The 81,282-nt window shown below is 65.1% G+C and carries 82 protein-coding genes and 2 pseudogenes; 48 read left to right on the top strand and 36 right to left on the bottom strand.

Annotated features, from left to right (window positions below; translation table 11 throughout):
* Positions 1-143: 143 nt before the first annotated feature.
* Genes ACW2Q0_RS25875 through ACW2Q0_RS25855 form a run of 5 tightly spaced genes read right to left on the bottom strand, consistent with a single transcriptional unit; the run spans position 144 to position 5,013 of the window.
* Positions 144-1,022, bottom strand: a complete 879-nt coding sequence (locus ACW2Q0_RS25875; RefSeq protein ID WP_457193510.1) for a phosphoribulokinase — start codon at positions 1,020-1,022, stop codon at positions 144-146.
* A gap of 18 nt (positions 1,023-1,040) precedes the next feature.
* Positions 1,041-2,105 (bottom strand): class 1 fructose-bisphosphatase, encoded by a 1,065-nt coding sequence (locus ACW2Q0_RS25870; protein ID WP_457193509.1) that lies wholly within the window; start codon positions 2,103-2,105, stop codon positions 1,041-1,043.
* Entirely contained in the window at positions 2,090-3,142 is a 1,053-nt protein-coding gene (locus ACW2Q0_RS25865; RefSeq protein WP_457193508.1) for an AAA family ATPase, read from the bottom strand. The genes ACW2Q0_RS25870 and ACW2Q0_RS25865 overlap by 16 nt, the downstream gene beginning before the upstream one ends.
* The gene (locus tag ACW2Q0_RS25860) at positions 3,132-3,554 is read right to left on the bottom strand and encodes a ribulose bisphosphate carboxylase small subunit (protein ID WP_457193507.1); all 423 of its coding nucleotides are present in this window, start codon (positions 3,552-3,554) and stop codon (positions 3,132-3,134) included. The genes ACW2Q0_RS25865 and ACW2Q0_RS25860 overlap by 11 nt, the downstream gene beginning before the upstream one ends.
* Positions 3,555-3,570: 16 nt before the next feature.
* On the bottom strand, positions 3,571-5,013 hold the full coding sequence (locus tag ACW2Q0_RS25855; protein ID WP_457193506.1) for a form I ribulose bisphosphate carboxylase large subunit: 1,443 nt from the start codon (positions 5,011-5,013) through the stop codon (positions 3,571-3,573).
* Between the two features lie 234 nt (positions 5,014-5,247).
* On the opposite strand from ACW2Q0_RS25855, the gene ACW2Q0_RS25850 reads away from it, so the two are divergent.
* Complete coding sequence (locus ACW2Q0_RS25850) at positions 5,248-6,114, top strand: LysR family transcriptional regulator (protein WP_457193505.1); 867 nt, start codon at positions 5,248-5,250, stop codon at positions 6,112-6,114.
* A gap of 267 nt (positions 6,115-6,381) precedes the next feature.
* Complete coding sequence (locus ACW2Q0_RS25845; RefSeq protein WP_457193504.1) at positions 6,382-7,239, top strand: class I SAM-dependent methyltransferase; 858 nt, start codon at positions 6,382-6,384, stop codon at positions 7,237-7,239.
* 3 nt (positions 7,240-7,242) lie between these two features.
* On the opposite strand, the gene ACW2Q0_RS25840 is transcribed toward ACW2Q0_RS25845, so the two are convergent.
* The 3 genes from ACW2Q0_RS25840 to ACW2Q0_RS25830 are packed head-to-tail and all read right to left on the bottom strand — an operon-like array spanning position 7,243 to position 10,661.
* Complete coding sequence (locus ACW2Q0_RS25840) at positions 7,243-8,676, bottom strand: FHA domain-containing protein (RefSeq protein ID WP_457193503.1); 1,434 nt, start codon at positions 8,674-8,676, stop codon at positions 7,243-7,245.
* Positions 8,673-9,116, bottom strand: coding sequence for a hypothetical protein (locus ACW2Q0_RS25835; RefSeq protein ID WP_457193502.1), 444 nt, complete (start codon positions 9,114-9,116; stop codon positions 8,673-8,675). The genes ACW2Q0_RS25840 and ACW2Q0_RS25835 overlap by 4 nt, the downstream gene beginning before the upstream one ends.
* A gap of 3 nt (positions 9,117-9,119) precedes the next feature.
* Entirely contained in the window at positions 9,120-10,661 is a 1,542-nt protein-coding gene (locus ACW2Q0_RS25830; protein WP_457193501.1) for a hypothetical protein, read from the bottom strand.
* 155 nt (positions 10,662-10,816) lie between these two features.
* On the opposite strand from ACW2Q0_RS25830, the gene ACW2Q0_RS25825 reads away from it, so the two are divergent.
* The 14 genes from ACW2Q0_RS25825 (at position 10,817) to nuoN (ending at position 27,531) form a co-directional block, all read left to right on the top strand.
* The gene (locus ACW2Q0_RS25825) at positions 10,817-11,227 is read left to right on the top strand and encodes an Rv3143 family two-component system response regulator (RefSeq protein WP_457193500.1); all 411 of its coding nucleotides are present in this window, start codon (positions 10,817-10,819) and stop codon (positions 11,225-11,227) included.
* Between the two features lie 446 nt (positions 11,228-11,673).
* Positions 11,674-12,042 (top strand): NADH-quinone oxidoreductase subunit A, encoded by a 369-nt coding sequence (locus ACW2Q0_RS25820; protein ID WP_457193499.1) that lies wholly within the window; start codon positions 11,674-11,676, stop codon positions 12,040-12,042.
* Between the two features lie 77 nt (positions 12,043-12,119).
* Positions 12,120-12,674 carry a NuoB/complex I 20 kDa subunit family protein gene (locus ACW2Q0_RS25815; protein ID WP_364386207.1) on the top strand — a complete coding sequence of 185 codons (555 nt, stop codon included), beginning with the start codon at positions 12,120-12,122 and terminating at the stop codon, positions 12,672-12,674.
* On the top strand, positions 12,671-13,444 hold the full coding sequence (locus ACW2Q0_RS25810; protein WP_457193498.1) for an NADH-quinone oxidoreductase subunit C: 774 nt from the start codon (positions 12,671-12,673) through the stop codon (positions 13,442-13,444). The genes ACW2Q0_RS25815 and ACW2Q0_RS25810 overlap by 4 nt, the downstream gene beginning before the upstream one ends.
* Positions 13,444-14,778 (top strand): NADH-quinone oxidoreductase subunit D, encoded by a 1,335-nt coding sequence (locus ACW2Q0_RS25805; protein WP_457193497.1) that lies wholly within the window; start codon positions 13,444-13,446, stop codon positions 14,776-14,778. The genes ACW2Q0_RS25810 and ACW2Q0_RS25805 overlap by 1 nt, the downstream gene beginning before the upstream one ends.
* Positions 14,775-15,485: an NADH-quinone oxidoreductase subunit NuoE gene (gene nuoE, locus ACW2Q0_RS25800; RefSeq protein WP_457193496.1), complete on the top strand. Its 711-nt coding sequence runs from the start codon at positions 14,775-14,777 to the stop codon at positions 15,483-15,485. Before ACW2Q0_RS25805 ends, nuoE begins: the two co-directional genes overlap by 4 nt.
* Positions 15,482-16,795: an NADH-quinone oxidoreductase subunit NuoF gene (nuoF, locus tag ACW2Q0_RS25795; RefSeq protein ID WP_457193495.1), complete on the top strand. Its 1,314-nt coding sequence runs from the start codon at positions 15,482-15,484 to the stop codon at positions 16,793-16,795. The genes nuoE and nuoF overlap by 4 nt, the downstream gene beginning before the upstream one ends.
* Positions 16,792-19,320: an NADH-quinone oxidoreductase subunit G gene (locus ACW2Q0_RS25790; RefSeq protein ID WP_457193494.1), complete on the top strand. Its 2,529-nt coding sequence runs from the start codon at positions 16,792-16,794 to the stop codon at positions 19,318-19,320. Before nuoF ends, ACW2Q0_RS25790 begins: the two co-directional genes overlap by 4 nt.
* Entirely contained in the window at positions 19,313-21,124 is a 1,812-nt protein-coding gene (gene nuoH / locus ACW2Q0_RS25785) for an NADH-quinone oxidoreductase subunit NuoH (protein ID WP_457193493.1), read from the top strand. Before ACW2Q0_RS25790 ends, nuoH begins: the two co-directional genes overlap by 8 nt.
* A gap of 8 nt (positions 21,125-21,132) precedes the next feature.
* Complete coding sequence (locus ACW2Q0_RS25780; RefSeq protein ID WP_457193513.1) at positions 21,133-22,020, top strand: NADH-quinone oxidoreductase subunit J; 888 nt, start codon at positions 21,133-21,135, stop codon at positions 22,018-22,020.
* On the top strand, positions 22,017-22,316 hold the full coding sequence (gene nuoK / locus ACW2Q0_RS25775; RefSeq protein ID WP_457193492.1) for an NADH-quinone oxidoreductase subunit NuoK: 300 nt from the start codon (positions 22,017-22,019) through the stop codon (positions 22,314-22,316). Before ACW2Q0_RS25780 ends, nuoK begins: the two co-directional genes overlap by 4 nt.
* 1 nt (position 22,317) lies before the next feature.
* The gene (nuoL, locus tag ACW2Q0_RS25770; RefSeq protein ID WP_457193491.1) at positions 22,318-24,231 is read left to right on the top strand and encodes an NADH-quinone oxidoreductase subunit L; all 1,914 of its coding nucleotides are present in this window, start codon (positions 22,318-22,320) and stop codon (positions 24,229-24,231) included.
* 73 nt (positions 24,232-24,304) lie between these two features.
* The gene (locus tag ACW2Q0_RS25765) at positions 24,305-25,924 is read left to right on the top strand and encodes an NADH-quinone oxidoreductase subunit M (RefSeq protein WP_457193490.1); all 1,620 of its coding nucleotides are present in this window, start codon (positions 24,305-24,307) and stop codon (positions 25,922-25,924) included.
* Complete coding sequence (gene nuoN, locus ACW2Q0_RS25760; RefSeq protein WP_457193489.1) at positions 25,921-27,531, top strand: NADH-quinone oxidoreductase subunit NuoN; 1,611 nt, start codon at positions 25,921-25,923, stop codon at positions 27,529-27,531. Before ACW2Q0_RS25765 ends, nuoN begins: the two co-directional genes overlap by 4 nt.
* Positions 27,532-27,671: 140 nt before the next feature.
* Here nuoN and ACW2Q0_RS25755 read toward each other — a convergent pair whose 3' ends face one another.
* From ACW2Q0_RS25755 to ACW2Q0_RS25710, 10 genes are all read right to left on the bottom strand, one after another.
* On the bottom strand, positions 27,672-27,866 hold the full coding sequence (locus ACW2Q0_RS25755) for a hypothetical protein (RefSeq protein ID WP_457193488.1): 195 nt from the start codon (positions 27,864-27,866) through the stop codon (positions 27,672-27,674).
* Between the two features lie 152 nt (positions 27,867-28,018).
* Positions 28,019-29,404: a three-helix bundle dimerization domain-containing protein gene (locus ACW2Q0_RS25750; RefSeq protein ID WP_457193487.1), complete on the bottom strand. Its 1,386-nt coding sequence runs from the start codon at positions 29,402-29,404 to the stop codon at positions 28,019-28,021.
* 181 nt (positions 29,405-29,585) lie between these two features.
* On the bottom strand, positions 29,586-29,768 hold the full coding sequence (locus ACW2Q0_RS25745; RefSeq protein WP_457193486.1) for a hypothetical protein: 183 nt from the start codon (positions 29,766-29,768) through the stop codon (positions 29,586-29,588).
* A 259-nt stretch (positions 29,769-30,027) separates the two neighbouring features.
* Entirely contained in the window at positions 30,028-30,420 is a 393-nt protein-coding gene (locus tag ACW2Q0_RS25740) for a hypothetical protein (RefSeq protein ID WP_457193485.1), read from the bottom strand.
* 179 nt (positions 30,421-30,599) lie between these two features.
* Positions 30,600-31,169, bottom strand: coding sequence for a S8 family serine peptidase (locus tag ACW2Q0_RS25735; protein WP_457193484.1), 570 nt, complete (start codon positions 31,167-31,169; stop codon positions 30,600-30,602).
* The gene (locus tag ACW2Q0_RS25730; protein ID WP_457193483.1) at positions 31,159-31,446 is read right to left on the bottom strand and encodes a hypothetical protein; all 288 of its coding nucleotides are present in this window, start codon (positions 31,444-31,446) and stop codon (positions 31,159-31,161) included. The genes ACW2Q0_RS25735 and ACW2Q0_RS25730 overlap by 11 nt, the downstream gene beginning before the upstream one ends.
* A gap of 59 nt (positions 31,447-31,505) precedes the next feature.
* Complete coding sequence (locus ACW2Q0_RS25725; protein ID WP_457193482.1) at positions 31,506-32,093, bottom strand: HdeD family acid-resistance protein; 588 nt, start codon at positions 32,091-32,093, stop codon at positions 31,506-31,508.
* A 64-nt stretch (positions 32,094-32,157) separates the two neighbouring features.
* Entirely contained in the window at positions 32,158-32,856 is a 699-nt protein-coding gene (locus ACW2Q0_RS25720; protein ID WP_457193481.1) for a hypothetical protein, read from the bottom strand.
* The gene (locus ACW2Q0_RS25715; RefSeq protein ID WP_457193480.1) at positions 32,853-33,755 is read right to left on the bottom strand and encodes a maltokinase N-terminal cap-like domain-containing protein; all 903 of its coding nucleotides are present in this window, start codon (positions 33,753-33,755) and stop codon (positions 32,853-32,855) included. Before ACW2Q0_RS25715 ends, ACW2Q0_RS25720 begins: the two co-directional genes overlap by 4 nt.
* Positions 33,756-33,789: 34 nt before the next feature.
* Positions 33,790-34,176 carry a hypothetical protein gene (locus ACW2Q0_RS25710; RefSeq protein ID WP_457193479.1) on the bottom strand — a complete coding sequence of 129 codons (387 nt, stop codon included), beginning with the start codon at positions 34,174-34,176 and terminating at the stop codon, positions 33,790-33,792.
* 280 nt (positions 34,177-34,456) lie between these two features.
* Here ACW2Q0_RS25710 and ACW2Q0_RS25705 point away from each other — a divergent pair, with 280 nt between their 5' ends.
* Positions 34,457-34,633: a hypothetical protein gene (locus ACW2Q0_RS25705; RefSeq protein WP_457193478.1), complete on the top strand. Its 177-nt coding sequence runs from the start codon at positions 34,457-34,459 to the stop codon at positions 34,631-34,633.
* A 162-nt stretch (positions 34,634-34,795) separates the two neighbouring features.
* On the opposite strand, the gene ACW2Q0_RS25700 is transcribed toward ACW2Q0_RS25705, so the two are convergent.
* Positions 34,796-35,746: a hypothetical protein gene (locus ACW2Q0_RS25700; protein ID WP_457193477.1), complete on the bottom strand. Its 951-nt coding sequence runs from the start codon at positions 35,744-35,746 to the stop codon at positions 34,796-34,798.
* Between the two features lie 476 nt (positions 35,747-36,222).
* Between ACW2Q0_RS25700 and ACW2Q0_RS25695 the strand changes: the two genes are divergently transcribed.
* Together ACW2Q0_RS25695 and ACW2Q0_RS25690 are read left to right on the top strand one after the other, a co-directional pair.
* Positions 36,223-36,414, top strand: a complete 192-nt coding sequence (locus tag ACW2Q0_RS25695) for a tyrosine-type recombinase/integrase (RefSeq protein ID WP_457193476.1) — start codon at positions 36,223-36,225, stop codon at positions 36,412-36,414.
* Between the two features lie 445 nt (positions 36,415-36,859).
* The gene (locus tag ACW2Q0_RS25690) at positions 36,860-37,636 is read left to right on the top strand and encodes an alpha/beta fold hydrolase (RefSeq protein WP_457193475.1); all 777 of its coding nucleotides are present in this window, start codon (positions 36,860-36,862) and stop codon (positions 37,634-37,636) included.
* 295 nt (positions 37,637-37,931) lie between these two features.
* Here the strand turns inward: ACW2Q0_RS25690 and ACW2Q0_RS25685 are convergent, their stop codons facing one another.
* Positions 37,932-38,426, bottom strand: a complete 495-nt coding sequence (locus ACW2Q0_RS25685; protein ID WP_457193474.1) for a DUF3626 domain-containing protein — start codon at positions 38,424-38,426, stop codon at positions 37,932-37,934.
* 260 nt (positions 38,427-38,686) lie between these two features.
* Here ACW2Q0_RS25685 and ACW2Q0_RS25680 point away from each other — a divergent pair, with 260 nt between their 5' ends.
* The 3 genes and pseudogenes from ACW2Q0_RS25680 (at position 38,687) to rox (ending at position 42,286) form a co-directional block, all read left to right on the top strand.
* Positions 38,687-39,391, top strand: a complete 705-nt coding sequence (locus ACW2Q0_RS25680; RefSeq protein WP_457193473.1) for a hypothetical protein — start codon at positions 38,687-38,689, stop codon at positions 39,389-39,391.
* Positions 39,354-40,495, top strand: a pseudogene (locus tag ACW2Q0_RS25675) (transposase). The gene ACW2Q0_RS25680 and the pseudogene ACW2Q0_RS25675 overlap by 38 nt, the downstream one beginning before the upstream one ends.
* 363 nt (positions 40,496-40,858) lie before the next feature.
* The gene (rox, locus tag ACW2Q0_RS25670) at positions 40,859-42,286 is read left to right on the top strand and encodes a rifampin monooxygenase (RefSeq protein ID WP_457193472.1); all 1,428 of its coding nucleotides are present in this window, start codon (positions 40,859-40,861) and stop codon (positions 42,284-42,286) included.
* A gap of 141 nt (positions 42,287-42,427) precedes the next feature.
* Here rox and sigJ read toward each other — a convergent pair.
* Positions 42,428-43,306, bottom strand: a pseudogene (gene sigJ, locus ACW2Q0_RS25665) (RNA polymerase sigma factor SigJ); the annotation flags it as partial.
* A 112-nt stretch (positions 43,307-43,418) separates the two neighbouring features.
* On the opposite strand from sigJ, the gene ACW2Q0_RS25660 reads away from it, so the two are divergent.
* The 3 genes from ACW2Q0_RS25660 to ACW2Q0_RS25650 all read left to right on the top strand — a co-directional run bounded on the left by ACW2Q0_RS25660 (position 43,419) and on the right by ACW2Q0_RS25650 (position 46,169).
* Complete coding sequence (locus ACW2Q0_RS25660) at positions 43,419-44,066, top strand: ABC transporter ATP-binding protein (RefSeq protein ID WP_457193471.1); 648 nt, start codon at positions 43,419-43,421, stop codon at positions 44,064-44,066.
* Positions 44,063-44,839, top strand: coding sequence for an ABC transporter permease (locus ACW2Q0_RS25655; protein WP_457193470.1), 777 nt, complete (start codon positions 44,063-44,065; stop codon positions 44,837-44,839). Before ACW2Q0_RS25660 ends, ACW2Q0_RS25655 begins: the two co-directional genes overlap by 4 nt.
* A 121-nt stretch (positions 44,840-44,960) precedes the next feature.
* Complete coding sequence (locus tag ACW2Q0_RS25650; RefSeq protein ID WP_457193469.1) at positions 44,961-46,169, top strand: site-specific integrase; 1,209 nt, start codon at positions 44,961-44,963, stop codon at positions 46,167-46,169.
* Positions 46,170-46,522: 353 nt separating this feature from the next.
* Here the strand turns inward: ACW2Q0_RS25650 and ACW2Q0_RS25645 are convergent, their stop codons facing one another.
* On the bottom strand, positions 46,523-46,999 hold the full coding sequence (locus ACW2Q0_RS25645; RefSeq protein ID WP_457193468.1) for a nitroreductase family deazaflavin-dependent oxidoreductase: 477 nt from the start codon (positions 46,997-46,999) through the stop codon (positions 46,523-46,525).
* 322 nt (positions 47,000-47,321) lie between these two features.
* Here ACW2Q0_RS25645 and ACW2Q0_RS25640 point away from each other — a divergent pair, with 322 nt between their 5' ends.
* The 6 genes from ACW2Q0_RS25640 to ACW2Q0_RS25615 all read left to right on the top strand — a co-directional run bounded on the left by ACW2Q0_RS25640 (position 47,322) and on the right by ACW2Q0_RS25615 (position 52,381).
* Positions 47,322-47,459, top strand: a complete 138-nt coding sequence (locus ACW2Q0_RS25640) for a hypothetical protein (protein ID WP_457193467.1) — start codon at positions 47,322-47,324, stop codon at positions 47,457-47,459.
* 214 nt (positions 47,460-47,673) lie between these two features.
* Positions 47,674-48,183, top strand: a complete 510-nt coding sequence (locus ACW2Q0_RS25635) for a DUF3626 domain-containing protein (protein WP_457193466.1) — start codon at positions 47,674-47,676, stop codon at positions 48,181-48,183.
* Positions 48,176-48,418 carry a hypothetical protein gene (locus ACW2Q0_RS25630; protein ID WP_457193512.1) on the top strand — a complete coding sequence of 81 codons (243 nt, stop codon included), beginning with the start codon at positions 48,176-48,178 and terminating at the stop codon, positions 48,416-48,418. The genes ACW2Q0_RS25635 and ACW2Q0_RS25630 overlap by 8 nt, the downstream gene beginning before the upstream one ends.
* Before the next feature lie 442 nt (positions 48,419-48,860).
* Positions 48,861-49,958 carry a DUF6301 family protein gene (locus ACW2Q0_RS25625; protein WP_457193465.1) on the top strand — a complete coding sequence of 366 codons (1,098 nt, stop codon included), beginning with the start codon at positions 48,861-48,863 and terminating at the stop codon, positions 49,956-49,958.
* Between the two features lie 457 nt (positions 49,959-50,415).
* Positions 50,416-51,246, top strand: a complete 831-nt coding sequence (locus ACW2Q0_RS25620) for a class I SAM-dependent methyltransferase (RefSeq protein WP_457193464.1) — start codon at positions 50,416-50,418, stop codon at positions 51,244-51,246.
* A gap of 595 nt (positions 51,247-51,841) precedes the next feature.
* Entirely contained in the window at positions 51,842-52,381 is a 540-nt protein-coding gene (locus ACW2Q0_RS25615) for a hypothetical protein (RefSeq protein ID WP_457193463.1), read from the top strand.
* 49 nt (positions 52,382-52,430) lie between these two features.
* On the opposite strand, the gene ACW2Q0_RS25610 is transcribed toward ACW2Q0_RS25615, so the two are convergent.
* From ACW2Q0_RS25610 to ACW2Q0_RS25585, 6 genes are all read right to left on the bottom strand, one after another.
* On the bottom strand, positions 52,431-53,363 hold the full coding sequence (locus tag ACW2Q0_RS25610; protein WP_457193462.1) for a TauD/TfdA dioxygenase family protein: 933 nt from the start codon (positions 53,361-53,363) through the stop codon (positions 52,431-52,433).
* Positions 53,364-53,472: 109 nt separating this feature from the next.
* Positions 53,473-54,819, bottom strand: coding sequence for an LLM class flavin-dependent oxidoreductase (locus tag ACW2Q0_RS25605; protein WP_457193461.1), 1,347 nt, complete (start codon positions 54,817-54,819; stop codon positions 53,473-53,475).
* Positions 54,820-54,827: 8 nt separating this feature from the next.
* A complete protein-coding gene (locus tag ACW2Q0_RS25600) occupies positions 54,828-55,697 on the bottom strand; it encodes an ABC transporter permease (RefSeq protein WP_457193460.1) in 870 nt (289 codons plus the stop codon).
* Complete coding sequence (locus ACW2Q0_RS25595; RefSeq protein ID WP_457193459.1) at positions 55,690-56,529, bottom strand: ABC transporter ATP-binding protein; 840 nt, start codon at positions 56,527-56,529, stop codon at positions 55,690-55,692. Before ACW2Q0_RS25595 ends, ACW2Q0_RS25600 begins: the two co-directional genes overlap by 8 nt.
* Positions 56,526-57,611: an ABC transporter substrate-binding protein gene (locus tag ACW2Q0_RS25590; protein WP_457193458.1), complete on the bottom strand. Its 1,086-nt coding sequence runs from the start codon at positions 57,609-57,611 to the stop codon at positions 56,526-56,528. The genes ACW2Q0_RS25595 and ACW2Q0_RS25590 overlap by 4 nt, the downstream gene beginning before the upstream one ends.
* Before the next feature lie 302 nt (positions 57,612-57,913).
* On the bottom strand, positions 57,914-58,684 hold the full coding sequence (locus tag ACW2Q0_RS25585; RefSeq protein ID WP_457193457.1) for an IclR family transcriptional regulator: 771 nt from the start codon (positions 58,682-58,684) through the stop codon (positions 57,914-57,916).
* A gap of 256 nt (positions 58,685-58,940) precedes the next feature.
* On the opposite strand from ACW2Q0_RS25585, the gene ACW2Q0_RS25580 reads away from it, so the two are divergent.
* Positions 58,941-60,515 (top strand): FAD-dependent oxidoreductase, encoded by a 1,575-nt coding sequence (locus ACW2Q0_RS25580; protein ID WP_457193456.1) that lies wholly within the window; start codon positions 58,941-58,943, stop codon positions 60,513-60,515.
* Positions 60,512-60,850, top strand: a complete 339-nt coding sequence (locus tag ACW2Q0_RS25575) for a 4Fe-4S dicluster domain-containing protein (protein WP_457193455.1) — start codon at positions 60,512-60,514, stop codon at positions 60,848-60,850. Before ACW2Q0_RS25580 ends, ACW2Q0_RS25575 begins: the two co-directional genes overlap by 4 nt.
* Positions 60,851-60,908: 58 nt before the next feature.
* On the opposite strand, the gene ACW2Q0_RS25570 is transcribed toward ACW2Q0_RS25575, so the two are convergent.
* Positions 60,909-61,607, bottom strand: a complete 699-nt coding sequence (locus tag ACW2Q0_RS25570; RefSeq protein WP_457193454.1) for a TetR/AcrR family transcriptional regulator — start codon at positions 61,605-61,607, stop codon at positions 60,909-60,911.
* A 29-nt stretch (positions 61,608-61,636) separates the two neighbouring features.
* Here ACW2Q0_RS25570 and ACW2Q0_RS25565 point away from each other — a divergent pair, with 29 nt between their 5' ends.
* Together ACW2Q0_RS25565 and ACW2Q0_RS25560 are read left to right on the top strand one after the other, a co-directional pair.
* Positions 61,637-61,909: a hypothetical protein gene (locus ACW2Q0_RS25565; protein ID WP_457193453.1), complete on the top strand. Its 273-nt coding sequence runs from the start codon at positions 61,637-61,639 to the stop codon at positions 61,907-61,909.
* Between the two features lie 44 nt (positions 61,910-61,953).
* Entirely contained in the window at positions 61,954-63,678 is a 1,725-nt protein-coding gene (locus ACW2Q0_RS25560; RefSeq protein ID WP_457193452.1) for a GMC oxidoreductase, read from the top strand.
* A gap of 263 nt (positions 63,679-63,941) precedes the next feature.
* Here the strand turns inward: ACW2Q0_RS25560 and ACW2Q0_RS25555 are convergent, their stop codons facing one another.
* A complete protein-coding gene (locus ACW2Q0_RS25555; RefSeq protein WP_457193451.1) occupies positions 63,942-64,478 on the bottom strand; it encodes a DoxX family protein in 537 nt (178 codons plus the stop codon).
* A 25-nt stretch (positions 64,479-64,503) separates the two neighbouring features.
* Complete coding sequence (locus ACW2Q0_RS25550) at positions 64,504-65,268, bottom strand: dioxygenase family protein (RefSeq protein WP_457193450.1); 765 nt, start codon at positions 65,266-65,268, stop codon at positions 64,504-64,506.
* A gap of 90 nt (positions 65,269-65,358) precedes the next feature.
* On the opposite strand from ACW2Q0_RS25550, the gene ACW2Q0_RS25545 reads away from it, so the two are divergent.
* Positions 65,359-65,808, top strand: coding sequence for a MarR family winged helix-turn-helix transcriptional regulator (locus ACW2Q0_RS25545; protein WP_457193449.1), 450 nt, complete (start codon positions 65,359-65,361; stop codon positions 65,806-65,808).
* Between the two features lie 416 nt (positions 65,809-66,224).
* Positions 66,225-66,704, top strand: coding sequence for a hypothetical protein (locus ACW2Q0_RS25540; protein ID WP_457193448.1), 480 nt, complete (start codon positions 66,225-66,227; stop codon positions 66,702-66,704).
* A 139-nt stretch (positions 66,705-66,843) separates the two neighbouring features.
* Here the strand turns inward: ACW2Q0_RS25540 and ACW2Q0_RS25535 are convergent, their stop codons facing one another.
* Entirely contained in the window at positions 66,844-67,209 is a 366-nt protein-coding gene (locus ACW2Q0_RS25535; RefSeq protein WP_457193447.1) for a hypothetical protein, read from the bottom strand.
* Positions 67,210-67,625: 416 nt separating this feature from the next.
* Here ACW2Q0_RS25535 and ACW2Q0_RS25530 point away from each other — a divergent pair, with 416 nt between their 5' ends.
* Entirely contained in the window at positions 67,626-68,744 is a 1,119-nt protein-coding gene (locus tag ACW2Q0_RS25530; RefSeq protein ID WP_457193446.1) for a TetR/AcrR family transcriptional regulator, read from the top strand.
* On the opposite strand, the gene ACW2Q0_RS25525 is transcribed toward ACW2Q0_RS25530, so the two are convergent.
* Positions 68,721-69,848, bottom strand: coding sequence for a TetR/AcrR family transcriptional regulator (locus ACW2Q0_RS25525; protein ID WP_457193445.1), 1,128 nt, complete (start codon positions 69,846-69,848; stop codon positions 68,721-68,723). The two genes, ACW2Q0_RS25530 and ACW2Q0_RS25525, sit on opposite strands and share 24 nt — an antisense overlap.
* 85 nt (positions 69,849-69,933) lie before the next feature.
* Between ACW2Q0_RS25525 and ACW2Q0_RS25520 the strand changes: the two genes are divergently transcribed.
* From ACW2Q0_RS25520 to ACW2Q0_RS25510, 3 genes are read left to right on the top strand one after another with little or no spacing between them, the layout of a single operon-like run.
* Positions 69,934-70,977: a polyprenyl synthetase family protein gene (locus tag ACW2Q0_RS25520; protein ID WP_457193444.1), complete on the top strand. Its 1,044-nt coding sequence runs from the start codon at positions 69,934-69,936 to the stop codon at positions 70,975-70,977.
* On the top strand, positions 70,974-72,350 hold the full coding sequence (locus tag ACW2Q0_RS25515) for a cytochrome P450 (RefSeq protein WP_457193443.1): 1,377 nt from the start codon (positions 70,974-70,976) through the stop codon (positions 72,348-72,350). The genes ACW2Q0_RS25520 and ACW2Q0_RS25515 overlap by 4 nt, the downstream gene beginning before the upstream one ends.
* Positions 72,351-72,355: 5 nt before the next feature.
* Positions 72,356-73,264 carry a UbiA family prenyltransferase gene (locus ACW2Q0_RS25510; protein ID WP_457193442.1) on the top strand — a complete coding sequence of 303 codons (909 nt, stop codon included), beginning with the start codon at positions 72,356-72,358 and terminating at the stop codon, positions 73,262-73,264.
* Between the two features lie 197 nt (positions 73,265-73,461).
* Here ACW2Q0_RS25510 and ACW2Q0_RS25505 read toward each other — a convergent pair whose 3' ends face one another.
* Entirely contained in the window at positions 73,462-73,821 is a 360-nt protein-coding gene (locus tag ACW2Q0_RS25505) for an Rv2640c family ArsR-like transcriptional regulator (RefSeq protein WP_457193441.1), read from the bottom strand.
* Positions 73,822-73,930: 109 nt separating this feature from the next.
* Between ACW2Q0_RS25505 and ACW2Q0_RS25500 the strand changes: the two genes are divergently transcribed.
* The 4 genes from ACW2Q0_RS25500 (at position 73,931) to ACW2Q0_RS25485 (ending at position 76,133) form a co-directional block, all read left to right on the top strand.
* Positions 73,931-74,440, top strand: a complete 510-nt coding sequence (locus ACW2Q0_RS25500; protein ID WP_457193440.1) for an ArsI/CadI family heavy metal resistance metalloenzyme — start codon at positions 73,931-73,933, stop codon at positions 74,438-74,440.
* A gap of 75 nt (positions 74,441-74,515) precedes the next feature.
* Complete coding sequence (locus tag ACW2Q0_RS25495; RefSeq protein ID WP_457193511.1) at positions 74,516-74,890, top strand: ArsR/SmtB family transcription factor; 375 nt, start codon at positions 74,516-74,518, stop codon at positions 74,888-74,890.
* Positions 74,887-75,651 carry an aquaporin gene (locus ACW2Q0_RS25490; RefSeq protein ID WP_457193439.1) on the top strand — a complete coding sequence of 255 codons (765 nt, stop codon included), beginning with the start codon at positions 74,887-74,889 and terminating at the stop codon, positions 75,649-75,651. Before ACW2Q0_RS25495 ends, ACW2Q0_RS25490 begins: the two co-directional genes overlap by 4 nt.
* A 68-nt stretch (positions 75,652-75,719) precedes the next feature.
* Positions 75,720-76,133, top strand: a complete 414-nt coding sequence (locus ACW2Q0_RS25485) for an arsenate reductase ArsC (protein ID WP_457193438.1) — start codon at positions 75,720-75,722, stop codon at positions 76,131-76,133.
* 32 nt (positions 76,134-76,165) lie between these two features.
* Here the strand turns inward: ACW2Q0_RS25485 and ACW2Q0_RS25480 are convergent, their stop codons facing one another.
* Both ACW2Q0_RS25480 and ACW2Q0_RS25475 read right to left on the bottom strand, forming a co-directional pair.
* On the bottom strand, positions 76,166-76,855 hold the full coding sequence (locus ACW2Q0_RS25480; protein WP_457193437.1) for a hypothetical protein: 690 nt from the start codon (positions 76,853-76,855) through the stop codon (positions 76,166-76,168).
* A gap of 304 nt (positions 76,856-77,159) precedes the next feature.
* The gene (locus ACW2Q0_RS25475) at positions 77,160-78,299 is read right to left on the bottom strand and encodes an esterase/lipase family protein (protein ID WP_457193436.1); all 1,140 of its coding nucleotides are present in this window, start codon (positions 78,297-78,299) and stop codon (positions 77,160-77,162) included.
* A gap of 44 nt (positions 78,300-78,343) precedes the next feature.
* Between ACW2Q0_RS25475 and ACW2Q0_RS25470 the strand changes: the two genes are divergently transcribed.
* The 3 genes from ACW2Q0_RS25470 (at position 78,344) to ACW2Q0_RS25460 (ending at position 80,525) form a co-directional block, all read left to right on the top strand.
* Complete coding sequence (locus ACW2Q0_RS25470; protein ID WP_457193435.1) at positions 78,344-78,772, top strand: PucR family transcriptional regulator; 429 nt, start codon at positions 78,344-78,346, stop codon at positions 78,770-78,772.
* Positions 78,773-78,801: 29 nt separating this feature from the next.
* On the top strand, positions 78,802-78,999 hold the full coding sequence (locus ACW2Q0_RS25465) for a hypothetical protein (RefSeq protein ID WP_457193434.1): 198 nt from the start codon (positions 78,802-78,804) through the stop codon (positions 78,997-78,999).
* Positions 79,000-79,610: 611 nt separating this feature from the next.
* Positions 79,611-80,525 (top strand): undecaprenyl-diphosphate phosphatase, encoded by a 915-nt coding sequence (locus tag ACW2Q0_RS25460; RefSeq protein WP_457193433.1) that lies wholly within the window; start codon positions 79,611-79,613, stop codon positions 80,523-80,525.
* Positions 80,526-81,282: the final 757 nt, after the last annotated feature.

Below are 81,282 nucleotides of genomic sequence, written 5' to 3'. Positions count from 1 at the left end.
GCCGCGGCGAAGGCCTGTCGGTCCCGCTGCTGCCGGACTGATGCGCGCGAACGTGGCGTGTATCCCTCCGTGCAGGCCGGTTCGGCGGGGGCCGGGCGCCGAGCGGGCCCCGGGTGGCGCGAACCCCAGCACTGCTCCGCCGATCAGCGAGAACGTTTGGGGCGCTTGTCCATCAGTCGCAGGATCAGGGGGGTGAAGATGAGTTGCATGGCCAGATCCATCTTGCCGCCGGGGACCACGATGCAATTGGGGCGAGACATGAAGGAGTCGTGCAGCATCGATAGCAAATAGGGGAAGTCGATGACCTTGGGGTCCGCGAAGCGAATAACGACGAAACTCTCATCGGCGGTGGGGATGGCGCGGGCGATGAAGGGGTTGGAAGTATCCACGGTGGGGACGCGCTGGAAGTTGACATAGGTGTGGGAGAACTGGGGGCAGATGTATTTCACGTAGTCGGGCATGCGTCGCAGGATCGTATCGATCACGGCCTCACTGGAATAGCCGCGTTCGGTTTTGTCTCGGATCACCTTCTGGATCCATTCGAGGTTGACGATCGGCACCACACCGACCAGCAGATCCGCGTATCGCGCGACATTCACCGAATCGGTCACGGCGGCACCGTGCAGTCCCTCGTAGAACAGCAGATCGCTGCCCGGCGTCAGATCCTCCCACGGCGTGAAGGTGCCGGCGGGTTGTCCATAGGGTTTGGCTTCCGACTCGTCGTGCAGGTATTTGCGTACCGCGCCGACGCCGGTCTCCCCGTAGTCGCGGAACAGCGTCTCGAGCTCTTTCAGCAGATTCGCCTCCTCACCGAAATGCGAGAAGGTGCGATTGTTGTTCTGCTCCGCCTCGGCCATGGCGAGTTTCATCTCGTTGCGGTCGTAGCGGTGAAACGAATCCCCCTCCACGATCGCCGCACTGATCCCTTCGCGGCGGAATATCTCCTGAAAGGTGCGCGTGACGCTGGTCGTGCCCGCCCCGGACGAGCCGGTGATGGCGACGACAGGGTGTTTGACCGACATGAGATCTCCTCAGGGATTTCAGCGCCCAGCCGGACGGAACAGCGACCGCGACCCGAAAAGTGAACTGTCGAAACTGGGCCCTTCCTCGGGCTCGCTGTGATAGCGCTCGATTCGCGCGACCTCATTGCGCGAACCGAAGATCAGCGGCACCTGCTGATGCACCTGCTTCGGCGCCACCTCCAGCACCCGATCACCACCGGTGGTCGCCCAGCCTCCGGCCTGTTCGACGATGTAGGCGATCGGATTCGCGCCGTACAGCAGCGACACCCGCCCCGGCCGCCGAGTGTCGTACGGATAGAGATAGACCCCGCCGCGCGTCAGGATGTGGAAGGTATCCGCGACCAAGGACGCGACCCAGCGCATATTGAAATCCCGCCCGCGCGGACCGTCCACACCGTCGAGACATTCGTGAACATACCGTCGCACCGGCCGTTCCCAGAACCGCTCATTGGCGGCATTGATCGCGAATCCCGAAGTGTCCTCCGGGATTCGCATCCGCGGATGGGTCAATACGAAGGCCCCGATCTCCCGATCCAGGGTGAATCCGTCGACACCGCTACCGGTAGTCAGCACCAGCATGGTCGCCGGTCCGTACAGCGTGAATCCCGCGCAGACCTGCCGCACCCCCGGCTGCAGGAAGTCCGCGGTGGTCGACGGACCACTCTCTGGTGCCCGCAGGATACTGAAAATCGTTCCGACAGGAAGGTTCACATCAATATTCGAGGATCCGTCCAACGGATCGAAGGCCAGCAGATATTTGCCGCGCCGGTGCACATCCGGCACCGGATGGATATCGGCCATCTGCTCGGATAACAGCGCCGACAGATGCCCCGTCCATTGGGTCTCGGCCACCATGATGTCATTGGCGATGGCATCGAGTTTGCGGTGCACCGTCGGCGCCAGATTACCGGGTTCGGAGGCACCGAGGGAACCCACAATGGCGCCCCTGGTCACCTGATTGGCGATGATTTTCGTCGCGGTGGCAACGACGTTCACCAGAGCGGAGAATTCACCGGATGATCCGGGATGCCGGTGCTCCTCCTCGATCGTGTACCGGGTGAGGGTCTTCAGTCCTTCTGGCATGAGTTCTCGATCTCGTCACCCGGGGCCCTTGCGGTCGGCCCATCCGGCTGCTGTCCTGTCCCGAACACACTGCTGCCGTAAATATCTCGGTCGGTCAGCGTGATCAGGTCGGTCTTGGTGAGCGGTCGCCGTAGCTCGACCAGCCGTTTGGCCTGCCGTAACCGGCAGCGATCCAAGGCATTGCGCACACTGCGCGCGTTCGAGAATCGGGGCCGGGTCATCCGCAGCGTGAGATATTCGCCGAAGGCAGCGTATCCGATCTCGTCGAAGCGGAAATTGTCCCGTACCACCATGAGTTCGGCGATGCACACCAACTCGTCATGGGTGTAGTCGCTGAATTCCAGATGATGGGCCACCCGCGAGGACAATCCCGGATTCGCGGAGAAGAATTTCTCCATCCGATCCGGATAGCCCGCGAAGATCACCACCAGGCTGGTGCGCTCGCTTTCCATCTCTTGCAGCAGGATTTCGATGACTTCCTGTCCGTAATCGCGTTCGTTCTCCGGCCGGAACAGGTAGTAGGCCTCGTCGATGAACAGCACTCCCCCGGCCGCCTTGGCCAGGGCCTCCTTGGTTTTGGGTGCGGTGTGTCCGATGAACTGGCCGACCAGATCATCCCGAGTTACCGTGTGTACCTTCGGTGTACGGAGATAGCCGAGCGCATGCAATATCTCGGCCATTCGCAGGGCGACGGTGGTTTTACCGGTGCCTGGGCCGCCGGTGAAACTCATATGCATGGTCGGCCGCCAGGCCCGCAAACCGAAGCGCTGCCTGGCCCGATCGATCAGCAGCAGCGCCGCTATCTCACGCACCCGCCGCTTCACATTCGCCAGACCGACGAGTTCGGCGTCGAGCCTGGTCAATACGTCCGCGACATCATTGCCCGCGATATCGGTGGACAGATCCAGCACCGCATCCTCGGCCAGCGGTTGCTCCGGCGCCGCCTCCGCGGGCACCGCTCGCACCGGCCTGCCGTCCTCGACACCGGGCCGGTGCAATCGGAAACCGCTCGCCGCACTCGACCTTTCAGCCGCCATACCGGGTCCCCGGTCGTTCGTCGGTGGCATACGAGTGCAGCCCGTAGGTCTGGCGCCGGTCCGGTCCTTCGGTGCGGGCCAGTACGAATCCGGGCTCGTCGACGGGACGCTGCACCAGGAAGCTCAATGCGGTGGTCTGCCTGCCGTAGCGGGCGTCGTAGGCCAGGACCCGGATGTAGTGTCGCGGAAAGGTATTGCGGCACGCGTCGATTTCGGCGAGCACACCGTCGGGCTCGGCGAGATCGAACAGCGGCAGCCCCCACATTTCCCAGTAGGTGTTTCGGGGGTGCGGATCATCGGTGTATTCGATGGACACCGGCCAGTTGTTGAGCAGGGCATAGCGCACCTGGGCGGCGATTTCAGCGTCGGTGAGTTCGGGTAGATACGAAAAGGTTCCGTGGCGCAGATACATGTGCGGGTCCTGTCGTTCAGCGGCTGGCCGTCGGTACGGCATCCGGCGCGTCGGTGGAGGTGTAGTCGAAGGTGACATCGCCCCAGGTCGAAAGCGCGACATCGAGCGGGCGGCAGATCTCGGCGGCCTTGCGCAGCACATCCGGCCCCTCTTCGAGCAGATCGCGGCCCTCGTTGCGGGCCTTGACAACCGCCTCGAGCGCCACCCGATTCGCCTCCGCCCCCGCGGCGATGCCGAGCGGATGTCCGATGGTGCCGCCGCCGAATTGCAAGACCACGTCATCGCCGAAAAGGTCCAGCAGCTGATGCATCTGGCCGGCATGGATACCGCCGGAGGCCACCGGCATCACACCGCCGAGGCTGGCCCAATACTGGTCGAAGAAGATGCCGTTGCCCGGATTGGTGGGAATGTGGTTCTCCCGCAATGTGTCGTAGAAGCCCCTGGTGGTCGCCGGATCGCCCTCGAGTTTGCCGACCACGGTGCCCGCGTGCAGGTGGTCGACGCCGATCAAGCGGCACCATTTGGCCAGCACCCGGAAGCTCACGCCGTGGGTCTTCTGCCGCGTGTAGGTGGAGTGTCCGGCCCGATGCAGGTGCAGCAGGACGCCGTTGCGCCGCGCCCAGTGCGACATCGACTGCATGGCGGTGAATCCCACCGTGAGGTCCATCATGATCACGACGCTGCCCAGTTCCTTCGCGAACTCGGCGCGCTCGTACATCTCCTCCATGGTCGCCGCGGTGACATTGAGGTAGTGGCCTTTGATCTCACCGGTTTCGGCCATGGCACGGTTGACCCCCTCCATGGCGAACAGGTACCGGTCGCGCCAGCGCATGAACGGCTGGGAGTTGATGTTCTCGTCGTCCTTGGTGAAATCCAGGCCGCCCTTGCACGCCTCGTAGATCACCCGGCCGTAATTCCGCGCGGACAGGCCGAGTTTCGGCTTCACCGTCGCACCGAGCAGCGGTCTGCCGTATTTGTTCAAGTACTCGCGTTCCATGACGGTGCCGTGCGGCGGCCCCTGGAAGGTTTTGACATAGGCCACCGGTATCCGCATATCCTCGAGCCGCAGCGCCAGCAACGGTTTGAAGCCGAAGACATTGCCGATGATCGAGGAGGTCAGGTTGGTGATCGACCCCTCTTCGAAGAGGTCGAGATCGTAGGCGATATAGGCGAAGTACTCGCCGGGGCGGCCCGGAACCCCATCGATGCGGTAGCATTTGGCCTGATAGCGGTCGTGGGCGGTCAGGCGGTCGGTCCATACGACAGTCCATGTGGCAGTGGATGATTCGCCCGCGACGGCGGCCGCGGCCTCGATCGGATCGACACCCTTCTGCGGGGTCACCCGGAAGACCGCGAGGACATCGGTATCTTGGGGGACATAATCCGGGGCGTAGTAGCCCATCGAAGCATAGGAATGGACACCCGGATCCCAGCGGTTGGGTTCGGTTTCGTCGGTCATCGTTGCTCCGCTCGGTTTTGCGGGTGATCCGCTCGGGATATGTTGCGCGAGATACCCGCGCCCGGATATCGAGCCGGACAGTCGGCTCGGGGTTGTGGCGGGGATGCTGCGCTCGAGGCGTGGGGTGAACGCCTACTGAGTTCAAGGATGACGGCGCTGTCGAGGACAGACAATTTGATTGTTCCTCGGAATACTCAACGGATTCATCGCGTTTGATACCGTCGAATTGTGGGCATGGTGAGTGCGGCGAGGATGGAAACATTCCTGGCCGTGGCCCGGCAGGGCGGCATCCGCCGCGCCGCCACCCAGCTGCACATCACCGAGGCCGCGGTCTCCGCGGCCGTCGCGCACATCGAAAAGCAGCTCGGGGCGAAGCTCATCGCGAAGGCTGGACGTGGTATCGCGCTCACCGAGGCGGGACGCGTCTACGCCGAATACTGCCGCACCATTCTCGGGCTGATGCAGGAAGCCAACGCCGCGGTGCGCCGGGCCGAGACCGGCAAGCTGCGGATCGGTGTGGTCGCTACAGCGGGCGAGTATGTGCTGCTCGGACCGCTGGCGTCATTCCGGAATCGCTATCCGGATATCGAATTGAGCCTGTCGGTGCACGCACGCGACGTGCTGTTCCTCGAATTGCACCACCACGAAACGGATCTCGTCATCGCCGGCCGCCCACCGCGCGACACCGGGCTGGTCATCCGCGCCCGACGGCCCAGTCAGCTCGTGGTCGTCGGCGCGCCCGGCTGTCCCGATCCGCTGTGCAGCACCTGGCTGCTGCGCGGTCGCGGTTCCGGTACCCGCGACGCCACCCTCAGCCTCATCGACAGTCTCGAAATCTCCCCGCCCACCCTCACCCTCGGCAGCCACGGCGCCGTCCTGGCCGCCGCACGTGAAGGCTTGGGCGTGACCCTCATCCACACCGACGCCTTGGCCCAAGACCTGGAAACGGGTCTGCTGCGCGTTCTTCCGGTCGACGGCACCCCCATGGACCGCCCGTGGCACGCCGTCACCACGCGCACCCCCACCCCGACTACCCGCCTGTTTCTCGCCCACATCCTCGACCCGGCCGAAGTGGGCGCTCACGCGTTCCACCCCGGCTAGATGGTTGGGCGGTGGAGTCCGGGGGCACGACACCCGGACTCCACCTGACTGGCGATCGTGATGATCGCGCAGGTTGTCGGCGGTGGATTCGCCATTGCGATGATTCTGGACCGAGTACCAGCTCAGCAGCACGTTTCGCTGTTACGAGCAGGTGAAATATCGCGTTGTGCGCGGCTCGGTTCCCGACGTGAATCCAATCGGATCGCTTCGGCGCGCCATCGGGAACCTGGCCCGGTATCGATGCGACGCTGTGCCAGACTGGCGCGCATGGCTGGTGGGGAAGCGTTGATTTCGAATGTGTCCGATACCGCGCGTTGGGTGGCCACCTACCGCGCGATGGAGACCGCGCGCGCGGATGCGCTGTTCCGGGATCCGCTCGCCGAGCGTCTGGCCGGCGAGCGCGGCTACGCCATAGTGGCAGCCGCGTCGCCAATGATGCGTAACGGTTGGCCGGTGGTCACCCGGACCAAAATCATCGATGATCTGATCGCGACGGCGATCGCCGAGGGTTGTGACCGGGTGCTCAATCTCGCCGCCGGACTCGACACCCGCCCCTACCGCCTGGACCTGCCCGCCGATTTCGTCTGGGTGGAGGCCGATCTGCCCGCGCTCACCGCGGAGAAGGAGGCCGCTCTCGCGGACGAGAAACCGCGCTGTGCGCTGATCCGTCGTGGTGTCGACCTGGCCGATCCGGCCGCGCCGGCACAGTTCCTGGACTGGGCACTCGGCGCGCTCGAACCCGAAAATTCCCCCGCCGCAAAGGCTTTGGTGCTAACCGAGGGGCTGCTGATGTATCTTGAGGAAGCGACGGTCCGTACCATCGCCGCCGCCCTGTCCCGGCCCGAGATCCGCTGGTGGGTCATGGACGTCACCATGGAAATGCCCCGCATTCGCCGGAATTCGATGTTCGAGAACGCACCCCTGAAGTTCGAACCCCACAACGGTGTCGCCTACTTCGAGGAACTCGGCTGGCACCCCCGCGAAATCGAGCACCTCCTCCTGCACGCCCGCAAACTCCATCGGGCACCGTGGTACCTGCGCCCCTTCACCTATTTCCGCCAGCCCGACCCACGCAAACCCGGCCGCAGCCCCTGGTCCGGAATCGTCCGCTTCGAACGCGATTAGCGTTCAGAACTGGCTGTGTTGCGAGTCGAAGGTGAGGATCCGGCCGCCGAGCAGGATCTGGGCACCTGCGGCCAGGGTGGTGGACTGGTTCGGCATGACTCGTATCCACTCCGGCTGGCCGGGCATCCGGATATAGGTGCCATTGGCCGAACCCTGATCGACCACGACGACATCCCATTCGACGAGTCGAACCTCCACATGCGCCCGCGACATCGCGCCTGAACTGTCCGGCAACCGGATCGGCCGGGCACCACGCCGCACCGCATCGGCATGTTCGGGTTCGCGCCCGAGGACGATGTCGTTGTCGAGTACGAACGATGTCCCGTCATCGAGCATCAGCAACCCCAGCGGGGGCCGTACCCCCTCGGTCAACACACAGGTCAACTGATCCATCCGGATCCCGCACACCGCACAGAACGACACCCGAGGATCGTTCAAATGCTGCCGCGAACACATAAACCCCCGAACGACCGCCCGACCACTTCCGACCACCGTGTTTTCCAGCTGTTTCGGTGGCACTCCCGGCACGCCGGGCTCGGATCGTTGCGCACCCTTCCGCAGCCCGATCCGCCGCCGCTGTCCGATGTCTGACACCGCATTCCTCGGCGGAAGATTTCCCATCCCCATCGCGGACACGCGTTCCCACGGTGCCGCCGTCCCCGCCGATCCGCCCCCGATCGGCGGCCGCACGGCACCGCCTTCCGGCTGCGACTCGACCTCCGAGCTGATCGCCACCGGTTCGACGAGCTCGACCGGCTCGCTCTCGAGCTCGCGCCGTTCAACATCCGCCACCTGGTCCTGCGGCACCGCTACCACACCTTTCGCCGCTGCCGCGACCGCGATTGCACCATCATCCGCTCCCACCGGCCGGGCCGCAGGAGAGCTCCGCGCTGCCGGTGCACGAACCGGCGCAGGCACACCGAACCACAACACCGCTCCGGCGCCGGGCACTGTTCCCTCGCCGAGTCCGGCGATACCGCGCCCCGGTAGCGTCGACTCGGTCATCCCGTCCTCGTCGACGAACAGCCCGATTCCGATACCGGGTACCGCGATCACCACGCGGTCGACCGTGAATCCGGCATCCCGACCGCGCAGTACTTCGGTGCGATCGACGCTCTCCAGAACCGCGGTCACGCGGCCGTGCAGGAATAACGCCACGCCCGTCGCACTCGGGGTGATCACTGCGAATTCCACCTGGTCCTCATCATCCAGGCTCATCAGCCACGTGGTGGCACGTCGTGCAAACAAGCGGCCGGTGCGCGGTACCTCCGAAACCCCCGCGTCCCGCACCAGCGCGAGCAGCGCCGTCAGTGTCCGCGCCGCAGGCGACTCGGCATCGGCCGCAATATCCGAACGGTGCGCGACGACGAGCACCACGCCGCCAGTGTTGGCGATCAGATGCGTGCCACCGGGCAGCACCTCGAGCTGCGGACTCACCGGAATCGCCCACCCTGGAACCGCCACCGATGAAACACCACACGCATCGGCCCGTTCACGATGAGCCAGAACACGATCCACGTGACAATGAACTGGATCAGGAATGCGGTCAGCGACGGATGCAGCGCGCGCGGCAGCACGATGGTCGTGTGGTGCACAAGGACCCACATCAGCGCCGCCTCGTTGAGCACCGTCCAGAAGCCGAACAGCGTCGGCCAGTCCTTCTCCCACCGGAATTGCTGCAGAAAATGGTAGAGCAACTCCCACAGCACGCCGACGAGCACCGTCGCCACCAGCACCGACAACGTCACCCGATAGGCATTGCCGAGTGATAGCGATCCGGTCGGCAGAACCGGCGTGATGATCACCGCGACCAGCAATCCGATAACGCCGAGCGCGAGTAGGCGGGTCTGAATCCGCCCGTTCAAGGTAAGCAGCATCGATCAAATCTTCTTGTTCATCGCCCACAACCACCATTGCCGAGTCGACCGCAGCGGCCCCATCCGCTCGCAGAAACCCAAAGCCGCAAGGTCATCGGCGATCTCCTGGGCCGCGATCTGCAACCCGAGGAAGGTATCCACGCCCGGAAACGGTCCCCCCAGCGTCGCACTACCCGATGCATAGATGCGTCCGCTGCCACTTCGGGTACCGATCAACTCGAAGGTGGTCGCCACATCCATCCGCTCGATCGGATTACGCCCGGCTCCGGCATGATCCAGCAGATCCGCCAGCAACCGATGTTCGCGCACATCGGCCTCCAATCCGGTGCAGTCGATGATGTAATCGGCCGAAATGTCGAACGGCTGGGTCGGCGGCGGAAACGGCAGCGCCGCGGCGGGATCCGGCACGATCGTGGTGATCACCCCGCCCGGCCCGCGCGCGGGCCGCAGATCACGCGCACTGCCCGCCATCACCTGATACCACCCCTCCTTACGTCCGCGCCGCAACTGCTCCTGCCAATGGGAGCGCACCGGGGTGTTGGTCCCGCCCATTTCCTGGTAGGCGCGTGCGCGCTGCTGTCCTTGCAGTGTGCGCATTTTCGCTTTGAGCTGCCCGCCCCATACCGACTTCGGATAGTTGAATCCCTGATACGACCACCCGTCGCCACCCTTGCGCCGACTGAAAATATTCGGTCCGTGCGCAGCGGCCACATAATGCCGAAACAGATGCAGGATCTGGGTATTCAACCGCAGTTTGTCGCGATCATCGATGATTCGCTGCAACACCCGACTGGCCACGATCCCGCTACCGCGGATCATCACCGTCCCCGGCCTACGCTGCAATGCCTGATACACGTGCTCATGCGGTTCGTACGCATTCACCACGCGCGTCGGATCCCGGTACGTCTCCCGATACTCCTGCAGATCCGGCAGCAACTTCAGCCCCGGATAACCCACGCCCACATGGACATACGTACTGCGGAACGCGATCCGCTTGGTCGGTGCCGCTCCGGCAGGCGGGGTGAGAACGCTGAAATATCCGTCGCCGTAACGTTTGCGCACCATGCGCACATGCCCCTTGTACAACGAACCCGCATAGCCGATCCGGTGGAACTCCCGCTCCATCGCGACGAACGCCTGCCCCGCCCGCGGCGTGTAGTAATTGCTGAAGATCGGCTCGGTGAACACATTCCACAGCGGCCGCATCGTTTTCTCCGCCAATGCCTCGCGCACCGCATAGGACGGAAAGCCCCAGATATTGTCCGGCGTCGAGGACGAGTCGCTGCGCAATCGCTCCGCGCGCGGAATCTGCGATACCCGCGTCAGATACTCATAGGACGACCACGGCACCTCCTGCGGCCCGAGCACCGCCATCGATGCCGCCGCAACGCCGTAGATCCGCAGAGTGTCATAGGTGACGAAGGAGCCGATCCCACTGCCGATGGTCACGAACGGAACGTCCACCACCGGAATGCCCGTCCGGCCCACCATCTCGTCGGTCCACACGTCGGTGTCGACGAGCTCGCGTGTGATATCTCCCCGCATTTTCGGGATGCTACCGGCCCACACTTAGCAATTGCTTTCGATTACCTTGTCCGCGCATACATTCCACACCACCGACCGACGACACCGCGACGCGCGCCGAGCCAATCTGCGCCAACCTGTTACGCCGTACCCCCGCCCCGAAGTACCATGCCTGCGTGGCCGACGCGATTCGTACCACCCCACTGCGGGTCCTGGTCTACAGCAACGACGCCGATACCCGGCGCCAAGTAGTGCTGGCACTGGGCAGACACCCGCACCCCGAACTGCCCGCCTTCGAATACCTCGAGGTGGCGACCGCACCGGTAGTCATCGAGCAGATGGACGCGGGCGGTATCGACCTGGCCATCCTGGACGGGGAATCCGCCCCGGCGGGCGGGCTCGGCATCGCCAAACAGCTCAAGGACGAGATCGCCCCGTGTCCACCGATTCTGGTACTCACCGGCCGCCCCGACGACGCCTGGCTCGCGAACTGGTCGCGCGCCGAGGCTGCCGTGGCCCATCCGATCGATCCGATCCGGCTCACCGAGGCCGTCGTCGCGGTGTTGCACAACCGCACCGCCGCCTGACCGAATCGGCCCCGATCACCACATCGTGCCCGCAAGTGACGACGCCCATCTCGGTGCCGTCGAGGCGTACCTAGGACGCGGGCACTCCGATGTCACGTGACGGTGCAATCACTTAGCGATCCAAGGGTCGGATTACCCCCGATTCAGTCATAAATAGCAGTCCCGTTTTCGATCAAAGAGCCCAATCGAATAAACGGTCGACCCGTCGTGACGGTTGTAGGCTGTGCCGTAGCTCACATGAGTGCGTTCCTGGACATGACAGACCCGCGCGGTGTGAGCAGGCCATGAGGCGAGTCTGACCGAGGCGGACAACGACGTCGGCCCGCCTCGGAAGCTGCCGTCATGATTGCGACGCCGACCAGCACACCCCGGCGTCGTCGGGGGACATGACGCCCAACCGCCAGCTACAGCTCGCAAGGAGGGGAACTGCAGTCGTGAATATCGAGATGCCCACTCTGGTCCTCGGCGCGGTCGCTACCGCGTTCGCGGTGTTCTCCGTCATCCTCTCGGCCCTCGTCGGCCCCAAGCGCTACAACCGGGCCAAACAGGAAGCCTACGAGTGCGGCATCGAACCGACACCGCATGCCGTCGCGGGTGGGCCGGGAAATGTTACCGGACAACGCTTTCCGGTGAAGTACTACCTCACCGCCATGCTGTTCATCATTTTCGATATCGAGATCGTGTTCCTCTACCCGTGGGCTGTCCACTTCGATGCGCTCGGTCTCTTCGGTCTCGCCGCGATGGCGCTATTCATCTTCAACGTCTCGGTGGCCTACGCCTATGAATGGCGCCGTGGCGGCCTCAGCTGGGACTGATCGCCCATACGCACTGGCCCGCAAGGTATTTCGCCGCGTCGGGCCGCACGCACAGGGGAAGTGAGAGTTAGTCGAACATGGGTCTCGAGGAAAAACTGCCCAGCGGTTTTCTGCTGAGCACGGTCGAAGATTTCGCCGGATATCTGCGCAAGGGCTCACTGTGGCCGGCCACCTTCGGGCTGGCCTGCTGCGCCATCGAGATGATGGCCACCGGCGCAGGACGTTTCGATATCGCCCGCTTCGGCATGGAGGCGTTCCGCGCCTCACCGCGGCAGGCCGATCTGATGATCGTCGCGGGCCGGGTCAGCCAGAAGATGGCACCGGTGCTACGTCAGGTCTACGACCAGATGACCGAACCGAAATGGGTGCTGGCCATGGGCGTTTGCGCGTCCTCCGGTGGCATGTTCAACAACTACGCCATCGTGCAGGGCGTGGACCATGTGGTGCCGGTCGACATCTACCTGCCCGGCTGCCCGCCGCGCCCGGAGATGCTGCTGAACGCGATCCTGACACTGCACGCGAAGATTCAGCAGATGCCACTCGGCGTCAACCGGGAGGAGGCCATCCGCGCCGCCGAAGAGGCGGCGTTGGCGTCCACGCCGACCATCCGAATGGAGGGTCTGCTGCGATGACCTTCGACTCCCCCGACAATGCCGAAACCAGGACACGGCAGGAGTTCGTCGACGCCGCGGCCACCGCGGGCCCGGAAGGCACACCGCCGGAGCCGGATTCGGCATCGGCGGCCGAGGTGATCGGCGTGCGCCGCGGCATGTTCGGTGTCACCGGTACCGGCGACACCTCCGGTTATGGCCGCCTGGCCCGACCCGTGACACTGCCCGGCAGCAGCCCGGCACCCTACGGCAGCTACTTCGACGAGATCGTCACCGCATTGCACGGCGCGCTCGGTGCGGTCGGCACCAACTGGGACAGCGCCATCGAGAAGGTGATCGTCTTCCGGGGCGAGCTCACCCTGCATGTGCGGCGCGAACATCTGGTGACGGTCGCCGCGGCGTTACGTGACTGCGCCGCACTGCGTTTCGAGCTCTGCCTCGGCGTCAGCGGCGTGCACTACCCCGATGACGCGGGCCGCGAATTGCACGCGGTTTATCACCTCATGTCCATCTCCCACAATCGGCGCCTGCGCGTCGAGGTCGCCGCACCGGATGCCGACCCGCATATCCCGTCGCTGTTCGGCGTATATCCGACCACCGACTGGCATGAGCGGGAAACCTACGACTTCTTCGGCATCCTCTTCGACGGCCACCCCTCGCTGACGCGCATCACCATGCCCGATGACTGGCGTGGCCACCCCCAGCGCAAGGACTACCCGCTCGGCGGGATCCCGGTCGAGTACAAGGGCGCGCGCATTCCGCCGCCCGACGAGCGGAGGGCGTACAAGTAATGAACGACATCGACACCCGGCCCGGCGTCCACAACGACACCGGGCCCGAACCCGCTGTGGTCACGGTCGCGGGCCAGGACTGGGACACTGTCACCGAAACCCTCGATGGCGCGAGCGAGGAACGCATCGTCGTCAATATGGGTCCGCAGCATCCGTCCACCCACGGCGTGCTGCGGCTCATCCTGGAAATCGAGGGCGAGACGGTCACCGAGGCCCGCTGTGGCATCGGCTACCTGCACACCGGTATCGAGAAGAATCTCGAATTCCGCAACTGGGCCCAAGGCACCACCTTCGTGACCCGGATGGACTATCTGTCCCCGTTCTTCAACGAAACGGCGTACTGCCTCGGCGTCGAGCGGCTGCTCGATATCGAGGACCGAATTCCCGAGCGCGCCACCATCGTTCGCGTCATGCTCATGGAGCTCAACCGGATCTCCTCGCATCTGGTCGCGCTGGCGACCGGCGCGATGGAGCTCGGCGCGCTCACCCCGATGCTGTTCGGTTTCCGGGAACGCGAACTGATCCTCGATGTCTTCGAAACGATTACCGGCCTGCGCATGAATCACGCGTACATCCGGCCCGGCGGCCTTGCCCAGGATCTGCCCGACGACGGCGTCACCAAGGTCCGTGAGCTGCTGCGGCTGCTGCCCAAGCGGCTGCGCGATATGGATCATCTACTCACCCAGAATCCGATCTGGAAGGCACGCACCAAAAACATCGGCTACCTGGATCTCACCGGCTGCATGGCCCTGGGCATCACCGGTCCGGTACTGCGCTCGACCGGTCTGCCGCACGATCTGCGCAAGGCCGCGCCGTACTGCGGTTACGAGAACTACGAATTCGACGTGCCGACCACCACCGGCTGCGATTGCTACGGCCGCTACTGGATCCGGGTCGCTGAGATGAAGGAGTCGCTCAAGATCGTGGAGCAGTGCCTGGACACGTTGCGGCCGGGCCCGGTGATGGTGGATGACAAGAAGATCGCCTGGCCAGCGGATCTGCAGCTGGGTCCGGACGGACTCGGCAACTCCCCCGAACACATCGGCCGCATCATGGGCACATCCATGGAGGGGCTTATCCACCACTTCAAACTCGTCACCGAGGGCATCCGGGTACCGGCGGGGCAGGTGTACGTGGCGGTGGAGTCGCCGCGCGGCGAACTCGGTGTGCATATGGTCAGCGACGGCGGCACCCGCCCGTATCGGGTGCACTATCGCGACCCCTCGTTCACGAATCTGCAAGCGGTGGCGGCGATGTGCGAGGGCGGCATGGTCGCCGATGTCATCGCATCTGTCGCCAGCATCGACCCGGTGATGGGCGGAGTTGACCGATGACCGAGATCCTGTTGAAGCTGTCCCCCCGGCCGCAGCCGTTCGCTCCGTTTGTGCGCGAGCGATTGGAGGTCGATGCCGAAGAGATCATCGCTCGCTATCCGCAGCCGCGCTCGGCGCTGCTGCCGCTGCTGCATCTGGTGCAGGCCGAAGAGGGCTGCGTCACCGGCACCGGCATCGAATTCTGCGCCGACCAGCTGGGCTTGACCGGCGCGGAGGTCACCGCGGTGGCGACGTTCTACTCGATGTACCGGCGCACTCCCACCGGCGACTATCACGTTGGTGTCTGTACCAATACGCTCTGCGCGGTCATGGGTGGCGACGCCATCCTCGAGACTCTGCAGCGCCGACTCGGCATCGGGCACGGCGAGACCACGCCAGACGGGTCGATCACCCTCGAGCACATCGAATGCAACGCCGCCTGCGATTTCGCGCCGGTCGTGATGGTCAATTGGGAGTTCTTCGATAACCAGACCCCGGAATCGGCTGCCGCACTGGTGGATTCACTGCGTCGGGGCGAACAGGTGACACCAACTCGCGGCGCGCCGCTGTGCACGTTCAAGCAGACCGCGCGCATTCTCGCCGGATTCCCGGACGAACGGCCCGGGGTGCTCGACGGTGCGGCGGGCGAGGCGACACTGGCCGGTCTGCGGGTCGCGCAGGAACAAAATATGCAAGCGCCGGAACCGATGCCGGGCGAGGCATCATGACACTGACTCCCGTACTCACCCGGTATTGGGGCGACCCGCAGTCGTGGACCATCGAGCACTACCGCGGCCACGGCGGCTATCAGGCGCTGGGCAAGGCCTTGGGTATGGAGCCCGATCAGGTCATCCAAACGATCAAGGACGCGGGTCTGCGCGGCCGCGGCGGCGCGGGCTTCCCGACCGGGATGAAATGGAGCTTCATCCCCCAGGGGACGGGACCGGACGGCGTCACCAAGCCGCACTATCTGGTGGTCAATGCCGACGAGTCGGAACCCGGCACCTGCAAGGACATTCCGCTCATGCTGGCCACCCCGCACACCCTCATCGAGGGCGTCATCATCGCGGCGTACGCGATTCGGGCGGCGCACGCGTTCATCTATGTGCGCGGTGAGGTCGTACCGGTGCTGCGGCGGCTGCAAGCCGCGGTCGCGCACGCGTATGCAGCCGGATTCCTCGGGAACAACATCCTCGGCTCCGGCTATGACCTGGAACTCATCGTGCACGCCGGTGCAGGTGCCTACATCTGCGGTGAGGAAACCGCGCTGCTGGATTCGCTGGAGGGTCGCCGTGGCCAGCCTCGGCTACGTCCGCCGTTTCCGGCCGTCGCGGGTCTGTATGCCTGTCCGACGGTCGTCAACAATGTGGAATCCATTGCGAGCGTGCCGCCGATCATCCTGAACGGCACGGCCTGGTTCCGGTCCATGGGCAGTGAGAAGTCCCCGGGTTTCACGCTGTACTCGCTGTCGGGCCACGTCGCCCGGCCGGGACAATACGAAGCGCCGCTGGGCATTACGCTGCGGGAACTGCTCGGCTATGCCGGCGGTGTACGCGCCGGACATCAGGTGAAGTTCTGGACGCCCGGCGGTTCCTCGACACCGCTGTTCACCGACCAACACCTCGATGTGCCACTGGACTACGAGGGCGTCGCCGGAGCCGGATCCATGTTGGGCACCAAGGCATTACAGATCTTCGACGACACCACTTGCGTGGTGCGCGCGGTGCTGCGCTGGACCGAGTTCTACGCTCACGAATCCTGCGGTAAGTGCACGCCCTGCCGCGAGGGCACCTACTGGCTCGTCCAGTTGCTGAAGCGGATCGAGGCGGGCCGTGGCACCGAATCGGATCTGGACAAGCTCCTCGATATCAGCGACACCATCAACGGCAAATCGTTCTGCGCACTCGGCGACGGTGCGGCCAGCCCGATCATTTCCTCGCTGAAGTACTTCCGCCAGGAATACCTCGACCATCTGCGGCTCGACCGCTGCCCGTTCGATCCCGCGCGATCCACCGCCTGGGCCGAAGGAGTGAAATGAGTACAGCTTCGCGCAGCGATTCGAGGGCCGGTGGTGGCCGGGTGACCGGTGGGCCCGCCACCGTGAATACCGATACCAGCGGACTCGTCGCCGCTGACCTGGTCACCGTCACCATCGATGACACCCCGGTGCGCGTGCCCGCGGGCACGCTGCTGATCCGAGCCGCTGAACTCATCGGCATCCAGATCCCGCGCTTCTGCGACCACCCGCTGCTCGACCCGGTCGGCGCCTGCCGTCAGTGTCTGGTCGAGGTGCACGGGCAGCGCAAGCCGGTGGCGTCCTGCACCATGGCCGTCGCCGACGGCATGATCGTGCGCACCCAGCTGACCTCCCCTCCCACCGCCAAGGCCCAGGAGGGGGTGATGGAGCTGCTGCTCATCAACCACCCGCTCGACTGTCCGGTCTGCGATAAGGGCGGTGAATGCCCACTGCAGAACCAGGCGATGTCGAGCGGTCGACCCGAAACCCGGTTCGACGGCGTGAAACGCACCTACCCCAAGCCGATCCCGCTGTCCACGGCCGTACTGCTCGACCGCGAACGCTGCGTGCTGTGCGCGCGCTGCACTCGCTTCTCCCAGCAGGTCGCCGGGGACCCGTTCATCGAACTCATGGATCGCGGTGCCCTCGAACAGGTCGGCACCGCACAGGCCGAACCATTCGACTCCTACTTCTCCGGCAATGCCGTACAGATCTGCCCGGTCGGCGCGCTGACCGGCACCAGCTACCGCTTCCGGGCACGACCGTTCGATCTGGTCTCCAGCCCGAGCGTCTGCGAGCACTGCGCATCGGGCTGCGCACAGCGCACCGACCATCGGCGCGGAAAAGTGTTGCGCCGCTTGGCGGGTGACGATCCGCAGGTCAATGAGGAGTGGAACTGCGATAAGGGCCGTTGGGCGTTCACCTACGCAACCGAACGCGACCGGCTCACCACACCGCTGGTGCGGGGGTGGGACGGCAACCTCGCACCAGCGTCCTGGTCCGAAGCCTTGGCCGCCGCCGCCGAAGGGCTGGCATCGGCCCTGGGCAACGCGGGCGTGCTCGTGGGCGGTCGTGTCACCGAGGAAGACGCCTACGCCTATGCCAAATTCGCCCGAGTTGCCTTGGGCACCAACGACATCGACTTCCGCGCCCGGGTGCATTCGGCCGAAGAGGCGGACTTCCTCGCCGCGCGTATCGCCGGACAGGGTGTCACCGTCGACTACGACGCCCTGGAGCACGCGCCGGTCGTGCTGCTCGCCGGATTGGAACCGGAAGAGGAGTCGCCGATCATCTACCTGCGGCTGCGCAAGGCGGCACGTCAGCGCGGTATGCCGATCTTCTCACTCGCCGCCTACTCTTCGCGCGGGCTGGACCGGATGTCGGGCACACTGCTGCAGGTCGTGCCCGGGGCCGAGCCGCATCTGCTCGACGCGCTGCGTGCCGGTGAGATAGCCACGGACGCTGCCGCATTGGCGACAGCCGCACAGTTGTTGCGGCAGCCGGGTGCGGTAGTGCTCGTCGGTGAGCGGATGGCCGGAATTCCGGGCGCACTGTCCGCGGCGGTCCGGCTCGCCGACGAAACCGGCGCCGCCCTGGCCTGGGTGCCGCGGCGGGCCGGGGAACGTGGCGCGGTCGAGGCAGGTGCGTTGCCCGGACTGCTCCCCGGTGGTCGTCCGGTCGTGGATCCTCGCGCCCGCCAACAGGTTCGCATGATCTGGAATGTCGACGAACTGCCGGTCACCGCGGGTCGCGATACCGCAGCGATTCTGACGGCCGCGCCGACCGTTGGCGCACTGGTTATCGGCGGTGTCGAGATCGCCGACTTCCCGGACCCCGAGGCCGCGCTGGAGGCCATCGATGCCGCCCGCTTCGTGGTCAGCCTGGAGCTGCGGCACAGTGCGGTCACCGACCGCGCCGATGTCGTCTTCCCGGTGGCCTCGGCAATGCAGAAATCCGGGACCTTCCGCACCTGGGAGGGCCGACCGCGGCGATTCGATGCCGCACTCGGTGATTCGATGGTGCGCCGCGAACCCGCACCGCTGTCGGATCAGCGAGTGCTGCAGGCCATCGCGACCGAGATGAAGGTGGCACTCGGCCTCCCCGATACCGAATCCGCGCGGGCCGAACTCGACGAACTCGGCGCCTGGGACGGTCCGCCGGTACCCGCGCCCGCGCACCGGCCGCATCCGGTGCCCCAGACCAATCCCGGTACGGCCGTCCTGTCCGGCTGGCGGATGCTGCTGGATCAGGGACGCATGCAGGACGGCGAGCCGAATCTGGCGGGTGTCGCGCGGCCGCCGGTAGTGCGGCTCTCGCCCACGACCGCCGCCGAAATCGGTGCCGCCGATGACGATCCGATCGTCGTCGCCACCGATCGCGGCACCGTCACGCTGCCGCTGCTGATCACCGATCTGCCCGACCGGGTGGTGTGGCTGCCACTGAACTCGCCGGGCTGCTCGGTCAACGAACAGCTCGCCACCCAGCCCGGCGGTGTGGTGCAACTGTATCGCGCCGACGAGAGGATGAAGGAACACCGCCATGAGTGATCTCTCTCTTTTCGGCCACGACCCGCTGTGGCTCGTCATCGGAAAATCCCTGGCGATCTTCGCCTTCCTGCTGCTCACGCCGATGATGGCGGTGTATCTGGAACGAAAGATCGTGGCCTGGATGCAGATGCGCGTCGGCCCGAACCGGGTCGGCCCCAAGGGTACCCTCCAAGCCGTCGCCGATGGCGTGAAGATGGCGCTGAAGGAAGATATCGTCCCGGCCATCGTCGACAAGCCGATTTTCATTCTGGCGCCGGTCATTTCGGTGGTGCCCGCATTCATGGCCTTCGCGGTCATCCCGATCGGGCCGGAGGTATCGATCCTGGGCCACCGGACCGCGCTGCAGCTCACCGACCTGCCGGTGGCGGTGCTCTACATCCTGGCCATCACCTCGATCGGCGTGTACGGCATCGTGCTCGCGGGCTGGTCGTCCGGTTCGACCTATCCGCTGTTGGGCGGATTGCGCTCGACCGCGCAGGTGATCTCCTATGAGATCGCGATGGCACTGTGCTTCGCGACGGTGTTCCTGCTCGGTGGCACCATGGCCACCTCTGGCATCGTCGCGGCGCAGGAGGGCACCTGGTACGTCTTCCTGCTGCTGCCCTCATTCCTGATCTACTGCGTGTCGATGGTCGGTGAGACCAACCGGGCACCGTTCGACCTGCCCGAGGCCGAAGGCGAACTGGTCGGTGGTTTCCACACCGAATACTCCTCGCTCAAATTCGCCATGTTCATGATGGCCGAATACATCAATATGGCAACGGTTTCCGCGCTCGCCACCACACTGTTCCTCGGCGGCTGGCACGCACCGTTCCCGATCAACCTGTGGCACGGCGCGAATTCCAACTGGTGGCCCGCACTGTGGTTCATCGCCAAGATGTGGACATTCCTGTTCGTCTTCATCTGGTTGCGTGGCACGCTGCCCCGCCTGCGCTACGACCAGTTCATGAATCTCGGCTGGAAGCTGCTGATTCCGACCTCACTGCTGTGGGTCATGCTGGTCGCCACGGCCCGGGTGCTGCAGAGCGAGGGCTACCACGTTCAGACGCCCCTGCTGGTGATCAGCGGAATCATCATTTCCGGTCTGATGGTGCTGATGTTCCTGCGGGCCGGGCGCAAACCGGATGCGCCGCCGACGGTCGCCGAACCCGCCCAGGCGGCATCGGGTGGCGCCGCGGTCTTCCTCGGATTCCCCACGCCCCCGCTGCCGGATCCATCGACGCGGCGTCGGGAACCCGAGCCTGGACTGCTGGAACCGTTGACGGGCTTCGCGGTCACCTTCATGACCATGTTCAAAAAGCCGAATACCGAGTCCTATCCCGAACAGAAGGTACCGACCGCGCCCCGCTATCACGGCCGCCACCAGCTCAATCGGTATCCGGATGGACTGGAGAAGTGCATCGGCTGCGAGCTGTGTGCGTGGGCCTGCCCCGCAGACGCGATCTATGTCGAGGGCGCGGATAACACCGAGACCGAACGCTTTTCGCCCGGCGAACGCTACGGACAGGTCTATCAGATCAACTATCTGCGCTGCATCGGCTGCGGTTTGTGCATCGAGGCCTGCCCGACCAGGGCGCTCACCATGACCAACGAGTACGAGATGGCCGATGACAACCGCGCCGATCTGATCTACGAGAAGGACCGGCTGCTTGCTCCGCTACAGCCCGGTATGACGGCTCCACCGCATGCGATGTATCCCGGTGCGACAGAAGGCGATTACTACCGCGGCAATGTCCCGGGCGGTGACAGCGGCTCGGACACCAGGCAGCCCGCCGCCGCGGGTCCGAAAGGAGGCACCCGGTGAACGAATTGATCCTGACCGCCCAGACATCGGCCGCCCAGATATCGGCTGCGGAGCCATTGACCCACACCTCCACCGGCGAGAGCATCCAATTCTGGATCCTCGGCCCCCTCGCCGTCATCGGCGCGCTCGGCATGGTCTTCGCGAGCAAGGCCGTACATTCGGCGATCTGCCTGGCCGCCACCATGATCGTGCTCGCCACCTTCTACATGGCTCAGGACGCGCTGTTCCTCGGCGTTGTGCAGATCGTCGTCTATACCGGCGCGGTCATGATGCTGTTCCTGTTCGTGCTCATGCTGGTCGGCGTCGACTCCCCCGAATCGCTCGGGGAAACACTGCGCGGGCAGCGGCTCGCCGCGGCCGCGGTTGGACTCGGCTTCGGACTGCTGCTGATCAGCGGCATCGCCAACGGCATCCGCAACTCCGGAATCACCTATCCGGCAAAGGGATTCGCATATCAAGACGTTATCGGCCAACTCGCCGAACTGATCTTCGTCCGATATGTGTGGGCCTTCGAACTCACCGGTGCACTGCTCATCACCGCCACCATCGGCGCGATGATCCTGGCACACCGGGAGAATTTCGGGCGGCGTCTGGACCAGCGGGAGCTCTCGCGCCGCCGGTTCCGCGGGGCCTACGATCCGGGTCGGCCCGCCGATCGCGCCACCCCGCTGCCGACACCCGGTGTGTATGCCCGACACAACGCGGTCGATATTCCGGCGCGGCTGCCGGACGGATCCTTCGAGGAACTGTCGGTCAGCACCATCCTGCGGCACCGCCGCACCAGGGCGCTCACCGAGGCAGCGGTCATCTCGGTCGACACGACCCCGACCTTCGCCTCGGACGTCGACGAGCCCGAAACCCCCGCCCGCGAGGCAGACGAGGAAGGCAAGCGGTGAATCCTGAGAACTACCTGTTCCTGTCCGCCCTGCTGTTCACTATCGGCGCGGCCGGTGTACTGCTGCGGCGCAACGCCATCGTGGTGTTCATGTGCATCGAGTTGATGCTCAATGCGGTGAATCTCGCTTTCGTCACCTTCGCCCGGCTGCATTCGAATCTGGACGGTCAGGTTTTCGCGTTCTTCACCATGGTGGTGGCCGCGGCCGAAGTGGTCGTCGGACTCGCCATCATCATGACCATCTTCCGCACCCGCCGTTCGACCTCGGTCGACGACGCCAGCCTGCTGAAGTTCTGACGTGGATACCGCAACGCTCTGGGTGCTGCCCGCACTGCCGCTGGCCGGTGCCGTCGTACTGCTGCTGGTCGGGCGTTACAGCGATAGGTGGGGGCACCTGCTCGCGTGTGCCACCGCGCTGGCCTCGTTCGGCTTCGCCGTCGTCGCATTCTTCGACATGCTCGGCCGGGCCGATGCCGACCGCGCACTCCACAACGATCTGTTCAGTTGGGTGCCGGCCGGTGGGTTGCAGGTGGACTTCAGCCTCCAATTGGACCAGCTGTCGGTGTGTTTCGCGCTGCTGATCACCGGGGTCGGATCGCTGATCCACATCTACTCCGTCGGCTATATGAACCACGATCCGGGACGGCGGCGGTTCTTCGCCTACCTGAATCTGTTCCTGGCGGCCATGCTGTTGCTGGTGCTGGCGGACAACTACCTGGTGCTGTATCTGGGCTGGGAAGGCGTCGGTCTGGCCTCGTACCTGCTGATCGGCTTCTGGTACCACAAGCCGACCGCGGCGACCGCGGCCAAGAAGGCCTTCGTAGTCAACCGGGTCGGCGATATGGGGCTGGCGATCGCCATGTTCACCATGTTCGCGACGTTCGGCTCGCTCGACTTCGGCTCGGTGTTCGCTACCGCGCCGCAGGCGAGTGAAGGCACCCTCACCGCGATCGGTCTATTGCTGCTGCTGGCCGCGTGCGGTAAGTCTGCGCAGGTGCCGCTGCAGTCCTGGCTCGGTGACGCGATGGAGGGTCCGACACCGGTTTCCGCGCTGATCCACGCGGCCACCATGGTGACCGCGGGCGTATATCTGATCGCGCGCTCCGGGCCGATCTTCGATCTCGCGCCCGATGCGCGGCTGGGTGTGGTGCTGGTGGGTGCGGTGACACTGCTGTTCGGTGCGATCGTCGGTTGCGCGAAGGACGACATCAAGAAGGCATTGGCGGCGTCCACCATGAGCCAGATCGGTTATATGGTGCTGGCCGCCGGCCTCGGCCCGGCTGGATATGCGATCGCTATCATGCATCTGCTCACCCACGGCTTCTTCAAGGCCGGGCTGTTCCTCGGTGCCGGATCGGTCATGCACGCGATGGACGACGAAACCGATATGCGCCGCTACGGCGGACTGCGCACACTGCTGCCGGTCACCTACATCACCTTTGGGCTCGGCTATCTGGCCATCATCGGGGTGCCGCCGTTCGCCGGATTCTTCTCCAAGGATCGGATCATCGAGGCGGCGTTCAACCACGGTGGCGCAAGCGGTTTGGTCTTGGGCGCGGTGACGCTACTGGGTGCCGGGCTGACCGCGTTCTATATGACACGCGTCATGATCATGACGTTTTTCGGCGAGCGTCGCTGGCCCGAACATCTACGCGGCGCTCACGGGGGCGCGGATACCCATCCGCATGAGGCACCCGCGGTGATGACCGTGCCGATGATTCTGCTCGCGATAGGTTCGGTGACTGCGGGTGGGCTGTTCGTACTCGGCTCGTCACTGCAGAACTGGCTCGAACCCGTTGTCGGAGCGCATCACGGCGAAGAGGTCGTCCCCGCGGGTGTGGTGACCGCTTTGGCGCTGCTCGTGGTCGCCGTCGGCATCGGCATCGCCTACTACCAGTTCGCGCAGCGTGAGGTTCCCGAGACCGCACCGGAGTCGGTGTCGGCGTTGACCACCGCGGCCCGCGAGGATCTCTACGGCGACGCGTTCAACGAGGGCGTATTCATGCGTCCCGGTGCTTATCTGACCCGGTCGCTGGTCTTCCTCGACAATCGCGGCATCGACGGCATCGTCAACGGGACCGCCGCACTGATCGGCGGACTGTCCGGGCGGATCCGCAAGGTGCAGTCCGGTTTCGTGCGGTCGTATGCCCTGTCCATGTTCACCGGCGCGGCCCTGGTGGCCGCAGCCCTGCTGGCAGTGAGGCTCATGTGAGGGAGCGAAGCGAGCGAACCAACAACACAGCAGTGACACGCACTGCGGAACCGAGCGCCAGCGAGGTGCAGCCGTGAGTGACTTTCCCTGGTTGACCACGCTGTGGTTGGTGCCGGTCGTCGGCGCGGTGGCGGTGCTGGGGTTGCCCGCGTCGCGGCGCACGCTGGCGCGCGGCCTGGCATTAGCGGTCGCGGTGGCGGTGCTGGCGATCGGCGTCGTAGTGGCCGTGCGCTTCGAACCCGGTGGGGCGCAGTATCAGTTCGTCGAATCGCACGAGTGGATTCCGGCCTTCGGCGCGGGTTACACGCTGGGCGTGGACGGGATCGCGCTGGTGCTGGTCCTGCTCACCGCGGCGCTGGTACCGCTGCTGATCCTGGCCGGCTGGAACGATGACCGCGAGGCCGGCAATGGGCGTCGGGTGTCACACACCTATGTCGCGTTGACGCTGCTCGTCGAGGCGATGGTGCTGATTTCCTTTGTCTCGTTGGACATTCTGCTGTTCTACGTGTTCTTCGAGGCAATGCTCGTCCCGATGTACTTCCTCATCGGCGGATTCGGGCCGCGTAGTGCTGATGTCGCACATCGCCAGCAGCGCTCGCGGGCGGCAGTGAAATTCCTGCTGTACAACCTGTTCGGCGGTCTGATCATGTTGGCCGCGGTGATCGGTTTGTATGTGCTCACCGTACGGCAGGGGCTCGGATCCGGGTCGTCGGGCACCTTCGATTTCCGCACCGTGGTGGCCGCTGCCAATGCCGGACAGCTCGGTGCCGGTCCGGCCGTGCTGAATGCGCTGTTCCTCGGGTTCATGTTCGCGTTCGCGGTGAAGGCGCCGCTGTGGCCGCTGCATACCTGGCTGCCGGATGCGGCGGTGGCGGCGACACCGTCGAGTGCGGTGTTGATGATGGCGGTGGTCGACAAGGTCGGCACCTTCGGTATGTTGCGGTACTGTCTGCTGCTGTTCCCGGATGCCTCGGGAACCTATGCGCCCCTGGTGATTACGCTCGCGGTGATCGGCATCATCTACGGTGCGCTGCTGGCCATCGGACAAACCGATGTGATGCGGCTGATCGCCTACACCTCGATCTCGCATTTCGGATTCATCGTCCTCGGCATCTTCGCGATGACCAGTCAGGGGCAGACCGGGGCCACGTTGTACATGGTCAATCACGGGATCTCGACCGCGGCGCTGTTCTTGATCGCGGGATTCCTGGTGTCGCGCAGCGGAACTCGGGCTATCGCCGCCTATGGCGGGGTACAGAAGGTGGCGCCGATACTGGCGGGCACCTTCTTCATCGCCGGTCTCGCCACGTTGTCCCTGCCCGGACTGGCGCCGTTCATCAGCGAATTCCTGGTGCTCCTGGGCACCTTCACCCGCTACGGATTCGCGGCGGTGATCGCGACCGCAGCGCTGGTGTTGGCCGCACTGTATGTGCTGTGGATGTACCAGCGGATGATGACCGGGCCGGTCAAGGAGGGCAACGAGCGGCTCTATGATCTGGTGCCGCGCGAGCTGGTAGTGGTGGTGCCGTTGATCGCCGCGCTGCTGTTCCTCGGTATCTATCCGAAACCGGTGCTGGACTTCATCAATCCCGCGGTGGGGCAGACGCTCAGCACCATCGGCGTCCATGATCCCGCGCCGAAGACGCCCGCGATCCCCGCAGCGGGGGCCGATCACGGAGGTGCCCACAAATGAGCAGTCTGCTCGCGGCAAGTATGCCCGCACCGAGCATCGAATACGCCAAGTTGTCGCCGATGCTGATCGTCTTCGGCGTGGCGGTGCTCGGGGTGCTCGTCGAAGCATTCGCGCCGCGCCGTCACCGGTACGCCATCCAGGTTCTGCTCGGGCTGGCCGGATTGGTCGCGGCGCTGGTCGCGGTGGTGCTGTTGTCCGGGACCGAGGCGACCACGATGGTCGGTGCGGTGGCGATCGACGGTGTGACGCTGTTCCTGCAGGGCACGATTCTGGTGGTGGCGATGCTGGCGCTGCTGTTGATGGCCGAGCGTGGCGCAGAGCAGCGACCGCAGGTGCGCTCCGGTCCGGGGACCTGGAGTGTGGCCGCTGCCGCCGTCGGCGGCGGCGTGGACGCGTTCACCCCACAAGCCTCCGCGGTACCCGGTAGTGCGGGTGAAATGGCCGCTGTCCGTGCGGGTGTCGCGACTACCGAGGTGTTCCCGCTGGCCATGCTCGCGATCGGCGGGCTGCTGCTGTTTCCGGCATCGAATGATCTGCTGACGATGTTCGTGGCTTTGGAGGTGCTGTCGCTGCCGCTGTATCTGCTGTGCGGGCTGGCGCGGCGCAAGCGGCTGCTCTCGCAGGAATCGGCGTTGAAATACTTTCTGCTCGGTGCGTTTTCGTCCGCGTTCTTCCTTTACGGTGTCGCGCTGCTGTACGGGCAGGCGGGGACGGTCAAGCTCGGTGGGATCGCCGATGTGATAACCCAGCATCCGCAGAACACCACCCTGGCGCTGTTGGGCGTGGCGATGCTGGCGGTGGGACTGCTGTTCAAGGTCGGCGCGGTACCGTTCCAGTCCTGGGTGCCGGATGTGTATCAGGGCGCGCCGACCGCGGTTACCGGATTCATGGCCGCGGCGACGAAGATCGCCGCAGTCGGTGCGCTATTGCGGGTGCTGCAGATCGCGGTGCCCGGTCTGCGCGAGGACTGGCGTCCGGTGCTGGCCGCGGTTGCCATCGCGACCATGGTGATCGGCGCGGTCATGGCGATTACCCAGACCGACGTCAAACGCATGCTCGCCTACTCCTCGGTCGCGCACGCCGGATTCATCCTGACCGGTCTCGTTGCGGCGAACGAGGCTGGTACCTCGGCGATCCTGTTCTATCTGTTGGCGTACGGCCTCGGCACGCTCGGCGCGTTCGCGGTCGTCAGCTTGGTCCGCGATGCCGGCGGTGACGAGGCCACCGCGATGTCCCAGTGGGCCGGTCTCGGGCGCCGCTCCCCCTGGCTGGCAACGGTTTTCGCCCTGTTCCTGCTCTCGTTCGCTGGCCTGCCGCTCACCGGTGGCTTCGTCGCCAAGTTCGCGGTCTTCCAAGCCGCCGCTTCCGGCGGCGCCAGCTACCTCGTGATCGTCGGTGTCATCTCCAGCGCCATCGCCGCCTTTTTCTACATCCGCGTCATCGTCCTGATGTTCTTCACCGACCCACCCTCGGATGCTCCGACGGTCGCCGCACCGTTCCTCACCACCACGGTCGTCGCATTCACCACGGGTGCCACGGTGCTGCTCGGCATCATCCCGCAATCGGTGCTCGACCTGTCCGACCGCGCATCGACATTCGTGCGCTGAGCCTCGACGACACCGCCGTATCCGACTCGGATTCGGCGGTGTCGTGTTCATGGCGCGTCTCGGGCCAAGGTGACAGCTGGTGGGTCACATATCGCCCTAGCGGCGAGCAGTTCAATGCAGGTATGTGGCCCCGTCGATGTTCAGGACCGCGCAGCTCCATACCTGCCGACGGAGCGGAAGAACTCGCGGATGTCGGTGACGAGTTCGGTGGGTGCCTGGAGGGAGGCGAAGTGGCCGCCTACCGGGTACTCGTTGCAGCGCACGACTGTGTTGGCCATCTCCGCGAGGCCGCGGACGGCGCGGTCGCCCTGGAAGTTCGCGACGGCGGTCGGCACGCCCGAGGGCGTGGGCTTGCTGCCCCATGAGGCCCCGGATAGGCGACGAAACCCGGCGCAGCGTAGAGCCCCATCGCATAGCGCACTGGAGCCGCGCAGGTCGATGCGCTGGCGAAAGGGCAGTACCGGTCTGCGGAGTGCCGGGTGCGGGGTCAGTTGTAGGACTTGGTGACGCTGTCGATGAGGTGTTCGAGGGTGTCGATGGTGGGGGTGTCGATCACGTCGATCACCTCACCGGCCACCGGGACGTGGTTGTCGGCGGTGACCTTGGCGAACTGACCGGGGTCGCTGGTGCGGAAGCCGTGTTCGGCAGCGAGGCGCTGCAGGTCCGGGTCGGTGGCCAGCAAGCGGCCGATGCGGTCGCCGGGCGCGGTCAGGGGTACCAGCGTGTGCTGGCTGACGACGGTCGGGGACGGGTATGTCAGCACCATGCCGGGTTTGATCTGCCCGCGCACGCTCGCCTCGACGAACTGTGCCTCGTAGATCCAGACCATCGGCGTCGGGCCCATCCCCGCGGCGAGGTACGCGCGGAAGGGGCCGTCGGTGGAGTTCTCGGTGTAGCCCTGGCGCACGAACAGCCGCGATACCGTGGGCAGCACGCCCTGCTCGGCGGCCGGGCCCTGCACAATGGTGTTGTCATTGGCGACGTGGCTCGCGATGGCCAGGTACATGGCGGCGGAGTTGGAGGTCCGCGGGTCCGTCGTGGAGACCAGGATGTTCTTGTGCACGGGGTAGGCGGTGTTGTCGCGGAGTTTGTCCCATTCGACATCGGTGCGCACAAGTTCGAGGTAGCGGGCCATATCGAAGGTGGGGACCGGACCCGGACGCATTACCCCCGCTGCGGTCAGCAGGTCGGCGATGGGCTGGAAGGTCGCGATCGCCATGGGTGAGGAGAACGGCGTGTACTTCGTGCTGATATTGCGCGCCCGCTGAATCCGTTCCGCTGCGGGCGCACTCGATGGAAACGCGAAGTCGTACTTCCCGAGATCGATGGAGGTCGCGATCTGCCGCGATCCGGCCGGATCGACCTGCGCCTTGACACCCTTGCGGGCCAAGGCTTCCACGACGCGCGGATCTTCGAAGAAGGCCAGCTTCTCCGAGCCGACCACGCCGTGCACAGTGGTCAGTGCTGTTGTCGCGCCGGCCGGAGCGGACTGCTCGGGCTGTCGCACCGCGACCGCGATCACCAGCGCGACGACGACCAGGGCCGCCGCCGCTCCTGCGAGGAGCCGCTTGTCGGCCACGAACTTCGCGCCGACCGCGGCGATGCGGCCCGCCCCCAGCGCCGGATCTGACTGCTTATGCGAATCCGGTTGCACGGCAGCATCTTCCGACTGTATCGCCGTGGTCGCCGCTTCCAGTTCTCTGCGTACGATCCGCTCGATCAGAATCGGGACGAATTCCCGCACCGGATGGCCGTCGAATCGCTGCCGCGCCGTGCCCACCGCGCTCTCGACCTGATCGGCCGGATAGTCGTCGACCAGGCTGTCGGTCAACCGCTGAATTGCCTGCTCTTCGCGGACAGTAACGACACCCACCACAGTCTCCTCGACGTCACATCGATCTCCGGTCGCGACGGCATCAACACCCCTACCCGCGCCGCCGGAACCCTACCGAAATTTTCGACCACCACTACACCGGCAAAACTCGCCATCGCTGGTGGGCGTACCCCATTTCGACTGTGCCGGTAGCCAATTGCCGCCGACCGCCACATATGGACTATGCCCAGGTCAGCCCGGTGCGCGGCAGTCCGACCGCCAACTGGTCGATGGTCCACCCTGCCCCCGGAGCGGCCGCCGATCCCGCACCGAATCGCGCCGAAAGTTCAACGCGCCATTCACCTTTCGCCACCTGACGTTGTCTGCGAGTTTCCACCACCGCCAGCGCGCGGGCCCGGCGCACACCTGTCCCATCCCGTCCGACGCACCTACGCGCGCAAGACCTGGCGCACACCTTCGGAAATGGAGCACGGAGTGTCCGGTGGCGCGTCTGTCTCCGCGAGACCCGAAAGGTGCGGCAGCTCGGTCTCGCGAGACGGGATCGGCCGACAGCTCGGACGCACCGGACAGCGTGCGCGCTTCGAACCGGACAACCCGAGGCAGCCGCCGAGCAGCCATAACATGCTGCACCACAACCCTTTTCGCACACAAAGACGCCCAGTTCAGGGTGCGATCATGGCCTGGATATCGGGCAGGTTGCCGATCCGCTGGGTCGCGGGCCGGCCCGGCGCATCGACTTGGGGTGAACCGGTTGCGCGCAGTCGCGCCCGAATCTCGGATGGTGTCTTACGCCCCCCGGCCGCGGCGGCCAAGCCCTGGTAGCTGGCGACGGAACCGACGACGATCGGGGATGCGCTGGAGGTTCCGCTGAAAGTGTCTGTGTACCAGTAGTCTTCGTCGGCGCCGCCCTGTAAGTCGCCGTATCCGGTGGTGGTGACTTCCAGGCCCCAGCCCTGTGCGTCGATCCGGGATCCGTAGTTGGAGAAGGCGAGCCGGGAGCGTGCGGGTCCGTGGTCGCGACCGTGGAATCCGGGCGGCGGGGTGCCCGCGCCCACCAGGATGGCACCGGAGTCGACGGACCCGCCGCGAAACGGGTTGCGCCATGTGGTCGGGAAGTCGGTGGGCGGGTGTCGTACAGGGCGCTGTCGAGGTCCTCCGAACCGTTGCCTGCCGCACCGACGACGATGACGCCGCGGCCGATTGCGTAGCGGATGGCCGCCCAGTCGTCGGGCCATCATTCGATCGCGATGTATCCGGCCTGGTCGTCGCGGTTCTGGAAGTTGTAGCGCGGGCCGGGCCGGTGCAGTTCGAGCAGGATGACGTCGCCCGCGTCGAGTGCGTCGGCCGCGGTGCGGATGGCGGACGCGGAGCCCGCGTCGAATACCGAGACCGCGCGGATTGCGGCATCGGCGGCAATGCCGGTGATGCCGAAGGCGTTCACATCACCACTGATCTCCCCTGCCACCGCGGTGCCATGGTTGCGCCAGCCCACATCCGTCGACGCTGCGCCGCCGATCACACCACCCTGGTTCGCCAGTAGATCCTCATGGGTGAATCGCCACGCCCCCTCGACATCCACGATGCGCACACCCGCGCCGCGACCGCCCGGTCGAGTCCAAGCCCACCGTGCGTTCACACCGTGCGGCGCGGCATCCAGATAACCCTGTCGGGCTTCGTAATTCGGTGTCACAGGCGGCGCGTCGGCTGACTGCCGGGCCGCGATCTCGGCCAGCACAACCGGTGGCGCGAGCGGCGGTTCCGCGGGAGGATTGACATAGGCTGCCTCGACCGCGTCATCGGGCACGCAGTCGGTCCGCGACCGCCTCGAGCTCATCACGTACACCGCGCACGGCGAAGTAGTTCAGATATTCCGCGCCCACGTCCTCATGGGCGGTACCCGCGATACGCTGCGGCAGTCGGTTGGGCGGACCGAAGATGCGCACCGGCGCACCGCCTTCCGGCAGCAGTTCGACCAGCCGCGATTGCGCCGCGAGACTTTCGCGCACCGCTTTCGGATCGATACCCGCCCGGGCACCGTGGGTGACGACGATCAGTTCCGAACCACTGTCGGTGCGTGCCATGACTGACAGTAACCCGCCCCGTGATCATCACGCCAGCGCCAACTCCGATGTGCGCCAGTTCAGTTCGGCGTCGCCGGAATGTGCGCGACATCCGTGACCTCGCCGCAGCCGCGTGCGACGGTGAGAATTTCGAGCACGCCGATCACGATCGCGCAGCCACCGGCTGCCCTGCCGAGCGCGTCCAGCGAGTCGAACGGCAGGGCGATCATGGTGAATCCCACCAGCATGGTCAGCAGCCCGAATATTTCATGCCAGCCACCTTCAGGCAATTCATCGGCCCAGACCGCAACGGTCGCCTGCGCGATCCCGCGCACGGCCCAGCCCAGGCCGATCCACACCGCGAGCAGCAGGATCGAATTCGCGCTGTGGAACACCATCACGGCCGATGCCACCGAGACAACGCCGCTGAAAAATACGAATATCCGCAATGCCGCCCCGATTCGGGCGACTATCGCGATGATCAGCTGCATCGCGCCGCTCGATAGCAGGTAGAGGCCGAACAACAATTCCGCCACCGGCTCGGTCTTGTCCGGCCACACGGTTATCAGCACGCCGAGAACCACGGAGCCGATACCTGCGACCAGTACCGCCAGCCGCGCGCCGCCGGCCAGCGATCCCCCACGACCCGCACTCTCGTTTTCGGGCATAGCTCCATACTATGGCCGGAGTATGCGGATAACCGGACGTTTGCTTCGGGAGGTCTCGATATTTTTATGCCGACTGAGCGTGTCGCGGTGAGCGGCGCCGGTGCGCCAACGCCCCGACGCCGCAGGCGAGCATTGTCCCGGCGATAAGGGTCAGCGGCACGTGTCGGGCAAGCAGGTTCTCGCGCAACGGGTCTCGCATCAGCAGCCAACCCTCCGCGATAACCACGAATCCCTCGCAGAGCACACCGACCAACGCAGCCTCGACCACCGGCCACCGCGCCTGGCGGTTCCGTTCCACCAGCCAACCGCCGATGCCGAGCAGTGCACAGCCGAACCCGACAAGCACTGCGCCGATCGCGGTACCGAAGGCCACTATCGGAGCATCGACGGTTTCCGCGCGGATATCGTTCCAACGCACCGCGACAACTGCATCGCGCCAAATCTCCAGTTCGACAGCTGATCCGGGCATCGCTGCGGCGAGGATCGTATTGCCGGAGGGGAAGTCGAGGTCCCGCTCGACGCCGGTGTTGACGTCGAGTCGGTAGGTCGCCGACCGCGTCAGTCCCCCGCGGACGACGCTATCGGTGACACGAGCGGGGATCAGCACGTGGTCTTCGCGCTGGTAGGCCGCCCGATCGCCCGCCGTCCGCGTTGCGTCGACGACTCCGATGGCGGTGGCTATGAAAGCGATGAGCCCGAATCCGAGGAGTAGTCGAGGACGTAGAGTCGTCCAGGACCACCGCCTCCGCTCGGGTGCGCTCATGCGCCGAGCGCCAGGACTACGCCACGGACGGCGGAACCTTCGCCGGTCTGCCATGGCGCGGTTACTTGGGCGACATGGGTAGCATCGGAAGTCGGTGTGCAGCGCCGACTGTCGGCAGGCGTGAAGTTCGCCGATGTCGTATCGGCACTCGACACTTCAGCCGGTGCGGTAGGGGTCTGGCCATCTGCTGTGGATTCCCCGGACCTCATGCCGAAGTCCGGTGCGTCAGCGGACGCGTCCGAGTGCTGGCTGTCTGCCCTCGAGGCGACCGGTGTCGGATTGGAACTCGCTACGTTAGGGCGGTGGCTGCTTGCTGCCGATTCAATGGGTGTCGCTATCGAGTTCGGTGTAGTTGTCGGCTCGGGACGCAGGACCCGTTCTACCCGTACGATTGGACCATTGCCGACGACGATATCGGTGCGGGCCGGTGTATCGAGCGCCGAGCGGAATTCCGTTGCAGCGGAGGGGGCCTCGCCGACGGTAACGATGACCGCGGGATCCGGAGTGTCGCTCGCCCTCTGCGCTTGTGGCTGCGCCTGCCCGGCCAGCAGCGCGATGACCTGAGCGACCGCCACCGGATCCCGGGTCGCGTCGTAGATCCAACGTCGTCCGAGTACACCGTGTATCGAGGTGCCGAGAAGAGCGTCCTCGGCACCGTCGAGTGGTACGCCGCGGTAGGTGAGCGGCAGGTGGTAGGTGATCGGTTCGGGTCCGGCGCTGTCGTTCACCAGCACGAATTCGATGCCGACCGCACCCGCCGGATCGTCGAGCCGGAAGCCACCGGCCATGCTCAGCTCCGGTGCACGGCCGCTGTCTCGATACCACGGCCGGGTCGGCAACCAGGCGGTAAGCAGTTCGAGCTTGCTGGGCGACATGGTCGTGCGATGAATAACAGCCATGGGGCACCCTATCTTTCGACCGACGGCGGAGGTTTCACGCGGCCTGGAATTCGGGGGTACGCGCCGCTGCCCGCCAGAGCTCGACCGCGATCCACACCGCGCCGACGGTCACCAGTACGCCCCAGCCGATGCGCTGGGCATGCGACAGCCAGAAGTGCGGCAGGTACGGCACCATCGCGGCCGCCAATGGAACTCCGCTCCAACACTGCAGCCTCCCCGATCGCCAGATGGCAACGGCGGCAAGGATCGCGGCGACGGCAATGAAGACGAGGCCGATAGCGAAGACAGTGGCCGCGATCGGGCCCATCCGAAAGTCCGTGCCGATTTGGGTCAGGGAGGCGTCGCTATCGGCAACAGCTCGCGCGCCGATAGCCCTGAGCCCGTACGCCTCCGCGCCGTAGTAGGAGATCGACAGTGCCAAGCCGATGTAACCGAGGGTGGCGGCGATGCTGGCGAGCTGCTCGGTTCTGCTGTCCGCCAGGTGATTTCGCAGAGCCTCCCAGCCCAGCGGATGAAGATCAGGCCGACGATGGCGCTGACATGGCCCACCGCCCAGCCGGTCGAAGCCCAGGCCGCGGCGGCATTGAGGGTGTCCTCGGCGGCACGGGCGGCGACGGTTTCGTAGACGAGGAAGAGGATTCCAGCCAGGGCGAGGCTCAAAGCGCCGATACGTGTGCGTAATTCGTGCACGAGAACTCCTGTTGACCCGAACTTCAAACGAGGTCGCCAACCACAAATTCGCCGCCACCGATATGAACAACCACACCGGACAGCTGACCGTCACCGAAGGCACCGACTCGATCCTGCGACTCGCGACGCTCGACACCGACGGCCCGACCGGGACCTTCATCGACCGTCTCGGACCTGTCGCCTGGTGAACACCGCACAGCCGAGCAACAAAAGCGAAGCTCGAAACCCGGTCCGCCCACATCGAATCGGACCGGGCCCCGGCTGCACGTGCAACGTGCACCCATCCGTTATCCAGGCACACCCGTCCACGGAGTGCCTGGTCCTGACAACGGTGCCCCGCTGACTCCGCACTAGCCGGGAGCTCCGTCGAGTACCGATCCGGCTCGGCTCTGGCGGGATTCGGCGACCAGATGGTCGAGCTGGCGTTCGGCGCGTTCGGCGCGGGCCAAGGTTTGGGCGCGGGCTTCGTCGAGTGTGGCCAGGCGGCCGGCGGCTTCGCGCCGTGCCTGCTCGAGTGTGGCTACCGATTCCGCGCGCACGGTCGCAATCTCCGTGCTCGCGGCGCGGCGCACGTCGACGAGTTCGGTGCGCGTGCGATCCAGTTCCTCACGCAACCGTTTCAATTCCTCGCGCGCCTCCGCGACGGCCTGATTGCGTTCGGCGACGGCCTGTTCGGCGCGTTCGATGGCGCGTTCGACATCGGCGGCGCGCTGTACCGCCAGATCTCGTTCGGCGTCGGCCGCGGTGATGTGCTGGGTGGACTCACGCCGGATCTGTTCGATTTCCGTCGCCGCCTTCCGGCGTGCCAATTCCACATCCTCAGTGGCTTGCTGCCGCGCGCGTTCCACATCATCGGCGGCTTCGCGGCGAATGGTGCGGATCTCGGCATCGGCCTCGCTACGCGCTGCGAAGACATCATCGGCGGCCTGCTTGGTCACTCGCTCGACCTCACGCAGCGCATCCAACCGCGCCGCATCCGCCTCGGTGACCAATGATTCCGCATGTTCGGCCGCGCTGGCCGCATCGTCAGCAGCAGACTCCGCGGCCGCCCGCGCCTCCTGCGCCTCGCGTCGCGCCTGGTCCGCGGCCACGGTCGCGACCTCCGCCTCCGCGATGCGTCGTGCCGCATCCGCTTGCACGGCCTGCACCTGTGCCTCGGCAATCGCAGGATCGGCCAGCGTGGACAGTTCGGCCACCGCGGCATTGAGCGTGTTCCCCAATTGATCTGCCAGTCCACGGAATTGCGTGAGCAACTCATCCGCACGCAACCGCGCCGCCGTCACCGGCCCCTGTTGCGTCACAGTGACAGCAGCCGCCGGCGCCTGCGACTCCTGTTGCTGCCGTTGCCGTTCCCGCCAAGCGCGCCATCGAGTGTGCTCCGGATGGTCACAGTATTCCGAGGGCCGCCCCGGCCCGCCCCCACGCGTAATCGGTCGAGCACATCCAGGGTAGTTGCAAACGTTGGACACCACAGAATCGTAGCGTTGGTTTCGTCAAATCAAACGTATTTACACGAAACGAAACCCGTGTCGCCCCAATGTCTTCAACGAATGAACAGCAGGGTTCTAACCTCCGATAAGTGAACATTATCGGAGGTTAGAATTCCGTGGGTCCACGCAATCCGTCTGCGAGAGTTTCGTTTTCGTTTGGTTTGTTCATACGAAACGTATCTCCAACGGAATAGGCGAAAAACTGGGTACCCCTACCCAGTTCGCCTGATCGCAAGACAAACCCGGTATGGCCGTGGCGATATCGCCCCGTCGACCCTGCGGGGCGGTTGTCGTATCGGCGCGCACTGGAATTGTTCGAGCACCACACCGCGGACTTCGCGCGCGGGCCCTTCACGCCGCATCAGCTCCGCCATAGCCGGTTGACGCACGCGGCGGAGGACGGGGCGTCCACGCCGATGTTGATGCGCATGAGCGGGCACACTTCGGTGAGGTCGTTGGGAAAGTACGTGCGCCCGTAGGCGGAAGCCCTGATCCGCTGGCGGGCCCAGACCGACCCCGCCGCCCGATGGTAATAGGACGCGCTACCAGCGGCGCCCTCGATCAGTACACGGGCCGCTCGGTCACCTGCAGATCCTCACCAGACACGCGAGCCAAGCCGCCTACACCATCTGCCATCGCAGCCCGAGCCGATGCCACCGGCCTCGCGCCCGACTGCCCATTTTCATTGCCGAACAAAGAGATCGCCGAAGATCCCGAGTTGGATCGACGATCCACAGAGGATCCAGTTGACGACTACAAGGCGTAGTAGATATCGCAAGAGTCCCTTTGTAGCATCGTTCGGAGTCGGTGCGTGGTGATGTACCGAGACTTGTTTCGTGCAGGGAAGACCGGAAGGGGCGGAAGACGAGCATGAACAACACGGCGGCTTCCTTGACAACACCAACAGCGTTCAGCAGGAGCGGCTTGGGTGAGCCGCTGTTGCTGGTCCACGGGTTCACACTGACATGGCATTGCTGGGGTGGTGTGCTCGACGAACTGTCGGGAGAATTCGACATTCTTGCGCCGACCCTGCCATTCCACTGGGGAGGCCCCGTCAGCGATCGGCCGCTGACCGTTACAGCAGGGGCCGATCATCTCGAAGCGATGATGAACGAGACTGGATGGGAGACAGCACATATCGCCGGTCATTCCCTAGGAGGTTGGCTGGCGCTCGAGCTCGCCAAACGTGGCCGGGCGCGCAGCGTGACCGCTATATCCTCGGCAGGGTTGTGGCAACGCGGCAGCCGCCACGCCGAGCGACTACGGCGAAAGTTCCAACTCATCACATACCTCGCACCATTGTCGCGAAGTTTCGCGAATCCGACCCTGGCTGCCATTGGCAAAGCCACCACCATGCGCGCACTCTGCCACCGCCCCGGGCGCGTCGCACCCGACCTGGCCGCGATCGCTCTGCAATCGGCCGGATACTGCACAGCCCGCGACATCAACGCAATCTGGCCCACCAACACGGCACTGGAGATTATCGACCGGATCACCGTGCCAACCACGATCGTCTTCAGCGCGCGCGACCGCGTGATTCCACCGTCTCGCTTCGGCGCGCAGCTGGTCACGCTCACACCGAACCGACGGCTGTGCACGCTGCCTGATGTGGGGCACCTGCCAATGCTCGAGGCCCCCGCCCGGGTCGCATCCGAAATCCGGCGCACGGCAAGGGAACCAGTTGGTGACGCCATCAACTGAGCCCACGTCGCCGAAGCGGTCGGCATGGACCCCGAGCCCGAGATGCTCGTTGAGGCTGCCCGATGCGCCGAAGCTGCGGGAGTGACCGATGTGGTTTGGAAACAAGGCGGTTCGACTGATCTTCCCAGGATGATCGAACAGTCTATGAATTCGACGGACCCTGGACGGTTCGAGCTGACTGGCCAGCTCTGATCAGATACGAAAGTTCTGCGACAGCCCCGGATCGACCACCGAACCCGCAGGCCACCATTCGCAAAACTCCTCTCGAAACCCACCCCTTGTGCGAGACACTTGGTCAATATTCGCTCCAGAGTCTGGGCTCCGGAGGTCTCGGTGACGGTGAGGCGCGGGGACCGAATCGTGCCAGGTAGTGCCAGACCTTTTTGACGTCTTGCGGATCGTGGCGGCCAGTCCGGGCAGCGTCACCGATGATTCTGGGGTCGAGCCAGCCGTCGACGGCGATCTCGACTCCTAGATCGACATACTGTTGCCCGCGGAAGTCCGGATACCGGTGCAGCCGATCGACGCTGAGTCGGAAGCCGGGGTGCCACTCGATGGGGCACGGGAGGTGTTGGGCGGCGTCCTGTATCGCCGTGTGGCGAAAGTTCGGGTCCAGAACCAGTGCCGCGACGTCGCGGTAAAGCCTGACCGGTCCGTGGATTTGCGCCTCGATGTGCCCGTACAGTGCGTCGAGGTCATCGGCCTGCGCCAACTCGACGGTGCATCGCATTAACGCCCGGGCCGAGATTCGGGTGACCAACCAACTGATCAAGGAGTTCAAGCGGGACACCGGCAAGGAGAACCTGCTGTTCAAAGTCGCCGAGGCGACCGTGGACGCCGGTGACAAGCTGGTGCGCGACACGGTGTTCCCGGTCGCGCCGCAGCAGGTGCTGCGGGACTTGGTGGCCGAGTTCAAGACCTCGGGGCCGACCTATCAGCGGACGGTGAAGGCGACGCTGAAAGGCTCGTACACCAACCACTATCGGGCCGGGCTGATCAAACTGCTGAGCGTGTTGGAGTTCCGTTCCAACAACACCTGCCCACCGGCCGGTGCTCGACGCCTTGGCGCTGATCGGCCGCCACGCCTCGGGCGCCCTGCGCTACTACCCGATCGAGGAGACGATCCCGGAGCATCGCGGTGTGAGCCCGAACTGGCGGGAGCTGGTGTATCAAACCGACAAGCACCACCAGACCCGCGTGGTGCGGATGGTGTACGAGGTCTGCACATTCCAGGCGCTGCGGGATCAGTTGAGGTGCAAGGAAATCTGGGTGGTCGGGGCAGACAAGTGGCGCAATCCGGCAGAGGATCTGCCTGCCGACTTCGAAGAAGGCCGTGTCGAGCACTACGAGGCTCTGCGTAAACCGTTGGACGGGTCGGAGTTCATCGCGGCGATGCAGGCCGAGATGCGCGCCGAACTCGACGTCCTGCACACCGCGTTGCCCAAGTGCGACTGGCTGGAGATCAAAGACCGCAAGTCCGGCGCGATCAAGCTGACGCCGGTGCCCAAGCAGCCCGAGCCGACGAACCTGCGGAAAATGAAGCGGGCGATCCGCACCAGGTGGGGGCAGATGCCGTTGATCGACATCGTAAGGAGACGGTACTGCGGACCGGGTGCCTGCGCTCGGTCACCTCGGTCGCGGACCGGGGCGTCATGCCCGAAGACGTTCTTGCCGAGCGCCTCCTACTTGGGCCTATGCCTACGGCACGAACACTGGCATCCGGTCGGTCGCCGGCGGCGACCACGGCCACAGTGAGGAGGACATCCGTTACGTGCGCCGCCGCTATCTGACGCCGGAGGCGGCGCACCAGATCGCGATCGAGATCGCCAACGCGACGTTCCAGGTCCGCCGCGCGAGCGTGTGGGGCGAGGGCTCCACCGCCGTGGCCAGCGACTCGACGCATTTCCGGTCGTGGGACTAGAACATCTTCACCGAGTGGCACTCCCGCTACGGCGGTCGCGGCGTGCTGATCTACTGGAGCGTGGAAAAGGGTTCGGTGGTGATCCACTCGCAGCGAATCAACTGCTCCGCCAGCGAGGTTCACGCGATGGTCGAGGGCGCGGTCCGCCACGGCACCGAGCTGAAGGTCGAATCCAATTATGTGGACAGTCACGGCCAGTCCGAGATCGGGTTCGGAATCACGAAACTGCTGGGCTTCGACCTGCTTCCCAGGATCAAGCGGATCAACAAGTGCAAGCTGTACCGGCCAGCGCCCGGCGAGTCCGGGCTGTGGCCTGGTCTCGGACCGGCGATGACACGCCCGATCCGGTGGGAGTTGATCGCCGAGCAGTACGACCAGATGGTGAAGTACGCGACCGCGATCCGCACCGGCACCGCCTCGACCGAGGCGATCCTGCGGCGGTTCATGAAGGCCAACGCCGCCCACCCGACCTATCAGGCGATGATCGAGCTGGGCCGGGCGCAGAAGACGATCTTTTATGCCGCTACCTGCGTAGCCGAGAGCTTCAGCGGGAGATCGAGGAAGGGCTCAACGTCATCGAGTCGTGGAACCGCGCCAACAGCGTCATCTACTACGGCAAGACCGGCGAACTGTCATCCAACCGTGTCGACGAGCAGGAACTGAGCATGCAGTGCCTGCGAATCGTCCAGGCGTCGTTAGTCTACGTCAACACCCTGATGATCCAAGACCTCATCGACGACCCCGACACCGGCGACATCCTCGTCACCACCGCCCACAAACGCGGGGTGACCCCACTGTTCTGGGAACACGTCCTGCCCTACGGCGAGGTCGAACTCAACATGACCAGCCGGCTCACCCTCGGCGGAACGACTTCCGGAACGAATGCCGTTCCGGTTCGCCCGGGTCGCCAACCGCCGACGGCGACTTGGGCCGCGTGAGACACCGGTGGCGGTGGGTGCCAGCACCACAACTCCGTCGGCTCGCAGCGTGCCGTCCGCGTCCCGACGGTCACGAACTGTGATTGATACACCCGTCCGCTGCCATCCTGACCAGGATCTGCTGATCGCCGACTATTCGATCGGTCGATGACAAAAGCAGAGGCAAGGAGATCGCTCACTCCTTGCCACACTCAACATATATCGCAGACGGGGGCTTGCGGCAAGACCCAGGGTGTGCGGCAAAATCTTCGAGCCGACGCTACTGCCTGGGGAAATGGGTAATCGCCGCGGCGTCGTATGGGCTCGCCGAACCGCCGATGGACCGGCTGGCCGAAATGCAATCTTGTCGAGTGAGGGGTTTTCGTGATTGATGTGATCGTGGCCGGCGCCGGACCGACCGGGGTGATGCTGGCCAGCGAATTGCGGCTGCGTGGTGTGGACGCGCTGGTGCTGGAGAAGGCGGCGGAGCCGACCAAGATTGTCCGCGCACTCGGCCTGCACGTGCGCAGCATCGAGGTGATGGACCAGCGCGGTCTGCTGGAACGCTTCCTCGCGGTCGGCACGCGGCACGAAGTCGGTGGTTTCTTCGCCGGTATCGACAAGCCGTGGCCGGACCGGATGGACACCGCACACGGGTACGTCCTGGGCATTCCGCAAACCGTCACCGAGCACCTGCTGACCGAGCACGCCACCGAACTCGGCGTCGAGATCCGCCGCGAATGTGAAGTGGTCGGGCTGAGCCAGGACGAGGACGGGGTCAGCGTCGAGGTAGCCGACGGTACGCGCTTGCGCTCGCGTTACCTCGTCGGCTGCGACGGCGGTCGCAGCACGGTACGCAAACTGCTCGGCGTCGGTTTTCCAGGCGAACCCAGCTCGGTCGACACACTGCTGGGCGAGGTGGAGCTGACCGCGTCGGCGCAGGAGCTGGCCGCCGTGATGACCGAAGTCCGCAAGACCCAGCATCGGTTCGGCGCTATGCCGCTCGGGGACGGTGTATTCCGCGTTGTCGCGCCTGCCGACGGGGTGGCCGAGGACCGTACGGTCGCGCCGACGCTGAACGAGCTCAAACAGCAGCTGCGGGCGACCGCGGGCACCGACTTCGGCGTGCACTCACCGCGCTGGCTCTCGCGCTTCGGTGATGCGACCCGGCAGGCCGAGCGCTACCGGATCGGCCGCGTGCTGCTGGCCGGGGACGCGGCGCACATCCACCCGCCGATCGGCGGACAGGGCCTCAATCTCGGCATTCAGGACGCGTTCAATCTCGGCTGGAAGTTGGCTGCCGCCGTCGACGGCTGGGCGCCGGTGGGGCTGCTGGACAGCTATGAGACCGAACGGCACCCGGTAGGCGCCGACGTGCTGAACAACACCCGCGCGCAGATGGAGCTGATCTCCCTTGACCCCGGCCCCCAGGCAGTGCGCCGACTCATGGCCGAACTGATGGACTTCGAGAACGTGACCCGCTACCTGATCGAGAAGATCACCGCGATCGGCGTTCACTACGACTTCGGTGATGGGCATGAACTGCTCGGCCGACGGTTGCGGGATGTGACACTGAAGCGGGGACGCCTCTATGAGCTGATGCGCGGCGGCCGCGGACTGCTGCTCGACCAGACCGGCCTGCTTTCGGTGCAGGGCTGGGTGGATCGGGTCGACCACGTCGTTGATGTCAGCGAGGAACTGGAAGCGCCCGCGGTGCTGCTGCGACCGGACGGGCACGTGGCCTGGGTCGGTGACGATCAGCAGGATCTGCTCGGCCACCTGCCCAAGTGGTTCGGCGCTCCCGTCAGCTGAGTGAACAATTGTGGCTCCGAAGTCTCTATTGCCCTCGGGCCGAGCCGGCTCGGATGCTGCAGGATCAGCACAGGTACCCCGTCTGTGACTGGCTCGGGCTCCGTATTCGGAACTCCCCCATCGGCGGGTGGCGCGTTCGAGCTTCTCGGGGTTGACCTGAGCGTGGATGGCAGAGATACCGTCGGTGGTCACCTCGAGGCACACGACGCCGACCACCCGGTCACCGGCCACCATCACCAGCGCGGGCCCCCCGTTAGCGACCGCGGCGAATATGGCGGGGCTGCCGCCCAACATGTTGCGCTTGGCATCGGTCGGCTTGATGGCGAGTCGCACGAACCGTACAACGCGCAGCGCACCGCTGATCGGCCGGCCGAGGGTCCGGAGGAAGACACCGCCGTCGCCGATGCTGATCACGTCATCGGTCAACAGGCTGATCAGCGTCTCGGTCCGGCCGCTGACCGCCGCGGCGAGAAACTCCTCGACGATCTTGCGGGCGGCGGCCACGTCGACTTCCACCCGAGTCCGGTCGGTGGCAACATGCTGTTTGGCGCGCCGATAGATCTGCTGGCAGTTCGACTCGGTGATATCGAGCATTTCGGCAATCTCGTTGTGCGCGTACCCGAATGCGGCACGCAGCACATAGACCACGCGTTCCTTGGCCGAAAGCCGCTCCATCAGGGTGAGCATCGCGATCGACACCGATTCCCGCTGCTCGACGGTATCGGCCGGGCCGAGCATCCGGTCCCCCGCGAATACGGGTTCGGGCAACCACTGACCCACGTATGTCTCCCGCCGGGCCCGCGCCGAGGCGAGGTGGTTGAGGCACAGATTCGTGAGCACCTTGGTCAACCACGCCTCGGGCGTCTCGATATAGTCCCGGTCGGCGGCCTGCCAGCGCACAAACACATCCTGCACTGCGTCCTCGGCATCGGCGGCCGACCCCAGCAAGCGGTAGGCGATTGCCTCCAACCGGCCCCTGGTGCTTTCGAACAGATCAGCCTCGGGCGTTCTGAGCGACATCGCCCCATGGTCGGCCATATGCGTCGGCCACGTCCACTCGCCCGGTTCGACACCCACCCGCGGTTACCAGGCCCACCGGGCAACACTTCCACGGATAGGGAATGGTGGGACCGTGCCGAATATCAGCCTGGATCGGGTCAGCGTGAGCCACGGCGCCACGCCGATACTCTCCGATATCTCCGTGACGTTTCCGGGAGGGCAGTGCAGTGCGGTGGTCGGGCCGAGTGGCACCGGCAAGACCACGCTGTTGCGGCTGCTCAACCGGCTCGACGAACCGAATAGCGGCACTATCCTGCTCGACGATGTCCCGATAACCCGGTTCCCCGCACCGGACCTGCGCCGCCACATCGGACTCGTCCCACAGCGACCGACATTGCTCACCGATACCGTCAGCGAAGAAATCCGCGTCGGCCGTGCCGATCTCACCTCCGATCGCATCGATACGCTCCTCGCGCGAGTCGGCTTACCGGACTTCCGTGATCGGCGCTGCCTCGAACTGTCCGGCGGTCAAGGACAGCGGGTGTGTCTGGCCCGCGCGCTCGCCGTCGAACCCGAGGTGCTGTTGCTCGACGAACCGACCTCCGCACTCGATGCGGAATCCGCCGCTGCGGTGGCAACTCTCATTCGCGATCACACCGCGACCGGTGGCGGTGTCGTCCTGGTCAGCCACGATACCGCCTTCGTGACCGAAGTGGCCGACGCTACCTGGACCCTGCAACACGGACACCTTTCGCCCAGCGATGAACGGAAACCCCAGTGACAGAACAGCTTTCCGTTCCTGGCTGGCCGGGTGTGGCGACCTCGCTGGTGCTCGTCGCGCTCGCCGCCGCCATCGCCTACCGTCAGCGACTGCATCTGACCCGCGAGCTGCTCGTCGCCGCCACTCGCGCGGCCGCCCAACTCGTCACGGTCGGCGCTGTTCTGCTCATCCTGTTCCGGCACACCGGATTACCGGGCGCACTCGCCTGGGTTGTCCTGATGGTGCTGGTCGCCGGGCAGGTGGCAGGCCGACGCGGACAGGGTGTGCCGCGGGCGCGGCGAGCCGCGATCATCGGGGTCGGCACCGGATCGGGAATCACGCTCGGCGCGCTCATTCTGCTCCATGTGATCTCCACACAGGCACGTGTGGTCGTCCCGGTCGGCGGCATGATCGTCTCCGCCGCCATGCAGGCCACCGGTATCGCGCTGCGCCGACTGCGCGAGGACACCCGCATCGCTCGTCCAGCCATCGAAGCCCGACTGTGCTTGGGCCTTTCGGCGCGCGAGGCCTTTCTGCCGCACCGTAGGTCCGCGCTGCGCACCGCGCTGATTCCGACGATCGACGCGACGAAGGTCGTCGGGCTGATCAGCCTGCCCGGCGCCATGACCGGCCTCATCCTCGCCGGTGTCGATCCCCTCACCGCTATTCGATACCAGATCGTGGTCATGTACATGTTGCTCGCGGCCACCGCCCTCGCCGCGCTCACCGCGGCACGTGTCGCCGAGGCCTATCTGTTCGATGATGCCCAGCGCCTGGTACCACTTTCCGACTGACCGTATCGCGACCACCCGGAGTCGCCGAGCCGTCGCGGCCGCTCGGAAATACCCGCCGAGCGCATAGTCTTGGTCGTCGACGGTCAGGACCGGTCCGGGCTGAGTGGATGGGAGCGAGCGGGTGGGCGATGCGGTGATCGCGGTGCCGGAGTCGGTGCGCACGGAGTTGCGCCGTGGCGTGCGCAGTGTGCTCGTCGATACCGTAGCGCTGCGGTTGGTGCGGGAGCGGTTCGATGATGAGCAGGCCGGGGCATTGCGGCGGTATCTGGAGGCGTCGCAGTCGGCGAACACATTGCGGGCGTACCGAACCGATTGGATCGCCTGGGCCGGATGGTGCGCGGCGGAGGGGCGACAAGCGCTGCCGGCGGATCCCCTCGATGTCGCGGTGTATCTGGCGGCCGCAGCGGATGCGTTGCGCCACAGTGACGATGGTGCGCAGCGGTGGGCGTTCAGCGCGGCCACACTCGAGCGCAAGTCGGCCGCCATCGCGGCGGTACACGCCGCCAACGGACTACCGTCACCCACACGTACGGATGTCGTTCGCCTGACCTTGCGCGGTATCCGCCGGACCCGGCGCACACAGCCGAAACGCAAACGCCCCGTGCTGTTGCACACCCTCGAACAACTGCTCGCGGGACTGCCGGAGCCGGATTGGCCGACCGAGCCCGCGCGCCGCCGCGACGCGCTGGCATTGCTCGTCGGATTCGCCGGGGCATTGCGCCGCAGCGAACTTGCCGGTTTGCGGATCGCCGATGTGCGCGTCGATCTCGACCACGGCACCGGTGAACCGCTACTGCTCGTTCAACTTCCGACCACCAAAACCGACCCCACTGGTATCGCGGAGCACCGCGTCGCACTCCCGCGCGGCCAGCGCCCACACACCTGCCCGGTCTGCGCCTTCGCCGATTGGATCCAACTCCTCGAAGCGCATCGCGTGCACGGCGATGTGCGTGACTGGCTGGCCGAAGCACCGTCGCCGTCGCCGGACATCCACCGCTGCCACGGCTACCAGGGCACTACACTCGCCGAAAACGACACCCTCCCACTGTTTCCCACCATTACCCGCCACGGGGGCATCGGCGCCGACGCCATGTCCGGCCGCGCGATCGCCGAACTGGTCAAACGCTATGCCGCGCGCGCCGGACTCGATCCGGACCTCTTCTCCGGACACTCACTGCGCGCCGGATTCGCCACCCAGGCCGCGCTCGGCGGGGCCAGCGACCGCGAGATCATGCGACAGGGCCGCTGGTCCAACCCGCGCACCGTGCACAACTACATTCGCACCGCAAACCCGTTGGAGGACAACGCCGTCACCAAACTCGGCCTTTAGAACGTGTGCACCGAATCCACACGCTGATCGGTGTGGATGCGCAGATAGCGCGGATCGTGTGGGCGCTGCCGAACATGTCGAATATCAGCGAGGTTCGGTTGTGACCGCCGCGATCGCACTGTCGACCGTCACCCATGGGGCCCGATCGTGTCCGCCACCGGCGAATCCGACGCCTCCGACTGCGCCGAGCCGATCACCGACAAGACTTCCGGCCCGGGTCATCGTGCCCGCGCCGGGCGATCCGCCGGTGCTCACGTCGGCCCACCGCCGCCCCCGAAGCAGAGTTCGCCCGCCACCGCATCGACCGCGCCGGTCCCGCGTCCGGACGCCGATCATTCCCGCCGCATAGTGATTCAGCCGCGGCGCAACTCGAAAATGCGAAATACCCGCCCGCCGGACAGTTCGCATTCCATTTCGTAGCCGGGCCAGAACTCGACCGCCAGATCCCAGGCGCGTTTGTGATCCATACCGGTCACCTCGGTGACAGTCACGTCGAACTGCTCACCCTTCAAACGAACGATCGCTGTGCTGGCTGCCCGCAGATTCGCCGACCACACCGGATGCTCGAGGCTGCCCCAGTTGGAGCCGATGACCAGGAAGTCGTCACCGCGCGGCACATACAGCAGGGATGTCGTGCGCGGGATCCCGGTTCTGCGGCCCGCGACGGTGATCTCGATCGAGGGCAATCCCGCCAGATCGAGCACGCCGTGACGACCACGGCTGACCCACCGGACGAACCGTTCCAGCCGAAGCACCAGCGGCGCCGTGCGCATGACCCAGCGTTTCCCCGCGATCCAGCGAGCTAGCGCAGGCAGCGGATTCGACACCATAATTCGAAATCCTGACAGAAATCCCATACCGAACCGCATCCGGGATCCCGCGTTGAGAACAGCCTCACCTGTGCCATTACGACACCCACTCGACTGTGTCCGGTGACTGAAAAACAGCCCCATCCGGTAGCCCGCCCGCATACCGCTCGACCTCGACCAGCGCCAATTGTCCCGAGCAGCCCTGGCTCGCAGCCGCACACGGGTCAGCAGGCTCGCCACCGAGATGGCGGCCCGGGTCTGGTCGAACGCGAATCCAACCCGGAGGACAGCAGATCCGGATTCGTCGCCATTACCGATACCCGGTCGCGCGCGTCTGCACGCCATGCCTGGCTATCTGGCACGTATCGAGCGACACTTCGCCGACAAGCTCGAGCCCGACGAATTGCACGCGCTCGCCGCAACCCTCGGCAAGATCCTCGGCCCGACAGATCTCACGATCACACCCCGGCGCAGTTCATAACCCACACGCCTGCACCGACTGCCAGTGGGGCCTGGGTTTGAAATTCCCCCGAGCTGGTGCATCCGGTAGGACATCAGTATGGATGCCGTCTCAGAGTGCGCGGAGCGATTTGTCCTCCAGCGCACGCCGGACAGCCAGTAATCCTGCTGCATCGGCTTTGGCGTATGTCACCTCCGTGGTGGCCGCGGGCGCGCCGGCCGATCGAACTCTGCGGGTGAGGGTGCATTTCCATCCCGACGCCCTGGTTGGGGACGTGACCGTGCTCGCCGCTCTCGCTCGGGACGGGCTGTATCGGTCGCAGTTCGAAACCGGGATAGGTAATGGCGGGCTGTCGGCGCATCCGGGCGGTGCGCGCTGGCTGTGGGAGAGCCGCATGTTCGGCGGCTGCTACGACCAGGCGTCGGCCTCGGAGCGGCCGAAATACGGCTCACTCAACCACCGCGCCGACTGCTATGGCGGATCACCCCGCTTCGGCCCGTGCTATCTGCGACTGGCCGAGCACACACTGGATCGCACCACCTTCTGCTTCCCCGACAGCGTGTTCGAACCGGACTCCTTCGGCACCGCGATGCGGATGGACCTGATCAGCGCGGTCGAGCAGACCACCATGGCCGACCCGCTCGACCACTACATCGAAGCTCACCTGCACGGCCCGCTGTCCCTGGGCCGACGACGTCGAGGAACTCGCTCTCGACCCCAGCTACCGCGACACCGCTATCCATGACGTCGCTGCGAGCCTGCCCTGTCCGATCGGCTGGCACGACGGCTACACCCTCGGCATCGAGCAGATCCGCGCACGCCCCGACTACCGCGGTGCCACGATCGTCGAGTTGGCCGAAGCCATCACCGAGACCGAGACGCTCACCCCACACATCCTCGGCCGGGCACGCGCGTGGGCCGACCCGCACGAGCTGAAGAAGGTCTGGCACTACCTCGCCCGGTTCGGTAAACGGCTGTGAGCACTCCCGCAGGAGGTGATACCCCGACTCCTCGGGTTCGTTGCCGAACACGACGCAACCCGGTGATGAGAAGCAAGTTCGACCGGGCGACAAAGATAGAAGGCGCGGAGCGCACGGCACGGTGTCTCGCGAACGATCGTTTCCGATCCACGATACCGCGCGCCATGCCGCAGAAGCGGACGTCGCCACGATGCCACGTTGCCACGTTGCCACTCGTCAATCGTCATGTAATCGGCACGTCAGTGCGTCCGGCCGCCGCTCGGACGGTCCGAGCCGCCTGCAAGCGGCAAGACCGGATGTTCTGCGCTGCAAAGGGTTCCGGCCACGGGTTGCTCCGCGCCCGGCAGTTGGTCAGTGCGGTCAGCGGTGGGGATGCGTGCGCACTCGGCGTTGTGATCTTTCCGGCCTCCGGTATGTCAGTGGCCGTTGCTAAGTTCGCCGCGTGAGTGAACACCAGCAAGAAGTGGTCGAGATCGATGCGGCCACAGCACGATTCCTGCGCCTCAATCGTGGACCGGACAAATATTCCGAGCGGATCCTCAATCTGGTTGAGGGGTGCCAGCTGCTCGATGCGATCCCGCTGCTCGTGGGAGCGGATTTCGGGTCGTGGTCTCGCGTGGATGTCGACCGGATTCTCGAGCGGATGGGTTGGCCGGTCGAGGAGGACCGGTACGGGGTCAAGGCCGTCATCGAGACGGATTCGCAGTGGTCGTATGTGAGCGCGGCGGTGACGCCTGACCATATGGATCCCGAGCGGTGGGGGTTCGGTGAATTCTATGAGTTGTCGATGACACAGTATGTCACTCCAGCACAGTTGGATCGGGCGTACGCGTCGGCGCTGGAAGCGTGCGTGCGGCTGCTCGGCGCGCCACCACTGATCGGTGGACCTGACGCCTTCGCGATGTGGTGTGGACCGGATATCACCATCAGGTTGACGCGTTCGATCCGATACTCCAACCTCCACCTTGGCATCGAACCCACTCAGCCGTCGGCCGGCCGCGAGCACTGGGAATGGAAGTGGAATGAGGAATGGCAGAGTCGGGACAGCTGGCAAGTGCGTCCCGACCGCACCCGCAATGGCGGGATGCCGGAGTGGGGTCATCCTGAGCCGCCCGCGACGACATGGGATGGCCTCGACGGCAGGCTCCGCGAACTGTTCAGCTCACTGGGCGCGGATATGCCCACGCTGCGGGAGTACGTCACCAATATCGTGTGGACGATCGACAGCCGCAGTTCGAAAGGCTTTGTGCAAGGCGTCTTCTCCACGGATGCAGGCACGTGCTACATCGAGATGTGGGACAACGGCGAAGAGCTTTTCAGCCAGACCTATCCGCTGACGATCGAGGGCAGCGAAGACGCAGCGACCGCAACCCTGGCCCGCCTGCGTGAAATCGCCACAACCCCAGAGGAATTGCGACTGAGCCAGGCCTGGACAGATGAGGGCTACACAGATGAGGGCTACACAGATGAGGGCCGACAGCGGCCATCGTCCCGAGTCCTGTGGAAAATCCGCTTCGGGCTGAGCCCCGATAACTCCTGACCGTGTTCAGCGCTGCGCCGAGGGTGTTCTGTCGCCCGGATGCGGAGCACCGATGCGAACGTGCCACCGCCACCGGCGGCGCGGTGGTGCCCCTGTCCGGGACGAACCCCAGCCACGGCAGACTGCACAGAAACACCGCCAGGCCCAAGCGCACACTCGCCCCGCCACCTTGCCGGATGAGAAGCGTTTTCGGGAGAAAATCGGACTCGGCGAACCTATTCTGGACAACAAACGCCTGGGCGCCGACGATACGCGCGACCCGATCGAAACCACACCGATCACCCTGCCGCTCCCCACCGTTACCGCTGGACGGTCGGACGGTTCGTAGCCGCCCCGACGAAAGGGGACGTCGCGCGCCGCCTCGGGAGGTACGCTCACCGCCGGAAAGCCAGCGGACCCGATCGCCGAGCCGGCGACCTGGTCAACCACCGGCCAACTGGACCGAAGGATGACCGCGATGTGCAGTTACCGTCTCGATTCCGAATATGCCGATCCGACACCGTTGAAGGTGCGGATCGACACCCACGACCGCTATTCGGAGCGGCCCGATGACCCTACCGCGGATGTGCTGACTGCGCTGAACCTAACCGGAGCCGAACATCTAGCCGATATCGGCTGCGGTGACGCCCGCTTCCTCGCCCACCTGGCCGACAGCGGTCACCAGGGTCCGCTAGTCGGTATCGATACCTCCCCGGCGATGGTCGCCGCCGCGAATGCCGTGTTCGGGGTACGCGGCGTTTTCGGCAGTGCGGAACGGATCCCGTTCGACGACAACAGCTTCGATGCGCTCACTGCCCGGCATATGCTGTACCATCTCGCGAATCCGGTCGCCGCGCTCCGGGAATTCCGGCGCACGACCAAACCCGGCGGAACGGTGGCCGTGGTCGTCAACCATCCTGGAACCTATCCGCACACGACCGAACTCGTGGCCGCGCATGCCGCGACCTACGGCCTCGGCGCGGCCGATGCGGTCACCATGACCGTCGACTCCGACACCTTGCCGGAGCTGATGTCCGAGGTTTTCGGAGAAGTGCGGATCAAGCGAACCGATAATGCGCTCGTCTTCGAAACCCCGGATCCGCTGGTCCGCTTTGCCGAGGCGCTGTTCACGTTCTACGGCGTCACCCCGAATCATCCACGGCGACAGGCGATTCTGAACGATCTGCGTGAGGACGTCGAAGATTGGTTCACCCATCATCCGGGGTGGACATGGCGCGATCCCAAGGGATACATCGTCGCCACGGCCGTGGTCGATCACCAGGGCAGCGCGCTGTCGGCGTCGACGTAGGTTCCGGGTTCACCAGGACATCCAGTCCGCCGTCGGCCTCGATGGTCTGTACCGCTGCGGCCACGGACCCATCATCCGTGATTTCGAGTCCAACCGCCCGCGCACCCAAGCGACCGTTCGGTAACCCGGGTCCCGAAGTAGATGGTGCGCCCGGGCCCGAAGCCGAGGCCCTTGTTCGGTCCGGTGATCGATATGGCCGCCAAGCCACCAAAGCTAGGTTTTAGAGCACGCTCGAAGTCAAGGTCTACCTTCTCCGCGTTGCCCTCCTGTGCTGAGTGTGGTTGTTGCGAGGTGCGTTTGGTTGGTTGCTGATTTGTGGTGTCTTTGGATTGTGAGATTACATATATAAATGCGCATATCTACCTACCTAAATGTATTTTGGGTCGTACCCAGTCTTCTTCGCCATGCCCAAACCGCCGCGCACATCGCGATGAACCACACAATTCCCCTGCGCCCCTATGCATTTCCCCACTCCTGACCCTGGCGCCAGGCCGCCCCACTCCCCCAGCCATTTCACCGGGTCAGGATTCCTCACGGCCCGGATGAGCCCCGGTCCCGAGACTTCCGCACGGCTGCTTTCGGGGAGGCACACGAGATGGACGGTCGCGCGGATACCTTGGTCAAGTGGACGGATCCGGTGTCGCCGTTGAGATATTGCCCGGATTGGCGGAATGCCTTCCGACTGCTGGCGTGGTGGCGTCGCGGTCGGCGCACAACATCTATAACCGCGTCCTACCGCCCAACCCACGGCCCCGGCCCCAACCCCTGCTCCTTCGTCGACCTGCCGCCAGCTGCGCCGACGCGGCTACTGTCCCCCGCTGGGCGATGTGCGGGCAACGAGATTCGAGGGTTGCGGCCCGGAACTCGGCGATTCGATATCTCGGATGATCGCCGAGGCCAGCCGGGCCTGGCGGATGGCGAGTTCGTCCGAGATAACCGGTCGTTGGCCAGCCACCAGCTGATGGTCTGTAGGAACATGCCGCCCAGAATGGTCGCCACCAGGTCGACGGCGGCGGGCAAGTGGGCGGCCGACATCGTGGTGACCGAGTCCTGGATTCGGGCGGCGAACCGGGGGCTTCCCTCCGAAACCGGCCACGCCGGAGGGAAGCGGATCCTCACCATCGGTAGTGAATAGGGCCGGCGGAAATCGGGGTCGGCACCGATGGTGCCGACCCCGATCCATCTCAGGATCCGGTGAACTGTTCGCCGGAGATCGACCGTGACTGCTCGCCATCCACGCCCACCGGAATATCGCCCTCGAGTGTCGTGCGGTACAGCACGCGGGTGACGTCGAGGTGGTTGAGGTCGCCTGGGGCCAGATGGGCAGTAGCGCGGTTGTCCCAGAATGCCAGGCTGCCCTTCTCCCAACGGAATCGGACGGTGTAGGCCGGATTAGCGAGTTCGTCGAACAACAGCTGGAGTACGCCATCGCTCTGGGCCGGGCTCAGACCGACGATGTGGGTGGTGAAGCCGGGGTTGACGAAGAGCACCTTCTCACCGGTCACCGGATGCACACGCACGACCGGATGTTCGGTCACGAGCGGGGCGTTGGCGACCTTCTTGGCGTAATCGCTCTCTTCGTTCCATGCCGGACGGCTGCCGCCGAACCGGTGCACGGCGCGAAGGCCTTCGACGAACGTGCGCAGCGACTCGGGCAGGTTCGCGTAGGCCGCGGCGAGATTCGTCCAACTGGTGTCCCCGCCGCGTTCCGGCGCGATCTCGGCCCGCAGCACTGAGGCGGCGGGCGGGTTGATCAGTGCGGAGACATCGGTGTGCCAGTGGTTGGTGTAGGTGAATTTCTTGACACCGAAGCGCTTTTCGTAGAGCCGGCTGTCGACAGCCAGGATTTCCGGAAATTCGGTCGGCGCGTCGTCGTCGTAGGGATGCGAGGGCGTGACGGCACCGAATCGCCGGGAGAAGGCGATGTGTTCGGCGTGGCCGATGTGCTGGTCGCGGAAGAACAACACCTTGTATTCGTAGAGAGCCCCGGTGATATCGGCGACCTCCCGATCGGTGAGTTCGGCCCGCAGGTCGACGCCTGCGATCTCGGCGCCGATATGTCCGGCGACGGGCGTGATCCGGAGGGTGGTGGTGAGGTTTTCGCTAACGGCGGTCATGGTCGCACTTTCTTCGGCAATGGATGGGTTTGAGCGGCGGGACCTCGGCGACAACCGCTGCTGCCCATGCGCATGAAGTCGACGGCTCGCCGCCTGGTCAGGTGGGGACTCATGCGCCGAGTTCGGTTCGTACCTGGGCGAATTGGCTTTCGACCGGCGCCAATCCGTAGTGACCACGTAGCGTTGTCGCGGTGTAGTCGGTGCGGAACAGGCCGCGCTCCTGCAGAATCGGGACCACCCGGTCCACGAAGTCCTCGAGACCACCCGGCAGGTACGGCGGCATGATATTGAAGCCGTCGGCGGCGCCGTTTTCGAACCAGGACTGCAGTTCGTCGGCGATATCGGTGGGTGTGCCCGCGAAGGTCCGGTGTCCGCGCCCGCCGCCCAGTTTGCCGATGAGTTGGCGCACCGTGAGGTTCTCACGCTCGGCCAGCTCTTTGACGAGAGTGAATCTGCTTTTCCCGCCCTCGATTTCGCTCTCGGCGGGCAGCGGCGGTAGTGGTGCGTCGAGTGCGTATTCGGTGAGATCGACACCGAGCAGCGTGGACAGTTGCCGCAGGGCGTAATCCGGCGAGATGAGATCGGTGAATTCCTGCTCGAGCGCCAGCGCTTGTGCGCGGGTATCGGCGATGAACGGCACCAGGCCCGGCAGCACCTTCAGGTCACCAGCCGAACGACCGTACTTCGGCAGGCGCGCCTTCAGATCCCGATAGAACGCCTGCCCCTCGGCGAGCGAGCGCTGTGCGGTGAACACTGCCTCGGCGTAACGCGCGGCGAAATCCTTACCGCTATCCGACGACCCCGCCTGCACCAGCAGCGGCCGCCCCTGGGGGCTGCGCGGGGAATTCAGTGGACCGCGCACGCGGAAACGATCACTGGCGTAGTCGATGGTGTGCACCTTGTCCGGATCGGCGAAGATGCCCGCATCGGCGTCGAGCACAATCGCCGACGATTCCCAGCTGTCCCACAGCCGCACAGTGACATCGACGAATTCCTGTGCCCGCTCGTAGCGCCTGGCGTGTTCGGGTATGGCGTCGAAGCCGAAGTTGAAGGCCTCGTCCTCGTTACCCGAGGTGACGATATTCCAGCCCGCCCGACCGCTGCTGATGTGATCGAGTGAGGCGAATTTGCGTGCCAGGTTGAACGGTTCGTTGTAGGTGGTCGACGCCGTCGCGATCAGCCCGACCCGTTCGGTTGCCGCGGCGATCGCGGCAAGCAATGTGACCGGTTCGAATACGGCCAGGGTATTTCGCTTGATCCGGGGACCCACCGCCAATCCGTCGGCGAAGAAGACCGAATCGAGTTTGCCGCGTTCGGCGATCCGGGCGAGCTCCTGGAAGTGCCGTACATCCAGCACTCGCCGCTCCTCGGTGCGCGGATGCCGCCACGCCGCCTCATGATGGCCGACGCCCATGAGGAAGGCATTGAGATGGAATTGCTTCGGAGGTAAAGACATCGGAGTCCTTAATGGGAGGTGCGCCACCGGGAGAGGCGGCGTTCGAGGGCCACGAGCAGGCCGTTGAAACTCAGCCCGAGCAGTGAGATGGCGAGAATGCCCGCATACATATTCGGGATCTGGAAGTTCTGCTGGGCCGCGGTGATCAGATAGCCGAGCCCCGCACGGGCACCGACCATTTCCGCGGCGATGAGTACCAGGATCGAGGAGGCGGCGGCCATTCGCACACCAGTGAAGATCGACGGCACGGCGGCGGGCAGGACCACCTTCTGGAACAGCCGAATCGGCGCGAAGCCCAACGAGACAGCGGATTTGATCAATAGCGGGTCCACGGTGCGCACACCGGTGATCGTGTTCAACAGGATCGGGAAGAAACTCGCGTACACGACGAGCGCGATCTTGGATGTCTCCCCGATACCGAGAATCAGGATGAACACCGGCAACAGCGCCAAGGCCGCGGTATTGCGGAACAATTCGAGGATCGGATTCAGGAACTCCGCCACCGGTCGGTACCACGCGATGGCGACACCAACCGGAATGGCCACCGCGAGCGCGAGTGAGAATCCCGTCGCCGAACGGGTAAGACTGGTCGAAACGTGCTCCCACATCTCGCCGCTGCGCACCAGATCGACAAAGGCCCGCGCGACGGTCGAAAACGGCGGCAGGAATACCTCGTCCACCAAACCGAGTCGCGGCGCCGCCTCCCACACCGCGACCAGCAGACCGATAGCGAAGGTGGGCTTGAAGATTCGCCATGTCAGCGCTCCGACCGCCCGCAACACCCGCGATACGTCTACTTTCCGCGCCGGCTCCGACTCGGCTTGGCCGCGGATGATGACCGGCCGTGACTTCTCGACGACTTGCACCGCACTAGACATGAACCGGCTTCCTCTCGATGCTCGTGGCCGACAGCGACTCACGCTCGAGTCCCTGCGCCCGGGTGACTTCGCTCTGCAATTGCGACCAGATCTGGTGCCGGGCCTCTCGGAAGGGTTCGCTGGAACGCACGTCCGCACCGGAACGACGGTCGATATCGATATCGACCATCGCCTTGATCCGCCCGGGACGGGAGGTCAGCACGGCGACCCGCTGGCCGAGGTAGACGGCCTCGTCGATGCCGTGGGTGATGAACAGAATAGTTTTGCCGGTCGCCCGCCAAATCCGTAATAGTTCGTCTTGCAATGACTCCCGGGTCTGGGCGTCGAGCGCGGCGAAGGGTTCGTCCATCAGCAGCACTTCCGGATCGAAGGCGAGGCTGCGCGCGATGGCGACACGTTGCTTCATACCGCCGGACAGCTCGTGCGGATAGCGGTCGCCGAATCCGGTCAGCCCCACCAATTCCAGGTACTCGTCGGCGATCGTCCGACGCTCCCGGCGCCGGACACCTTTGGCCTCCAAACCGAATTCGATATTGGCGCGTGCGGTCCGCCACGGCAGCAGTGCGTACTGCTGGAAAACGATGCCGCGATCGAGTCCGGGTCCGCTGATCGGCTTGCCGTCCAACAGGATTCGCCCGGCACTCGGCCTGCTCAGCCCACCGAGCAGATCCAGCAGCGTCGATTTCCCGGAACCACTCGGGCCGACGAGCACCAGGAACTCACCATCGCGCAGTTCCAACGAAATATCCTCGATCGCGGTGAACTCCTCGTTCGAACCACGGACCGGGAACTTTTTGCGCACTCCGGTGAGTGCCAGTTTCACCTGACTCATTTCGCCGCGACCGCCTCTCCAGTCGGTCCGGTGGTCGGACCGTAGGTCCCATTGGCGTACGGGTTGTCCTTGTTGGTGTACAGATCCTTCGCCGCCAGCTTTCCGGCGGGCAGGTCACCGTTGCGGACCAGCCAATCGATCCAGATCTGCAATTCCTTCTCCGCGATCACGGCGCCGGGGACCGGAAGGCCCGGACTCCGCCAGAATTTCAACAGATCGGTATTCTCATTGCGCCCGCGCTTGTTGATGATCGATGCGAAGCGTGCGACCACCTCATCACGCGGGGTCACCTGCAGCCAGCGCGTCGCCCGCGCGGTGCCCTGGACGAAGTCCTTGACTGCTTCCGGATTCTGGGCGATGTAGTCGTTGCGGAAAACATAAGTGCCGTAGTCGAATTGACCGAACAGATCCTTATCGGTGTAGAGCGTGTGGACACCGCCGCGCCCGACCGCGCTCTCCCGGAAGACTCCCTGGAGCGCGCCGACATCGATCTGGCCCTTGCGCAGCGCGTCCTCGGTATTGGCCGGTGGCACCACGATCAACTCGACCTGCTTGATCTCCTGTTCGGTCAGCCCCTGCTGGTGCAGCCATTCCCGGGTGATGAATTCATGGTGTGCGCCAAGGGTATTGATGCCCACCTTCTTGCCGATCAGATCCCGGGGCGACTTGATGCCCGAATCGTCACGGACGAAGTAGCCGGTGAACGACTGCTCGTCCGCGCCGTACGAACTGAGCACCGACGTCACGGGCGCACCGCCCGCGACCAACTTGACGACGGCACCGTTGAAGGCGCTGCCGAACTCGATCTGACGGGTCGCCGTAGCCTGGATATTCGCCGGTCCGCTGGTGGTGTCGCCCTCCCAATGCAGCGCGATCTTGCTGAAGTAGCCGAGATCGTCCGCCAATTCGTAGGCCTGGACTTGGCCGGTCGCACCCTGGTAGCGCAGTACGGCTTTGCCGTCGGCATTGGTGCCCGGCTCGGACTTGCCGCAACCGGCGAGCACCGCGACCGCGGTGGCGATGGTGAGAATGGCGGCCACCGCACGGACGAACCGTGGCCTGGATTTCTGGGACAACGTCATGAGAGTTCTTTCACGCAATGCGCACTGCCACAACGCGATAAGGCACGCTGCAATGGCAGGTAAGCGCGGAAAATTACCTGATTCGGCTAATGCGGAACCTTTTCGGCGACCGCGGAACTCAGGCGCGACAGACTCCATGTGGCAGACGCATGAAATCCACCGTGCGACGGCGGATCAGCGCAATGGATTCGATCATGTCAACGACCTTCGTGGGACTCGGATAGAAGCGGCGACCCCGCGGCTTTGTGTCTATAGTGGGGTCGACCGCCATGGACGACAATGCCGATTTCACATTGTGAAAATCACCGTGAGTACAATTCCACCGGCGCGTCGGTGATCGCGGCGGTGGACTGGAACAGTGGCCCGATCCGGCCCGCGATCTGCCGCATAGCAGGCACGATGCCGCGCACCAGCTCCTCGTTCAGCCGCGCCGAGCGGGCCTGCACGCCGAGCGCACCCCACACCTGCCTATCCGGGCCGAGAACCGGCACCGCCACCGAGCGAACCGGATCCGCGCGCTCGATGATCTCCACGGCGAAACCGCTGCGCCGCACGCGATCCAGATCCGTCGTCGGCAGCGGCGCGGGCCTTCGATCGAGTCCGTCGACAGCAGGCGCGAAGGCCAGCAGGGCCTGACCGACGGCGCTGGAGCGCAGTGGCTGACGGGCCTGTGGCAACTGGTTGGGGCAGAAGTAGACCGGCGGCCGCGCCTGGAAGACCGTGACCGCGTCCCGGTCGTCGGCGATACTCAGGCTGACGGTGATCTTGATGCCCGCGGCCAGTGCGTAGAGGTGCGGTGCGGCCGCGTCGATGCCCAGCCGCGATAGCGCGGGCCGGGCCAGTGATGCGAGCCCGTGTCCGATGCGATAGCGATCGGTCGCCGGATTCTGCTCCAGCAGCCGACCCCGCACCAATGCCTGGGCCAGCCGATATGTGGTGCTGACCGGAAGTCCGGCCCGATGCGCCAATTCGCTCACCGATAGCTCGGGGTCATCGCCCTCGAAGCAGTTCAGTACATGAATCGCGCGGTCGACCGCTTGCGCACCCGAACGGGGTTGATCGGCGGCAGTCATGGTTGTCCTCCTGATATGTCTACCGATCGGGATGTGGCCAGAACTATCGCCGAGCGATACCGGCCCGGCAATGGTTCTGCGCCCGCTGCGCCGATTTCTCGCGCGGGAAGGTCGGTGGCGTCAAAATCGCGCTGATTCGAAGGGTTTCGCACTTCCGATGACGGTCACAGAATCGAATTCCCTGCGCTGACCCCGCATTCTGCCGACCATTGCCGCCTTTGTCGGCCCGCAATCCCGACGTATCAGGAGCAGACGCATGAGTGAACTCTGGCAGACCAGCACCGATGTGCTGGTGATCGGCGGCGGTCCGGCCGCCGCATGGGCCGCCATCCACGCGCGGGAGGCCGGCGCCGAGGTGACCCTGGTGGATAAGGGCTACTGCGGAACGAGCGGCGCGACAGCGCCTTCCGGCACCGGCGTCTGGTATGTCGCCCCGGAGGCGACCGCCCGTGCCAATGCCAAGGCCAGCCGGGAGGCACTCGGCGGCCATCTCGCCGATCACTATTGGATGGATCGCGTCCTCGAGCAGACCTACACCAACATGAATCGGCTTGCCGTAGAGGGCAAGTATCCGTTCCCGACCGATCCGGCGACCGGCGAGCAGTTGCGCACCGGCGTGCAGGGGCCCGAATACATGCGCCGGATGCGCGCGTGGGTCAAGCGGCGCGGCGTCCGGATCCTCGACCATTCACCGGCTCTCGAACTACTTGTCGACGATGACGGCACAGTGCGTGGCGCGGCCGGCTACCAGCGTCAACTCGACCGCGACTATCGCATCGCGGCGGGCGCGGTGGTGCTGGCCAGCGGCGGGTGCGCATTCCTGTCCCGCGCGTTGGGCACCAATGTCGACACCGGCGACGGCGCGCTCATGGCCGCCGAGGTGGGAGCGCGGTTCTCCGGGATGGAATTCTCCAACGCCTACGCGATCGTGCCGAAGGGTTCGACCATCACCAAGACCGCCTACTACGGCTATGCGACATTCTTCCACGAAGATGGACAGGTGCTCGAGGGTGCGGGCTCCACGAAGGGCCGATCGGTGCTCGCGCGAACCCTGTTGTCGGAGAAGGTATTCGCCCAACTGGACCGGGCCGATCCGATGGTGCAGAAACAGATGCGGCTTGGGCAGCCCAACTTCTTCCTGCAGTTCGATCGGCGCGGCATCAACCCGTTCACCGATCGTTTCGAGGTCGATATGCTCGCCGAGGGCACGGTGCGCGGCACCGGCGGCATCGATATCGTGGACGACGATTGCGCGACGACGGTTCCGGGCTTGTTCGCAGCGGGCGATGCGGCGACCAGAGAACGCATCTGTGGCGGTTTCACCGGTGGTGGCAGCCACAATTCGGCGTGGGCGATGTCGTCGGGGAGTTGGGCAGGCGCAGGTGCGGCACACTTCGCGCTAGGCTCGTCTCGACCGGACGATGCGGCCCTGCGTGGTGCGGGACGAACCGGCTTGCTGCCCGCCGGCTCGCCCACGCTCTCGGCGGCCGAGGTAGTCGAGGCCGCGCAGGCTGAGCTGATTCCGTTCCAGAAAAACTATCTACGGCACGGCGAACGGCTACGGTCCGCACTCGACGCGCTGGATACGCTATGGGAGCGCGCCGGTAAGGAACTCGGTGGTCGGACCGGTGACGATCGCATCCGCGCCAGGCAAGCCGCGGCCATTACCGCAGTCGGCCGGTTGATGTACGAATCGGCCCTGGCGCGCACCGAGACTCGTGGTATGAGCAAGCGCGCCGACCATCCGGAGCAGGATCCGGCACAGCGCCACCACATTCTGTCCGGCGGCCTCGACGCCGTGTGGACCAAGACCGCCGAGCTCGCATCATGATCGAAGTCGTACTCGCCGACGCCTGCATCGGCTGCGACAAATGTGTGGATGCCTGCCCCACCAATGTATTCGACCGCACCGAATCCGGAATCCCGGTCATCGCAAGGCAATCCGACTGCCAGACGTGCTTTATGTGTGAGGCCTACTGCCCCACCGACGCCCTCTACGTCGACCCCGAATCCACCCCGCTACCGCCCGGCAGCCTGATTGCCCAGGATCAGATCGGCCGTTACCGCGAGAAGATCGGCTGGGGCAAGGGCCGCACCGCAGGCAGTCTGCTCGCCATCGGCCCTCGACTCCCCCACGGTGCGCCACCACCCCGCCTCAGCACCTGACCACGCGCGAGTTCGAATGCGATCAAGTACTCCCGGCGTGGTCGCCGCGCCTGCGACCCTAGCCACGGTAGCCGATTTGTTCGAGGAGAGCGTCGAGTTGGAGTTCGAATAATTCGGCGCGGTCGGCGAAGGTGTCGGTACCGTATTGGTCGAAGACATCGAAGGTTACGGCGCCGAACAGGCCGACCCACATGGTGATGCCGCGGGCGAGGAGCCAGTCCGGGAGATCGTGGCCGAATGCTGCCCTGATATCGGCGAAATCGGCTGCGAGCGGGGCGGATGCCGGGCGCAGCTTGGCTGGTGCGGTGAGCAGGCCGGCACGGTAGGCGCGGGCCAAGAGGGTTTGCATGGTGGCGATAACCCGCGTGCCGGGGCCGGTGGTCTGCTCTGCGGGGGCGTCATAGCCCGGAACCGGTGTGCCGAACAAAAGTCCGTAGCGCGCGGGTTCGGCCAGCGCCCAGTTGCGGACGGCGCGCCCGACGATGCGCAGGCCCTCGATCGGATCGTCGGGAGCATCGGCCAATGCCGCGTCGACCGCGTCACCGAGTGCGTTGTAGCCATCGATCACGAGCAGCGTCAGCAGTTCATCGCGGCTGCGCACGTATCGATAGACCGCCGAGGACACCACACCGAGATCCCGCGCGACCGCGCGCAGCGAGAGGGCGGCCGCACCGTCGGTGGCCAGATGTTCGCGGCCGATTCGGACGATATCGTTCATGGTCTGGGCCCTGGCTCGGGCACGTGGTGTCGTTGCCATACCGATCACCATGCGCGCTCGAGAGAGCGATGTCAACTAATGCGAGCGCCGCTCTTGACTTCAGCCCCTATCGCGGCCTGCACGGTCTTCGCGGCACCGGCCACCTGCTGCGCACGGTGGGCCTCCCCAACGAGACAATGAGTGCGCTGGCCGAGATGAGTTACCAGGCCACCAGGCCGTTCGTGCCGGACTCCGCCGCCCGCGATGCGGGGCTCGGCCTGCTTCCGACCCTGATCGACGAGGCCATCGCGGCCACCGTCGCCTGGCGGCAAACCCAGCTCTGCCCCTTTGCTACTCGGTAGTAGTGTTACCGGTGTCACCGGCGACACGGATCGAGGAGCACCACATGGACCAACGGGCGACGGATTTCGACGTACTCGTGGTCGGTTCAGGATTCGGCGGCAGCGTCACGGCGTTGCGGCTGATCGAAAAGGGCTACCGGGTCGGTGTCCTCGAAGCCGGTCGGCGCTACACCGATGACGAACTGCCCGAAACCAGTTGGGACCTGCGCAAATTCCTGTGGGCGCCGAAGCTCGGCTGCTATGGCATCCAGCGCATTCACCCACTGCGCAATGTGCTGATCCTCGGCGGCGCGGGTGTCGGCGGCGGTTCGCTCAATTACGCCAATACGCTCTACGTGCCACCGGAGCCGTTCTTCCAGGACCAGCAGTGGCGCGATATCACCGACTGGCGCGTCGAGCTCACCCCGTACTACGAGCGCGCGAAGAAGATGCTCGGCGTAGTGCAGAACCCGCATCTGACACCGGCGGACGAGGTGTTCAAGAAAGTCGCCGAGGATATGGGCTTCGGCGAAACCTTCGTGCAGACCCCGGTCGGCGTCTTCTTCGGCGAGCCCGGAAAGACCGTGGCGGACCCGTACTTCGGCGGTGTCGGCCCGGACCGCACCGGCTGCCTCGAATGCGGTGAATGTATGACCGGCTGCCGTCACGGCGCGAAGAACACCCTGGTGAAGAATTACCTGTACCTCGCGGAAAAGGCTGGCGCACAGGTGGTCCCGATGACGACGGTGACCTCGATCCGTCCGCTGCCCGACGGCACCTGGGATGTCTCGACCGAACGCACCGGCGCCTGGTTCCACAGGCGCCCGCAGACCTACACCGCGGGCCAGGTCGTGCTCGCCGCCGGCACCCTCGGCACCCAGAAGTTGTTGCACGCCATGCGCGATCGCGGCGTACTCCCCGAATTGTCCGACCGTCTCGGCCAACTCACGCGCACCAACTCCGAGTCCATTGTGGGCGCAGCGACCCGCAAGGTGAATCCGGACGTCGACTTCACCCGTGGCGTCGCGATCACGTCATCGATCCACCCCACCCACGACACCCATATCGAGCCGGTTCGCTACGGCCGAGGTTCGAATGCGATGGGGCTGTTGCAGACCCTGATGGTCGACGGCGGCGGCCGGATGCCGCGCTGGCTACGGTTCCTCGGGCAGGTGGTGCGAAACCCGTTCACGCTCATCAGTTTCCTGAGCGTGCAGAATTGGAGCGAGCGCACCATCATCTCGCTGGTAATGCAGCACCTCGACAATTCGATCACCACCTACACCAAGCGCACCCTGTTCGGCCGCAAGCTCACCAGCAAACAGGGCCACGGCCAACCCAATCCGACCTGGATTCCGGTAGGCAACGAGGTGACCCGCAAGGTCGCCGAGGAAATCGGCGGCGTCGCGGGCGGCAGCTGGGGCGAAGTCTTCAATATCCCGCTCACCGCCCACTTCCTCGGCGGCGCACCCATCGGCGCGGACCGCGACACCGGGGTAATCGATGCCTACCACCGAGTTTTCGGCTACCCGACTCTCAGCGTGGTCGACGGGGCCGCCATCTCCGCGAACCTCGGCGTCAACCCTTCGCTCACCATCACCGCCCAGGCCGAACGCTGTGCCGCCTACTGGCCCAACAAGGGTGAACAAGACCTGCGCCCCGCACAGGGCGTCGCCTACCAACAGATCCAGCCCGTCGCCCCCGACAACCCGGTCGTCCCCGCCGACGCCCCCACCGCCCTGATCCTCCCGATCGTCGAAATCCGCACCCACAAGTCCGCCGCCGGCTGAGAAAGCCCTTCGATCACGGCCGAACATCCAGTTCCAGCAATGGCGATCGATGCAGAAGCCCCCGTGGGAGTGCAGGTGCGATTGGAAACGATCACCCTGTATTGGTGGCGTTGGTCTCTCGCTTGGACGATGCGCCACCAGTACATGGTGATCGTTTGACCTGGGCGCGGAACCCCGGGATGACGTGGGGCCGCGCGGCGGGACTGGATAACCCGGAGACCCGCCGGGCGGTGCCGCCCGGCGGGTCTCCATGAAGTGTCGCGTCAGTTGCGGACGAGCAGGACCCCGCCCGCGACAACGAGGGCGAGCACGATCGCGGCGATACCGAAGATGAGGCGGTGGTTGCGCAGGACCGGGATTGCGCGGTCGAGAGCGTATCGGCCCGGACCGGTGAGGGCGAGCGAAGCCGGGGCCAGGGTGAGGAGAATTTCGTATTCGATGCCCTTCGGTGCGAAGAAGCCGCCACCCCATCTGACGGCGATCGCATTGAGCATGGTTCCGACCAGCACCGCCGCCGCGAGCGGGGTAAGCAGGCCGACCGCGAGGCCGAGGCCACCGAGGGTTTCAGTGAGACCCGCGACCGCGGCCATCGCCTTGCCCGCCGGGTAGCCGCTCATCTCGAAGAGTTTGCCGGTTCCGTCCAAGCCACCGCCGTCGAACCAGCCGAACAGTTTTTGGGCGCCGTGCGCGGCCATGGTGAGCCCGACGACCAATCGTAGGACAAGTAAACCGAGGTCATAAGTGTGTGTGGGCGTTGCGGTTTCGGTGTGTGCGGCGGGCGCCGTGATGGTCGCGGTCATGGGATACCTTTCATGATGGGGCGGATCAGCCGAACTGGATAGAGCGCCGGGCCATGCCCAGCCAGAACCCGTCGATGACGGTGCGTTGGTTGTCGAAATCGTCCGCGCCCGCACCGAGGGCGACGAACAGCGGCGCGAAATGGTCGGTGCGTGGATGTGCGAGATGTGCTGCGGGGGCCTTGTTTTCGAAGTCGAGCAGGGCATCGAGATCGTGGGCGGCGAGGGTTTCGCGGCCCCAGTCGTCGAATTCGACGGTGAAGTCGTGGACGTGCTCGTCATCGGCGGTCATGGCGCGCAGGTTGTGCGTGAAGAATCCGCTGCCGACGATCAGCACGCTCTCGGCACGCAGCGGCGCGAGCCGACGGCCCAATTCCATCAGCCGCCGCGGGTCCAGCGTCGGTATCGACAGCTGCAACACCGGGACATCGGCGTCGGGATACATCTCCTTCAGCGGCACATATGCGCCATGGTCCAGCCCACGATCCGGCACATCGACAACACCGCCGCCGAGCAGTTTGCGCACCTTCTCCGCCAGCTCCGGAGCTCCGGGTGCCGCATATTTCACCCGGTAGTAGTGCTCCGGGAACCCACCGAAGTCATAGATCAACGGCACAGTCGTGGTGGCGCCCAGTGCGATCGGCGCGGCTTCCCAGTGCGCGGAAATCATCAAAACAGCCGTGGGACGCGGCAATTCGCGCGACCACGCGGCCAGCTCACCGGGCCACCGCGGGTGATCGGCCAGCGGCGGTGCGCCGTGTGAGAGGTAGAGCACTGGCATCAGTCCGGCCATCACTGTCCTCCGTACAAGTAGTTCAAATTTGAACGCGAACCGACTATAGCGCTTTGTTCAAATTTGAACAACCCCGGTAGAATGAGCCTCGTGGCTGGCGCGAAATGGCTGAACGAGCGGGAGATGCGCACCTGGCAGGGTTTCCTGGCGGCGGGGGCGCTCGTCGGCCGACACGTCGAACAGCACCTCAAACAGGAAGGGCTCTCACACACCCAGTACGAGGTCCTGGTTCGCCTCGCCGCGACGCCGGAAGGCCAGCTGCGCATGACTGAATTGGCCGATGCCCTCTACACCTCCAAAAGCGGCCTGAACTACCAGGTCACCCAAATGGAGAAGGCCGGTCTGGTGCGCCGTCAAGCTTGCCCGACCGATGTCCGCGGCGTTATCGCCAATCTCACGCCAGCGGGCCGCGAGCGCCTCGAGCAGATCGCTCCAGGCCACGTCGAAACGGTCCGCCGCATCCTCATCGATGCGCTGACACCCGAACAACAAGACGCTATCGCCACCGGCCTCAGCGAGGTCGCGCGCCGACTCGGCTAGTTCTCCGCTCGCGGGGCGACATGCGCCGCTCGACCGACCGTGTCGATTCCTGACTCGAAAAGCGCGGGCGGGCAGTGGGTTACGTCATGGACCTGGCCACGCTGTGTCGACCCACCGGTGACCGGAAGGCCAGACGCACGGAGTCCGGGTAATGCCAGGCGCGATCCCTCCTCTGCCGCAGCGTATTTCACGCAGGAGACGGCACAGCAATCTTGGGGCTTGCCCGGACCCGGTACTCGGGTCCGGGCACAGGAGCAAGCGGCCGCGACCCCGGAGTGATGTGACCGCCCCTGGGACCAACGCAGAATCAGGGCCGTAAGAAATCTGTTGGGAAACTCTAAGCCCGGCCGGATTTGATGCCCAGGTATGGATGTGACGCTGATGGTCGCAGATTCGAGTCGAGAACGGAGAAGATAGTGCCGACGACGTTTCCCAGTTCCGTCACCGAGGCCACGTCGGATGCGGTGCAGTACTGCCGTCGACGTGGCTGGACGGTCGCGGAAACGACCAACGGTGTCTGCATGTTCACCGACGAGCAGATATCGGCCGTCGAACTCACCGGTGCACTGGCCGCTGCCGTGCGCCGCTATCTTCGTGCCAATAACCTGTCCGGTCCGGTGATCGAAATCCCGGGTCCGCAGCGTCGCGAAATCCACCTGGTCGTCGGCGCCGGCAAGGCGGCCATGGCGATCGACGCGCTGCGTGCCGTCGGTGCGATAGTGCACACCGACGGTGCGAGCATCCCGCTCCCGCCGACCCGTCTCTCGGCCGGGTCTGCCTGCTGGGGGATTTCCCCGAGTGAGGCGCGCTGGGTACCGCCCGTCGTCGCCATCGCCGCCGCGGTGCGGGCCGCCGAATCCAGCCGCAAGCGGCAACTCACCCATCTGGCGAGCTGAGTATCGTCAGACCGAGTTCGGGTCCACTTCCGGTCGACGATCGGGCGTCGACATCGGGTCCGCCTCGACTGTCATCGGTTCGCGGGCAACGACTTTTCGCTGGATGCGCCGCAGCCGGGCACGCCCCTACCAGCACGCGTCACCGAGCAGCCGCGTAGTCGCCGGGGCCAGCAGCATGCGCAGCGCGGTGGCATCGGTGAACAGCGCGGGCCATGCCGAGGGCGATGTACTGCATCATGATCGAATAGATCGGATCGATCCGCCATAGCGGGAAGATCTCGTCGAAGTGCTCCTGCACCAACCGAGTCCGGTGATCCGGCGGTAGAAAACACTCCGTGATACCACCGAATACCGAATGCCGCACCGGAGCGATGAGCAGCAATACCGCGCACTCCTGCCGTGCAGCCGCCAAGTCACGCACCGGAATCGGTGTGTCCGGGTCCGGTGCGGAATCGGCGAACGCGATACCGCTCGAACAGGCGAGGACGGCGGCCGTGCACAGCACGACCGAACGCGGACCACACCAACCTCCACCCCGGCACCTCCGATCGGCAACGCCATTGTCCGGGCCGAACATGGGCCCGAATCACGTTGTCGCGGAAGCACTCCGCCGGAATTCGGGTGATCTGGTCAGCGCTCGCCGGATCACCTGGTATCCGCCACAAATGCCGTAGCTCGAACAGGGCGCCGTCTGACCGTCCCCTCCACGGTCAGACGGCAGCAACTGACGCGCGAGGACACCGACAGTCGAGATGTTGATACCATTTGGATGATATACGCATCCGAATGTGCATGACAACGCGAACCGGGCACGGTCTCTGTGCCACCAGTTACATCTCGGCCATTCGTGGCGCCGAGCACGAGTGTCGAACCGGTACGCTGCGCGGTGCCGCAGGAAGCAAGGGAACAGCGAAGGGACCGATGGTTCGTCTGACGAGGGCACAGCAGCAAGACGCCACCCGCAGAAAGGTGTTGGCCGCAGCCAAGTCCGAGTTCGCGCAGCGCGGATTCCGCGGCGCGACGGTCGACGGCATCGCCGAGCGCGCGGATATGACACGTGGTGCGGTCTATTCCAATTTTCCTGGCAAGCGGGCGCTCTATCTGGCGGTGCTCGCACACGAGGCCGAACAGGCCGCCCCACCCGACGGCCCCGCGCAGGCCGACACACCGGCCGCCGCGCTCGGCGCATTCGCGAGTACCTGGCTCGAGCAACTCCCGCAGTCGAGCCAGTACGAGTACAGCGAGGACGACCAGTTCACCTCCCCGGCGCTGAGTGTCGATTTCGTGCCCGAAGTCCTGATGAGCGAACAGATCCGGCGACCGTTCGCCCAACTGCTTGCCCTGGACGCGCTGCTGCTCGCCGTATCACTGCGGGCCATCAGCCAACCGACCACGGTACCGCTGGAAAGTTTCATCGCCAGTGCCGAATCCGTGCTGACGATCCTCTACGGAACGACCCAACTGTCATACGTCGCGCCCGAATTCACCGATCCGGCACGGGCCATCGCGCTGTGCGAACAGGTCGCGCTCCTCGGTGGTGTGAAGACACCGACACCCCCCCGGCCCGGCGGCGCGCACGCCACCCGGGTCGACGAGCCTTGGGAACCACCGCCCTGCACCGATCGCATACGGGCCGCCTCGGCTCGACTCGATGGCGACGGCCTGATCGCCGTCCTCGGCATGCACCGGATCGGCACCATCGAAGCGGCGCTGTCGATCTGGCCCGAGCACACCGATATCACGCTGGCGCTGGTAAGTGATCACCCCGCGGAACTCGCACCGCTGGCGCGGCTCGCGATCGCGGATATCTGCCGGTCATTGCGCCGTGCGTTCCCCGCGACGGCGCTACCTCGGCTGCAGGTGATCGTCGATGATTCCGGAACACTCGCGGCCGCATGCGGATTCGACCGAATCGACGACAATTCCGAATTCGCCGTCATCGTCGAGAACGGCCGTATCACAACACGGGCCGAGGGGCGGGGCGCAGCCGAGGCCGCGGCAACCGTGCACACGAGTTCAGCGGCTCCGAACCGAACGTAGGTCTTCGAGCGTGCCGAACCTGTTTGCCAGCGCCTGACAGGCACCCGCCCCCGTCGCCCGCGCCACCACCCGTTCGCTGTCGACGAATACCGCACTCTCGGTGTCGTCATCAACGACATCGAGCCCGCAAGCCCGTGCGAGTTCGCCGGATTCGTCGAGCACCACCTGCATGCCGGGCACCGCGGGATACGGAAACGCGGCACGCAGCGACCGACTGATATCGCTGACCGCGAGGCGAGCGAGTTGGGCCACCTCCGTCACGTCGGCGGTGACCATGGCGACCGTGGTGCGACCTCCGATGGGCTGGTTACGCAGGATATCCGCGACGGCGCCGAGCTTGTTCATCCCCAGTACGGCGACGACATTTCCACCGGAAAGGTCCGCAGCCGCCCTATGGACGAGGTCACGGCACGGTGGTGGCGTCCACGGTTCGTAGACGTCGGCCACCGCAGCGATATGCGCCATGGTCCGCGCGCCGTCGTCGATCCGATGGTGCACCATCTGCTCACAGGCAGCGATCACCTTTGCTCCGTCCACGAATTCCGGTGCGACGAAAGACAATTGGGTTGCGCCGTACAGCAGGGTGATTACCGATTCGGCGATGCCGAGCCAGCGACCGGGCAATACGGACCCGGCACCGTCGTCGAGGCCGGCGAGTGCCAGGCCGAGCAGGATAGCGTCCAATTTGATCAGCTGCACGAACGATCCGCGCAGATATTCGTCGACAACGAGTTCGGGAATGAGGTCGTGCGCCAGCATCGGCGAGCGCAGCTGCACGATGCCGTCCACCGGGCCGTTCGCCGAGCCGGGGAGACGGTCGACCCAGGTCCGCGCGAATCGGCCGATGGCCGCCACCGGGGTGCGCGCCGGTCCACCATCGAGGAGTTCCGGCGCCGCTTCGGCTTCCGCGGCCAGCACGGCTAGATACAACGCCCGCTTACCAGCGAAGTTGGAGTACACCGCGCCGCGGGTCAGGTCCGCGCGCTCGGCGATGTCATCGACCGTCGCGCCACGAAAACCGCGTTCGGCGAATTCGGCCTTGGCAGCCGCTAGGACCCGGTCGCGATTGCGTTGCTGCAATGCGGCTCTGCTCTGACGACCCATCGGTTACTCCACCAACCGTTCTGTTCATTTACAGATGCGCATATCATCCAAATGTTGATACCATCTCAATGCTACGTGCGAGAGCATGAGCGAGGCGGGCATCGAAGGACAGGTAGTGGGCATTACCAGGTACGAATCCGGGTCGCGAACCGCGGCCGCGGTGCTCGATGAGGCCAGGCGGCTGGTCGAGCCCGCATACCGTTCTTCCCTGGACCGCATTGCCCCACCGATCAGAATGATCGTCGGCTACCACGCCGGCTGGTTGGACGCCACGGGACGGCCGAGCAAAAAGGTCGGCAAGTCGATCCGTCCGGCACTGGTACTCGCATCGGCCAAAGCCGTAGCGGCCACGGAGGCACCCCAGGGCGTCGCCGAGGCCGTCGCTGTCGAACTCGTGCACGATTTCGCATTACTGCACGACGATCTCACGGACGGCGACGAGCAGCGCAACCGCCGATCGGCTTGGTCGGCATATGGAGAACGCGGCGCCCAGCTCGCCGGAGATGCGCTACTCGCCATGGCGATCAACGAGATGGTCGGCCGCCCCGGCATTACGCTGCTGTCGAAAGCCCTTGACGCCCTGTGCAATGCGCCGTCCGCGGATATCGAGTCAGCGCACTGCGAGCCGGTCGACCTCGACGAATCCCTCGCCGTCCTCGAGTCGAAGACCGCGGCGCTGTTATCCTGCGCCTGCGAAATGGGCGCGATCGCCGGTGGCGCCGATCCGGAACAAGCCAGAGCCCTGGCCGAATTCGGACACCATCTCGGCATCGCATTCCAATTGATCAATGACATACTCGGCATCTGGGGCAATCCGAGCATGACCGGCAAGCCGCTTTATCCCGACCTCGCCAATCGCAAGAAGTCCCCACCGATCTCGCGCGCACTGGATTCGACCGGTCCCACCGCGGATGTGCTGCGCGAGTTGTATCGCGAGGCCGGTCGAGATCACGAAACACTGCACCGGATCGCCTGCCTGATCGAACTCACCGGCGCACGCGAGTGGGCTGAACGGGAAGCCGATCGGCAACTCGATGCCGCGCTCGACTGCCTGACCGGGCTGTCCGCCGACGATGCCACCGAGGACCTTCGACTACTCGCCGCGATGATGACGAGTAGGTCTGCATGAAAAACCCGATCGAGTCGATCCCGCTAGCCCCGGATGCCGTACCACTTCTCGGTCACGGCCTGCGTTTTCTCACCGATCCGATCGGATTCCTGTCGACACTCCCCAACCATGGGCGCCTCAGCCGGGTGCAATTGGGTCCATTGCCGGTCGTGGTGGTCTGCGATCCCGAATTGGCCCGGGTCGTACTCCTCGACGACCGCACCTTCGACCGCGGCGGACCACTCTACGATCGCTCCCGCGAGGTCGCGGGAGACGGTATCGGAACCTGTCCGCACAGCAGGCACCGCCGTCAACGGCGCCTGAGTCAACCCGCATTCCAGCTGGCACGTTTGCCCGGATATGCCGAGGCCATGATCGACTCGATCGAAGATGTCGTCGGCTCCTGGCAGGACGGCCAACGGATTCAGCTCGGCGCGGAAATGTCGAAACTCACGGTCCGGGTAGCGGTCCGGACAATGTTCTCCTCGTCGTTTCCGGAGGCCTCGGTTCAGCAGGTCGCCGATGATTTCGCGACGATCGCCGCGAACATATTCCGGCGGATGGTGCTGCCACCTGTCGTCAACCGACTGCCGACACCCGCGAACCGGCGCTACTACCAGGCTCGGAATCGGCTGCGGACAGTGGCCGCCGAGCTCATCGAACAGCGGCGGACCGACAATCGCGACCACGGTGACCTGCTGTCCTCGCTCATGCTCGCCCGCGATCCGGACTCCGACGGCGCGCAGGCCGCGATGAACGACGAGGAACTGATCGACCAGGTATTCACGTTCCTGTTCGCGGGTGCGGAAACCACCGCGAGCACACTGACGTGGGCACTGTATCTGCTCGGACGTAATCCGGATATGCGACGGCAGGTTCAGCAAGAAGTCGATACCGTGCTGAGCGATGGCACCGCCCGCTTCCAGGACCTGTCGAATCTGCCGGTCGTCAATCGGGTGGTGACCGAAACGCTGCGGTTGTACCCGGCCGGATGGTTGCTCACCCGCGTAGTTTCGGCGGATACCACTCTCGACAACGTCCCGCTTCCGGCGGGCACGACCGTCGCGGTCAGTCCGCACGTTATTCATCGGCGCGATGAAATCTATGAGCGCGCAGGAGAATTCATGCCCGATCGCTGGATCGGCATGGAACCGGACCGAACCCTGTTCATCCCCTTCGGCGCCGGTGCCCGCCGCTGCATCGGTGACCAATTCGGACTGGTCGAGTCCAGTTTGGCACTGGCGACGATCGCGGCACGCTGGCGCGTCGCTCCGCTATCGAATCGACCCGTCTCGGTCTCGCTCGCGCATCTGCCCGCACCGACGAAACTCGGTATGCGGGTGCGGCGTCGCGATCCGGTGGCCATCGACTCGACCGTGTCGAGGCCGGGATAGCAGAGATGGCTGCCCCCGCCGAAGCATCCGCGCGCCGCAGGGTCGGCATGCTGGCCAGTGGCCTGCTGCGTGAATTCCACATCTGCTGGTCGTTCAGTGCAGGCGATCTGACGGCAACTGTGGTCCCCGCGACGACCTTCGCCATCGCGGCTTGGGTGAGTACGCATGCGAGCGTCGCGTCACTGCCGCAGGTATTGGCCGCATGCCTGATCTACTTTTGGCTTTACATCTACACCTTCAACCTGTCCAACCAGCTGACCGGGATCGAGGAGGATCGCCGCAACAAGCCGCACCGGCCGCTCGTCGTCGGACTCGTCACCCCGCTCGGTGCCAAGTGGCGGCTGGTCTGGGCCACTTCCGCCTTCCTCGTACTGGGTGCGGTGCTGCAGGTCCTGGAATGGACTGTGCTCTGGATAGTAGCGTGTACCTTCCACAATCTCCTCGGCGGTGCCCGCGCGCTGTGGGGCAAGAATGCCGCGATGGTCGCGGGTACCGTCGCTCAACTCGCGGCCGCCTGGCAGATCGTCACGCCCCTGACAGCCGCGGCTTGGACCTGGATCGCGGCGATCGCCATACCCCTGGGTGTACTGGTATCCCTGCAGGATCTGCGCGATATCGACGGGGATATGGCAGTCGGAAGACGCACCGCCGCAGTGGTTTTCGGCGAGATGGCGTGTCGACGTTTCTTCGCGGCGGCCTTCGCGGTCTACCCGATCGCCATACATTTCCTGGTATACCGGAACGCACCACCCGCCGCGGCGCTGCTCGGAATGGTCGCGGCGCTGCTGTCGCTAGTCATCGCCTACCGCGTGCTGCGGTACCGGAATCGCCGCGCCGATCACATCACCTACCTCCTCTACACCTACTGGTACTGCCTGACTCTGGCCAGCGTGGTCTTCGTCTTCGCAACGTAACCGCACCGGCCGAATCGAGGTCCTCGACAGGACACGCTCACGCAGACCGGGGAGGGATCGGATTACCCGAACCGGGTGAGCGCGGACAATCCGGTAGGTACCACACGTCAGCGATCAAGAATCCGCCAAGACGCAAGCCCACCGTCGCCCACCTTGTGAAGCGGCCAAGTCGACGCTGTGTGCCCCGTGACGCGCGGTCAGGTGCAGCAGTTCGGATCGAGGACGACGCATAGGGCGGAGAGGGCATCACGGCGGGCGCGATGGAAGGTATTCATACCGCGACGCTCGGATTCGACCAATCCCGCAGTGCGGAGTTGGGCGAGGTGGTGGCTGACGGTCGATTCCGATAACCCGACCGCCGTCGCGAGATCGCCGCCATTTTCCTCGCCGCGCGGGCTGGTGAGCAGCAGCGACATCAGCCGGACGCGGGCCGGATCGGCGATCGCCTTGAGTCGCAAGGCGACCTCGAGGGCGGAGTTTTCGTCCACCGGGACGGCGGCGACGGGTGCGCAGCAGACCGGGGCGGACATGTCGATCACAGGCAACGCTTTGGGCATACCTTCGAATCTACCGACTTTGTTGACATATGCCGAAAAGGTCGGCAGACTCGATCATGTCCCATTTCGACATATATCGAATTTCTGATCGAATTCCTGGAGGTATCCGATGTCACGCGTTCAACTCGCCCTCAATGTCGACGACATCGATCGGGCGGTGCAGTTCTACTCGACTCTGTTCGCCACCGGACCAGCCAAGCGCAAGCCGGGGTACGCGAATTTCGCGATCGCCGAGCCGCCGCTGAAATTGGTGCTGATCGAGAACCCCGGCCACGGCGGCAGCGTCAATCACCTCGGTGTCGAGGTAGAGTCCTCCGATCGGGTGCGCGCCGAGATCGTTCGGCTGTCGGACGCGGGGATGTTCACCAAGGAGCAGATCGCAACCACATGTTGTTTCGCCACCCAGGACAAGGTGTGGGTCACCGCCCCGGACACCGAGCGGTGGGAGGTTTACACGGTACTGGCCGACAGTGAAACCTTCGGTGTCGCACCACAATCGCGTGATACCGAAGCGGTGCACATGTGCTGCGGAACACCGGAGGAGGCCGCCACCGAGGGCGCGTGCTGCGGGAGCGCGGCCAAACAAGAATCGCAAGCGTCCAGGGCTGGCTGCTGTTGATCGACCGCCCGCACGGTGAGCGAGTTCACCGACTGTTCGCTTGCCCTCGGATTCGATGCTCATCAATATCGATGGGTGTCTATATCAGAGTTGCCACCGGTCGGCGTGGCCGCGTCGTCGTGCGCGGTCACGCCCATAGTCCGTCAGCCGTTGAGCACCGACGAGGCTGCCGCGTTGGCGCGAGTCTTCAAGGCGTTGGCAGACCCGGTGCGGCTGCGGCTGCTGTCAGTGGTGGCAAGCCACGGCGGGCAGGAAGTGTGCGTGTGTGAGTTGTCGGACGGGTTCGACATCAGCCAGCCCACCGTCTCCCACCATCTGAAGGTGTTGCGGGCGGCCGGGCTGCTGTCATCCAAACGGCGCGGTTCCTGGGTGTATTACCGCGTCGTGCCCGCCGCGTTGCAGCAACTTTCCCATCTGCTGGGTGCCAGCCTGTCCTCGGGGATGCGATGAGCGGCCAGATGGCGCGGCGGGTGGTGGCCGAATTAGTCGGTACGGCGCTGCTGGTGTGCGTGGTAGTCGGCTCCGGCATCGCGGCACAGCAACTATCGCCCGGCAACACCGGGTTGCAGTTGCTGGAGAACTCGACTGCCACCATGCTCGGGCTCGGTGTGCTGATTCTGGTATTCGGCCCGATCTCGGGAGCACACTTCAATCCCGTCGTCTCGGTATCGGATTGGCTCCTCGGCCGACGCAACGGCACCGGACTCGAATACCCCGAACTCGCGGGATATCTCCTGGCGCAGGTGGTGGGTGCCGTCGCGGGATCGATGCTGGCCAACGGCATGTTCGACCTGGCCGTCGTACAGATATCCACCCACGACCGAATCACCCGCGGACATCTGCTCGGGGAAGCCGTAGCCACGGCGGGGCTGATCGCGGTGATCGTCGCTCTTGCGCGCACCTGCCGCGCCGCGTTGTCCGCAGCGACAGTGAGTGCGTTCATCGGTGCGGCGTACTGGTTCACCAGCTCCACCAGCTTCGCCAACCCCGCCGTCACCATCGGCCGTATCTTCTCCGACACCTTCGCCGGAATCGCCCCGGCCTCCGCGCCCGGCTACATCGTCGCTCAGATATTCGGCGCCGCACTGGGGCTCGCCTTCATCGTCTGGCTCTATCCCGCTGCCTCGGAGGTCGCCCCCGATATGACCACACCGCAAGACGCTGCCACGCAGAACGCCGGTCAGCTTGCCGTACAACCGAGTTCGTCATGATCGAAAAGCCGGCCGTTGCCTATGCACGGAGTTCGACATCTCCGTCCGCTGAAAGGACCATCGACGCGATGACTTCGAAAATCAGTGTCTTGTTCGTCTGCGTCCACAACGCCGGACGCTCCCAAATGGCGGCCGGATTCCTCAACCACCTCGCTGGCCACGCCATCGAAGTCCGCTCTGCCGGGAGCACACCAGCCAGCACGGTCAATCCGATCGCCGTCGCCGCCATGGCAGAAGTCGGCATCCACATCGCCGACCACAAACCGAAAATCCTCACCCCCAACACCGTTGAAACCTCCGATGTGGTGATCACCATGGGCTGTGGCGACGCATGCCCCTACTTCCCCGGCGTCATTTACCGCGACTGGAAACTCGACGATCCCGCGGGCAAAGATATCGACACCGTGCGCCGCATCCGCGACCAGATCGAACACCACGTCCGCAACCTGATCACCGAACTCGGCGACACGCTCACCACATGACCAGCGGTAAGCCCCGGCAGGGCGCGCGCCTTTCAGGCCGACAGGTCGGTCGACTCGGCTCGCGCCATTTTCACCAGCATATCGTGCAACTCCTTTGCCAACTTTCCCGCACAATCCCCGTGTAATGCGACATCGGTAAAGGCATCGAGGAGGGCGGAGCTCGGATCCAGCGGATTGTAGGCGAGATCCGCACTGCCACGCAGAGATTCGGTGATCAGTCGGCGCTGTGCCTCGTGCCGGGCCCGAAAGTCGCCCGCGACGTCGAGCGCACAACCGAATTCACGCACGACCGCCGCATACACCGGGCGCTCGGCATTGCGCCGACGGCGCAACCATCTGCGCGGCCGCACACCCCCGTCCGCTGGAACCAGCGTTGCCAAGGCCCCACCGTCGAGCACCATCCAGATCGTCGATGCATCCGATTGCGGTAGCACCGGAACTGGTCCGCGTATCGCGGGCGCACTGTCGTCCGGATCGGTAATCCGTATACCGCGCAGGGCAATCGGATACCTCGTGAGCATATCGCCGACCGCCGCCGTGACCTCCCGGATAACATCCGTGTCGACATTCGGCCCATCGAACCCGATGATGTCCAGCCCATGCTGTGCGGCCAATTCCACGGCCGTCCGAGGTGCGGGCGAATCGACGGAATCCCCACGGGAATGCGCTCTCTCGACGTACAGCAGCGATACCGCATCGAGCTCCGGGAGGTCCGCTGGCACCGACACTGCCTCCGGCCCGCGAACATCCGCCGACAGCTGCGGAGGATCTGGCGGTCGAATACTGACCGGTGCCGAAACCGCCTTCGGCGCTGGAGCATCCGTCATCGGCCGGATCGACTCCGACGTCGTGGTATCGCGCGGCGGGCCAGTCGGTGTCGATACTTCGGGGGCCGCTTGGACTGCGGCGGGATGTCGAGGCCGGGTTCGCGGGAACAGTGGCAGGGTCAATTTTCACTCAGATCGCCGAACCTCCCGAGATTGGGAAGTCCTACACGTTGCCCGGTTCGATCGATTCGTGCAGGGTTCAGCGGGCGCCTCCGATCAACCACTGGTTGAAGGCGCAGTTCAGGTTCGAATGGTACGCGGGATCGAGGGCCGCGAGCGCGATCGAGGTCGAACGCGGTGAGTACATCATGGTCAGGTGGTCGGACAGATCCTGTTCGCAGCCGTCCTGCAACGTGATGTTGTCGACCGTGGCATCCGGCCCAGCCTGCAGGAATGTCCAGTTGTACGGATTGGTCACCTCGTCGTACCGCGACCCGACAACGATGTATTCGACACCGGGCACGGTATCGCCGTTCGCATTGAGTCGCGCATAGAACGAAGACCCCACCGCCTGTTCGATATTCGACTGCCCGACGATCGGCTCGTAGAAACCCAGGATGTTCACACCGAGGTTATTGATCGCCCGCCCCAGCGACGCGATACCCATTAACGACGTACCGTGATGTGTCGCACCGAAAGTGATCAGCTTGCCGACCTTATCGGCACCTCCGTCGAATTTCAGATACTGATTCGCCACCGTGCCGCCTTGCGAGTGACCAACGATGTCGACCTTCTGCGCTCCCGTCGCCGCCCGCACCCGCTCCACGAAATCCGCTACCTGGCGCGAGGATTCGGCCATCGGCCCGAGCCCGTAACGACCGGGCAGCACCGCACCGACCCCGCCGCCGTCCATCAGCCCCGATCGCCCGAAATTGAAGGCGAAAACGCACAATCCCGCCCGCGCCAACTGCGGCGAGAGATAGGCGAAGGTGTCGAAGGCATTGAGCCAGGTGCCGTGCAGCAACACCACGGGATTCGGATGTTCGGCACTCGGCTTGCAGTCCCACCGATTCGCCCCCGCGGGCGCGGCATCCGGGTGCGTGAGACTGTACGCGAACGCCGCAAGGGCGACTGCCATTTCGGGCCCTTCACCGACGGTGTCGGATGCGACGCTCTTCGCCCAGCCCGAGCCACTTCCGGCGTCCACGATCGCCTGTGGCTGCCGCCCGTCCGGAGCCGGCGCGAGCCCCACATCGAGCCGTTCGACGAGGAACTGCTGATCGGATTCGGCGGGCTCCGCGCCCGCAGCCCCGATTCCGAGCCCATGTGCCACCGCCAGTCCAGCGATGAGGGCGGCACCCGCGAAGGCGCGGCAGCCGCGTTGCTTCATTGCAAACATTTCGCACTTCCCATCCCGATCGGGTCCGCCCCACGCCAGTCACTATGCCGCAGATCACAGATCGTACGAAATGCGATGGTCAACGGATCACCCTGCTGCTGGGCAATCCACACCTGCTGGAGGCATCGCAAGCACACCTGCGGCACGGCTCCGACCGCAAAGCAGCGGCCGCACGACTTCATGTGCACCCCAATACCTTCAGCTATCGACTGCGCCGCATCGCCGAACTCACCGGTATCGATCCGGCCGACCCGAACAATTCGCGCCTGCTCGCCGCATCGCTCACCATCCAGCGCATCCATCAGTCCCCGAGTAGGCGGCTCGAGCGCCGATCCGGGCGACCGTTTCGGCGACTCGCTCCAGGTGGTCTGTCATCGCCGCACGCGGGGCCTCCGACACACTGGCCTCGGATGGCCCGCACATGGCCGCGTGCCCGCGGTCGGAATCGGTGCGGCGATCCTGGGTCAGATTGAACTCCGATTGGAGATCGAGCGCGCGGCGGGTGTCGGCGACCATCGCGGTGTACATCACTAACGCCGCCAATGCGCGAATCGCCAAGCAGGCGTTACACACCGGACGCCCCGAAGAAATCGCCACCGAACTCGGCCTGCTGCCCGCGGAAACCGTGAAATCCCTACTGGCACCGCATCGCCTTGCCAGAATGCCCAGCCCGGCAACCGAACCTGCTGCGGCGCAGTAGTACCGATCTACTCATCGGCTTCGAACGGGCCGAACACGCCGCCGTCGGCGTGGCTGCCAAGCATCGCCGGCCGCTCGCGCTACCATGGCAGCGCGCTGTGCGACGTGGCGGCGTTTGCGCAGCGAACGGGGAAGGAACCTGCCCGGCGGCACAGTGTGTCGCCGGGCAGGTCGAAAAGCCCTTCGGCGACATAGCCTCCGTTCTCGATCCACAACGCTCAGCGATCCAGAGCTGAGCGTGCACCGGGCCCGATGACCGCAGTCCTCGTGAGCGTCGGTGCGCGGTAATCGAAACATTCTCCGCCCGTGGGCACGTCGCACCATGAACTCATGGACGAAGTTCGCTCGATGTGCGCCGACGAATTGCTGGACACCCCAGGTCCATTCGTGCCGACGTCCCCGGTGAGGCTCCGCCATCACGGCACAGCACACTCCTGTCGTGCCGACCGCTGTCCGAACAGCGAGTCCCAGCCAACGCCGCAGGTGGATGCCACTCGGTAGTCCGGACCCGAAATCACTCCCGAAAGGTGCTGCGGGAGCTGATATTCGGACAAATCGTCCTGTGCTACTCCCGGCCGGAAGGAATGTCGCGCACGTGCAACAATCGTCGCGATGATCACCTATCTTGAAGCGACTGTCATCGGTGCGGTGCAGGGGGTTACCGAGCTGTTCCCGATCTCCAGCCTCGGTCACTCCGTGCTGATCGCCGCATGGGTGGGAGGTGATTGGCGGAAGGTGTTGGTCCAGAACGACTCCGGCGCGGGCAATCCCTACCTGGCGTTCGTGGTCGCGCTACACGTGGCGACAGCCGTGGCGTTGCTCGGGTATTACTGGCGCGACTGGTATTCGATAATCACCGGTTTCGTGACAACACTGCGCACCAGGCGGCTCGATACCGTTCCCCAGCGATTGGCCTGGCTGATCGTGATCGCGTCCACGCCGGTGGCCGTCCTCGGGCCGCTGCTCGTGCATCCGCTGCACGCCCTGTTCGAGGGACCCATCGACGCGGCCATCTTCCTGACTCTCAATGGCGTCGTATTGATCGTCGGTGAGGGGCTGCGCCGACGCAACGAGCCGACGCTGGCGGAATACGGTCGACGTTTCGCCCTCACCGCCGCATCGCTTCCGGCCCGCCAAACCGACCGGCGACTGGCCGCTCTCGGGGCGCGCGACGCCGTCGGCATCGGATTCGCCCAAGCCGGTGCCCTGCTGACCGGGTTCAGCCGCGCCGGTCTGACCATGGTCGGCGGATTGTGGCGCGGACTCGAACACACCCACGCGGCCAAATTCGCCTTCCTGCTGGCCACTCCCGCAATCCTGGGCGCCGGGATCGTGGAAATGCCGGAATTGTTCGGGCCGGAAACCGACGGCATCCGCGGGCCGGTACTCGTCGGCGCCATCGTGTCCGGGACGTCATCCTGGCTGGCTGTGCGCTACCTGGAGCGGCACTTCCAAACGCGCACACTCCTACCGTTCGCGACGTACTCACTGATCGTGGGAGTGCTCTCGATCATCCATTTCAGCTGACATCGTCGACGAAAGGGCATCGTCGATCAATCCTGTAAAAATCGTGACCGAAGGCATTGCGCCCGAAGGTGGTTCGCCCCAATGGCGATCGGGTGAACGCAGTGCTCAAACTGTTCAGAAACGGAACGTGGGGCGAGGGGCGGCATCGCTGAGTGCCTCGGTGAGTAAGGCGATGGGTTCTGTACAGGTGGTGTAGCGGGCGCTGGGATCCTTCGCGAGTGAACGGTGCAGGATTGTGTCGACCTCCGGTGGGATCCAGGGTCGGCGTGCGGAGATATCGGGAGGCGAGTCGTGCAGGTGGGAAATCGGCGGTGATCGGTCGTCGAGCAGCCGCCACGCCGTGAGCGCGGGCCTGGACGTAACAGTCCGGTGGGCTCGCCGAGTTCGGTACCCATCGCCTTTGCGATCTGTTCGAGGCGACGGGCAACGCTGCTGTAGTGCAGTAGGCGCTCGGGAAATACCGATCCACCCCTGAAGCTCCCCGGCTGAGTTCCCCAGGATCGCAGCGTGTGTCGGGAGCGCGTTTGCTGACCTGGCATGCTCTTCGACCGATTCAGCGGATTTCATTCGGCTGGTTCCCCTCGACCCCCACAAACTGCCTCATACCAAGGCTCAGTCGCCGCCGTCGTGCGGGGATACGCTGTGGTTGACGAAGTCAACCCGCGTTACTCGGTGTGGGTTGCTGGTGGATGGTGATGGCTGATGGGTGAGGATGATCTGTTCCGGACGGTCCGTGACCTGGTCGAGCCGGTCACGG

Source organism: Nocardia citri (assembly GCF_054065835.1).
This window is presented reverse-complemented; position numbering and strand designations above follow the sequence as displayed.

Bases quoted from the DNA above. Each gene is read 5' to 3' on its own strand.
- ACW2Q0_RS25875 (WP_457193510.1), bottom strand. From the start codon at position 1,022: ATGTCGGTCAAACACCCTGTCGTCGCCATCACCGGCTCGTCCGGGGCG.
- ACW2Q0_RS25870 (WP_457193509.1), bottom strand. From the start codon at position 2,105: ATGCCAGAAGGACTGAAGACCCTCACCCGGTACACGATCGAGGAGGAG.
- ACW2Q0_RS25865 (WP_457193508.1), bottom strand. From the start codon at position 3,142: ATGGCGGCTGAAAGGTCGAGTGCGGCGAGCGGTTTCCGATTGCACCGG.
- ACW2Q0_RS25860 (WP_457193507.1), bottom strand. From the start codon at position 3,554: ATGTATCTGCGCCACGGAACCTTTTCGTATCTACCCGAACTCACCGAC.
- ACW2Q0_RS25855 (WP_457193506.1), bottom strand. From the start codon at position 5,013: ATGACCGACGAAACCGAACCCAACCGCTGGGATCCGGGTGTCCATTCC.
- ACW2Q0_RS25850 (WP_457193505.1), top strand. From the start codon at position 5,248: ATGGTGAGTGCGGCGAGGATGGAAACATTCCTGGCCGTGGCCCGGCAG.
- ACW2Q0_RS25845 (WP_457193504.1), top strand. From the start codon at position 6,382: ATGGCTGGTGGGGAAGCGTTGATTTCGAATGTGTCCGATACCGCGCGT.
- ACW2Q0_RS25835 (WP_457193502.1), bottom strand. From the start codon at position 9,116: ATGCTGCTTACCTTGAACGGGCGGATTCAGACCCGCCTACTCGCGCTC.
- ACW2Q0_RS25830 (WP_457193501.1), bottom strand. From the start codon at position 10,661: ATGCGGGGAGATATCACACGCGAGCTCGTCGACACCGACGTGTGGACC.
- ACW2Q0_RS25820 (WP_457193499.1), top strand. From the start codon at position 11,674: ATGCCCACTCTGGTCCTCGGCGCGGTCGCTACCGCGTTCGCGGTGTTC.
- ACW2Q0_RS25815 (WP_364386207.1), top strand. From the start codon at position 12,120: ATGGGTCTCGAGGAAAAACTGCCCAGCGGTTTTCTGCTGAGCACGGTC.
- ACW2Q0_RS25810 (WP_457193498.1), top strand. From the start codon at position 12,671: ATGACCTTCGACTCCCCCGACAATGCCGAAACCAGGACACGGCAGGAG.
- ACW2Q0_RS25805 (WP_457193497.1), top strand. From the start codon at position 13,444: ATGAACGACATCGACACCCGGCCCGGCGTCCACAACGACACCGGGCCC.
- nuoE (WP_457193496.1), top strand. From the start codon at position 14,775: ATGACCGAGATCCTGTTGAAGCTGTCCCCCCGGCCGCAGCCGTTCGCT.
- nuoF (WP_457193495.1), top strand. From the start codon at position 15,482: ATGACACTGACTCCCGTACTCACCCGGTATTGGGGCGACCCGCAGTCG.
- ACW2Q0_RS25790 (WP_457193494.1), top strand. From the start codon at position 16,792: ATGAGTACAGCTTCGCGCAGCGATTCGAGGGCCGGTGGTGGCCGGGTG.
- nuoH (WP_457193493.1), top strand. From the start codon at position 19,313: ATGAGTGATCTCTCTCTTTTCGGCCACGACCCGCTGTGGCTCGTCATC.
- nuoN (WP_457193489.1), top strand. From the start codon at position 25,921: ATGAGCAGTCTGCTCGCGGCAAGTATGCCCGCACCGAGCATCGAATAC.
- ACW2Q0_RS25730 (WP_457193483.1), bottom strand. From the start codon at position 31,446: ATGGCACGCACCGACAGTGGTTCGGAACTGATCGTCGTCACCCACGGT.
- ACW2Q0_RS25725 (WP_457193482.1), bottom strand. From the start codon at position 32,093: ATGCCCGAAAACGAGAGTGCGGGTCGTGGGGGATCGCTGGCCGGCGGC.
- ACW2Q0_RS25720 (WP_457193481.1), bottom strand. From the start codon at position 32,856: ATGAGCGCACCCGAGCGGAGGCGGTGGTCCTGGACGACTCTACGTCCT.
- ACW2Q0_RS25715 (WP_457193480.1), bottom strand. From the start codon at position 33,755: ATGGCTGTTATTCATCGCACGACCATGTCGCCCAGCAAGCTCGAACTG.
- ACW2Q0_RS25645 (WP_457193468.1), bottom strand. From the start codon at position 46,999: ATGGTGTCGAATCCGCTGCCTGCGCTAGCTCGCTGGATCGCGGGGAAA.
- ACW2Q0_RS25640 (WP_457193467.1), top strand. From the start codon at position 47,322: ATGCCTGGCTATCTGGCACGTATCGAGCGACACTTCGCCGACAAGCTC.
- ACW2Q0_RS25620 (WP_457193464.1), top strand. From the start codon at position 50,416: ATGTGCAGTTACCGTCTCGATTCCGAATATGCCGATCCGACACCGTTG.
- ACW2Q0_RS25615 (WP_457193463.1), top strand. From the start codon at position 51,842: ATGGACGGTCGCGCGGATACCTTGGTCAAGTGGACGGATCCGGTGTCG.
- ACW2Q0_RS25610 (WP_457193462.1), bottom strand. From the start codon at position 53,363: ATGACCGCCGTTAGCGAAAACCTCACCACCACCCTCCGGATCACGCCC.
- ACW2Q0_RS25605 (WP_457193461.1), bottom strand. From the start codon at position 54,819: ATGTCTTTACCTCCGAAGCAATTCCATCTCAATGCCTTCCTCATGGGC.
- ACW2Q0_RS25600 (WP_457193460.1), bottom strand. From the start codon at position 55,697: ATGTCTAGTGCGGTGCAAGTCGTCGAGAAGTCACGGCCGGTCATCATC.
- ACW2Q0_RS25595 (WP_457193459.1), bottom strand. From the start codon at position 56,529: ATGAGTCAGGTGAAACTGGCACTCACCGGAGTGCGCAAAAAGTTCCCG.
- ACW2Q0_RS25590 (WP_457193458.1), bottom strand. From the start codon at position 57,611: ATGACGTTGTCCCAGAAATCCAGGCCACGGTTCGTCCGTGCGGTGGCC.
- ACW2Q0_RS25585 (WP_457193457.1), bottom strand. From the start codon at position 58,684: ATGACTGCCGCCGATCAACCCCGTTCGGGTGCGCAAGCGGTCGACCGC.
- ACW2Q0_RS25580 (WP_457193456.1), top strand. From the start codon at position 58,941: ATGAGTGAACTCTGGCAGACCAGCACCGATGTGCTGGTGATCGGCGGC.
- ACW2Q0_RS25575 (WP_457193455.1), top strand. From the start codon at position 60,512: ATGATCGAAGTCGTACTCGCCGACGCCTGCATCGGCTGCGACAAATGT.
- ACW2Q0_RS25570 (WP_457193454.1), bottom strand. From the start codon at position 61,607: ATGGCAACGACACCACGTGCCCGAGCCAGGGCCCAGACCATGAACGAT.
- ACW2Q0_RS25565 (WP_457193453.1), top strand. From the start codon at position 61,637: ATGTCAACTAATGCGAGCGCCGCTCTTGACTTCAGCCCCTATCGCGGC.
- ACW2Q0_RS25560 (WP_457193452.1), top strand. From the start codon at position 61,954: ATGGACCAACGGGCGACGGATTTCGACGTACTCGTGGTCGGTTCAGGA.
- ACW2Q0_RS25555 (WP_457193451.1), bottom strand. From the start codon at position 64,478: ATGACCGCGACCATCACGGCGCCCGCCGCACACACCGAAACCGCAACG.
- ACW2Q0_RS25550 (WP_457193450.1), bottom strand. From the start codon at position 65,268: ATGGCCGGACTGATGCCAGTGCTCTACCTCTCACACGGCGCACCGCCG.
- ACW2Q0_RS25530 (WP_457193446.1), top strand. From the start codon at position 67,626: ATGGTTCGTCTGACGAGGGCACAGCAGCAAGACGCCACCCGCAGAAAG.
- ACW2Q0_RS25525 (WP_457193445.1), bottom strand. From the start codon at position 69,848: ATGGGTCGTCAGAGCAGAGCCGCATTGCAGCAACGCAATCGCGACCGG.
- ACW2Q0_RS25520 (WP_457193444.1), top strand. From the start codon at position 69,934: ATGAGCGAGGCGGGCATCGAAGGACAGGTAGTGGGCATTACCAGGTAC.
- ACW2Q0_RS25515 (WP_457193443.1), top strand. From the start codon at position 70,974: ATGAAAAACCCGATCGAGTCGATCCCGCTAGCCCCGGATGCCGTACCA.
- ACW2Q0_RS25510 (WP_457193442.1), top strand. From the start codon at position 72,356: ATGGCTGCCCCCGCCGAAGCATCCGCGCGCCGCAGGGTCGGCATGCTG.
- ACW2Q0_RS25505 (WP_457193441.1), bottom strand. From the start codon at position 73,821: ATGCCCAAAGCGTTGCCTGTGATCGACATGTCCGCCCCGGTCTGCTGC.
- ACW2Q0_RS25500 (WP_457193440.1), top strand. From the start codon at position 73,931: ATGTCACGCGTTCAACTCGCCCTCAATGTCGACGACATCGATCGGGCG.
- ACW2Q0_RS25490 (WP_457193439.1), top strand. From the start codon at position 74,887: ATGAGCGGCCAGATGGCGCGGCGGGTGGTGGCCGAATTAGTCGGTACG.
- ACW2Q0_RS25485 (WP_457193438.1), top strand. From the start codon at position 75,720: ATGACTTCGAAAATCAGTGTCTTGTTCGTCTGCGTCCACAACGCCGGA.
- ACW2Q0_RS25475 (WP_457193436.1), bottom strand. From the start codon at position 78,299: ATGTTTGCAATGAAGCAACGCGGCTGCCGCGCCTTCGCGGGTGCCGCC.
- ACW2Q0_RS25470 (WP_457193435.1), top strand. From the start codon at position 78,344: ATGCCGCAGATCACAGATCGTACGAAATGCGATGGTCAACGGATCACC.
- ACW2Q0_RS25460 (WP_457193433.1), top strand. From the start codon at position 79,611: ATGATCACCTATCTTGAAGCGACTGTCATCGGTGCGGTGCAGGGGGTT.